The sequence below is a fragment of the Microtetraspora glauca genome (assembly GCF_040656155.1).
In the GTDB taxonomy this organism is placed as follows: Bacteria; Actinomycetota; Actinomycetes; order Streptosporangiales; family Streptosporangiaceae; genus Microtetraspora; species Microtetraspora glauca.
The window spans coordinates 1-111403 of the sequence record NZ_JBFALK010000010.1; the positions used below are offsets into that span (position 1 = coordinate 1).

Here is a 111403-nt window from a genome sequence, read left to right on the forward strand (position 1 = left end):
GCCGCCGGATCCCTCGCCCAGGCCGGCGTCGTGGTGCTGCTCGCCGCGCTCGGCTTCCTCGGAGTGGGGACAGGACCTGCCGCGGCGGCGGACGGTGAGGTCTCCTGGGCGGTCACGACGGCCTCGGGCGACTTCGGGACCGGCCGGCCGAACTACAACTACACCCTCGACCCGGGCGGGCGGCTCGATGACGGTCTCGTGATCGTCAACCACGGCACAACGCCGCTCCATATGGTCGTTTATGCCGCAGACGGATTCACCACCAAGCAGGGCCGGCTCGACCTGATCACCAGGGACGCGAAGTCGGCAGGGGTGGGTGCGTGGGTCCACACGAACCGGTCCGACGTGACGGTCCGGCCCGGCGAGTCGGTCGAGATACCGTTCACGGTCGCTCTTCCGGACAACGCCGCGCCCGGCGAATACATGGGCGGCATCGTCACCTCGCCGACCCAGGCCGGTGAAGCGGACGGGAGCGATGGGGACCGGCGTCTCGGCATCCGGATCCGTCTGCGCGTGGGTGGGGAGCTCAAGCCGAGCCTGTCTGTAGAGGACATGCACGTGCGCTACTCGGGCACGCCCAGTCCGTTCGGGAAGGGTGACGCCACCGTCACGTACACGATCCGCAACACGGGCAACGCCATCCTCACCGCTCGGCAAGCGGTGGCCGTATCCGGCCCCTTCGGGCGCTTGGGCGTCCACGCGGCCCAGATCGACGACTCGCCGCAACTGCTGCCGGGCGACACCTGGAAGGTCTCCGTGCCGGTACACGGAGTGGCTCCCGTGTTGAGACTGGCGGGGACGGTCACCCTCGTCCCGCTGCTCACCGACGCGTCGGGCTCGGTCGCCCCGCTCGCCGCCGTCGAGAGCACCGCACACGCCTGGACCGCCCCCTGGGCACTGCTGCTTTGCCTCATCGTCCTGTGCGGGATCGTCGTCGCGGCTCTGGTTGCCCGCCGCCGTCGTCAGACCAAGCTCCGCGTCCAAGAAGCTGTCGAGCAGCCGCTTCGCGAGCGGGAGACCTCGGACCGGTAGCCGTTCGGATCCGACGGCGTGCTTCTGGCAGTGGACCGGGCACTGGCGGCACCGGGCAGAATGAGCGGATGCCCCGACGCAGCGCACGCTCCCAGTCCCGTCCCGCTCCCGCCTCCTCCTGCCCCTGCGGGGCGGCGGCGCCGTACCGCGACTGCTGCGGACGGCTGCACCGGGGAGAGGCGGCCGCGACGACCGCGGAGGCGTTGATGCGGTCGAGGTTCAGCGCCTTCAGCGTCGGAGACGCCGACTATCTCCTGCGCACCTGGCACCCGTCGACCCGTCCGGAGCGCGTCGACCTCGGCCGCGGGACACGGTGGACGCGCCTGGAGATCCTGGAGACCACGGGCGGCAGCGCCATCCACACCGAGGGCACGGTGCGGTTCCGCGCCCATTACGTCGACCATGGAACGCCGGGAGAGATGGAGGAGCACAGTCGCTTCGTCCGGCACGCCGGTGCCTGGACGTACGCCGGAGCGATCTGACCGGCCACCGGGCGCGCGGAATCGCGGGACCTGCTGACCATTGTCAGCCGTCGCCTTCGCCGCGCGCGGCGAGTGCCTCGCCCAGCTCGTCGGCGTGCCGCAGGGTCCTGACCAGGAACGGCACCGCGAACGCGGTCACCGAACGCTCCGCGCCACGCGCCTTGGCGGCCTCCCGTACCTCGGCGGCGACCCCGGACAGCGTGGCCACGGCCTGCAGGGTGAGCCCGATGAGCAGTCCGATCCGGTCCGGCCGGACCCCGAACCGGGCGAGCGGCCGCAGCGCGCGCTCCACCGCGGACACCACGTCGTCCACCCTGGTGGTGATGGTGAAGAGGTTCGCGGCGGCCAACGCGGCCACGATCCGCAGGCACACCACCAGCGCCTGCTCCGCGCCGAGCAGCCACCACTGCAGCGCGAACACGAACACCACCAGTGGCACGAGCGTACGGGCGAGCTGCCCGCAGCGCCGGAGCGAGACCCGTGCCACCCCGTACCCGAGGAGTACGACGGCGCAGGTCCCGCCGAGCCAGACCGGCGACCGCAGGACGAACACCACCGCGGCCAGTCCGAGAAGGACCAGGAACTTGCCGCCGGCAGGGGTCCGGTGCAGCGGGCTCGACCCCGGCTCGTACCACCCGCCGATCATCATGTGACGAGCGTTCTGTAGTGGCGCAGCGCGGGCTCAGGCTCGTCGTCGGCCACGACGCGGCCGCCGTCGAGCACGATGACGCGGTCGAACGCGCCGAGCAGGTCGAGGTCGTGCGTGACCAGGACGACCTGCTGCGTCAACCCGGCGAGCAGGTCGACGAACCGCCGCTTGTTGCGCAGGTCGAGCAACGTCGTCGGCTCGTCGCAGACCAGCACGTCAGGGTCGAGCACGAGCATCGCGCACAGTGCGAGCAGCTGCTTCTGACCGCCGGACAGCTGGTGCGCGGGATGGTCGGCGTAACCGCCCAGCCCGTATTCGGCCAGCACCTCGGCCGCCCGCTCGGCGCGCTCCTTCCTCGACAGGCCGCCGCGCCGCAGCGAGAACGCCACGTCCTCGCCCGCGGTCGGCATCACGATCTGGCTGTCCGGGTTGGTGAAGACGAACCCGACCCGGCGCCGTACGGCACGGCCGTCACGGCTCGGGTCGAGCCCGTCCACGAGTACGCGCCCGGTGGCGGGCTGGACCAGTCCGTTGATCATGCGGGCCAGGGTGGACTTGCCGGAGCCGTTCGCACCGACGAAGGCCACCCGCCGCTCGGGCAGCCGAAGGTCCACATCCGACAGCACGACCCGCTCGCCGTAGTGGTGCCCGACACCCTCGAACTCGATCACGACACCGCCTCCCAGGCTGTCGCCACGCCGACACCTCCGCCCGCGGACAGCGCGGCGAGACCGGAGCCGGAGCCGCGGAGCCGTACCAGCGTGGCGAACAGCCGGACCACCAGCACGGCGCCCGACGCTCCCCAGGGATGCCCCAGCGCTATCGCGCCGCCGTCGGGGCTGACCGTGTGCTCGTCGATGCCGGCGCCGTCGAGGCAGGCGAGCGTCTGCCCGGCGAACGCCTCGTTGAACTCGACCACGTCCGGTGTGCGGTCGAGCACCGATCGCATCGCCGGCACCGCGCCGAGGCCGAGCCGGTTCGGGTCGACGGCCGAGGTGGCCGAGGAGAGCAGCCGCAGGCCGGGCAGTCCGTGCCGGCGGCGCAGCGTCTCGCTCACCAGCAGCACGGCCGCCGCGCCGTCGCTGATCCCGCACGAGTTGGCCGCGGTGGCGGTGCCGTCCGAGGTGAAGGCGGGCGGGAACCTGGCCAGCCGTTCCATGGTGAACCCGGCGCGGGGGCGTTCGTCCCGCTCGACGCCGCCGACCGGGACGAGTTCGGCGGCGAACCGGCCGGTCAGTTGCGCCCGCACCGCGCGGGCGTGGCTGCGTACGGCGAAGGCGTCCTGCCGTTCCCGGGAGATCCCGGCCTCGGCGGCCACGAGATCTGCGGCCGGGCCCATGTCCGGGTCGCCGATCTCGGCGGGCGCGAACGGAGCTCGCGTGTAGTAGCGCGGCGGTTCCCCCGCCCCCTCCGGGCGCCACGCGCGCAGCGGCGCGGTCGAGGCGCTCTCCACCCCTCCGGCGAGGTACGCCTCGCCCTCCCCGGCGCGGATCATCGCGGCGGCCAGCGTGATCGCGGCCAGGCCGCTGGCGCACTGCCGGTCGATCGTCACCCCCGGCACGCTGTCGGGGAGACCGGCGCGCAGCGCCGCGATCCTGGCCGGGTTGCCGCCCGGCCCGAAGACGTTGCCGAGCAGGACGTCGTCCACCGAGCCCAGCCCGGAGTCGTCGAGCACGCCCCGCAGCACCGGCGCGGCGAGTTCGTCGACGGTGAAGTGGCGCAGCGCGCCGCCCGCGTTGCCGATCGGGGTCCGCCTGGCCGCCACGACGACCGGTGTCAGGTCGGCGTTCACCGCATCGGCTCCGCGGCGAGCGTGCCGTCCCGCAACCGCTCGGCGACGGTGGCGCGGGCGGGCTTGCCCGAGGCGGTTCTGGGCAGCGCCTCGGTCGCCAGCCAGCGGCGTGGCCGCTTGCCGGGTTCGAGACCGGCCCGCGCCGCCGCGCGGAGTTCACGTAGCGTGGGCGGGCCGTCCGCGGTGGTCTCGATCACGGCGGTCACGATCGCGCCGAGCGTCGGATGCGGCGTTCCGGTGACCAGCACGTCAGTCACCGCGGGTACGGTGCGCAGCACCGCCTCGACCTCTTCCGCGGCCACCAGCTTGCCGCCGCTGGACACGACCGCCCCGGCCCGGCCCCGTACGGTCAGGGCGCCGGTGCCGTCCAGCTCGACCTGGTCGCCCACGGTGGACCACTCGTCTTCGGCCGGGTGGAACGTGCCGCCGCGAAGCCGGCCGCTGAACGCCAGTGGCGAGCTGACCCACAGCAGGCCGTCCCGGACGTCGAGCCGTACGCCGGGGACGGGGCGCAGGCCGTCCGTGCCGCGCCGCAGCGCGATCAGCGAGTGCTCGGCCGAGCCGTAGTACTCGATCAGTTCGGCTCCGGGCAGCAGCCGGGCGAAGCGCTCACGCGTGTCGTCGCCGAGGTGCGCGCCGCCGCAGACGACCGTCCGCAGGGCGCAACCCTCCCGCAAATCGGGCCTCCGCTCCAGTACGGCGAGCAGCCCCGCCAGCATGGCGGGGACCAGGTGGACGGTGGCGGCCCGCTGCGCGGCCAGGGCGGCGCGCTCCGGTTCCCAGCACGACAGCGACTGGACCCTGTGTCCGCACCACAGAGCGTGAAGGGCGCCGAACAGGAACAGCGACGAGCTGAGCGGGCCGGGGATCAGCACCGGGCCGGGAAGCGGGCCGAGCGCGGCGAAGCTGCGCAGCCACGACCGGCGGGTACGGATCAGGACCTTGGGCCGTGCGCTGCTGCCCGAGGTGGTCGGCAGGTAGAAGAAGGTGCCGTCGTCCCCGGCCGGTGCGACGCCGACGTCCCCGACATTCCTGGTATCCCCGACGTGCCCGGCATCCCGGGCGGACGCGTGTGCGACGGACTCCGGGAGGGGTTCCGGGAGGGGTTTCGCGACGCCGGTGACGACCAGATCCGGGCGCGCGTCGGCGAGAACCGCGTCACGCTCACGTGGCGTCCACGTCGGCTCGGCCACCAGGCAGGCCGCGCCGAGCAGATCCGCGCCGAGGAACCAGGGCAGCGGGTCGGGTGAGTCCACCGCCACACGTGACCCCTCGGCGATCCGGTGCGCGGCCAGCCACCGGGCGGCCCCGTGTGCCCGCGCGAGCAGATCGGCGGGTACGGCACCAGGGCCGACGATCGGCGGTGTGGCGAGCGTCATGCGGACCGTTCGGCCGATCCCGCCAGCCGGCCGGGCAGGGCGCGGTGCAGTACGGCGGCGATCAGCGCGGCGGCCACCACCTTGGCGATGTCCCCGGGCAGGAACACCAGCGACTGGACCGCGGCGGCCGGCAGGTCACCGGTGTACACGCCGAGGAACGGGACGCCGATCAGATAGTCGGCGACCAGCCCGGCCGCGTTGGCGAGCAGCAGCACCGGCAGCCGCGGACGCTTCGCCCGAGCCACGATCAGACCGGTGACCAGGGCGGAGAGAATCCATCCCAGCAGAAATCCGCCGCTCGGGCCCACGAAGGGGCCGACGCCGCCCCGCCCGCCGGACAGGAGCGGCAGGCCGATCGCGGTCAGTGCCAGGAACAGCACGACGGACATGGCGCCACGGCGGGGGCCCAGGATGCCGCCGGCCAGCAGTGGCCCGGCGTTCTGCAGCACGATGGGCACGCCGGAGCCGCCGACGTAGAGCCCGGGAAAGATTCCGAGCACCGCGATGAAGGCCGCGAAGACGACCGTCTGCGCTAGGGCGGTGGCAGGGAGGGGGGCACGGGAACCTGACACAACAGACACGATATCCCCCGGTCCCGATAGGAAAGGCGGCTGGTCCGGCCGTGCTCCGATCCCGTGTCGCCGCGGCGTCGCGGCTTCGTCACGGCGAGACCGCGACGTTACGCCCTGAGCCTGCTCGCGTAGACGCCCACGGCCACCGGCGTAGCAGGTGAGTGGAAGTACGCCGGCTCAACTCGGTCAGTGGCCCTGGATGTAGACATGAACCTTGGCGAAGTCGCGCGCGGCCAGGTGATCCTTGCGGATGCTCCAGATCAGGTACGCGCCGTCACCCCAGACCATCCCGGCCCTGGTGTCCTCGGCCACCTGCAGCAGCGTGACCCACTGTCGCGCCTCTTCCTGGAAGGCCGGATCGCCGTACGAGCCGGTGCCGGCGGCATGTGCCACCATGGCCTCGACCGGGCTCTGGAGCGCGTCGGAGTACCCGCCCACCTGATGCGGCGGCCCGGCCTCCCACGCGCCTTCGTACATCGTGAGCTCCTGGGCGAAGGTCTCGCCGGTGGCCTCGTCCAGCACGTGGTCCCACACCGCCTCCTCCGCCGCTTCGAGGCTCCCGAAGACGTCCACCAGAGCCGGATGGTTCCGCTCCGGCCAGCTCGGCTCGGTGGACGCGGCGAGCGGCAGCTCGGAGTACACGTGGGCGCGGTCGTCGGGCGCGGCCCGCTCGGCGACGGCGGTCCCCGACGGCACGTAGATCACGTGGGACTCCTCCACCTCGGCCGCGACGAAGAACAGCAGCGTGCCGGTGTCGGGAAGAGCGATGTCCACCTCGTAACCCGCCAGCTTTCCGCAGTCGAGCTCGGCGACGAACGACATCGGCCAAGCTCCGTTCGCGCGCGACGGCCAGGCCATACCGTCCGGCAGCTTGGCGACGCCCCCGAGCCGCCCGACCACGATCTCTCCGTCCTCAGCCGCCGACAGCCGGATGGCGGGCCGTAACAACCCGACCAGCCGCTCCGCTGTCGCCGAGGGCAGCTCCTCTCGCACGAACTCCGCGACGTCACCGCTCCAGTCCGTCATGCCGCCATCCTGCCCCACGGGTACGACACAACCTTCGTGCCGAGAGCGGCGTCCTTACGCGGGCCGTCGCGGGCGGTGGCGAGCCGCCGCCCGCGACGACATCGCGCTCGTCAGCCCCGCTTCGGAGGACGCGTGCGCATGGGGGCCGCGATGCGGTTCCACAGGTTGATCTGCGCCACCTGGGCGACCAGGTACGCGGCCTCCTCCGGCTTGAACGCGGCGGCCACCGCGTCCCAGACCTCATCCGACACGCCGTCCGGCTGCTTTGTGACGGCCTCGGTGTAGGCCAGCGCGGCCCGCTCGGCATCGGTGTACAGCTCCGACTCCCGCCAGGCGGACAACTGGTAGATCCGATCCTGCGTCTCGCCGAGTCGCAGCGCCTCGTGGACGTGCATGTCCACGCAGAAGAGGCAGCCGTTGAGCTGCGAGCCGCGGATCTTGACGAGCTCGCGGACCGTGGCGTGCAGCGGCCCCTCCTGGATCGCCTGCTCCGCTTGGAGGAACGCCTTGTACATCTCGGGCGCCGACTCTGCGATGTTCAAGCGTGACATCGTGCTTTCGCCTCTCTCAGTCTCTTTCCGGTTATCGCCAGGAAGACGAGACGGCGCCCGCCGATGTGACGGCTCTCGGCAGGAAAGATTCGCGAAGAGTCAGCGCGTCGGGCCGACTTGCGGAAGTTTGTCCGGATTAAGTACCCGCCGGATCGCCAGGATCCGGCCGTCGGCCGCGACGTCGAAGGTGTCGACCAGCGTAATCCGCTTGTCTCGGAACGCCACCAGCGCGGGCTCTCCGCCCACCTCGCGGAGAACGAGAGGAAAGAGCCCACGTCCCCACCGCCGGGACACGCGGGACAGTACCATGGCGATCCGCTCACCACCAGAAATGATCTTACGTGCGGCGGAGACCTTGCCGCCGCCGTCGGTGACGTACACCGCGTCGGGATGCAGCAGCTCGACCAGGGCCTTCAGATCGCTCTCCTCGTACGCGGCACGGAACGCCGCGAGCACCCGCTCCTGCTCCGAGCGACTCGCGCGCGGCCGCTGCTTCGCCGTGCCCACCCGGCGCCGCGCCCGCGAGGCGAGCTGGCGGCCGGCGGCGGGGGTGACGCCGAGCACGGCGGCGATGCGCTCGAAGGGCACCTCGAAGACGTCGTGCAGCACGAACGCGACCCGCTCGGGCGGCGTGAGCTGATCCATGACGACGAGCATCGCCATGCTCACCGACTCGTCGACGAGCACCGGCTCCGCGGCGTCCGGGCCGGTCAGCAACGGCTCCGGCAGCCACGGACCGACGTACGTCTCACGCCGCACCCGCGCCGACCGGAGGATGTCGTAGGACCTGCGGGCGGCGACGGTCACCAGCCAGGCGCGCAGATCCTCGACCCCAGACAGGTCGGCGGCGGCCGCGCGCAGCCAGACGTCCTGCGCGACGTCCTCGGCGTCACCGACCCCGCCGAGCAGCCGATAGGCCACCCCGAAAACCGCCGGCCGGTGCTGGATCCACTCTTCCTCGGTCACACACAGACCGTACAAGCGGCGCCGGACCGGCCCGACGCGGCAGCGGGCTCCGGACGGAACGGACCGCCCGATTTCGGGGCCATGTGTATTTCTCTTTTCGGCTTGATTATTAACGGCGGGCGAAAACGCGGCACCGAAGAGGCGTTTCTCCAGCGCATCCGCAGTGACTTCTGCCGCTCCTGATGAACCGTGGCGTCGGACGCGTCTACGGCCTGAGGGGCGTGGCGGCGGAGCGGTCGGCCAGGAGGTGGACCGCGAGCCCGGCGAGCACCGTGCCCATGATGTAGCGCTGGACGCTCAACCACCTCGGCCGCCGGGCCAGGAAGGCGGCGACGGTGCCCGCGGTCAGCACGATCAGCCCGTTGACCGTCAGCGCGACGCCGATCTGGGTGAGCCCGAGCAGCAGGCTCTGCAGGGCGACGTGGCCGCGCCCGGGATCGACGAACTGCGGAAGCACGGACACGTACACGATCGCGATCTTGGGGTTGAGCAGGTTGGTGACCAGCCCCATCGTGAACAGCCTGCGTGGTGGGTCCACGGGCAGCTCCTTGGGCGCGAAGGCGGACACGCCGCCGGGGCGTACCGCCTGCCAGGCCAGCCAGAGCAGATACCCGGCGCCGGCCAGCTTGATCGCGGTGTACAGCACCGGCACCAGCGTGAAGACGGCCGCGATGCCCGCCGCCACCGCGGCGACGTACACGAGGAAGCCGGCCGCCACGCCCGCCAGCGAGATCAACCCGGCGCGGCGTCCCTGGGTGATCGAGCGGGAGACCAGATAGATCATGTTGGGTCCCGGTGACAGGACTATCCCGAGTGCCACCGCGGCGATGCCCGCGAGAGCGGTGTTGCTGACCATGTCGCTCGCTTTCCCCGGATATCGGCCCGTCGATGATCCGAGGCTATGGTGCGAGCAATTCCGCGTGCAATAGTTATATTGCTCTCGGTGCAATCTCGTAAATGTAGTGAGGTGTGATGGAGGAGTACCGGCTCGTCGCCGACGAGGTGGCGGCGGAGATCGCGGCGGGCCACCTGCGCCCCGGAGACCGGCTGCCTCCCCAGCGCGCGTTCGCGCGGCGGCGCGGCATCGCGAACTCGACCGCGAGCCGCGTCTACAGCGAACTCGCCAGGCGCGGTCTCGTCGTGGGCGAGGTCGGCCGCGGCACCTTCGTACGGGCGGCGCGGCCGCTGCCCGGTCCCTCGCTCGCCGAGCCCGCCACGGCCAGGATCGACCTGGAGCTGAACTATCCCGTGGCGCCCGGCCAGTCCGCGCTACTCTCCCAGGGGCTCGGTCCGCTGCTCCGGCCCGACGTGCTCGGGGCCGCGTTACAGCCGCTCGGGGCGGCGGGAACGCCCGCGTTCCGTGAGGCGGCCGCCGGACTGCTCGGCCGGGCGGGCTGGGAGCCGGACCCCGCCCGCGTGCTGTTCGCGGGCAACGGACGACAGGGGATCGCCGCCGCCGTTGCCGCGCTCGTGCCGCCGGGGGAGCGTCTCGGAGTGGAGGCGCTCAGCTATCCCGTGGTGAAGGCCATCGCGCACCGTCTCGGCGTGACGCCCGTCCCCCTGGCGATCGACGGTGAGGGGCTGTGCCCCGACGCGCTCGCCGCCGCGCATCGCGGCGTTCCGCTGCGCGCGGTCTATCTCCAGCCGACCCTGCACAACCCGCTCGGCGTCACCATGCCGGGTACACGGCGCGAGCAGGTCGCCCGTACGCTGCGCAAGCTGGACGTGTGCGCGATCGAGGACGGCATCTGGGCGTTCCTTGACGACGGCGCGCCGCCGCCGCTCGCCGCTCTGGCCCCGGACCACGTGATCCTCATCGACAGCCTCTCCAAGCGGCTGGCGCCCGGTCTGACCGCGGGCTTCGCCGTGACACCCGCAGGGCACACCGACCGGGTCGCCACCGCGCTGCGTTCGGGGGCCTGGACCGCGTCCCGGTTCGCCCTTGACGCGGCCATCCGGTGGGCGGCCGACGGCACCGTGGCCGCCGTCGCCGAGGCCAAGCGGGCCGACGCGGCCGCGCGGCGGCGGGTCGCGGCGGAAAGACTCGCCGGTTTCACCGTACGAGCCGACCCGCATGCCTACTTCTGCTGGTGGGAGTTGCCGGAACAGTGGCGGGCCGAGACCTTCGTCGCCGCCGCGGCGCGAAGGGGGATCGCCGTCACACCCGCCGCCTCGTTCGTCGTCGGGTCGAGGAGCGCGCCCAACGCCGTACGGCTCGGCCTCGCCTCCCCGCCCGTGGAGACCCTGTCGTACGCGCTGGACGTGTTGGCCGGGCTCGCTCGCGGTACCCCCGAGGACGCGATGGATGACTGAGCCCATTCCAACTCATCGGTCCGGCGTCGTGCCGGGAGGGCTCCCCCACCAGGTGGGGAAACGGCTCGCTGACAAAGCCGGGCGACCCGCGGGGGAGGGCGGCGCGCCGCGGCGCGGCCTCGCGGCCTCCTGGCTCAGGCGACGATAGGGGTCAGGAAAATCCAGATGTGGCCGAACGGGTCACGAAGCATCGACTGCCTGGCACCGTAGGGCATGTCGGTCGGAGAGGAGAGAAGTTCAGCCCCGGCGGCCACGGCCTGGGCGGTCAGCGCGTCCACGTCCGGCACGTAGACGTGCAGGGCAACGGACGCGCCGCCCTCACCAGTGGGCGAGAACGGCGCGTCGGCGTCGCCGAGCATGAGAGTGGAGCCCTGGACGCTGATCTCGGCGTGGACGATCCGCCCACCATCCCCGTCGAGCCGGAAGAGTTCAGAGGCACCGAACGCCTTGACGTAGAACTTGATCGCCTCTGCGGCCCCGTCGACCATGATGTGGGGGATGACCGCGTATTTGTAATGCTCGGGAATCTCCATGCGGGCCATGGTAGGAACGCATCGATCGACCCGGCATCGGGCGAGGGACCCCCTTCGCACTCAGTCAATAGCCCTAGGCCGCACGAAAAGGCTCACTGATCTGGGCTCGGTGAGCGAGTTCACGTCGCTCAGGCCGCTCGTGGGCATGGTGACCACGGCCTCACCGCCTTCTGCGACCAGGCCTTCCTTCTCATCGTGGGTGGCTCCTCCGAGTGATGTGAGCGTTCACATTCCGAGCATGATGGAGTTAGCGTCAACAAGCGGGAATCGGCCCTCAGTTAAGGCGTTAGGCGTAGCCGACGTCAATAGGCGTTACGTCCGTGTTTCGGCGTAACCGGACCGTGACCCCGGGCCATCTTGACGGTGGATCGTGTTAACGCTCACAGTCTTTCCAGGCCGTTGAGAGGAGTAACCGGTGGGACCGAACGCCGAGCAGCGCCCGCCCGTGATGGCCGACGTGGCCAAACTGGCGGGGGTGTCGCACCAGACGGTCTCGCGCGTCCTCAACGACCATCCGAACGTCCGCGCGGAGACCCGCACCCGGGTCATGTGGGCCATCGACGAACTCGGTTACCGCCGCAATCTCGTCGCCCGGGCGCTGGTCACCAGGCACTCGCGCACGCTGGGCGTCGTCAGCTTCGACTCGACGCTGTACGGCCCGGCGAGCACGGTCTACGGCATCGAGCAGGCCGCCAGGGCCGCGGGCTACTTCGTGAGCATCGTGAGCCTGCGGACGATCGACCGCGCCGGGGTGACCGACGCCATCGGCTACCTGGCCGAGCAGGGCGTCGACGGCGTCGTCGTGGTCGCGCCGCAACGCTCGGCGGCTCGGGCGCTCGACGACCTGCCGGCGGGCATGCCCGCGGTGGCCGTCGAAGGCGGTCACGCGGGCGACGTCCCGGTGGTCAGCGTCGACCAGGTCGAGGGTGCCAGGCTGGCGACCCTCCACCTGCTCGACCTCGGGCACGAGACGGTCTGGCACGTCAGCGGGCCGGCCGACTGGCTGGAGGCCGAGGGGCGGACCGAGGGCTGGCGCGCGGTGCTGACCGCGGCCGGGCGGCCGGTCCCCGAGGTGCTCGCCGGCGACTGGAGCCCCCGATCGGGCTACCGGGCGGGCAAGCGCCTGGCCGCGATGGCCGACCGCGTCACCGCGGTGTTCGTCGCCAACGACCAGATGGCGCTCGGCGTGCTGCGCGCCCTGACGGAGGAAGGAGTGAAGGTCCCCGAGCAGATCAGCATCGTGGGCTTCGACGACATACCGGAGTCGGAGTTCTTCTCCCCGCCGCTCACCACGATCAGGCAGGACTTCGGGGCGGTCGGCAGGCGCAGCATCGACCTGCTGGTCCGGCAGATCCAGTCAGGTGGTCCGTTGCACGAGCGTCTCGTCGTGCCTCCCCAATTCATCGCCAGGGCCAGCACCTCGCCCTTGCGCTAGCCGTACGGAATCGAGAAGAAGCGCTCTACCGGCTGTGTGGTGTTAGCGCTAACAATAAGAAAGGACCCCCCAGTGTTGAAGAGGATCTCGGCACTGTTCCTGGTCGGTGCCACCGCGTTGACGATGGCCGGGTGCGGGAGCAGCGACGGTTCGGGCGGCTCCGGCGGCTCCGGAGACGGCAAGATCACCATGGGCTTCGCCCAGGTCGGCGCGGAGAGCGGCTGGCGCACCGCCAACACCAAGTCCGTCCAGGAGTCGGCGAAGGAGGCCGGCGTCACCCTGAAGTTCTCCGACGCGCAGCAGAAGCAGGAGAACCAGATCAAGGCGATCCGCTCCTACATCCAGCAGAAGGTCGACGTCATCGCCTTCTCGCCGGTCGTCGAGTCCGGCTGGGACACGGTGCTGAAGGAGGCCAAGAACGCGAACATCCCGGTGATCCTCACCGACCGTTCGGTGGATTCCAAGGACACCAGCCTCTACAAGACCTTCCTCGGCAGTGACTTCGTGGAGGAGGGCCGCAAGGCCGGTAAGTGGCTGGTCGACGAGTACAAGGACGGCACGGACACCGTGAACGTCGTCGAGCTGCAGGGCACGACCGGATCGGCGCCCGCCAACGACCGGAAGGCGGGCTTCCAGGAGGTCGTCTCGGCCGATCCGAAGTTCAAGATCATCGCCTCGCAGAGCGGCGACTTCACCCGCGCCAAGGGCAAGGAGGTCATGGAGGCCTTCCTGAAGTCCAACCCCAAGATCGACGTGCTCTTCGCGCACAACGACGACATGGGCCTCGGCGCCATCGAGGCGATCGAGGGCGCGGGCAAGGTGCCCGGCAAGGACATCAAGATCGTCACGATCGACGCGGTCCACGACGGCATGCAGGCACTCGCCGACGGCAAGATCAACTACATCGTCGAGTGCTCCCCGCTGCTCGGCACCCAGCTGATGGACCTCGCCAAGAAGGTCGTCAAGGGCGAGCAGGTGCCCGCCCGCGTGGTGACCGAGGAGACCGCCTTCACCCAGGAACAGGCCAAGCAGGCTCTGCCCACGCGCAAGTACTGACCGGCCCCGGGCCGTCCCTCACCGGACGGCCCGGCCGCCGCGACCGCCTCCGCGCGAGGCGGTCCGGCCACGAGGACGAGAGGGGCGCCGCATGGCCGTACCCGCGCCGATCCTGCGGATGAACGGGATCGGCAAGCAGTTCCCCGGCGTGAAGGCACTGGACGGTGTCGACTTCCGGCTCCTGCCGGGCGAGGTCCACGCGCTGATGGGGGAGAACGGCGCCGGCAAGTCGACACTGATCAAGGTGCTGACCGGCGTCTACGACATCGACGCCGGCGAGATCGAGCTGGAGGGACGGCGGGTCGCCTTCTCCAGCCCGCTCGCCGCCCAGCAGGCGGGGATCAGCACCGTCTACCAGGAGGTCAACCTCTGCACCAACCTCTCGGTGGCCGAGAACATCTTCATCGGCCGGGAGCCGCGCCGCCTGGGTCGCATCCAGTGGACGACGATGCGCCGCCGGGCCGCGGAGATCCTCGCCCGACTCGACCTCTACATCGACGTGTCGGCGCCGCTGGCGTCGTACTCGCTGGCGATCCAGCAGATGGTCGCGATCGCGCGGGCCGTGGACGTCGACGCGAAGGTGCTCATCCTCGACGAGCCCACCTCCAGCCTGGACGCCGGCGAGGTGGCCCAGCTCTTCCGGGTGATGCGGCGGCTGAAGGACCAGGGGATCGCGATCCTGTTCGTCTCCCACTTCCTCGACCAGATCTACGAGATCTCCGACCGGATGACCGTCCTGCGCAACGGGAAGCTCGTGGGGGAGTACCTCACCCGCGAGCTCGGCCAGGTCGACCTGATCGGCAAGATGATCGGCCGCGAGCTGGCCGACCTCGAAAGTCTGGAGGGCAGGCCGCTCGCCCGCCAGAGCGCGCCTCTGGTCGAGGCCGCGGACCTGGGGCGCGCCGGGTCCGTCCGCCCGTTCACGCTCACGATCCACGAGGGCGAGGTCGTCGGCCTGGCCGGGCTGCTCGGCTCCGGTCGCACCGAGGTCGCCAGGCTGCTGTTCGGCGCCGACCACGCGGGCAGCGGCTCGGTGAAGATCGGCGGTGAGCCCGTCAGCCTGCGTACGCCCCGCGCGGCGGTGCGGCGCAAGCTGGCCTTCTGCTCGGAGAACCGGCGGGCCGAGGGACTGATCCCCGACCTCACCGTCCGGGAGAACCTCGTCCTCGCCCTCCAGGCGGCGCGCGGCTGGACCAGGCCCATCCCGCGACGCAGGCAGGACGAGCTGGCCGACAAGTACATCGCCGCGCTGAACATCCGGCCGGCCGACCCCGACCAGCTCATCAGGAACCTCAGCGGCGGCAACCAGCAGAAGGTGCTGCTGGCGCGCTGGCTGATCATGGAACCTCGCCTGCTCATCCTCGACGAGCCCACCCGCGGCATCGACGTCGGCGCCAAGGCCGAGATCCAGCGTCTGGTCGCGGAGCTCTCCGACGGCGGGATGGCCGTGCTCTTCATCTCGGCCGAGCTGGAGGAGGTGCTGCGGCTCAGCCACAAGGTCGGCGTGCTGCGCGACCGCCGGCTCGTCGCCGAGCTGGACAACGACGAGGGGCTGACCACCGACACCCTGACGGAGACGATCGCGAGCGGAGCCCGATCATGAGCCGGTTCCTGAGACACCGCCTGTTCTGGCCGGCGGTCATCCTGGCCGCGCTGCTGCTGCTGAACCTGGTGTTCACCGACCACTTCTTCAGCGTCGAGATCAAGGACGGCCATCTCTACGGCAGCCTGGTCGACATCGTCCGCTTCGGCGCGCCGCTGATCCTCGTCGCGCTCGGCATGACGCTCGTCATCGCCACCGGCGGCATCGACCTGTCGGTCGGCTCGGTCGTCGCGATCTCCGGCGCGCTGGCCTGCCTGCGCATCAGCGACCTCGGCGACCAGAACTCGACCGGCGGTGTGCTGGGGGCGGTGGTTCTCGCGCTGGCGCTGTCGCTGGTCCTCGGCGCGTGGAACGGCTTCCTCGTCGCCGGGATCGGCATCCAGCCGATCATCGCGACGTTGATCCTGATGGTCGCCGGTCGCGGCCTGGCCCAGCTCGTCACCGACGGGCAGATCATCACCGTCAACAGCTCGCCGTACAAGCTCATCGGCGGCGGTTACTGGCTGACGCTGCCGTTCGGGATCATCATCGTGGCGGCGGTGCTGGCCCTCACCGCGTTCCTCACCCGGCGGCTGGCGCTGGGCCTGCTGATCGAGTCGGTCGGCGGCAACGCCGAGGCGAGCCGCCTCGCGGGCATCAGCGCGCGCGGCGTGCTCATGATGGTCTACGCGTTCTGCGGGCTGTGCGCGGGCGTCGCCGGCCTGATGATCAGCTCGAACGTCTCCAGCGCCGACGGCAACAACGCGGGCCTGTGGATCGAGCTCGACGCGATCCTCGCCGTCGTCATCGGCGGCACCCCGCTGGCCGGTGGCCGGTTCTCCCTCAGCGGCACGGTGCTGGGCGCGCTCATCATCCAGACGTTGACCACCACCATCTACTCGATCGGCGTCCCGCCGGAGACGACGCTGCTGTTCAAGGCGCTCGTGGTGACGATCGTCTGCCTGCTCCAGTCCCCGGCCTTCCGGGAGAAGGTGTTCCACGGCCGCGGGCGCCCCACATCGGCGCGCCCGGCGGCCGAAGAGAAGGCGACGGTCACGGCATGACGAGCACCACCGGCCCGCTTGCCGGACGCCGTACGCTCCCGCGGAAGTACATCCCGGTCCTGGTGACCGCGGCCCTGTTCATGGCGATGTTCGTGGCGGGCGGCATCCGCTACGACGGTTTCGCCACCGGGCAGATCATCCTCAACGTCTTCATCGACAATGCCTTCCTCCTGGTGGTCGCCGTCGGGATGACGTTCGTGATCCTCACCGGCGGCATCGATCTGTCGGTCGGTTCGGTGGTCGCGCTCGCCACGATGATCTCGGCCGTGCTGCTGCAGCACGGCTGGCCGGCGTACGCGGTGATCGCCCTGGTGCTCGCCATCGGCGCGGTGCTCGGCCTGGGGATGGGCGCGATCATCCACTACTTCGAGATCCAGCCGTTCATCGTGACGCTGGCGGGGATGTTCCTCGCCCGCGGCCTGTGCTACACGATCGGCACCGACTCGATCTCGATCGAGGACGCGACGTTCACGGCGTTCGCCCAGAGCCGGATCGAGCTCGGCGGCGGCATGTGGGTCTCGCCGAGCGTGCTGATCACCGCCGTGGTCGTGCTGGCGGCGGCGTACGTGCTGCACTACACGCGGCTCGGCCGCAACGTCTACGCGACCGGCGGCAGCGAGCAGTCCGCGCTGCTCATGGGTTTGCCGGTGGCCCGGACGAAGATCGCCGTCTACACGATCAGCGGCTTCTGCTCCGCTCTCGGCGGCCTGCTGCTGTCCTTCTACATGTTGTCGGGGTACGGCCTGCACGCGGTCGGCATGGAGCTGGACGCGATCGCCGCCGTCGTCATCGGCGGCACCCTCCTGACCGGCGGCACCGGATACCTGCTCGGCACGGTGCTCGGCGTGCTCGTACTCGGGCTGATCCAGACGATCATCAGCTTCGAGGGCACGCTGAGCTCCTGGTGGACCAAGATCTTCATCGGTCTGCTGCTGTTCGCCTTCATCCTGCTGCAGCGCTTGATCGGCGCCCGCCGCAGGTAGCGGGCACCGCGGCAGGTACCTCTCCCTTCTCCCGTTTGGAGTGATGTGTGAACGCTAACAGCGAGCGCTACGTCGTCGGCGTCGACTTCGGCACGCTGTCCGGCCGCGCCGTCGTCGTCCGCGTCGACGACGGCGCCGAGCTGGGCGGCGCGGTCCACGAGTACGCCCACCGGGTGATCGAGGACGAGCTGCCCGGCGGCGGCGCGCGGCTCGGCCCCGACTGGGCGCTCCAGTCGCCGGGCGACTGGATCGACGTGCTGCGCACGGCCGTGCCCGAGGCACTGGCCGCCTCGGGAGTCGACCCGTCGCGGGTCGTCGGCATCGGCACCGACTTCACCGCCTGCACGGTGCTGCCCGCGACCGCCGACGGCACCCCGCTGTGCGAGATCACCCCCGAGCGCCCGCACGCCTGGCCGAAGCTCTGGAAGCACCACGCGGCCCAGCCGCACGCGGACCGGATCAACGTGCTGGCCGCCGAGCGCGGTGAACCCTGGCTGCCCCGCTACGGCGGCAGGATCTCCTCGGAGTGGCAGTTCGCCAAGGCGTTGCAGGTCCTCGACGAGGATCCCGAGACGTACGGCAGGGCCGAGCGCTGGATCGAGGCGGCCGACTGGATCGTCTGGCGGCTGACCGGTGTGGAGAGCCGCAACGTCTGCACGGCCGGATACAAGGGCATCCACCAGGACGGCGCCTACCCCTCCGAGGACTTCCTGGCCGCGCTGAACCCCGACTTCGCCGGTTTCACCGGCAAGCTCGGCCAGAAGCTCGCGCCGCTCGGCGGTCTCGCCGGTCGGCTGACCGCGCGGGCCGCCGGGTGGACGGGACTGCCCGAGGGGACCGCGGTCGCGGTCGGCAACGTCGACGCGCACGTCACTGCCGCCGCGGCCGACGCCGTGCGGCCCGGCCAGATGGTCGCCATCATGGGCACCTCGACCTGCCACATCATGCCGTCGGACCGGCTCGCCGAGGTGCCGGGGATGTGCGGGGTGGTGCGGGACGGTATCGTGCCCGGCCTCTGGGGTTACGAGGCGGGCCAGTCCGCCGTCGGTGACATCTTCGCCTGGTTCGTGGAGAACTTCCTGCCCGCCGCGTACGCCGAGCGGGCCGCCGAGCGGGGGCTCGGCCCGCACGAGTACCTGACCTCGCTCGCGGCCGAGCAGGAGGTCGGGCAGCACGGGCTGGTCGCGCTCGACTGGCAGGGCGGCAACCGTTCGGTGCTGGTCGACCACGACCTGTCCGGCGTGGTCGTCGGCCAGACGCTCGCCACCCGGCCGGAGGACGTCTACCGGGCGCTCATCGAGGCCACCGCGTTCGGCGCCCGGATCATCGTGGAGACGTTCGAGGCCGCCGGAGTGCCGGTGGAGGAGTTCGTGGTCGCCGGTGGCCTGCTCAGGAACTCCTTCCTTATGCGGACGTACGCCGACGTGCTGCGCCGCCCGCTGTCGGCGATCGGCAGCGACCAGGGGCCGGCCCTCGGCTCGGCGATCCACGCCGCCGTCGCCGCGGGCGAGTACGCCGACATCACGACCGCCGCGGCGGCCATGGGCAAGCGGCGCGCCGGCGCGTACGTGCCCGATCCCGAGCGGGCCGACGCCTACGACCGGCTGTACGCCGAGTACCGCCGGCTGCACGACCACTTCGCGGACGGCGGGCTGCTGCACCGGCTCCGCGCGATCAGGAACGAGGCCGGCGCATGATGATCAGGGAATTGCGGGAGACCGTGTGCCGCCTGCACGCCGAGCTGGTGCGGTACGGCCTCGTCGCGTGGACGGCGGGCAACGTCTCCGGCCGGGTGCCCGGCGAGGACCTGTTCGTCATCAAGCCCAGCGGGGTGTCCTACGACGACCTGACGCCGGAGTCGATCGTGGTGTGCGACCTCGACGGCGTCGTGGTGGAGGGAACGCTCTCGCCCTCCAGCGACACGGCCGCGCACGCGTACGTCTACCGGTACATGCCGGAGGTGAACGGCGTGGTGCACACCCACTCCACGTACGCGTCCGCCTGGGCGGCCAGGGGGGAGGCGATCCCGTGCGTGCTCACCGCGATGGCCGACGAGTTCGGCGGTGAGATCCCCGTGGGCCCGTTCGCGCTGATCGGGGGCGACGACATCGGCAAGGGCGTCGTCGAGACGCTGTCCGGCCATCGGTCGCCCGCCGTGCTCATGCGCAACCACGGTGTCTTCACCGTCGGAGACTCGCCCACGTCGGCGGTGAAGGCCGCCGTGATGTGCGAGGACGTCGCCCGCACCGTGCACGTGGCCCGGCAGCTCGGCGATCCGCTGCCGATCGCGCCCGAGGACATCGACCGTTTGCATCACCGCTATCAGCACGTCTATGGACAGAGGAGTCACCTGTGAAGCTGTGGTTCTTGACCGGTAGCCAGGGCCTGTACGGCGAGGACACGCTGCGGCAGGTGGCCGAGCAGTCCACGCGGATCGCCGCCGCGCTCGGCGAGGCCCTGGGGGAGACGTCGTCGTACGAACTGGAGTGGCGGCCCGTGCTCACCGACGCCGGAGCCATCCGGAGGGTGTGCCTGGAGGCGAACGCCGACGACGAGTGCGGCGGCCTGATCGCGTGGATGCACACGTTCTCCCCGGCCAAGATGTGGATCGCCGGGCTGGACGCGTTGCGCAAGCCGCTGCTGCACCTGCACACGCAGGCGAACGTGGAGTTGCCGTGGAGCTCCATCGACATGGACTTCATGAACCTGAACCAGGCCGCGCACGGCGACCGGGAGTTCGGCCACGTCCAGTCCCGGCTCGGCGTGCCGCGCAAGACCGTGACCGGGCACGTGAGTGACCCCTCCGTGGCCGCGCGGGTCGGGGCGTGGGCGCGGGCGGCGGCCGGCCGGGCCGAGGTGGGCTCGCTGAAGCTGGCCAGGTTCGGCGACAACATGCGCGACGTGGCGGTGACCGAGGGCGACAAGGTGGAGGCGCAGCTCCGGTTCGGGGTCTCGGTGAACACCTACGGGGTCAACGACCTGGTCGCTGTGGTGGACGCGGCCTCCGACGCCGACGTGACCACGCTGACGCGCGAGTACGACGAGCTCTACCGGCTCGCGCCCGAGCTGCGGGAGGGCGGCGAGCGGCACGCGTCCCTCCGGTACGCGGCGCGGATCGAGCTCGGCCTGCGGCACTTCCTCGACGGTGGCGGGTTCCGGGCGTTCACCACCAACTTCGAGGACCTGGGCGGGTTGCGCCAGCTCCCCGGCCTCGCCGTACAGCGCCTGATGGCGGACGGGTACGGCTTCGGCGGCGAGGGCGACTGGAAGACGTCGGTGCTGCTGCGGACCCTGAAGGTGATGTCGGAGGGGCGGCCGGGCGGCACCTCGTTCATGGAGGACTACACGTACCACCTGACGCCGGGGGAGGAGCTCATCCTCGGCGCGCACATGCTGGAGGTCTGCCCGACGATCGCGGCGGGCACGCCGTCCTGCGAGATCCACCCGCTGGGCATCGGCGGCCGCGAGGACCCGGTGCGGCTGGTGTTCGACGCCGAGCCCGGTCCGGCGGTCGTGGTGGGGCTGGCCGACATGGGCGACCGGTTCCGGCTGGTGGCCAACGAGATCGACGTGGTCGCCCCGCCGGAGCCCCTGCCGAGGCTGCCGGTGGCCCGCGCGGTCTGGCGCCCCCGGCCCGACCTGCGCACCTCGACGGAGTCGTGGCTGACGGCCGGCGCCCCGCACCACACCGTCCTGTCGGCGGCGGTCGGCGCCGAGGAGCTCACCGATTTCGCCGACATGCTCGGCGTGGAGCTGCTCGTCATCGACGCCGACACCACGCCCCGGCAGTTCGCCAAGGAGCTGCGCTGGAACCAGGCCTACCACCGCCTCGCCCGCGGCCTCTGACACCGGACGGCGTCGCCGGCACCCGGCCGTCAGCGTGCTCGCCTTCCGATGAGGCAGGTGAGCACGGCCAGCGCGGAGATGGCCGTCATGCACGCCAGCGCCCAGCGGTAGCCCGTGATGAGCTGGTCGACCGCCGTGTCCGAGACGGTCGACAGCGTTCCGGCGAAGACGTGGTCGTGCAGCTCGGCGGGCAGCGGGACTGTGATGATCGACAGGACCAGGGCGGTGCCGACGACGATCCCGGTGTTCTGGAGCATCAGCCGCATGGCGTTGACGATCCCCAGCCGGTTCGCGGGCAGCCCGTGCAGGATCGCGGTGGTGTTGGACGGCAGGAACAGCCCGGAGCCGACGCCGATCAGCACGAGGGCGACGGAGATCGGGGCGTAGGAGACGGTCGGGGAGATCAGGCAGAGCAGTCCGGCCAGGCCCGCCGTGGACAGGGCGGTGCCGACGGCGGCCACGGTGCGCGGGTTGAGCTTCCTCTGCAGGAAACCCGAGGCCACCGACGCCGACATGGCCGCGACCGAGAGCGGGAGCACCTTCAACGCCGCCCGCACCGGGTCCTCGCCGTGGACGGCCTGGAACAGGAGCGAGATGAGGAAGACCACTCCGACGCCGGCGACCGAGTTGAGCAGGGACGCCAGCGTTCCGAACGCGAACGGGAGGTCGCGGAACATCCGGATGTCCACGACGGGGTGGCGGGCCCGCAGCTCGCGGACGACGAACAGCGGCAGGGTCACGGCGAAGACGACGAGGCCCGACACCACCACCGGATGCCCCCACCCGAGCCGGGTCACCTCCGAGAGCGCGAGCAGCAGGCCGCCGAGGCAGGCCGGTACGAGCGCGCTGCCGGGCAGGTCGAGTCCTCGCTCACCGCTGTGCGGGCGGCCGGGGCGCAGTGCGACGAACCCCCAGACCAGGCAGGCGACGCCGATCGGCACGTTGTACCAGAACACCCAGCGCCAGCCGAGGTGCTCGGTGAACAGGCCGCCGAGCGTCGGCCCGACGAGTTGGGCGATGGAGAACGACGCCGTGTAGACGCCCATGCCCTCGCCGAGCCGTGACCGGGGAAAGGCGTCGGTGACCAGGGCTGCGCTGTTGGTGAGCAGCATGGCCCCACCCGCCGCCTGCACGACCCGGAGGCCCACGATCAGCCATGCGTCCGGCGCGAGGCCGGCCAGCAGGCTGGCGACGGTGTACGTGGCCAGGCCGCCCAAATACATCGCGCGGCGGCCGTACATGTCGGCGAGCCGTCCGAACAGGACCATGAGGACGGTGGTCGTGAGCTGGAAGGCCAGCAGGATCCAGCTCGCCGCGTCGGCGCTCGCGTGCGTGTGCCGTACGACCTGGGGGAGCGCGATGTTGAGGGCGCTGCCGCCGAGCGCGGTGAGCACGCTGGCCATGCTCACCACCGACAGCGTCCGCCAGGCGTGGCGGAGCCGCTCTCGCTCGCCGACGCGCGCCGGGACCGTCCCGGATGTGGTGGTCATCGTCCGGCGAGCCGCATCATGACCGGCTCCTCTCTGTAAATTTCTAGACTCCAATACTAGAATCGTATTCACATCGAGGTCTGGTCAAGGGAGCTTGGCATGAGCGGGATCATGGAAGGCCGCGTAGTGATCGTCACCGGTGCGGCGCGCGGCATCGGGCGCGGGCACGCCCTGGAGTTCGCGCGCCAGGGCGCCAAGGTCGTCGTGAACGACCTGGGCGCCGAGACCGACGGCACCGGCTCCTCCACCGGAGCGGCGGGCGAGGTGGCCGAGGAGATCAGGGCGATGGGCGGCGAGGCCGTCGTCAGCGGCGAGGACGTCTCCGACTTCGACGGTGCGTCACGTCTGGTCAGGATGGCCGTCGAGCACTTCGGCGACCTGCACGTCCTCGTCAACAACGCGGGCATCCTGCGCGACCGGATGCTCGTCAACATGACGCCGGAGGAGTGGGACGCCGTGATCAGGGTCCACCTGCGCGGCACCTTCGCTCCGCTGCGGCACGCCGCCGCGTACTGGCGGGGCAGGGCGAAGGCGGGCGACCCGGTGGACGCCCGCGTCATCAACACCACGTCGTCCTCCGGCATCTACGGCAATCCGGGACAGGGCAACTACGGTGCGGCCAAAGCGGGCATCGCCGCTCTGACGATCATCGCCGCCCGGGAACTCGGGCGCTACGGGGTGACCGTCAACGCGGTCGCCCCCGCCGCGCTCACCCGGATGACCGAGGGGCTCATCCCCGGCGGGCGGCCCCCTGTCGAGGGCTTCGACCCCGCGGCGCCCGACAACATCGCGCCGCTGGTGGTCTGGCTGGCCAGCGAGCAGGCCAGGGAGATCACGGGGAGGGTCTTCAACGTACGCGGCGGCATGATCAGCGTGGCCGAGGGCTGGCACGCGGGACCCGGCGTGGACAAGGGCGCGCGGTGGGACCCGGCCGAACTCGGCGACGTCGTCCCCGGCCTCGTCGCCAAGGCCGCGTCCAACGCGCTCACCAACGGCGAGATTCCGGACAGGGAGGCGTGACATGCCGCTCGACCACGGCCTGGTCGGCGTGGAAAGCGCGCCGGTCGAGCGCTCATGGACGTCCAAGGACACGCTGCTGTACGCCCTGGGTGTCGGCGCGGGCGTCGATGAGCCGGCTTTCACGACGGAGAACTCGACGGGGGTGCCGCAGCGCGTGCTGCCGACCTTCGCGGTGCTGGCCGCGCAGGTGCCGACCGGTCGACGCCTCGGGGACTTCGATCCGGCCATGCTCGTCCATGCCGAGCAGGCCTTCGAACTGCACCGCACGCTGCCGCCCGAGGGCAGGGTCCGTACGACGTCGAAGGTGACCGGCATCTACGACAAGGGCTCGGGCGCGTTGGTGACGAGCGAGGCCCATGCCGTGGAGGCGGAGAGCGGCGAGCCGCTGATCACCAGCCGGAGCGCGGTGTTCATCCGGGGCGAGGGCGGCTTCGGCGGCGACCGCGGCCCACGCGACGGGTGGACAGAGCCGGCGGGCCCGCCGGACCATGAAGTCACCTACGCCACGTACCGGGACCAGGCGTTGCTCTACCGCCTTTCCGGGGACCGCAACCCGCTGCACTCCGATCCGGTGTTCGCCGCGCGGGCGGGCTTCGGCCGTCCGATCCTGCACGGCCTGTGCACATACGGGATCACCGGCCGGGCGCTGTTGCACGCGGTGGCCGGGTCCGACCCGGCCCGCTTCGTGTCGATGTCCGGGCGGTTCAGCAGCCCGGTCTTCCCCGGCGAGCCGCTGACCGTGTCGATCTGGGTGGACGGCGCCACCGCGTTCTTCCGTACGTCGAAGGGCGACGGGACCGTGGTGATCGACCGGGGCAGGGCGGCGTTCCGCCCTGCCTGAGACGGCCCGGGGCGCCGGTACCCGCGGTGCCGGTGCCCCGGTGTGTCAGGCGGCGCTCTGCTGTCAGGGCTCTGTTCCGGTGCTGTCCGTGTTGTCCGCACCGTCCGCGCCGCCGTCCCCGCCGTCCGTTCCGTCGGCCAGGGAGTCGCCGAAGCGGCGGATCAGCGTGATCGCGGCGTCGATGACCTCTCTGGCCTCGCTCTCGGTCTCGCTGGTGGCGACCTCGCGTCCTGCCTCGCCGATCACGCTGGTGAGGACGGCCACGGTGAGCCGGTCCGTCGAACTGCTCGTCGCGCCGAGCAGGACGGCGTTCTGCCGGACCCAGTCCCGGCCACGGGTGCGGCGCATCAGCTCGAACCCCGGGGGGCCGTCGCCGTCCATGAACAGCCGGGCCAGGTCGCGGCGGTCCCAGGACCCTTCGAGGAAGGCCGTGGCCCCGGTGATGAACAGCTCGACCGGGTCGGTGACCCCCGCCTGCTTGGCCGCGGCGACGCTGCTGCTGGCGGCCTCTTCATGGGCGCTCTGGTGCTCCTCCCACAGGGCGAGGAACAGCTCCGTCTTGCCGCCGAAGTGATGGTAGAGGCTGCCCACACTGGAGCCGGCCCGCTCGACGACGTCGGCCACGTTCGCGTCGGCGAAGCCGTGCTCGGAGAAGACCTCGCGGGCGGAGTCCAGCATGCTGCGGCGTGTCTGCGCGGTGCGGCTCCACTCCCACGAGCCGCCCCTGCCGCCGGATCTGCGTGTCATCTGGCTCCTTGGATTGACTGACACCACCAATGATAGCCCCAATTCTAGAAACTCGTTCGAAGGGAGGGTTGACACCCGCCCGGCGCGCGCTCAGTCTTGGAGGTAATTCCTGGAGGACAATTCTAGAAAAGAGTCGTGCCATGGACTTCTCCCTCAGCTCGGAAGAACGGCAGATCCGCGACACCATCCGCTCCTTCGTGGAGAGGGAGGTCATGCCGCTGGAGCCGGAGGTGCTGCGTAACGAGCGCGCCGGGGGGCCGGGCATCGACCCGGAAGTCCTTCGGGACCTGCGGTTGAAGGGCAAGAAGATGGGGTTCTGGGGGATCAACACCCCCGAGGAGTACGGCGGAGCGGCCCTCGGCCCCGTGATGTCCGCGATCATCGCGATGGAGCTGGGCCGGACCTTCGTGCCGTTCAGCTTCGGCGGCTCGGCGGACAACATCCTCTACGGCGGCACCGAGGAGCAGAAGAAGCGCTACCTGATCCCCACGATCGAGGGGGAGCGCCGCTCCTGCTTCGCGATCACCGAGCCCGGAGCGGGTTCCGACGCGCGCAACATCAGCACCCGGGCCGTGAAGGACGGCGGGGACTGGGTCATCAACGGCGAGAAGACCTTCATCACCGGCGGGAACGAGGCCGACTTCGTGATGGTGTTCGCCGTGACCGATCCGGAGAAGGGCGCGAACGGCGGCACTACCTGCTTCCTCGTCGACCGTGACATGGGCTGGCGGTCCACGCCGATCCCGACGATGGGCCAGTGGGGACCGGCCTCGCTGGTCTTCGAGGACGTCCGGGTGCCCGAGGAGAACGTCCTCGGCGAGCTCGGCTGGGGATTCGCGCTGGCGATGCAGTGGATCGGCCAGGGCCGGTACATGATCCCGGCCGGCGCGGTGGGCTCGGCCGAGCGGATGCTGCAGATGGCCGTCGACTACGCCAAGATCCGCACGTCGATGGGGCAGCCCATCGCCGAGTACCAGGCCATCCAGTGGATGATCGCCGACTCGCAGGTGGAGATCGAGGCCGCCAAGTGGCTCACGCTGTACGCGGCCTGGCAGGTGCAACAGGGCATGGACGCGCGGCACGCCTCCTCCATCGCGAAGCTGAACGGCGCGATCATGGCCAACCAGGTCGTGGACCGGGTGCTGCAGATCCACGGAGGGATGGGCTACACCAAGGAGCTCCCCGTCGAGCGGTGGTACCGGGAGTTGCGCCTGCTGCGCATCTTCGAGGGCACCGATGAGATCCAGCGCAGGACCATCGCGCGCAACCTGATCAAGGGCCACGCCCGCCTCGGCACGATAGGCGAATGACATGTCGGTCGCAGCGTTGTTCAACCCCCGGTCGATCGCGCTGGTGGGGGCCACGGACAAGTCAGGCTGGTCGATCAGCACGCTGATGAACCTGCGCACGTACGGCTTCGCGGGCCCGGTGTATCTGGTCAACCCGCGCGGCGGCGTCGTACACGGCGAGCAGGCTCACCAGAGCCTTGCCGACATTCCCGGCACGGTGGACCTCGCCTACGTGATGGTGCCGACTCCGGCGGTCCTCGGCGTGCTGCGCGAGGGCGCCAAGCTCGGCATACGGAGCTACGTGATCCTGACCGCGGGTTTCGGGGAGACCGGTCCGGAGGGCGCCCGGCTGGAGGCGGAGATCGTCGACTTCGCCCGGGAGAACGGCCTGACCGTGCTCGGCCCGAACGGCAACGGCTATATCAACGCGGCCGCGGGAACGACACCGTACGGCCTGCCGATCCCGTCCCCGCTGCTGTCGGGGTCGGTGGGCGTGGTCCTGCAGAGCGGGGCGCTGGCCAGCTCGGTGCTCGGCTTCGCCCAGGCCCGCAACGTCGGCGTCAGCCTGCTCGTCTCCATGGGCAACGAGTCGCTGATGACCGTCGCCGACGTCATCGACTATCTGGTCGACGACCCGGCGACGAAAGCCATCGTGCTCTTCCTTGAGTCGATCCGCGACCCCGCCGAGTTCTCCAGGGCCGCGCGGAGGGCGCTGCTCGCGGGCAAGCCGCTGGTCGCCCTGAAGATCGGGCGCAGCAGGCTCGCCTCGCACACCGCCCAGGCGCACACCGGGGCGCTCGTCGGCGACGACAACGTGATCGACGCGGTGTTCCGCAAGCTGGGCGTGATCAGGGTGCGCTCCCTGGAGGACCTCATCATCACCGCCGGCCTGCTGGCGGAGGTGGGGCCGCTGCCCGGCGGGCGGGTCGGGGTCGTCACACCCTCCGGCGGCGCTTCGGAGATCATCGCCGACCGGGCCGAGGACGAGGGGCTGGAGCTGCCCCCGTTCGCCCCGGAGACGGTCGAGCGGCTGCGGGAGATCGTGCCGGCATTCGCGACCGTGCAGAACCCGCTCGACGTCACCGGGTACGTGCTCATCGACAGGACGCTGCTCGGACGGGCGTTGGGCGTCGTCACCGCCGATCCCGGCATCGACGCCGTCATGCTCCTGTCCGAGCCGCCGCGCGTGGCCCCGCCGGACCCGGCGCCCACCCTCGCCGTGTACGCGTCCAGCGCCAGGCGCATCGCGGAGGCGCCGAAGCCCGTCGTCGTCGTCAGTAACGTGCTCACCGACGTGACGGAGTTCGGCCGGACCGTGATGAAGGAGACCGGGTTTCCCTACGTGGCGGGCGGCATCGAGCACGGCGTCAACGCCATCGGCGCGGCGGTGCGGTGGTCGCGGTCGTACCGTGCCGCGCTCGCCCGCGATGCGGCGGGGGAGCCGGGCGGGACGGACGGCGCCGCGGCTGTGGCGGCTGTGGCGGCGCTGGTCGAGGACGCGTCCGGCGTGTGGGCCGAGCACCGGGCGGCGGCACTGCTGTCGTCTGCCGGGCTGCCCGTGGTGCCCTCACGGCTCGTGTACGACGAGGAGTCGGCTGTGGCGGCGGCCGGTGAGTTCGGCTACCCGGTGGTACTCAAGGCCGCGGCCGACGGTCTGGGGCACAAGAGCGACATCGGCGGGGTGCGGCTCGGCCTCTCCGGCGAGCGGGACGTGCGCGAGGCATACCGGGAGGTCACCGCCGCCGTGTCCTCCGCCGTCATCGGGCAGGTGGGCGCGCTCGTGCAGCCTCAGCGGCGAGGGGGCGTGGAGCTGCTGGTCGGCGTCGTCCGGGACCCGGCCTGGGGCCTCACCCTGGCCGTGGGGCTGGGCGGGGTCTGGGTGGAGGCGTTGCGTGACACCGCGCTGCGCGTCCTGCCCGTGGAGCCGGGGGAAGTACGGCAGGCGCTGGAGGAGCTGCGCGGCGTCACGCTGCTCCGGGGCGCCCGCGGCACCGAACCCGCCGACCTGGACGCCGTCGCCGACGTGGTGGCCCGCATCGCGGCCTTCGCGGAGAGCCTCGGCGACAGGCTGGAGTCGCTGGAGATCAACCCGCTGCTGGTGAACGGGTCGCGGGTGGAGGCCCTGGACGCCCTGGTGACGTGGGCGGAGCCCCTTCGGTGACCTGGCCCCGGTGACCTGGCCTCCGCCGGCCGGTGACCCGGTGGCCGGAGGCGACCGGGTGAGGCGGTGCCGGTGATCTGGGTGAGCTGGCGCTGACGAGGGCGGAGCGGGCGGGGTCGGCGGGGCGGCGGTCGTCTCCTCGCCGCCCCGCCGGTTCCGCGCTTTCGCATGCCCGGGTACGGGCGCTTCTCGCATGCGCCCGGCGCGCCCGTGCGCGGCCGGAACCGCGCACGGGCGGGCGGTCAGGGCCGCCGGCCGGCCAGCACGAGCGTGGCGGCCGAGGCGAACATGCCGCCGTTCCCGAGCACCACGCTCACCTCCGCTCCTGGCACCTGAGCGGCGGCCTCACCGCGTAGCTGCCGCACCGACTCCTGGATGGCGAACATTCCGTACATCCCGGTGTGGGTGTAGGACAGCCCGCCGCCGTTGGTGTTCATCGGGAGACGGCCGCCGGGCGAGGTGTGCCCCTCGGCGATGAACGGACCGGCGTCGCCGCGCTTGACGAAGCCCAGGTCCTCCAGACCGTAGATCGGGACATGGGCGAAGGCGTCGTAGATCATGAGGTGGTCGACGTCCTCGTGCGAGATCTCCGCCTCGGCGAACGCCGCCTCACCCGACTGCCGGAAGGCGCGCGAGGTGGTGAAATCGGTCATCTGCGAGATGATCGGCGACTCGGCGGACTCGCCCGAGCCGAGCAGGTACACCGGCGACCTGCGGGCACGCTCCTCCGAGGTGATGATCAGCGCGCCGCCGCCGTCGGTGACCAGGCAGCACTCCAGCAGGTGGAAGGGGTAGGCGATCATCCGGGAGGCGAAGACGTCCTCGACGGTGATCAGATCCTGGTACATCGCCCGGGGGTTGAGGTGCGCCCAGCGGCGTTGGGCGACGGCGACCTCGGCGAGCTGCTCGTGGGTGAGGCCGGTTTCCTTCATGTAGCGCAGTGCCGTCAGCGTGAACATCGTGGGCGGGCCGAGTACGCCGTACGGCAGCTCGAACTGGCCGAGCAGCGAGTCCGGGCCCAGTGCCGGCCATCCCGCGCCCACCCGGGACCGGCCGGACTCGCCGTGCGTGATCAGCACGGTCGAGCACAGCCCGGCGCGAATCGCCGCGGCGGCGTGCCGTACGTGAAAGAGGAAGGACGACCCGCCCACGCCGGTGCCGTCGAGCCAGGAGGGCGTGATGCCGAGGGCGTGCGCGACCTGGATCGGACCGGGCATGCCGACCGTGGCGACGCCGTCGATGTCGTCCTTGGTCATCCCGGCGTCGGCGAGGGCGTTGCGCGCGGCCTCCAGGTGGAGCTGGGTGGTGGAGAGGCGGGGCAGCTTGCCGAGCTCGTCGGTCTCGGCGGCACCCGTGATCACGATGTTCATCGAACGGCTCCCGCGGGCTCGAAGAGGGGGACGCGCATGTCGCCGCGCCGCTCGAACACGACGCGCAGTTCCATGTCGAGGGGCAGGTTCTCCGGCGTGATCTCGACGCCGACGATGTTCGTCATCATCCGGACGCCCTCCTCCAGCTCGACGACCGCGATGGCGTACGGCCCGTCGTCCTGGAAGCCGGGTGCGGGCTGGTAGCTGATCACGTAGGAGTAGAGGGTGGCCCTGCCGCTGGTGGTCACCCATTCGACGTCGCCGGAGCCGCAGCGCGGGCAGCCGGGGCGTGGATAGAAGTAGTGCCGCGAGCAGGCGCGGCAGCGCTGGACCCGGAGCTCTCCCGTCGCCGTGCCGTCCCAGAACGGCTGGGTGTCCGGTGTCGCCTTGGGAACGGGTTTGCGTGAGGCGGTCATCGCTCTCCTCCGGCACGAGATAGTCTTAGAGCCAAATTCTAGAACTCAAATCTAGAGTTGGCGAGGCCGATTTGCCGGCCGCTCACCCCGGGCTTAGGCCGTGTGCCCCGGGCTCGGGCTGTGCGCTCTCGTCTCGGGCCCCGAATCGGCTCTGTGCGGAGGGAGGGCTCGTCAGGGGCTGGGTACGCCGTTCCCCCGGAAACCGTGGCCGGCCAGCAGGTCCTCCAGTGCCGGAGTCGGTCCGCGGTCGCGCGTCCCTGGCTGGGCGAGCTGGATCAGCACGCCGTGCGCCTCCTTCGGGTGGAGGAAGACCTCGCGCCAGCGCGGGTCGCCCAGGTTGAGGCCGAACAGCCGGTAGCCGCGCTCGCGCAGCAGCGCCACGGCCGCGTCGATGTCGCCGACGTGGAAGTTGAGGTGGTGAACCCCGCCCCTGCCTCGGGTGAGCTCGAAGAAGCTGTCGAAGAAGGACGACCCGGCGAGCGGTTCCATCAGCTCGATCTTGCTTCCGTTCGGGTACCGCAGTTGCAGCGTCCGGTAGCCATTGGCGACGTTGTCGCCCCCGCCCAGGTAGACGCCGCCGAGCAGGCCCCGGTAGATCGGCAGCACGTCCCTGATGCGGGGCGCGGCGACGGCCGTGTGGTCGAAGGTCGCATCCAGCTCTGACAGCTCTGCCCACTCCTGGGTGATGTCCACGTGCCGCTCCTTTGCAACGGAATCCTAGAATTTCATTCTAGTTGTTCGGTCGCGATGGCTCCAGACCGTGGGCGATCCGAGATTCGGCGGACGTCCTCACCACCCCTTGACGCGGGTCGTGAGAAAGCGGAGTATGCGTGAAAATGATTCTAGAGTCGACTTCTAGAACTCATTATGGAACGGGGTTGACGAGAAAGGCGTTGTGGATGGGCTGGTCCTACGTACGCGAGCTCGACGAGTACCCCACGGGTGGCCGTCGTCTGAAGATCCTCACGATGGCCGTGCTGGCCGTCCTCATCGGCTCCTACGAGGCGCAGATCGCTCCCGTGGTTCCGCTGCTCCTCAAAGACCTCGACATGTCCCTGGCGACGTACGGTGCGGTGTCGGGCGCGGCGGCGATCTCGGGCGCCATCGCCTCGGCCGTCGGCGGGAGGCTCACCGACCGGCTGGGCCGGGTCCGCCTCCTGATCCCGCTCATGATGCTGACCGCGGTCTGCTGCTTCGCGATGACCCTCGTGCACAGCCCCCGGGACCTGCTGATCGCCAGGATCGCCCTGGCCTTCGTGGACGGTGTCGCGATGGCGAGCACGGCGCCGCTGGTGCGCGACTTCTCGCCGCGCGTCGGCCGCGCCCAGGCCTTCGGGTTCTGGACCTGGGGCCCCGTCGGAGCCAACGTCCTCGGCGCCGCCGTGGCGGGCTGGACGTTGCCGCTGCTCAATGACTCCTGGCGGTCGCAGTTCGTCATCATGGGCTGCTTCTCGCTGGTGATCTCGGTGGTCATCGCCCTCAACATCGCCGACCTGTCGCCCGAGCTGCGTGCCGGCATCCAGCACACCGAGCGCCAGGCGGGTGCCACCGTCGACCTGACCCGGCCCGCCCGACTCTCCTCGCTGTTCGCCCGGCCCAACATCTGGGCGCACGCGATCGGCATCTCACTGTGGCTGGTGCTCTATCTCACGCTCACCCTTTTCGGCCAGACCATGCTGGTCGGCGCTCTGGGCATCTCGGCCTCACAGGCGTCCATGATCATGGCGGCCTTCTGGGTCCTCAACCTGGCCACGCTGATCGTGGCCGGCCGGTTCTCCGACCGTACCCAGCTCCGCAAACCGTTCACGCTGGGCGGCACCGTCGCGGCCGTGCTCGTCACCGCCTACCTGGCCTACACGCTCGGCCAGGACGTGGTGTCCACCGGTGGCCTCATGGTCACCGGCGCGCTGCTCGGCGGCTCGCTCGGTGTGGCGTACGCGCCGTGGATGGCCAACTACTCAGAGGACGCCGAGGACGTCGACCCCCGGCTCCAGGGCAGCGCGTGGGGCCTGTTCGGCTTCCTCAGCAAGGCCATCGCCGTGGTCGGCCTGCTGGTCATCCCGCACGTGGTCGAGGCCACGAGCTGGCAGACCTGGCTGGTGATCTCGCTGGGCTGCCTGGCCCTGTTCATCCCGGCCGTCTTCCTGTTCAACGGCCCGTGGCGGCGCGGGTCCAGGAGTGCGATCGCCCAGGACGCCTCGGTCGCGGTGGCCAAGGCCGAATGAACCCCCGGCCGACGCGACCGCCGGCCGCGGGCGTGCTCGGTAGACCGCCGGCACCGGGCCCCGTCATGTGGCGGGGGCCGGTGCCGTCCTCCCGGTGGTGTCGGTGCCGATGGCGTCGAGAAGGTCGAGGCCGATGGACCGAACCTGCGCCACCACGACATGGGTGGACAGTCCGGACGAGTCGGTGAGCGCGGCGCCCACCGACTCGGCCGCCGCGACGGCGGCCGCCCGTGCGTCTCCCGGCGGCCTGGTCCCGGCGAGCTCGTCCTGCAGGAGGCGGACCGCGCTCGTCATGAGACGCAGCCCCTCGACCACCTCTTTCGGGACCTGTTCACCGTCGATCAGCGCTCTGAGGGTCCGGCGGGAGAGCACTCTGGAGTTCCGCAGCGCGTAGTCGAGCGGCGCGCGCGCCGCGACGTAGCGGTCGAGCGCCCGGCGGCTTCTCCACCGGATGGGCGAGATGATCGAGATCTCCGTCCCGGTCTCCAGCGCCTTCTCGAACGCCTCGATGGACGTGTGCGTGCCCCGTACCGCCTCCAGGGCGTCCGCGGCCTGCGTGGGATCGCGCCTCTCGATCGCCTCGGCGGTCGCGAGCAGGGTGCCGGCGAGCGCGTCGAAGATCGCGGCGGCGTGGTATCGGGCGAGAGCGACCGGGTCCGCGGGCAGCAGGGCGACCATCGCGATTCCGATGAGGCCGCCGGTCAGCGCGTCGATCATCCGGTGGAAGCCGCCCGTCCCGCCGGGAGGCAGCAGGGTGGCGACGAGTACGGCGGACGAGCCCGCCTGCAGGACGATGACGGAACCGGTGTCCAGGAAGACCGCGGTGGCGAGGGCCAGGGCGACGACCAGAGCTATCTGCCATGGACCGGAGCCGATCTGCGAGATGAGCAGGTCTCCGACGCCCACCCCCACGGTGACCCCGATCACCATCTCCGCCAGGCGGCGGAGCCGCTGGCCGAGCGAGATGCCGACGCAGATCACCACGGCGATCGGCGCGAAGAACGGCCGCGGGTGTTCCAGCACGTCCTTCGCCACGCTCCACGCGAGAGCGGCGCCCGCGGCGCACTGCGCGATGGGCGGCGCCATGACCACCAGCCGTCGCCACCGCTTGCGGACCCCCGTGCCCGCCCTGGCTCCACTCCATTTCACGATGCAGACCCTTATATCCCTTTCATTGCGATATGCGTGTCAAAAGTAGTGTTCGCCGGAGGCGTGTCGAGACGGTAAGGCGGACTTTTCGCCCTGGTTACGGGTGATCCCCGGTCGGGCGGCGGCGCCGGATCTCGGCGCGCTGCTCGCCGCCGAGGCGCCGTCGTGACGGATGTTCTCGATTGTCGGTGGGACACGGCACGATGTGCGCATGACTGACGCTCTCCATGCCACGCCGCTCGCCGACCAGGCCGCATACGCCCAGGCCGTGCGTGACGCGGTCGACGCCGCCGCCGCTTACTACGGCGCGGGCGACTCCGCTCTGGACGACGACGCCTACGACCGCCTGGTGCGCGGCATCGAGGCGTACGAGGCGGCCCACCCCGAGCACGTGCTGCCCGGCTCCCCCACGGGGAAGGTCGCCGGCGGGGCCGTGGTCGGGGACGTCCCGCACACCGTCCCGATGCTGAGCCTGGACAATGTCTTCTCCGCCGAGGAGCTGGCCGGGTGGGCGGCGGGGCTGGAGCGGCGGCTCGGCCGCCCCGTCGAGATGTGGAGCGTCGAGCCCAAGCTCGACGGGCTGGCGGTGTCCGCCCGCTACCACGGCGGGCGGCTGGTCCAGCTCGTGACGCGCGGCGACGGCGTGGCGGGTGAGGACGTGTCGCACGCGATCGGCACCGTCGTCGGCCTGCCAGAGACGCTGTCGGAGCAGGTGACCGTGGAGATCCGCGGCGAGGTGCTGATGACCGCCGCCCAGTTCGAGGAGGCGTGCGCCAAACGCACCGCCCATGACGGCACCACGTTCGCGAACCCGCGCAGCGCCGCCGCCGGGACGCTGCGTGCCAAGGACCGGCCCTACCGATGCGAGATGACGTTCTTCGGGTACGGCGCGCTGCCGTTGCCGCCCGACGACGCGAGCGAGCTGGCCGGTCGGCTGCGGGAGCTGCCGCACAGCCAGATCATGGACCTGGTCGCCGGTCTCGGCGTGCGGACCACCGGCGCGACCCCCGTCGGCGTGATCGCCGTTCGCACGGTCGAGCAGGTCCAGACCCGCGTCGAGGAGATCGCCGCGGTGCGCGCGGAGCTGCCGTTCGGCATCGACGGCATCGTCGTCAAGGCCGACCTGGCCACCGACCAGGAGCAGGCCGGGTTCAGCTCACGGGCGCCCCGCTGGGCCATCGCCTACAAACTGCCCGCGGTCGAGAAGATCACCAAGCTGGTCGAGGTGGAGTGGAACGTCGGCCGCACCGGCGTCATCGCGCCGCGCGCGGTGCTGGAGCCGGTACTGCTGGACGGCAGCGTGGTCACCTACGCCACGCTGCACAACCCGGCGGACATCACCCGGCGCGGCCTCATGCTCGGCGATCACGTCACCGTCTACAAGGCGGGCGACGTGATCCCGAGGGTGGAGGCGCCCGTGGCGCACCTGCGGACCGGTGACGAGCGGGTGATCACGTTCCCGGACGTCTGCCCGAGATGCGGCGGCGAGATCGACGCCAGCCAGCAGCGCTGGCGGTGCGCCCGCGGCCGGGCCTGCCATGCCGTCGCCTCGGTCAGCTACGCCGTGGGCCGCGACCAGCTCGACATCGAGGGCCTGGGGGAGACCCGCATCGTCCAACTCGTCGACGCGGGTCTGATCGCCGACTTCGCCGACCTGTTCACCCTCACCCGCGAGCAGATCCTCAGCCTGGAGCGAATGGGCGAGACCAGCACCGACAACCTGCTGGCCGCCATCGAGCGGGCCAAGGAGAAGCCGCTGAACAAGGTGTTCTGCGCGCTCGGCGTCCGGGGGACCGGCCGCTCGATGTCGCGGCGGATCGCCCGCCACTTCGGCTCGATGGACGCGATCCGCGCCGCCGACGCCGAGGGGTTGCAGGCCGTGGACGGCATCGGACCGGAGAAGGCCGCCGCCCTGGTGGAGGAACTGGCCGAGCTCGCACCGCTGATCGACCGGCTCGTGGCGGCAGGGGTGACGATGACCGAGCCGGGCGTGACCGGGCCGGCCGCGACCGGGCAGGGCGGCGCCGGATCGGATGGCACGGCCGAGGCGGACGCCGGACCCGCCGTGGAGCTCCCGCTCACGGGGATGGCCGTCGTCGTGACCGGCGCGATGAGCGGCCCGCTGGAGGCGCTGTCCCGCAACGAGATGAACGAGCTGATCGAGCGCGCCGGGGGCAAGGCGTCCTCCAGCGTCTCGGCCCGCACCTCCCTGCTCGTGGCGGGAGAGAAGGCCGGGTCCAAGCGCGACAAGGCCACCACCCTGGGCGTGCGCATCGCCACCCCCGAGGAGTTCGCCGCCATGGTCCACGCGTTCATCTGAGGACGGGTCGCCGAGCCCGCCTTCACGATGGGCGGCGTCCCCGGCGTCACCGCCTGCCTGTGGCGGACGGCGACCGGAATTCACCGCCTGACTGGGGCCGGCCGCCCGCGAGTGGTGGCGCGTTGCCGACGCAGGAGTGGGGGCCGGCCGCGGCTTGACGTTCACGCGCTGCCTCGCTGACGCTTGCAGGAGCAGGTGTCGCGACCTCGGCGGCCACAGAGGCTGTACGGGCTGAAACGTCGACTCTTCACGAAGGGATGACGTGGATGCACCCCATGCTGCGACGGCTCGACGACCTCGCCGCCCACCTGGCCACACGCGGCGACGCTCTCGCGCTGCTCGGTCTCGGCTCGGCCGGCGCCGAGCACGACCGGCTCGACGAGCACTCCGACCTAGACTTCTTCGTCGTCGTCGAGGATGCCGCCAAGCCCCGTTACCTGGAGTCCATCGACTGGTTGCAGGCACCTTGCCCGGTCGCGTACAGCTTCGCCAACGACCGGAACGGACGCAAGGCGCTGTTCGCCGACGGGATCTTCGTGGAGTACGCGGTCTTCACGCTTGAGGAGCTGGCCCGGGTCCCCTTCCACGGCGCGCGGGTCGTCTGGCAGCGCGACGACGCGCCCGCCGGTCTGGCGGGAGACGGAACGCCACCCGCCGGCCCGTCGTACGACACGGTGGATTTCCACCTGAACGAGGCCCTGTCCAACCTCTACGTCGGCCTGCACCGCGAGTTGCGCGGCGAGCGGCTGACCGCGGCCCGCTTCATCCAGTCGTTCGCCGTCGACCGGGTGATCGCCCTGCTGCGCCTCACTTCCGCTCGGGCGCACCACCGCCGTGATCCGTTCGAGCCGAGCCGGCGCGTGGAGCAGGCGTATTCGCCGGAGGTGTTGCCGTTGGCCGAGATGGTCCCCGGTTACGCGCGCAACAGGCAGGCCGCCGCGGTCACTCTGGCCTGGCTGGAGGAGCGGTTCGCGGTCGACCGCGTGATAGCGGACGCCATCCGAGGGCTTCTGTCCGGTCCTCGGTAGGACCCCGCCCCCATGAGGGCCGCACCGGCCCCCGCTCCTCGACCCGGCCATGACGGGCGACGCCGCGGTGGCGCGGGCTCGCCGGAGCACTGGTACCTCGTCCTGTTCGGGGCCGCTGGTGCTGATCCCGCAGGTGGATCACAGTGACAGTGCCGCGGGGGCGGGCTGTCGGCCCGCCCCCGGGTCGTGGCCCTGGTCAGCCGTTCGCCGCGGCGAACGCGGCGGCTCCGCCGACGATCGGCAGCATGACGGTGCTCTTCGTCGTGTCGAGATACAGTGTCGCGCCGGGGGCGGGCCGGATGGTGTAGTCGTAGTCGCTGGACAGCAGGACGACGCCGAGACGGTGTCCGGCCGCGACGACGTAGTCGTGGGGCTGCAGGTCGAAGTCGAGGCGATAGGGCGTGCCCGGCTTGACCGGCTCGGTCCGCGAGATCGACTTACGGTTCTGCGGATCCACCCAACCCCGAGTGATGATCTTCGCCTTGCCGTTCTGGTCGTAGTCGACGAGCAGCGCCGTGACGTTCGCGGCCGGCTGGCCGAAGGACATCCGCAGCGAGACCCGCGGCGTGCCGCTGAGCCGGACCGCGCCGGTCAGCGTCCCCGACTTGTAGGCGAGGCGGTTGGGAGACGTCGCGGCATCGGCGAGGGTCTGCGCCCGCTTCGACGCGTCGTCGACGATCGTCTCGGTCACCGGCTTGCCCTGGCGGGTCTTGTCGTCGGTGAGGACGCCGGAGGCCCCGTTCGTGCCGGGCGCCAGATTGAGCTCGGTGTCCGCCGCGGCAGGTTCGGGCCACTCGGGGTACTCCACCAGCGTCCTGTCCTCGCGCTGGATCAGGGCCCGCGGGTCGTTCTCCACGCCGTTCTCGTAACCCCACAGGTAGCGGGTGAACCAGCGGTTGAGCACGTTGACGCTGGGGGAGCCGCCGTGCCCGCCCTGATGCAGATAGATCTTGTGCGGCACCCCGCGCGCCTTGAGCGCCTCGTACCACTGGGCGGCGTGCTTGGTCTTGACGTTCCAGTCGTTGAGCCCGTGCGCGACCAGCACGGCGGCGTGGACCCTGCCGACGTCGTTCATGTAGTTGCGCTCGTCCCAGAAGGCGCTGTAGTCGCCGGTGACCCGGTCCTGTGCCTTCGCGAGCTCCTCGATGACGCTTCGGCAGATCTGCTTGTCCGCGCGGGTGTAGACGTACTCCGCGAGTACATCGGTGTCCTCGCCCTGGTAGCCGCCCGGGGCGACCACGGCGCCGTTCGCGCGGTAGTAGTCGTACCAGCTCGAGATCGCCGAGATCGGCACGATGGCCTCGAGACCATCGACACCGGTGCTCGCGACGGCGTTGGGCAGGGTTCCGTTGTACGACGTGCCGATCATGCCGACCTTGCCGGTCGTCCACGTCGCGTCGACTTCCCTGCCGGTGGCGTCGTATGCCTTGGCGCGGCCGTTGAGCCAGTCGATGACGGACGTCGCGCCGATGGTCTCGTTGCGCCCACCGGTGGTGGGACAGCCGTCGGACTTGCCGCTGCCCAGCGACTCGGCGTGGACCACCGCGAAACCGCGCGGCAGCCAGTTGGACTCGTGGCTGGTGCTGATGGCGGGCTGCGGCCCGGTGCCCGCAGCGGAAGCGTCGGCCCCGTCTGCCGCGTCGGTGGTGGCGGCGTTCAGCCGCTCGTCGGACGCCGGATCCTTCAGCGAACCACCTCGGTTCATCCAGCCCTTGCCCGGGCGGAGTGCCTGGTTGAGCTCGTGATCGACGTTGTGGTTCGTGACCGGATTGCCCCCCGCGTAGTAGGGGCTGACCTCGTACACGACGGGCGACTTCAGGCCGGCCGTCTCGGTCTCTCTGAGCCGGGTGACCTCGGCGTGCACCCGGTCGTTCCGGCCGTCGCCGTCACTGTCGACGGGAGTCTCAATCCACACTTCCTCGCGGATCCAGTCGTTGCGGTTCGACGAGAACACCGGCTGGGCCATGCCGTCAGTGAAGACCGGTCCCACGGACGGGGCGGCGGCCGCGCCGACGGGTGTCGGAGTCGCCGCGATCCCGGCGAGGGTCATGCTGGCGGCGAGACCCAGCGCGGCCGCGCCGCGACGTACTGATTTCGGACTGCGGAACGCGGTTGGTGCGACAGGGCCCGTCACCTGGCGGGGCATCGACATCGGCAAACCTTCCCGAACGATCATCGCGGGGCCGGAAAACGGCCCCAAAAAGGGGGCACGGGACCGAAAAGGATGGCCCCGGGAAGGCTCGATGCTAGGGGCACAGGTGCGGAATGTCTTCGGACGGCTGCCTTATCTCGATCGCGGTATTTCCGACAAATGTCGAGCAAGGTCTCGGCGGCGGTCGACCATCGCGCGCACGGCACCGGACGCCGGTGAGCACCCCCGGGGCGGCCTGTCTCTCTGGGGGAGGATCGGCCGTCCCGAGAGCCCCGGTTCGTACGGACTCCCGCCAGGGGGACGCACCGGGCACCCCCCGCCGGCTTCCACGTCTCCTGCATGAACAGCGTGTTCCACGGTCGGCCGGGCGTGAGTAGGGGGTGCGCTGAACCGGGGCGCCCTGGCGGAAACTCCCCGCCAGGGCGTCCTCGTGGCTCACTTCGTGAAGGCGACGCTGATCGCGTGGCTGTCCTCGTGCATCCGGTAGCCGGTGATCCTGCCGTCGGCGACGGTGAAGTGCAGGGCGAACTCGTTGGTGAACGGCTTCCCCGTGGACACCACGCCGAAGCGGCTGCGACCGGTAACCACGGCGTGCCCGTCCTCGATCACGGTGACGTCGATCGTGAACTCCTCGGCCGGGGTGAGCTCCTTGCCGAGCAGGGTGAAGAACTCGGCGATCTCGTCCTTGCCGGTTCGGGCCCCGGTCCAGGGCACGTTCGGCGCGCCGGGGACGAGGAAGTCCACGCGGTCCGCGAACAGGTCGAGCAGGCCGGGCAGGTCCCCCTCCCCGAAGCGGGTGAAGAAGGCGTCGACGATCTCGGGGGTGGTCTGGGGTGCGACGGTCATGTCCGGTTCCGATCTCTCGTGGGGTGCGCGCGTCTCAGGGGGAGGCGCACGGCGAATTTCCAACTGAATGGTTGGAGTATGGCACGCCCAGGAGTGGATTTCCAACCAGTGAGTTGGAGTCCGGTAGTCTTGCCGCATGGCATGGGACACCGCGAAGACGAGACGGCTCCTCCTCGAGGCCGCCGTGGAGGAGTTCGCCGAGCACGGCCCCCAGGGCGCGCGGGTGGACCGCGTCGCCGCCCGTGCCGGAGTGAACAAGGAGCGGATCTACCAGTACTTCGGCGGCAAGCAGCAGCTCTTCACCGCGGTGCTGGAGGCCGAGCTGGCCAAGGTCGCCGCGGCCGTGCCGCTCACCGACGACGAGGTCGCGCACCTGGGTGAGTACGCGGGACGCGTTTTCGACTATCACTGCGCGCATCCGCACTTCCTCCGGCTTCTCGCCTGGGAGGGCCTGCAGGACGGCCAGGTCACGGTGGCGGCCGAGGACGAGCGGGCCGCGCACTACGCGGACAAGCTCGCCGCGTTCGCCAAAGCCCGGCACGAGGGGACGATCACCGGCGAGGTGGATGCCGCACACCTGCTCTACGCGGTGTACGCGCTCGCGACCTGGTGGTTCACCGCCCCGCAGGTCGTACGCATGATGATGGCCGGAGCCGACGACGACACCCAGGAAACGAGGCGGGCCGGGCTGGTCCGGATGGTGAACCGCCTGACCTCCTGAGACGGCCCTCCTCCGGCGAGGGGCGGAACGGCCGACGAGCGGGCGCGGTTCGTCCGACCGGACCCGGGCGGGGCCACACCGTGGCCTGCATCCGGCTCCGGCTGGTCCCGGGAACATCCCGGAGACCAGCCCGACCCGACGACCGTCACCGGCGCCGAACGACCCGACGACCGTCACCGGCGCCGAACGGGCCGGCCGTCAGGGAAGGTTCAGCTGCCAGGAGACGCCGAAGCGGTCGTTGGTCCAGCCGAAGCGCTTGCTGAAGCCGTAGCAGTCGAGCGGCATCAGCGGCACGCCGTCCTGCGACAGTGCCGCGTACAGGCGCTCGAGCTCCGCTTCCGACTCACACTGCACGTACAGCGAGATGGACGGGGTGAAGGTGAAGGCGTGCGATACGTGGCTGTCGATGGCCATGTACTCCTGGCCCGCCAGCGTGAACACGGCGTGCTGCACGGTGCCCTCCGCGCCGGGCCCCTCGGAGCCGTAGCGGACCAGGCTGCGGACCTCGGCGTCGTCGAACAGCGACGTATAGAAGGTGATCGCCTCCTCGGCGACGCCTTCGAACATCAGGAACGTGGTGATCTTCTGCGCCATCGGATGGACTCCAGTCAGCGGTGTGGAAGGTGACGGCATTCGTGTCTCGCGGAGTATCCGGCCCGAACGGCACCCCCTGATCGGCCGAGGAGGCGGAGGCGAAGGCGACGGACGGTCCTCGCGCGAAAGTCAGGAAGGCCGCGCGCACGCCGAGGAGGCGCGTACGGATCACCTGCCGGTGGTCTCCAGGTGCCGGACGACCTTCCTGAGGGACTCGGCGAGCCCGCGACGCTGTTCGCTGTCCAGCTCCTTGACCACGAAGGCCTCCTGCCGGTTGAAGTCGGGGAACAACGAGCGCATCAGCCGCTCTCCAGACGAGGTCAGCTCCAGCATGACACGGCGCCCGTCCGTCGGATGGGGGAACCGGCGCAGGTGCCGATAGGACTCCAGGGTTTTGAGCACGCCGGTGAGCGTGCTCTTGGAGATGCCCGCCTCGGCGGCGACGTGCCGGGTCTCACTCTCGCCCCAGATCCACACGACCCACATGACGACGAAGCCGGTCCAGGTGAGCCCGGTGTCGCGGAGCACGGTCTGCTCCAGGTGGTTGCGGATCGCCGAGGACGCCCGATAGATGTTCGAGACCGCCCACATCGCCTCGAAGTCGACATTGAGTTCGCCGAGACGGTCGCCGATGGCGTCCTCGGTCTGGCGCAGGGTGTGGTGTCCGGTCATGGGCAGCACGTTACGGCCGGTTGGCGTATTCAGCGAAATATCCCCAACCACGTGGTCGGGACGGTGCCGGCTGTCGCCCCCCTCCCGATGCCGAACGATCTCCGGCCGTGACCTGTCGGCGCCGGTGCGCTGCGCGCGTGAGGCGGAGGACGCCGGATTCGGACTCGGTCATGATCAGCGAGCACGTCGCCGCGCGGGTGGCCGCCGCGGCGATCCCGGCTCCGCCGCCGCCCTGGGCGTGCCGGGGGGAGGCACTCACCTCCTGACCCGAGCTCGTTCTGCTCGCGGCCGTCCGGATCACCCCTCGGCGAGGGCCAGCAGCCTGGTCACCGTGTTCCAGTTGCGTGCCGTGGCGGTGACGTTCAGCCTCTTCGCCAGCAGCGGTTGCAGCCGGGTGCGGCGCAGCCCTTCGGGGAAGTACGTGTACAGCTCGCGCCTGCCGACGCGCATCTCCTCCGGTGCGTAGGCGGCCGGATCGATGCCCTCCAGCAGCGCCCGGTCGGGCGTGTCGGCCAGGAACATCACCGCGAACCTGGCCGGATCCCGCACCTCCAGCGGGTTGTCCTCGACCACCTGGCGCAGCTCGGCGGCCGTCCGCACGATGACGGGGACCGTGAGGCCCAGTTCCCCGGTGATCTCGCGCTCGATGAGGGACGCGATCCACTCGGGCCGCTCATCGGCCGAGGCGAACACGGCGTTGCCGCTGCGCAGGTGCGTTCGCACCTCGGTGTGCCCGAGCTTCTCCAGCAGCGCCCGCAGATCGGCCATGGCGACTGTGGTGCCCGGATTGACGTTGATCCCCCGCAGCAGCGCCACGTACCGCATCATGCTCCCCCTTCGTCTCCTTCGGTGACGAGGGAAACGCTACGGCGGTTACCTGTCGGCCGGTGTCATGTATCTGCCGCCATGTCCCGCCGTCATGTTCTGGGCGGTAAGCGGCGGGGGACCGACCTCACGACCCCGCGGCGAGGGTCCGCCGGTAGGGGGCGAGACTGTCCAGCCACTCGGCCAGTGCCCCGGACTCCTCCCACAGCTCGTACAGCTCGTTGTCGTCGGGACGCGCCGCGCGGTCGAGCGTGGCGTGGGCGAGGTCGCGCAGGGGGCCGGTCACGGTGAAGGGATGCCGCTCCAGCCACCGCGCGGCGTTGACGTCCGGCTCGGCACCGGCCAGCCGCGCGCCGATCAGGCAGGCCACGGCGACGGCCGCGGACAGCTCCGGAGCATCGACATAGTCCTCCTCGGCGAGGATCTCCCTCATGGTCGAAGCCAGCCCTCCGGGCAGGTCCTCCAAGTCGCCGAGATGGCCGAGAGCGTCGAGCGCCCCATCGTTGTCGAACGGCCCCATGCCCCACGCACCCACGCTGAACCTCCGGAATCTGATCGGTCGCACGCGAGCCTAGTGATCGCCTCCGACAATCCCTCCGCCTCGCGACGCGTCCGCCCGGATCCGCGCCCGTGACGGGCGGTATCCTCCCGGACGCTCCCTAGGTGGATCAGCGCCCGCCGCTGGGCAAGCAGGAGGAGCCGGCGGGCGAAGGCGTTGAAGGCGGAGATCTCCCACCGGTGGGGCGTGATCGACCTGCTGGACGTGCTCAAGGACGTCGCCCATGTCACCGACTACACCACCGCCTTCACCTCGGCCCGGGGATCATGGTGTATTGGCGCGTGGAGCGCCGCATTGTGTGCATCTACAGCCAGGTGACCAGCACGACCGCCTCGGAGGTGGCCTCGATGATCGAGGTCAGGTGGCCTGGTAGAGCGTTTCGGCGAGTCCGCTGAGCCCGCCGAGGTTCACGCCGGCGGCGAAGCAGGCGAAGACGGGGACGGCTAGTGCTCCGTTCCTCAACGGAGGTTGCGAACGCGCTGCAGGGAAACCGAGATTGTCGGACCTGCCTTCCTGATGCCAGGACCGGGATGGAGCTGTACTTCCGGTAAGGAACGTCGTACTAGCACGGCGACCGGCAACGACACCATCTGAAATCTCACGTTCTGCGGGCGGCGCACGTCTACCAGCCAGGAGAAGGGAAACGCAGATGAGCACTCGACACATCGTGATCGAGACCCGCCTTGGACCGATCACGCTCGTTGCAAAGGGCGAGGCGATTGCCGGCCTGTACTTCAGGCACCACGTCCGCCGGCCCTCGCAGGAGACGTTCGGCCCCGAGGTGGCCGGCTCCACGGACCCGCTGCTGAACGAAGCTGCCCGACAGTTGCGCCACTACCTGGCGGGTCGGCGCAGGCAGTTCGATCTTCCGCTCGCCGCCGAGGGTGACGCGTTCCAGCACGCCGTCTGGGACATCGTGAAGAGCATTCAGTGTGGTGACACGACCACCTACGGTCGGATCGCCGAGCAGGTCGGGGACCGCAGTCTCGCGCAACGGGTCGGACAGGCCGTGGGTGCGAACCCGCTGTGCGTCTTCGTGCCGTGCCACCGCGTCGTCGGCTCTAATGGCTCCCTCACCGGATACGCCGGCGGACTGGAACGCAAGCGGGCGCTGCTGGAGCTTGAGGAGCCGCCTGCGGTCAGCGCTGGACGGTTGTTCTGACCGTAAACCTCACGTTTGTCACCGAAAGTATGTCGTCAATGGGATGGACATGAAACAACCGTTCGAGAACGTGGTCGCGCAGCACGGCGCAACCGTGCTGCGCGTCTGCCGGGTCGTCCTCGGCCCGCACGACGCGGACGACGCATGGTCGGAGACCTTCCTCTCCGCCCTGCGCGCCTATCCCGACCTGCCTGAGACGGCGAACGTGGAGGCATGGCTCGTGACGATCGCGCATCGCAAGGCGATCGACGTGCTGCGTGTCGCGAAAAGGAATCCCCTGCCCGTCGACGAGGTACCGGAAGCACCGACGGGGCGGGACATCCCGGACTCTGGGGACTCTGACCTGTGGGCCGCGGTGAAAGGGCTCCCGAGCAAACAACGCCAGGCTGTCGCCTACCGCTATGTGGCGGGGCTGGCATACGCCGAGATCGCGGAGATCCTCGGCGGCACCATTGAGGCGGCCCGAAGAGCCGCCGCAGACGGGCTCAAGAATCTCAGGAAGAAATATCCGGGCGCGATCACGAGAGGAGCATCATCATGAACGACATCCGCCACGATGACGACATGGCCGCCCTGCTGTCGACGCCTGTGGACGCCGGCACTCTCAGTCGGCTCCACCGCCGTCTGGAGCAGGCGGCAGAGCGAGCCAATCTCGTCGATGTCGCTTACACCACCATCGACTCACCTGTCGGCAAGTTGCTGCTCGCCGCCACCCCGGAGGGGCTGGTCCGCGTGGCGTACGCCCGCGAAGACCACGATCGAGTCCTGGAAGCCCTCAGCCAGAAGCTCAGCCCGCGCATCCTGCGCGCCCCGAAGCGGCTGGACGAAGTGGCTCGCGAGATCGACGAGTACTTCGCCAAGCACCGCCAGGTCTTCGACCTGAAACTGGACCTGTCCCTGTCTCGCGGTTTCCGGCGCCTCGTGCAGACGCATCTGCCCGAGATCGGGTACGGCCAGACCCGCAGCTACCGAGACATGGCCGAGCTCGTCGGCAACCCCAAGGCCGTCCGAGCGGTGGGCACCGCCTGTGCGACCAACCCGCTGCCGATCGTCGTCCCGTGCCACCGCGTGCTGCGTACCGACGGCACGCTCGGCGGTTACATCGGCGGACTCGAGGCCAAGACCATGCTGCTGAACCTGGAGGCCGCGGCATGAGCATCGCGAAGGCGACCGGGAGGAAGACGGATCGGTGGTACAGCCGCGTCGAGTCCGGCGACTGGGAGGCGATCACCACAGAGGTCAACGAGTATGGCGGCGCACTGCTGCCGCAACTGCTGACCCCGGAGGAGACCGTGGAGATCAGGGAGCTGTACGAGCAGGACGGCCTGTTCCGCAGCACCGTCAACATGGGCCGGCACCGCTTCGGTGAGGGCCAGTACCGATACTTCAACGCGCCGTACCCAGAACCGATCGAGCGGCTCAAGCAGGCGCTGTACCCGCGGCTGCTTCCCATCGCCCGCGACTGGTGGACCAAGCTCGGCCGGCCCGCACCGTGGCCGGACTCGCTTGATGAGTGGCTTCAGATGTGCCACGACGCCGGCCAAACGAAGTCTTCGGCGATCCTGCTCCACTACGGCGAGAAGGATTGGAACGCTCTGCATCGCGACCTGTACGGCGACCTCGTGTTCCCGTTGCAGGTCGTGATCAACCTCAACGAGCCCGGCGTGGATCACACGGGTGGCGAGTTCCTGCTGCTGGAACAGCGCCCGCGCGCCCAGTCGCGGGGCACGGCCACGCTGCTGCCGCACGGTCACGGATACCTCTTCACCACCCGTGACCGACCCGTCAAGTCCGCCCGCGGATGGTCCGCCGCGCCGGTTCGACACGGCGTATCCGCCATCCGGTCCGGCGAACGTCACACCCTCGCTCTCGTCTTCCATGACGCCGCATGAGCGACGCGACGAAGACGTACGCCCTTCTGGGGGCGGATGGCCGTCCCTATCGGTCTGCGGTCAAGGGGCTGTGGGGCGGCCATCGCGACTCGAAGATCTACGGGCGACTCGATTGTCCCGCCGCGCTGCGCGCCGTCGCTCGCGGCGGCTACGTGAAGCACCGGGTCTTCTTCGCTGACGAGGCCACGGCGGTCGCCGCCGGGTTCCGCCCCTGCGGAGCCTGCTGCAGGGACCGCCATCAGACGTGGAAGACCACCCGGGAGAACGGCGAACGATGGAAGCCCTGACCAGCCCCTTACTGAAGGCGTCAGCGAGTTATGACGCGGACCTGACGGCTACGGATGCCGAGGTCGCGACCGTCATCAGAATTGCTCGCGACCGCCGTGCCCGCGATATCGCGATCGGCTCCGGCCGCACCCCTCACGCCCTTGCGACCTCACGCCTGATCGAATCGGCCTGGGATCGCACAGGAGGCGGAACTCTCGATACGATCACCTGGCCCGAGACCGGGGCCTCCTGGCTGCGTCACGCGTCACGGTTCGCCGCCGCCGACCCCGACCTGTGGGTGATGGTCGGGCCGGCAACCGGCTGGGCACAGATGACCCGGCGGCTGCTGTGGTCGACTCCCTGGAGCCCCGCACGCACCCTCGCGACCGCCGCAATCGGCGACCCGCGCACTCTCGCACTGGTCGGACTGACCAATCTGGACGGCCTGACCGGCGCAAACGCAGACGGTACCTCCTGGCTCGTTGCGCACGATTCGCTCGTGCACCTCACACACACGGAGGGCAAGCGATGACAGCGCTGTTCACTCCGGAGATCCCCGAGCGTGACGGAGGAGAGGTCGCCCCGGGCGCCACCCTGGTCCCCGATTGGCTGACTCGGGAACAGCAGAAGTGGATCGTGGATCAGTTCCGTGAGTGGGTGCAAGGCCCTGTCCCCATCCGCGCCGCGAAGGTCCGCGGACACGAGATGTCGGTGCGCACCGTATGTCTGGGCTGGCACTGGCAACCGTACAAGTACACGCGAGAGGCCACCGACGTGAACGGCGCCCGTGTCCTTCCGTTCCCCGACTGGATGATCCGCCTGGGACGGGATGCCCTCAAGGCCACTCGCCACGACGCAGCCGCGATCCGCTCCTATACGCCCGACACCGCGCTGGTGAACTACTACGACGCGGAGGCCCGGTTGGGAATGCACCAGGACAAGGACGAGATCTCCCGCGCCCCGGTCGTATCGCTGTCCATCGGCGATAGCTGCACGTTCCGATTCGGCAACGCGGAAAGCCGCGGCAAACCCTATGCCGACGTGCTGCTGGCCTCCGGCGACCTCTTCGTCTTCGGCGGACCCGCCCGACTGGCCTACCACGGTGTCACCAAGGTGCACGAGAGCACCGCCCCCGAGGGATGCGGACTCAGTCGCGGCCGGATCAACATCACGATGCGCATGACCGGGCTTGACGGGTGATCGGATGACACAGGACGCAAGCAGCACCACCGCCGACCCCGGCGTCGTCGTCGGGGACGACGGGCTCGCCCGGCCCGCATGGGCAGCCGCTGCCCCTCTGCTGCGCGACTACTACGACACAGAGTGGGGCATGCCGGTCACGGACGAACGCGGCGTCTACGAGCGTGTCAGTCTCGAAGGATTTCAGGCGGGTCTGTCCTGGGCAACGATCCTCCGCAAGCGACCCGCATTCCGTGCGGCATTCGACAACTTCCTTCCGGACGCGATCGCTGCGTACACCGAGACCGATGTCGAGCGGTTGATGGCCGACGTCGGCATCGTGCGCAACCGGCAGAAGATCCAGGCGACCATCACCAATGCCCGCGCCACCATCACGCTGCGTGAGGAGATGGGCCTGGCCGAGCTGGTGTGGTCCTTCCGACCCGAGAGCACGCCCTGCCCCCAGACCTTTGCAGAGATCCCCACGAAGTCCGCCGAGTCGGTCGCGTTGTCAAAGGAGCTGCGCCGACGCGGATTCGCCTTCGTCGGCCCGACCACCATGTACGCGCTCATGGAGGCGATCGGCATCGTCGACACCCATCTGCTCGGCTCGCATCGACGGGGCAGCTCTGGAATCTGGACATCGTGACCCTCCTACACCTGATCCCGAACGGTCCCACTGACTTTGAGATCGCTCTACGGATGCTGGCTGCCCACGCGATCCCAGGAGCCGAAGAAGTCGACATCCCGGGCCGCACCTACACCCGGCTTCTGACCCACGCAGGAGCCCTGCACGGGTGAAGATGACCTTCGCCGAGGATGGGGTCGTCGCGAACCTCCCTGACGAGGTGCCTGACGCGCAACTCACTGTCGACGAGGCGCGTCGTGCCCTGCTTGCGCTCCCCGGCATCGGCCCTTGGACCGCGGACTACCTCACAGTGCGCGCGATGCAGCATCCCGACACCTTCGCTCCCGGCGACTTGGTCGCCCGCAGGGCGCTTGGAGCGCCGACAACTACTGGATCGAGACGCACCGCGCGACCGCTGCCACGTACTACTTCCCGAGTCTCGCGGACAAGAGCGCCCGATCGGCTCAGCTCGGCATGGCGGTCGGAGACCTCCTCCAATCCGCCATGATCTGCGGTGGCATCGACGTGATGCCCTTCACGATCCGCGACGAGAGCCTCGTCGTCGTAGCGTGCAGAGGCTACGAGATCGTCGGCATCTCGATCATCGACCCAAGTGGCGATGTCCCACGCGACGTCGTGACATGGATGGAGCCGACCCACGCGGCGTGGGTGGAGCAGGTGCTCAAGATCGAACTTCTGCGTGACGCCCGCGAGGCGGCCATCGACCGAGTGATCGTCCGGGACGGCACGGCGACAGAGGCCATCTACAAGGCCCTTGGCCTGCACCCCATCGAGGTGACCGCATGACCGAGGCATCACGGACGCCCACGCCCCCACCGGATTAGACCGGACGCGTCTGCACATCGACGAGGAGATTCCTGTCGCAGCAGGCTTCGCCTCTTCAATCCGTGGTCGTTCAGCGGCCCGACTCGCGAATGCTCAGCACCGCGTTCGACACCCCGACGTGGACCGATCTGTAATGGCGCCACCGCGGGCATGCGACTGCCATGAAGATCCATTCGCATGACGTGTGCAAAGCCGGAGCAGTGCGCTCGGGACTCCCTCCGACAGGGTCGCTCGGTCGTCCCATTAGACACCCGGCCTTCGCCCGTGAATCTTCACCGCCAATCTCACGTATCGGCTTCGACCAGCGTCTTCGAAATGTCACCACGCCTGCTGGCGGACCGGTGGCGGCTACCGACAGAAAGGACAAACCCATGTGATCGGGTTGCTGACCAGGTGGTCCCCTTCGGTCCACGACGCGAAGGCTGCCCCGCGGTCAGGGCTTCGCCGGCTCGGTGAGCCGGGCTTCGAGGTCGGCGATCATCTGGGTGAGCAGGCTGGTGTTCTCGCGCCGGACCGTCTGCGGGCCGAGTTTGTCGATGCAGGCGACCTTCGTGATGCACTCGTCGGCTGCTTGGACCCCGCCGCTTGTGCTCGTGCACCACGAGTGTGATGGCGACCCCTGCCGATCGGAGCTCGCGGGCCAGGGCGACGGCCTTGTCGAGTTCGGGGCGGGCGGTGGCGCGGGTGGAGATCTTCTCGGAGAAGATCCGGGTGACGCCGGCGGCCTTGAGCGCGTCTAGCTGGCGCGATTACAGAGAGTTACTTTGGGGTGTGCGGACCCGGGTGGAGGGTCTTCGACGTTGTCGTGCATGGTGACGTGGGGGAACCTGGCCCGGTCGTGGGGCGGCGGGGTGTTGCTCGGTGACGAGGAGTGTCCGTTGCCGAGCATATTCGGGGTGATGATGAAGTACGTCGCCGGGTCGAGCGCCATGCCCGGGCCGACGAGCCATTCGTTGTCGTAGTACTGGCCGGAGTACCACGTCGGATAGACGATCGCGTTGTTCCTGGCCTCGTTGAGCTCGCCGTACGTCTTGTACGCCAGGTTCGCGTCGGGCAGCGTGATGCCGCACTGGAGCCGGATGTCACCCAGGGCGAAGATCTCGTAATCCATGGGGCCTCCTCGCCGACCAGGCGGCCGTCCATCCGATTTCTCCCGTGATGTCCACGTTAACCGTTCGGCCCACTTCCTCCGCCGAAGCGGCGGAAGGGGACTCCCCTCTCGTCTGGACGTTCGCCGATCCGGTCGAGCGGGACGGTTTCAGGGTGCGATGGCGTACTCGGTGAACCAGCCGCAGGTATCGAATCCGAGGCGGCGGTAGACGGGCTCACCGTCCGAAGACGCCTGCAGGACCGCGGTGCGATAGCCCTCGTCGTACGCGGTGTGCAAGGTGGCCAGGGTGATGGCGCCGCCGTAGCCGCGCCGGCGGTCGGTCGCGAGGGTCGCGATGTTGTAGATCCCGGCGACTCCTCCGTAGAGGAAGACCTCGGCCGAGCAGACGGGGCGGCCGCTCGCGTAGCCGACCAGGTACCGGGCAGGGCTGTCGGGAGCGAGGGCCCACTCGGCGGCATCGGTGAAGAACCGGCGCACCGTGGCGGCCGGCGGGTCCCAATTCGCGGCCAGGACCATCGCGTAGTCGGCGAGCTGCTCCGGAGTTGTCACCAGGCGGACGTCCAGGCCATCGGCGTGCGGCTTCGGCAGGGCGGCACGCAGGTCCTTCCACATGCCCGCCTCGGTCTCGGATGCCTCCAGACCGGCACCCGTCAGGAGCGAGGCGAGGTCTGGTGGTGTGGAGGCGGGGCCGACCCACCAGGAGAAGGGGCGACCCGTCGCAGCCAGCGCACGGAGAGTCTCCTCCACCCGCGCGGGGGCGGTGTCTGCGGTGAAACGCGCCGCCGCAACGATATTGAAAGTGTCGTCGTCGAGCCCGCTGTCGGCGATCAGGAGGTCGTCCGTCTCCGTGACGGTTGAGCGCTCCATGCGACGGTGCAGGTGGCAGGCATGCTCGGCAAGGTTCTGCTCCATCTTGACCAGCAGATCAGGATCGCCGGGGACTGGGTGTTTCATCTCATTCATGCAGATCATCACATCATGCCGGTTTGTGGCACGGGCGCAATTTTCGGCCTGCGGCGCCTGGTGATCAGGGTGTCCACCGCCGCTCGGTCCGCGCCGCAGACCGTGCGGCCGGGGCACGGCAGGGCCCGGCCGCCTTGACCGACTCCTCCGCCGACGCATTCGCATAGTTGTGGTCGCAGAAGGAGCGGACCGGCGGCTCGTCCATGACGTCGTGGCGGTCCGCCGCGGCCTTGATGGCCAGCCAGAGAGAGGTTCGGCAACTCGTTGTCCCACGCTCCCCGACCATGGCCGTCCAACCGGCTGACCTCGCCCGCTTCGCTGGTGCACGTGCAAGTGTGGGCGCGCCTGGGCAGTAGCCTGCCAGCCCTCGCCCGTGGGGATGTAGGTGATGTCGCCGTACCCGGCGGGATGAGCGCGGCCTGGCGCATCAGCCGGGCCCCCGCAGACGGCCGCACTGGTGGCCTTTGCGAGGCACGCCGTGGGGCGCGGGCGCAGCGGTGCACCAAGGTGGTGCGCTTGAAGAACGCCGCATCCGCGACGGGGCGGGGCGAGCGCGGTCAGTGGTGGTATGCGTGGACGACGGCGTGCCCGAGGCCCCTGCCGATCAGCCACCGGTTGATCGGCACCGTCAGCACGAACGCGAGGGCGAGGGAGAACGCCAGGGCCGCCCAGAACAGCGCGGTCGCGAGACCTGCGTCCATCGCGCCGGGCACGGCGACCATCACCGTGTTGTCGATGATCTCCATGACCGCGATGGAGACGGTGTCCGCGGCCAGGGCGATCTTCAGGGCCCGGCGCATTCCCACGCCGGCCTTCAGCACGCCGCGCATCGTCAGCGCGTACCCGAAGACGAACGCGAGCACGATCGACAGGGCGACGGTGACGCCGCCGTGCAGTCCGGCCGCGGTGCCGATGACCATGCCGAGGACCTCGCCGATGGCGCAGCCGGTGAGGCAGTGCAGCGTCGCCTGGGCGGCGGTACGCCAGGAGGTACTCCCGTGGCCCGCGCTGTCGTGCCCGCGTGCCTCGTGTCCGTGTCCGTGTCCGTGTCCGCTGTGTCCGCTGTGGCCGTCGTGCTCGTGCGCGTGCGCGTCGCGTCCACCGGTCGAGGGGGAGTGGGTGGAATGAGCGGAGTGGTCCATGGCGTGTCGTATCCCTTCCCGCGGAGCCGTTCGGCCCGTCGCACACGCCAACGATATACCCCCTAGGGGTATTCCGCGAGTAGTGGTGTCGATATCCAGGATCGCCGCGAGGGCCACGTCAGGACGGCGCGGCGCCCGCGGTCCTGCGGTACTCCCGAGGGCTGACGCCGCGAACCCGCTTGAAGGCCGTGCTCAGCGCGAAGGCGCTGCCGTACCCGACCTGTCCGGCCACCGCGCCGATGGTGGCGTCGGACTCCCGCAGCAGGTCGGCGGCCAGGGCCAGGCGCCAGCCCGTCAGGTACGCCATGGGCGGCTCGCCGACCAGCTCGGTGAAGCGCCGGTAGAGCGCGGCCCGCGAGGCGCCCACTTTCGTGGCCAGCGCGGACACCGTCCACGGGTGCGCGGGATCGCCGTGCAGCAGCCGCAGCGCCGGGCCCACCAGCGGATCGCCGGACGCGTGGTACCACCCCGGGGTATCCGCCTCCGGGCGGGAGAACCAGGACCGCAGCACGGTCACCAGGAGCAGGTCGAGCAGCCGGTCCAGCACGACCTCCTGGCCGGGGTCGTCCCTGGAGATCTCCTGTCCCAGCAGCGCGATGAGAGGGCTCTCCCACGCCTCGCCAGGCAGGGCCAGCAGCGGAGGCAACGCGTCCAGCAGTCGCCTGCTGATCTCCGAACTCGGCCGGTAGGTTCCGACGAGCAGCACGACCGGGCCGTCCAGGCCGTCTCCCCAGGTGCGTACGCCGAGGTGCATCGCCTCGGACAGGTCCTCGCCGTCGGGCGTGGTGCAGCGCTGCCCCGGATGGATCACCACCCGGGGCGGCGTGGCCGGGTCGTCGGCGAAGGTGTACGCGTCGGGGCCGCGCGTGATCGTGACATCTCCGGGGCGGAGCCGTACGGCGTCGCCGTGGTCGGGGACCACCCACGCCTCGCCGCGCACGACGGCGACCAGGGACAGCGGCGCCCGGTCCTCGATCCGCACGGACCACGGCGGGGTCATGATCGTCTGGAGCAGAAACGCGCCCTGGGCTCTCGGGCCGTCCACCAGTCTCGCGAGCGCATCCATGCCCCCTCACTGTAGACGCCTGAACATGAAATTGAGCTTCTGAGCCATGTTCCGTCTCGGCGCGTCCAGGGTTGAATTGGATCATCGCAAGGTGAACGGCCACGGGGGCCGAGATCCGGGCACGACCGAAGGAGCAAGGATGTTGTTCGCGCTGACAGCAGTCTCGGCGGCCGTGGCACTCCTCCTGACCGGCGCGATCGCCGGTCTCTTCTACGGGTACTCGGTGTCGGTGATGCCCGCCTTCGACGGGATCGCCGTCGAGCAGGCCGTCTCCGCCATGCGCAGCGTCAACGAGAAGATCCTCAACGGGCGGTTCTTCGCCTCGTTCCTCGGCACGCCCCTCGCGTCCGCGGTGACGGGCGGGCTGCTCCTCGCGCTCGGCGAGACCCCGGCGGCCGTCCTGTTCTTCGCCGCCGCGGCGACGTACGTGCTGGGCGCGTTCCTTCCCACCGCCGTCGTCAACGTGCCGATGAACCGGGCGCTCGCGGAGGCGACCGTACCGGCCGACCCGGACGAGGCCGCGCGCCTCTGGGTGGAGTTCTCCGGGCGGTGGACCCGGTGGAACACCATCCGTGCCGTGTTCTGCCTGGTCAGCCTGCTCCTCGTCGGCCTCGCCGTATTCGTCTGGGCGCGCTCCTGATCGTGCGGGCGGCTGCCCGGAGAACCCACACCCACCACATCCAAGGGAGAAACAGTGAACACGACCCTCGTACTGGGTGGCACCGGCAAGACCGGCCGCCGCGTCGTGACCCGGCTCCAGGAGCGTGACGTGCCCGTACGGATCGGGTCGCGCTCCGGTGAACCCGCCTTCGACTGGGAGGACCCGGCGACGTGGGCGCCCGCGCTCCAGGACGTCGGGGCGGTGTACGTGTCGTACTACCCGGACCTGGCCGCGCCGGGGGCGCCCGAGGCGGTCGGCGCGTTCGCCCGGCTGGCGGTCGCCTCCGGCGCGCGGCGACTGGTCCTGCTCTCGGGCCGCGGCGAGGAGGAGGCCCAGGCCGCGGAGAAGGCGCTGATCGACTCCGGCGCCGACTGGACCATCCTGCGCGCGAGCTGGTTCGACCAGAACTTCAGCGAGGACTACCTGCTGGAGCCGGTCCTGGCCGGAGAGGTCGTCCTCCCCGCGGGTGACGTGGGCGAGCCGTTCGTCGACGCCGACGACATCGCCGACGTGGCGGTGACGGCGCTGACCGGGAACGGGCACTCCGGCCAGATCTACGAGCTGACCGGTCCCCGGCTGCTCACCTTCGCCGACGCGGTCGCCGCCATCGCCGACACCACCGGCCGGGAGATCGGCTTCACCCGGGTCTCCCCGGAGGACTACGCGAGCGCGCTGGCCGCCGAGGGCGTGCCGGCCGACGTCATCGACCTGCTCGTCTACCTGTTCACCACGGTGCTGGACGGGCGCAACGCCTCCCTTGGCGACGGCGTGCGGCGCGTTCTGGGACGGTCGCCCCGCGACTTCGCCGACTACGCCCGCGAGGCCGCCGCCACCGGCGTCTGGAAGGCGGTGGACGCGTAGGCGCGAGCGCGTCCGACGACGCCCCGCGCGGGAGCCACGGAGTCGGCCACGGCGCGGGCCGCCGTCCTCAGCCGTGGGGAGGCCGCCGCGCGCGGTCGGACGTGCCGGGTGTGACCAGCCCCGACTCGTACGCGAAGACGACCAGCTGGGCGCGGTCACGCGCGCCCAGCTTCGTCATCGACCGGCTGACATGGGTCTTGGCGGTGGCGTGGCTGATGACCAGATGCCCGGCGATCTCCTCGTTGGACATGCCCGCCGCGACCAGGCCCACGACCTCGCGTTCCCGATCGGTCAGCCGTTCGAGCCCGGGTACGGCAACGGGCCGTGGCGGGGTGGAGACGTACTCCTCGATCAACCGCCGGGTCACCGACGGCGACAGCAGCGCCTCCCCCTGGGCCGCCACCCGTACCGACCGGAGCAGCTCGGCGGGCTCGATGTCCTTGACCAGGAAGCCGCTGGCGCCCGCGCGCAGCGCGGCGAAGACGTACTCGTCCAGCGCGTAGTTGGTCAGGATCACCACGCGCACCCCGTCGAGCTCGGGATCGGAACCGATGCTCCTGGTCGCCTGGATCCCGTCGAGGAAGGGCATCCGGACGTCCAGCAGCGCCACATCCGGCCGTAGCGCGCGGGCCAGCTCGACCGCCGCGCCGCCGTCGCCGGCCTCACCCACGACCGTGATGTCCTCGGCCAGTTCGAGCAGCGCGCGGAATCCCGCGCGGATCAGCGGCTGGTCGTCGGCCAGCAGGACCCGGATCACGGCCGTCCCACCGAAGGGAGCTCAGCATGCACATGGAACCCGCCCTCCGGACGCGGTCCGGCGGTGAGAGATCCGCCGAGCGCGACGACGCGCTCGCGCATTCCGATCAACCCCATTCCGTGGCCGGCGGCGCTCCCGCCGGACCGCCCGTCGTCCACCACACGGACGACGATCTTCTCCGGATGGTATTCGGTCGTCAGGGTGATCGACGCGGGGCCCGCATGGCGCAGCACGTTCGTGAACGCCTCCTGCACGATGCGGTAGGCCGTACTGTCGATCTCGCCGGGCAGATCGCGGCGATCTCCGACGACGACGCTCCGTACCGGAAGACCCGCCGCCTCGGCTCTGGACACCAGCCGGGGCAGCCGGGCGAGCCCGGCCTGCGGGGTGTCCTGGTCGGCCTGCCTGAGCACGCCGAGCGTGGCGCGCAGCTCGTGCATCGCCTCGCGGCCGGACTCCTTGATCGCGGCCAGCGCCTCCCTGGCCCGCTCGGGCCGCTGGTCCAGGAGCTGCATGGCGACGGACACCTGGACGTTGATCACCGAGATGCTGTGCGTGAGCGAGTCGTGCAGCTCCTGGGCGATCCACAGCCGCTCCTCGCCCGCCCGGCGCAGCGCCGCCTCCTCGCGGGTGCGTTCCGCCTCGATCGCCCGTTGCTCCACCTCGTGCAGGTAGGCGCGCCGGTTCCGCGCCACCTCGCCGAGGACCACCATCGCCACCAGCCACCCGCCGAGCAGGTTGAAGCCGTCACCCGGAGAGGGATCGGAGTCCGACAGCGCGATCAGGCCGTAGACGCCCGCGTCCATCACCACGGCGAGGACGATCGCCAGACGGCGCCGGCCGAGGGACGCGGCCGTGTAGATCGCCGCCAGGGCGGGCGCGGAGGCGAAGATCCCGGGATAGCGACAGGCGTAGTAGGCGACGGCACACGCCACCGTGATCACGCCGACTGGCAGCGGGGCGCTCCGCCGGAAGGCGAGCGCGGGCGCGGACACGGAGATCAGAGCGATGCCGAGCGTGTCCAGGGGCCGTTCGAACGGGCCCGAGCTCGACAGGCCGCCGTACGTGCCGCCGACGATCCCCGCCAGCGCGGCGACCGCGATCAACGCGTCGATCTTCCGGGCTTCCATCCTCGACACACTAGGCCAGCCGTTCCGGCCGGCCGACACCCGCGCGACGCAGATCGCGGGTACATCCCCCGTGGTACGCCCGGCCCGGGAGGGCGCGGCCTACAACGAACGATGTACGGCGAAGTGCCTTCCCACGGGGGACGATCTTGCGAGATTCCGGGGAGAGCATGAACCGCATGAACAACCCACCCCTCGTGGCCGAACGATCGGCCGAAGCCTCTCGTACCCGCGCGCCAGCCTGGATCGTCTGGTGGCTGCGGATCGCCGCCACCGGCCATCTGGTCGGGGTGCTCGGGCAGGCCGTGCTGGCCGGGCTGTTCGTCACCGGCAATGTGGACATGCTGACGCAGCACCGCGACAACGCCGGGGTCACCCACGTCATGCTGTACCTCCAGCTCGTCGCCGCGATCGTGCTGTGGCGCCCCGGCCGGGGCCCGAGCTGGCCCGCCTGGGCCGGCGCGGCGCTCGTCGCCCTGGAGACGGCGCAGGTCGTGCTCGGCCAGAACCGCATCCTCGCGGGACACTTCCCGCTCGGTGTGACGATCTTCGGCGCCTCGGCCGTGATGGCCGTCTGGACCTGGCGGAGCCTGCGGGTCCGCCAGGAGAACGGCCAGGGGAGCGGCGGCGCATGACCTCGCGGAAGACCCTTCCGTCCCTTTCCCGGCGGGGCTTCCTGGGCGCGCTGGGCGGTGGCGTGCTCGCCGTCGCCGGGTGCGGCTCGCTCGGCGCCGAGACCGCGGGCCGGAAACTCGCCAGCACCCTGCCGCTGCCCGCGCCGTTCGCCGTGCCGCTGCCGATCCCCGCGGTCGCCCGGCCGGTACGGCCCGGCTTCTACGAGGTGGTCCAGCGCCCCGCCAAGGTGGAGATCGTCCCGGGGACGACGACCGAGGTGTGGGGATTCGACGGCACCTTCCCCGGGCCCACCTTCGACCTGCGGCGCGGAAGCCGCACCGTCGTCCGGGTACGTAACGAGCTGCCCGTCCCGACGTCCACCCACCTGCACGGCGGGGTCACCCCGGCGGACTCCGACGGCTATCCGACCGATCTGGTGGTGGCCGCCGGGCGGGGGTTCCGGCCGACCGGCGGGCACTCCCACGCCGGCATGCGCGTCGATCCGGACCAGTGGACGTTCCATTCCGGGGCGAGGGAGTACGTCTACCCGCTGGAGCAGCGGGCGGCCACGCTCTGGTACCACGACCACCGGATGGACTTCACCGGACCGCAGGTGTGGCGCGGGCTCGCCGGATTCCTGCTGGTACGCGACGACGAGGACGACGCCCTGCCGCTGCCGAAGGGCGACCGCGACATCCCGCTGATGATCTGCGACCGGGCCTTCGACGAGGACGGCGCCTTCCGCTATCCGTCGCTGGATCCCAGCCTGCTGGTCCGGGCCGGCGTCGACGACGCGTACATGGAGGGCGTCGAAGGCGACGTGATCCTGGTCAACGGCGCTCCCTGGCCGGAGCTGGAGGTGGACGCGGCCCGCTACCGGCTGCGGCTGCTCAACGCGTCCAACGCCCGCCGGTACCGGCTGGAGCTGCACCCGGGCGGCCGCTTCGTCCAGGTCGGCAGCGACGCGGGGCTGCTGGCCGCGCCGGTGGAACACGACGCGATCACGATGGCCCCCGCGGAACGGTTCGACGTGGTGGTGGACTTCTCCGCCTATCCCGTCGGCAGCCGGGTGACGCTGGTCAACACCCTGGGCGCCGGACCGGCACGCGACGTGATGCGTTTCCGCGTGGCCCGCAGGGCCGCCGACGACAGCGCGGTCCCGGCCCGCCTCTCGAGGCTGGAGCCGGTCGACCGTACCGCCGCCGTCGCCACGCGGGTCTTCGACTTCCGCAAGTCCGGGCAGTGGGCGGGCGCGTGGACGATCAACGGGAAGCCCTTCACGCCCGGCACTCCGCTGGTGCGGCCCCGGCTGGGGACCACCGAGGTCTGGCGCCTCACCAGTGACTTCCACCATCCGGTGCACGTCCACCTCGCGCACTTCCGGGTGCTGACCAGGAACGGCAAGGCGCCCGCGGCCACCGACGGGGGCTGGAAGGACACCGTGGACCTGCGCCCGTACGAGGTGATCGAGGTCCTGGTGCGCTTCGAGGGCTACCGCGGGCGCTACATGATGCACTGCCACAACCTCGAACACGAGGACATGGCGATGATGGCCGACATCGAGGTGGTCTGACCGCCGCCGCGCCGCGCACCCGTTCAGATGCCCGAACCGAGGTGGTCTGACCGTGTGTACGGATGCTTCGCGTACGGGGTGCTCCGGCGCGTGGGAGGACGCCCCGAGCCGCCGCGCGGGGGTCTCCGGTGGCGGCTTCCGTCACCATGCGGGAGAGTGATCGCGTGATTCGCCGATTTGTGACCGCTTTGTCGCTCGGGCTCCTGGTCGTGGCGGGTGCCTCCGGTTGCGGGACCGGTGCGCCGCTCAGCCAGGCCCTGGTGGACCGGGCCCGAGGCCAGGGCGCGGCCCCGGACCTCATCTACGTGGTCGAGATCCCCGGCTTCGAGCTCGCCGAGCAGTCCGTCGGCGTCGTCGGAGATGAGGGCTTCGGCAGCTTCTACGTCTCGCCGGAAGGCGGGCAGGTGGAGCTCCGCGTCGATCGCGGCACGTTCGGCGACGCCCTGTGCGCGGAAACGCCGCTCGCGCAGGCGGAACCGGGTTCCGTGGTCACGTGTGACCACGACGAGGCGGGCTGGTACCGGTCCGGGGGTGACCGGCACGAGTACGTCGCGGTCAGAGGCGATCATCTCATCCGGCTCGGCGGCCGTACGGGCGAGGTGGACCGCGCCGCGCTGAAGTCGGCGGTGGCCGGGGCGCGCAACGCGGTCGGTGACGGGGACGGAGCCGGACCCTCCCCGGCGGACGGCGGCCGCCCCTCCGGGCCGATCGAACGGGGCGACCTGCCGACCAGCGGTGACGGCGCCCCGAACAACGACGTCGGCGCGGGCGGCTGACCCCCTCCCGACTCGTGCGGACCCTGGTCGGAGCTCTGGCCTGCCGGGACTACATTCTGTTGGGCCGCGCGTGGAAGGTGGCCGACGGCCCCGAGGCTGTGCGATCACTCGTGCGATCAGTTGTGCGACCAGTGCGATCAGCTTGGAGACGGCTACAGGAGGCCGGGCCGCGGCTCGTGCCGTTCGCCAATGGTCCGGTCAGACGTGGGCTGATTTCCTGGAACCGCACTGATTGTCGCTTTTAAGGTAAAGAGGGGGGCCGGTGGCCGTCGAGCAACGCGGCATCGAGCTGGTTTCGCCGCAGGAGAGGTACGGCAGGCCCCGTGACCTGCTCTTCCTGTGGTCGGGAACCACGCTCGGCATCTTCACCCTGGTCTATGGCACAGTCGTCGTGTCGCTCGGCCTGAGCTTCCCGCAGGCCGTGGCCGCCATCGTCATCGGCAACCTGCTGGCCTTCCCGCTCGTCGGCCTGACCAGCCTGCAGGGACCGGCGGTCGGCACGTCGACGATGGCCGTCTCCCGTGCGGCCTACGGTCCCAAGGGCGCCCGCGCGCTCGGCTTCTTCGGCTGGCTGAACATGGTCGGTTTCGAGGCGGGCGGCATGGTGCTGATCACTTTCGCCGCGCTCGCGCTGCTCGACAAGGCGGGCGTCCACGACCAGGGCATCGGGCTGAAGGTCGCCGTGATCCTGGTCGCCGCGCTGATCCAGCTCGTGCTCCCGCTCGTGGGACACGCGGCCGTGATGAAGGCCCAGAAGTACTTCACCTGGGTGTTCGTCGCCATGTTCGCGATCATGGCGGTGCTGGTCGGCCCGAAGGTCGAGGTCGCCGCGACCGGAGGCGCCGACTTCGCCACCTTCACGGTCGCGGTCGCGCTGGTCATGTCCTGCGGCGGGCTCTCGTGGGCCCCGCTGGGCAGCGACTACTCCCGCTATCTCCCCGCCGACGCGAGCAGGAAGGCGGTCTTCGGCTACGCCGCGCTCGGCGGCTTCGTGCCGTACGTGCTGCTGATGACGCTCGGGGCGGCGGTCGCCACCGTGGTCACCGACGCGGGGGACCCGATCTCGGGCCTGCCCGGCGCGCTGCCCGGCTGGTTCACGGTGCCCTACCTGGTGCTCGCCATGGTGACGCTGTTCGCGGTGAACACCACCGACCTGTACTCCTCCGGCCTGAATCTGCAGGCGGCCGGGATCAACGTCAAACGCTGGGTCGCGGTCGTGGCCGACCTGGTGATCTGCGTCGCGATCACCTACGTGGCCGTGGTCTCCGACTCGTTCAACACGATGCTGAACACCTTCCTCGGCCTGCTGATCATCTGGCTGGCTCCCTGGGCCGGCGTCTACCTGTCCGACTGGCTGCGCCGCAGGGGCGGCTACGACGGCTCCGCGCTGTTCGACGAGAGCCCGGCGAGCCCGTACTGGGGCAGCGGCGGCGTGCGCTGGTCCGGCGTCGCGGCCCAGGTCGCGGGCATGATCGCAGCCGCGCTGTGGATCAACTCCACGGCGTTCGTCGGCCCGATCTCCCAGGCGACCGGCGGCACCGACTTCAGCATCTTCGCCGGCGTCATCGTGGCGGGCATCACCTATCTGGCGCTGGAGCGGCGTACCGCCGTGCAGCCCGCCCCCGCCGCCGCCTGACAACGAAAGGCACGACATCCCATGCCAGACCGCCACCTGCTCGACGTCGCCTACGGGCGGCGCCCCGCCGACCGCGTCATCACCGGCGGCACGCTGGTCAACGTACTGACCGGAGAGATCTACCCGGCCGACGTCGCGATCAGCGGCACCCGGATCGCGGCCGTCGGGGACCTGCCGGACACGCTGCGCGGCCCGGGAACCGAGATCATCGATGCCCGCGGCGGTTACCTCGTGCCCGGCCTGATCGACGGCCACCTGCACATCGAGTGCAGCAAGCTCTCGGTCACCAGCTTCGCCGACCTGGTCGTCCCGTACGGCACGACGAGCGTGGTGTCGGGCCTGGACCAGATCCTGGTCGTGGACGGCCTCCCCGGCGTACGGCGCTTCCTGGACGAGTCCAAGAACACCGGCATGCGGATCTGGTGGGGCGCCCCGGCCAAGGCTCCGTACACGGTGCCGGAGTCCACGGTCGGCCACACCTTCGGGCCGGAGCAGCACGCGGAGGCGCACGACTGGCCCGAGTGCGTCGGCGTGTGGGAGACCGTCCAGGAGATGGTGGAGCACGGCGACCCCGCCGTCATGGACGCCCTCGACCTGGCCGAACGCCACCGGCTGCCCGTCTTCGGCTGCGCGCCGCTGTCCGACGCCCGCCGGATCGGCGGACTGGCGGCGGCCGGCGTACGGCTCGACCACGAGTCCTACTCGCACGAGGAGATGCTGGAGAAGCTGCGCCTCGGCATCTACGCGATCGTCCGCGAGTCGTCGGTGGCGCACTTCCTGGAGGAGAACATCCAGGTCGTCTCCAAGGTCGGCGCGCGGCGGGTGGCGTTCTGCACCGACGACGTGCACGCGGCCGACGTGCTGGCCGGTGGCCACATGGACAAGCTGGTCCGGATGGCCGTGAAGGCGGGCGTCGACCCGGTGACCGCCATCCAGATGGCCACGATCAACTGCGCGGAGATGTACCGGATCGACCACCTGGTCGGCAGCATCGCCCCCGGCCGCTTCGCGGACGTGCTGATCGTGGACTCGCTGGACGACTTCCGGGTCCGCGAGGTCGTGGCCGGCGGCACGCCGGTCGCACGCGGAGGCGCCATGATCACCCCGACCGCGCCGCCGGAGCGCGGAGACGTGCGGCCGTTCCCCGTCCGCGAGATCACCGCCGCCGACCTGGCGCTCCGCGCGCCCGAGGGCGCCTCGCGCGTGACCGTGCTCACCATGAACATGACGCCCGAGCAGGTGTTCGTGCGCAAGCGCCGCGACGTGACGCTGCCCGTCGCGGGCGGCCTGGTCGAACCCTCCGTGGCCGACGACGCGCTGCTGGTCACCGTGGTCGAGCGTTACGGCAAGACCGGCAACATGCCGGTCGCCATGGTCAGCGGCATGGGCCTGCGCGAGGGTGCGATCGCGACCAGCGCCGCCCCCGACGACAACAACATCATCTGCGTCGGCGCCTCGCGCTCGGACATGGCCGTCGCGATCAACGAGGTCGTCAGGGCCGGCGGCGGCCAGGTGGTCGTCGTGGACGGCGAGGTCAAGGCGCTGCTCCCGCTGCCGGTCGGGGGGATCGTCTCCGACCTGCCCGCCGCCGAGATGGCCGCCGCCGAGACCCGGCTCGACGACCTGGCGCGGGAGATGGGCTGTACGCTGCCCGCCCCGCTGATGTACCTCTTCTTCCTGTCGATCACCGCGATCCCCGACTACGCGATCACCGACCTCGGCCTGGTCGACTGCGTGGAGCTGGCCGTCATCGACCCGATCATCTCGGAGGCCTGACCATGAAGGACTTCATCGCCGGACTGCCCAAGTGCGAGCTGCACCTGCACATCGAGGGCACGCTGGAGCCCGAGTTGAAGTTCGAGCTGGCCAAGCGGAACAACCTGGACCTGCCCTACACCACGGTCGAGGACATGCGCGCCGCCTACGACTTCGACGACCTGCCGTCGTTCCTGTCGGTCTACTACGAGGGCATGAACGTCCTGCTCGCCGAGCCGGACTTCTACGACCTCGCGATGGCCTACCTGCGTAAGGCCGCCTCCCAGAACGTGCGGTACGCGGAGATCTTCTTCGACCCGCAGGCGCACACCTCGCGCGGCGTGCCGTTCGACATCGTGATCCGCGGCCTGCGCCGGGCGCTGCTCGACGCGGAACGGCAATTCGGCGTCCGCGCCCAGCTCATCATGTGCTTCCTGCGCGACTTCCAGGCGGAGTACGCGATGGCGACGCTGCTGGAGTCGCTGCCGTACCGCGAGTGGATCGCCGGTGTCGGCCTGGACTCCGACGAGAAGGGCAACCCGCCGGCCAAGTTCGCCGCGGTGTTCGCCCGGGCCCGCGAGGAGGGCTACCTGCTGACCATGCACTGCGACGTGGACCAGGAGAACTCGACCAAGCACATCCGCCAGTGCGTCGAGGAGATCGGCGTCAACCGGATCGACCACGGCGTCAACGCGCTGGAGGACCCGGCGCTGGTCGAGGCCATCAAGGAGCGCGGGCTCGGCCTGACCGTGTGCCCGATCTCCAACGGGTACGTCACGGACTCGATGAAGGCCGACGCCATCCGGCGGATGCTCGACCTGGACCTGCGCGTCACGATCAACTCCGACGACCCGGCGTACTTCCCCGGTTACGTCCAGGAGAACCTGGTCGCGATCCAGGAGGCGCTGGACCTGTCCCGCGAGGAGTTGGTCCGGCTCCAGCGCAACGCCTTCGAGATCACCTGGCTGCCCCGCCAGGTGAAGGACGCCTACCTGGCCGAGCTGGACGCCTACGCGGCGTCCTGAGACGCGGCCGCTAGCGCATTCTGAGGGCGAGCAGGAAGTCCACCCGCTCGTCCAGCGAGGTGAGCGACCGGCCGGTCAGCTCCTCGATCCGCTTCAACCGGTATCGCAGCGTGTTGACGTGGACATGGAGCCGATCGGCCGTCGTCGCCCACCCGCCCGACTCCTCCAGGAAGATCTCCAGCGTCTCGACCAGGTCCGTCTGGTTCGCGGCGTCGTACTCCTCGAGGCGGCCGAGCAGCCGCGCGCGGAACGAGCGGCGCAGGTCACCGGGGATGGCCGCGAGCAGCGACCGGTGCGAGCTGACGTCGTCGGCGGTCATCGCGCTCACCCGGCCCTGTCCGAGGGCCGCCAGCCTGCGCGCGTGCCGCGCCTCCTCGATCAGGCTGCTCAGCCCGGCGGGGCCGGTGGTCACGCTGCTCAGGCCGAGCGTGATCCGGGCGTCGCGGAGACCAGCCTCCAGCGTCCGCGCGCCGCGCAGCACGTGCTCGGCGACCTCGGAGGCGGTGTTCCCCGCCAGGGGTACCAGCGCGACCGCCTCGCCGCCCTCGGGCGCGGTGGCCACCCCCGGCGCGAGCGGCCGGAGCAGCTCGTCGAGTACGGCGGAGCCCACCTCGTCCGCGCGTTCCACGCCTTCCACCTGGAGCGCCGCCGCCAGCAGCCCGTGCTCGGTCTCGACGTGCAGCGTGTGCAGCCGTGAGACGACTCCCGGCAGGTCGGCCTCCCCGGAGCCGAGCAGGTTCAGCAACTGGTCGAGCACCCGCCGCTCGATCCGCTGCGCCGCCTCCAGGCGGGACCGCTCCAGGGCCACCAGCGCGGCGAGCTCCACGATCAGGTCCTCGTGCTCGCCGCCCGCCCCCACCTGTTCTCCGGCGTACGCGAGGAACCAGTTGGCGATGCGGTGCGGCGCGCCCTTGCTCACCGGGAAGACCGACAGCACCGTGCCGTCCTCGCGGGTGGACATCCCGGGCAGGAACCGCGCCGACAGGAACGCGTGGGCCAGCCGGGTCCGGTCCTCGGGCGCGAGCGGCTGCGATCCCACGATCACCCGGCCGGTGGCCGACATCACCCAGCACGGCACGTCCAGCTCTCCGGCCACGGCGGTGACCAGCTTGTTCAGGCTGCCGCCGTCCACGAGGACGCTCGCGAGCCTGCGCCGCGAGCCGGGCCGGTGGCGCGGGGCGCTGCCCAACTCGTCGATCAGGCGGCGCAGGACGTACTCGGTGACGGCGCTGAACGGCACCTCCACCGACAGGCAGAGCAGCGGCAGGCCGGCCTCGGCGCAGGCGTCGATGAGATCGGCGGGCGGCAGTTTCAGCGCGGTGCCCGAGCAGAGCGCGGTCACCCCCACCTGGACGAGGGCGGAGACGAACCGCCGCGAGGAGCCGGGCCCCCGATGCCAGGTCAGCTCGGTGAGGACCAGCTCTCCCGGCTGGACGAATCTGGCCGGTTCCGGCAGGTCGGTCGTGGCCACGCCACGGACCCGTCGATCCAGCAGGTCATGCCCGGTCAGGACCTTCAACCCCAGATGGTCGACCTGGCACAGGTCCCGCAGCCGCATCTCTCCCGATCCCGTAGCCGTTCGAATCCCCCATCGAGGGTATCGGCAGCTCAGACGGGCCAGTCCTCCCGCCGCCAGGCGGCGTCCCAGAACATCCATTCGTACCGCGCCGTGGTCGTCGCGTTCGCGAGCAGCCGCCCGCACTCGTCGCCGGTCAGGCCCTCCGCGACCTCGTCGAGGAGGTCGAGCACGCCCGCGACGGTCTCCTGGTACTCCTCGCCGCCGTACGTCTCGATCCACCACGCGTACAGCGGGTCGGGGGAGGACCGGTCGAGCAGGGCCTGCCCGACGCGGGCGTAGATCCAGTAGCACGGCACGATCGCGCCGAGCGCCTCGGCGAAGGTGCCGAGATGGCAGGCCCGCAGCAGGTACGACCCGTACCCGAGCGCGGTCGGCGGCGCGGGGTGGCGGCGCGCCTCCGCCTCCCCGATACCGAACGCGTTGAGCAACTCCACGTGCAGGCTGTGCTCCACCTCGACCGTACGGGCGGCGTCCGCGGCGAACCGCTGGACCGAGGCCGGGTCGGGCGCCTTGACCGCGCACGCGGCCAGCGCGCGAGCGTAGTCGGGCAGGAAGTGCGCCTCCTGGAGCACGAAGTGCCGGAAGACCTCCTTGGGCAGGGACCCGTCGGTCAGCCCGGTGAGGAACGGGTGGGCCAGGATCTGCTGGTAGATCCCGTCCATCGCCCGCCACAGCTCGTCACGGAAGGCACGCATCCGCCGATGCTATCCAGCGGGGAGCCGGGCGGGCGCGCCGAGGATGGGGGCGCCGGAGCCCGTGGCCCCCGTGATGGACGCACGGTCAGGTGGGGGACCCGCGGTCGGATGAGGCTCCTCGCCCGCTCCGGCGTCACGCCGGGCGACCAGCGACGCGTGGGTGAGACCATCCGCGACGCCGCTCGGCCGTCCGGCGGCGAATTCCTTGCGGAGTACGGGAGCGACCTCCTCGCCGAGGATGCCGAACTGTTCCAACACGGTCGCTCGTCCGGTATGACGATCTTGTGGTGAAGTCTCCCGGGGTGATGCACCTCGGCACCGAGCCGTTTCTCGAGGTAGAGCGAATCCTGCGAGAAGCTGAGGTGGCGGCGGCCGGGACGGCCGCTCCCGTGGCCGGGGCGGAGGAGGTCATGCGCGCCTGGAGGGACAGTGGCCGTACCGTCGCCGTGTTAAGCACCAGCTCCGGCACGGCGGTCGAAACCTACCTCGGAAGGAACGGTCTCCGATCACTGGTGGGAGCGGTCGTGGCCGTTCCGCCCGCTTCAGCCCGTTGACTGGCGGACACCCGACCTGGAGGCGTCCGCACCTGCCCGGTCGGGCGTGCGCACGTGCTCGGGCAGGATGCCGTACACCATGATCCGCATCAGGAGCTGGGACATGAGCCGGCGGCCGCGCTCGCCGCTGAGGATCGCGGGCATCCGCGGTTCCTCACCGTCCAGGATCCGGTCGACGAGCCGGCGCTGGGCCAGCAACTGGACGAACTGGGTGCCGACGGTCGGGATCATGCGGCGCCGCTGCACCCGCTGTACGAGCCGGGGGTTGAGCGTCTTGTCGAACCTCGCCGGATCGGCCTGGGCGCGATGAAGCGGATCGGCCAGCAGGTTGGCGGTCGCCACCGCGTCCTGCACGGCGAGGTTGATGCCCACACCGCCGATCGGCGACATGGTGTGCGCGGCGTCGCCGATCGCCAGGAGGCCGGGCCGGTCCCAGCGCCTGAGCCGGTTCACGCCGACCTCCAGGAACGCCACCTTCCCCCAGTCGTCGATCTCGTCCACCCGGTCGGCGAGGAACGGCAGCAGGCGGGCCAGACGTGGCCGGAGCCCCTCCAGGCCCTGGGCGCGGATCTCCTGGTAGGAGCCCTTGGGGATGAGGAAGGCGATCTGCCAGTAGTCGCCGCGGTCGATCGCCGCCGCCATCTCTCCCTTGCCGATGTGACCCGCGAGGCCGCCGCCCTCGTCGTCGTCGGGACGGCGCGAGACGCGCAGCCACAACACGTCCATCGGAGCCCCGAAGTCGAGAGGGATCATCCCCGCGGCCCGCCGCAGGTCGGAGCGGCGGCCGTCGGCGGCCACGGTCAGCACCGCGCGCAGGTCGTGCTCGCCGCGCGCGTCGCGGTAGCGCAGGCCGCGGATCGCCCCGCCGTGCTCGATCGGCCCGAGGGTCTCGGCGTTCATCAGCAGCCGGAACGCCGGATAGCGGCGGGCGTGCTCGACCAGCAGGTTGAGGAAGTCCCACTGCGGGATCATCGCGATGTGGCGGTATTTCCGGGTGGACGGGAACCGCCGGAGATCGGCGTCCACCAGCGTCCGGGTGAGCGTGCTCATGCGAAGCGTCGTCAGGTTCCGGTGGGGGATGCGCTCCAGGTCCTCCACCAGCCCCAGCTCGTCCAGGAGTTGCAACGTCGAGGGATGCACGGTGTCCCCGCGGAAGTCGCGCAGGAAGTCGCCGTGCTTCTCCAGGACGGTCACCTGGACTCCGGCGCGGGCCAGCAGCAGGCCCAGCATCACCCCCGCCGGGCCGGCACCGGATATGGCGCAGGTCGTGCTCTCGGATTCCGGCATTCGTCAGCTCCCTCTCGGTCGGACGAGCACGGTTCGTACTGGCAGTACATGACCGTTCCCGGCCGAAATCCAGGTCATGCCGACGGACGTGTACACATTCAGGGGTTTCCATACCCGGAGAATCCGCCACGTCGTCGGTGGCCGCTACGGCGGTCCGGTCCGCGGTCTCCGGTGGATTCGGTCAGGCGCGCAGGTCGGTGGTGAGCTCGTCGGTACGGGCCCGGCTGCCCCAGAACCACTCCACGTGCGCGTGTCGCCGTTGCTCGGCCAGCCAGTCATCGAAGATCCGGCCCTCGACCAGCCTGCGGGTCACCTCGTCGAGCACCGCCGGTTCCACGGCCAGTACGCGCACGACGCAGAAACCACCGTCCGGGAGCCCCGCGGGTCCGAGCACCTGACCGGCCCGAGCGTCCACCGCCGGGGCACCGAAGAGCGCGACCAGGTCGCCCCTGCCGTTCGCCTCCATCCGGCAGGTGGCCACGCCCGCCAGCATCTCCTCGGCCGCCAGCGCGACGGGGTCGGTGTCCTTCTCCATTTCGTCAGGCGGCACCGCCCCGACCCGCAGGCGAGCGGCGACGGCGGCGGCGCGATCGGGGTCCGCGTACCGCAGCCTGACCACGCGCAGCCGGTCGAACTCCTCGCCATGGGCGGCGAAGAAGTCCTCCACCCGCCCGTCGACCACCTCTCGGCGCAGCTCCGCCACCGCCGCCTCGCTCGCCACGACCTCCTCAAGGCGGGCGTGGTTCAGGCCGCGTTCGGCCATCCACCGCAGCGTCGCCTGCGGGGTCATCAGTCCCCGCGCGCGGCGGAAGGCGTCCATGGCCTTCTGGAGCCGGTCGGCGGACAGGTCCGTGTGCCGCGTGGCCAGGGCCTCCTCGACCAGGGCGGCGTTCATCAGGCGCCTGGCGAGGCCGGTGTCCTCCCACAGCACGTCGAGGACCGAGACGGCCCGCTCCATCGTCATGTCGACGCCGTTGACGCGCAGGACGAGCTGCTCGCCGGAGCGCTGGCCTCCCCGCAGCGGCCAGGGAATCACCCGGTCCGGCGCGAAGGCCAGCGAGACGCTGCCTTCGGGCGAGGGGAACAGCAGGTCGTAGTGGTACTCACCGGTGGCGGCCTCGCGCTGCCACAGCAACCGCATCCTCACCTCCGGATAGCGGCCACGCAGGTCCGACAGCAGCTCGCCGGCGCGTTCCGGCCGCACACCGTCCAGCCCGCGCAGCCATTCCAGGGCGGCGCCGAGGAGATCGGGGGGCACCACAAGGGACACGTCAGGCTCCTTCCAGCAGCAGGTCGCAGAGCGCCTCGCTGATCGGCAGACCGGTCAGCTCCTCGACCCACAGCCACTGGCCGTTGGGGTTGATCTCCAGGAACACGTACCGGCCGTCCGGGGTCAGGACCAGGTCGAAGGCTCCGAAGACGAGCCCGAGACGGTCTGTCATCGCCAGGCACCGGTCGGCGACCTCGTCCGGAAGCCGGTGCACGCCGTACGGTGTCACCTCGAGGTTGTACCGGCGCCAGTCCACCCTCGACCGGTTGCTCTCCTGGGAGTGGATCTCGGCCGCGAACACCCGCCGGCCGACGACGGTGACCCGGAGTTCCAGCCGCTTGGGCACGTACTGCTGCGCGATGACCGGGCAGAACCGCAGCGCCTCCGCGTACGCCAGATCCCGGGCCGAGACGAACTCGCACTTGCGGATGACCGTGTGGCCCCCCGCGAGGTTCTCCACCCACGGCATGCCCATGGGCTTGGTGATGATGTGACCGTCATGGCGGTTGTGGAAGTCCCACAGGGCGTCCGCCTGGGTCGCGATCAGCGTCTCCGGGATCTCGAACCCCAGCTCTGCGGCCAGCATGAGCTGGGACGGCTTGTGCGCCGCCCGCCGGTACACCGACTCGCGCGCGGGCACCATACGGCAGGGCAGATGCTCCCAGAGGTCGGTGAGCAGGTCCACGCTCTCTTTGGCGGTGTAAGCGGCCACCGATGGGTCGGTGATCGCCGGGTGGGCCTCTGGCGGTCTCGGGCGTCGCCACCACACCGCGGTCAGGGAGTCCAGGTCGAGCGTGCCGTCCTCGGTGTGCAGCAGCCGCCGGGCGAGCCCGCGAGCGGTGTACGCCAGCTCGACGTGGGCCCGGGTGAGGTAGTCCCGGTTGTCGAAGACGGTGGTACGGGCGCCGCGTCCGGCCAGCAGGTCCCGGACGTGGTCGGCGTGCGGGTCCTGATCACGGGTCAGGACGAGTACATGCGGGGGTGACACGGATCTCCTTGGAGAGCGGGCCCGCGCGCAGGTGATGGGCCACCGGGGAGAACAGGCCGCTCCGGACTCGGGACGGCGGTTCACCGGATGTGGGGACGGCGCGCGTCCCCACATCCGGCGAACATCGGCCCCAGCCGCCGTTCCCTCGGGCGGGAGGGCGGCTACGGCCGACTACGCGAGCGACTGCTCACGAGTCGGGGCAGCAGATGCCGGGCGGGTCGTAGTACTCCCCTGTCACGACCGTCGGCTGACCGCCGTTGATGCCGCTCAGCGCGCTCTCGTCGAGCTCGGCACCGGCCGGGGTGATGTCCCCGAACTCGGTGCGTGGTGTCGCGTTCATGGAACGTGCCTCCTTCTCGCTGTGGAAAAGCGATCTCCTGACCAATGTTGCGGATCGTGGCTTGGAGCCGACTTGGAATCCCCGGAGCCGAGCCCATCGGCGGGGTGCTCGCCGGGTCTCCCACGCCCTCCGGTCGTCTGGGGCGCGGTGCGTACGGCGGCACGGGCTCACAGGGAACCCGTCGGGAGTTGCGCCTGCGCGAGGCGCGTGTACAGGCCGCCCGAGCGGATCAGCGAGTCGTGGGCGCCGCTCTCGACGACCCGGCCGCCGTGCAGTACCAGGATCAGATCGGCGTCCCTGATCGTGCTCAACCGGTGGGCGATCACGATGCGCGTCTGGGGAAGGGCGCCGAGGTTCGCGCTCAACGCCGCCTCGGTGTCGGTGTCGAGGTGGCTGGTGGCCTCGTCAAGCAGCAGGATCTCCGGCCGGGCCAGAATCGCTCTGGCCAGGGCGATGCGCTGGCGCTGACCGCCGGACACACCCCCGCCCTCGGTCAGCACGGTGTGGTACCCCAGAGGCATCGCGGCGATGTCGTCGTGGACGCAGGCCAGCCGGGCCGCCTCCTCCACCTCGCCGGGGGAGGCGGCGGGACTTCCCAGCGCGATGTTGTCCGCGATCGAGCCGGTGAACAGGGCGGGCTCCTGGGTGACCACCCCGAAGCGGCGCCGTAGCCGTCCCGGATCCAGGCGGGACACCGGCACCCCGTCGTAGAGGATCTCGCCCTCGACCGGCGGGAACAGCCCCAGCAGGAGCCGGGCGAGGGTGGTCTTGCCGGACCCGGACCTCCCGACCAGCGCGACCTTCTGCCCGGGGACGATGCGCAGATCGATCCCGCGGACGATCCACGGGCTTTCGGGCGCGTACCGGAAGCCGACCGCCCTCATCTCGATGCCGCTCCGCCGCGCTCCGCCACCGGTACGGCCGGCGGACACGGTGGGGGCGGAGGATTCCGGAGCCTCGCCCTCGTCACCCACCGCACCGGCGGGGCCGGGCTCGGGGGCGGTCTCCCAGATGTCGGCGAGCCGCTCGGCCTGGGTGCGGGCGGTCTGGAGGCCCCGCAGGCTGGCCGTCAACGAGGCCAGCGGTGCCAGGGCGGCGGCGGCCAGGCCGAGCACGCCGAGCATGGCGCCCGTGGTGAGCCGGTGATCCACCACCTGCCACGCACCGGCCCACAACAGAGCCAGCGGGGTGGCGAACCTCAGCGCTCCCAGCACGGTGTCCTGCATGCCCTGGGCGGACGAGCTCCGCCGTACCTGCTGCGTCTGGACGTGCAGCAGACCCGTCCAGCGTTCGAGAACCTGGTTCTCCGCTCCGGACGACTTGATCGTCTCAATGCCCTTGACGGTTTCGATGAGCTGCCCCTGTGCGTCGTTACGCGCCTCCTGCTCGCGGTGGACCAGGTCGCGGATCCGCTGCCGGGTGAGGAGGAGCACGAGGAACTGGGCCGCCGCCAGGACGACGAGCACCACGCCGAGCAGCGGCGACCGTACGGTGACCGCGACGAGATACCCGATGGCCAGAGGGCCGTCGAGCAGCGCGGACAGCACCTGACCGGTGAGGATGTCCCGCAGCAGGCCGGCCCCGCTGATCCGCGAGACCAGATCGGCCGAGCCCCGGTGAGCGAAGAAGCGGAACGGCAGGGCGAGCAGCCGCCTGGCCAGATCGTCGAGCAGCGCGGTGTCGGCCCGGGCCCGCAGCACGACCAGCGCCCAGGCCCGCAACCCTCCGGCGGCGAGGTGGGCGACAACCGCCACGATCGCGGCCAGTCCCAGCAGCGGGAGCAGATCGACCTCACCCCGCCCCAGCACCCCGTCCACGATGCTCTCGGTGGCCGCGGGCAGGACGAGCCCGAGCCCTTGCAGGATGAGGCTGAGCAGTACCAGGACGGCCAGGACGCCCCGGTGGCTCAGCACGCTGAAGCGGATGTAGCGCGACCACCAGGATCGCCGCTCACCGAGGTGTCCCCGCTGGAAGTCCGGGCCGGGGGCGAAGGTGAGGACCACACCGCTGTAGTCCCGCGCGAACTCCTCCCAGGTGAGTCTCAGCCGTCCGCTCGCCGGGTCGACGATCGTGATTCGCTTCCCGGCCGCCCGCTCCACCACCACGAAGTGCCTGGCCCGCCAGTGGGCGACAGCCGGAAGGTGGATCTCGGGTACGTGCGCCGCCGGCAGGGAGAAGGCGCGCGTGGTCAGCCCGCGCGCCCGCGCGGTGCGTACCAGGGTGAGCGCGCTGACGCCGTCCCGGCCTACGCCCATCTCCACGGCCAGAGTGCGCACGGAGGTGTGGTGCCCGTGCGCGCCGAGGATCATCGCGAGGCAGGCGGCCCCGCATTCGACCAAGTTGTGCTGGAGTGTGACTGGAACCCGCATGGAGCGGTAGTCTCCGCCCCTCCGCTTTGAATCTGATTGTGAATGACAAGGGGAGCCGCGCAGAGGGGGCTCGTCATCCGCGACTCCACCGCGCCTCGCGGTCCCGTCTGATCTGTCCGGCTGACCGTGGACCTGATCGGACCCGGCCGGGAGGGGGTAGCGTGAACCCGCCCCCGGCGGCCGGAAGGCCCGCCGTGTCCGACCACCGACCGGCCTGGTGAGGTTGCCCGTGTCTCCCGCGAAGGACCTGCCCGTCATCGAGTTCCCGTCCGGCGACGCGTTCGAGGAGTGGCTCGAACAGGAGCACGACCGGTCGGACGGACTCTGGGTGAAGATCGCCAAGAAGGGCTCCGGCATCGCCACCGTGTCGTACGGCGAGGCGCTGGACGTGGCCCTGTGCTTCGGCTGGATCGACGGGCAGAAGGCCGCCTTCGACGAGACCCACTGGCTGCAGCGGTTCACCCCGCGCAGGGCCAGGAGCAGATGGTCGAAGATCAACTGCGACCGGGTCGCCGAGCTGGCCGAGCGCGGTCTGGTCCGGCCCGCCGGACTCCGCGAGATCGAGCGGGCCAGGGCCGACGGACGGTGGGACGCGGCCTACGAGTCGCAGCGGACCGCCACGGTCCCCGACGACCTGCGGGTCGCCCTCGATGCCAGCCCGGCGGCCGCCGAGTTCTTCGCCACGCTCGACAGCAGAAACCGGTACGCCGTACTCCACCGCGTCGGCGACGCCAAGAAGCCCGAGACCCGGGCGCGGCGCATCGAGAAGTTCGTCGCCATGCTGGCCGAGCAGCAGAAGATCTACCCCTGACCCGGGAAGTTCCCGCAGCGTGACGGCGGGGACAATGGCCGGGAGGGGGGATGCCCTATGCGCGTCGCGGTGCTCGGAATGGGCAGGATGGGGCGGGCGCTGGCCGAGCGGCTGCTCGAACGGGACTTCACGGTCACGGTGTGGAACCGCACCCCGGGGCGGGCCGGCGAGGTGGTCGCCCGTGGCGCCGCCGAGGCAGAAGATCCGGCGGAGGCCGCGCGCGACTCCGACGCCGTGCTGTTCTCGCTCGCGGGGGACGAGGCGGTGCGCGAGGTCATGCTCCGGCTCGCCGGGGTGGAGGGGCCGATCGTGGCCGACATGAGCACCGTCTCCCCGGACACGTCACGGGCGCTGCGCGAGACCGCCCCGGGAGGCCGGTTCGTGGCCGCGCCCATCATCGGGGGGCCGCAGGCGGTCGCCTCCGGGCAGGCGTTCACGCTGGTCGGGGGCGACCGGCAGCTCGTCGACGATCTGCGGCCCGTCTGGTCGGAGACGTTCGCGGCCTACCGCTACTGCGGAGACGACCCCGGCAACGCGGTCGTCTTCAAGCTGCTGAACAACTATCTGCTCATGTCGAGCGTCGCCGTGGTCGCCGAGGTGGTCGCCATCGGCCTGGCGGCGGGCGTGGACGACATGCTGCTGCGGGACTTCCTCTTCGGATGGCCGACCGTCCCGCCCGCGGTGCACAACCGGATCGACGATATCCTCAGCGGTGATCATCGCGGCTGGTTCACGACCCGGCTCGGTGCCAAGGACGTGCGGCTCGCCGTCGACGTGGCCCGCTCCGCCGGGATCGACCCGCCGATCGCCCGGCTGGTCGAGCGGCGTTACGAGGAGGCGGCCGAGCTCGGCTGGGCGGACGCCGACATCGGCGCCGTCGTGGAGTTGCTCCGCGAGGCGCGCCGTGCCGTACAGGGTGAGGAGTAGGGCACCTGGGTCGTCCCGGGAGAGAACCCGGACACGGACGCGAACCGGCCGCACGCGATGACGACGGATGAGGAACAGAGGAGCGTTTCCGTGTCTGACATGTCATACCGCAGTCTCGGCGATTCCGGTCTGGTCGTCTCGGCGGTCGGTCTGGGGGCGAACAACTTCGGCCGGCGGATCGACATCGAGGCCACCCGCGCGGTGGTGGACGCCGCCTTCGACGTGGGGATCACCTTCATCGACACCGCCGACATCTACGGCGAATCCGAGGCGTTCCTGGGCGAGGTGCTGCAGGGGCGGCGCGACGAGGTGGTCCTCGCCACCAAGTTCGGCGGGGACACCGGCGGGGCCAACGGCCCCGACTGGGGCGCCCGCGCCTCGCGGCGCTACATCCGCAAGGCGGTCGAGCGGTCGCTGCGCCGGCTGCGCACCGACTGGATCGACCTCTACCAGCTGCACTTCCCCGACCGGGTGACGCCGATCGAGGAGACCCTCGCCGCGCTGACCGAGCTGGTGCGTGAGGGCAAGGTGCGCTACATCGGATCATCCAACCTCGCCGGATGGCAGGTCGCGGACGCCGACCACATCGCCCGTGCCGCGGGACACGAACGCTTCATCTCCGCGCAGAACGAGTACAGCCTGCTCAATCGGCGGGTCGAGCAGGAACTCCTGCCCGCGGCCACGCACTACGGCGTCGGCGTGCTGCCGTACTTCCCGCTCGCGAACGGGCTGCTCACCGGCAAGTACCGGCGAGGCGCGACGCCTCCGGAGGGCACCCGTCTCGCCGCACGGCCCGATTACCTCACTGACGCCCGGTTCGACACGGTTGAGCGGCTCGCGCAGTACGCGGAGCGGCAGGGCGTCGGCCTGCTCGACGTCGCGATCGGCGGCCTCCTCGCACGGCCCGCCGTGGCCTCGGTGATCGCGGGCGCGACCCGGCCGGAGCAGATCAGGGCCAACGCCGCCGCCGGGGCGTGGCGGCCCGGCGCGGAGGCGCTGGCCGAGCTGGAGGAGATCGCCTCCTGATCACGGGGGGCGGCCGGAGGCCGGCCCGGTGGCGGTCCTCCGCCAGATCCGGGTCGGCTTTCGTTCCCCGCCCTTCGACCCCCGCACGTGCTCCACCACCAGCCGCGAGGTGAGCTCCGGCGCCTCTTCCGAGATCCAGTGGCCGATTCCCTCCAACGCCACGAAGCGGTACGGGCCGGTCACCCATTTGCCGTCAGGTTTGCCGTCAGGTCGGCGGTGCGGCGCCGTACCACCGGGTCACCATCGCTCCACACATACAGACTCGGCACCCCTATCGGGCCGATCGCCACGTCCGCCGGATCTTTGGCGGCGAACGATACGCCTCCACCTCCGCCGGGCGTGCGCCGGGCGATTGCCTTCGCCTTTCGGTGCGAGGACATATGGTTTCAAGATGCTACCGAATGGTGGACCGGCTGAGATCGAACCCCGGGCGTCGAACCCCGACGTGGGCTCAGCGCCGGTTGAGGATTCGGCGTGCCCCGTACAGGAGGACGCCGATCATCAGGACCGCGCTGCCGGAGAGCACCGCGACCGGCGGGAGGCTGAAGGCGAGAGCGGCACAGCCGGCCAGGCCGAGGACGGGGACGACCCGGGGCGGGCGTCCTTCACCGGGAGGCAACGTCCAGGCGGCGGCGTTGGCGATGGCGTAGTACACCAGCACGCCGAAGGATGAGAAGCTGATCGCGCCGCGCAGGTCACTGGTCAGCACCAGCACGATGACGACGGCGCCGACGGCGAGTTCGGCCCGGTGCGGCACCTTGAAGCGCGGGTGCACCGCGGCCAGAGCGGGCGGCAGGTGCCGGTCCCTGGCCATGGCCAGGGTGGTACGGGACACCCCGAGGATCAACGCGAGCAACGATCCGAGGGCGGCGATCGCGGCGCCCGCCTGGACGGCCGGGGCCAGGGCGGGCAGGCCTGCGGCGGTGACCGCCTCGGCCAGCGAGGCGGTCGATCTGGCCAGTCGCCGAGGACCCAGGACGGCCAGGACGGTGACCGCCACGGCCGCGTAGACCACCAGGGTGATGCCGAGTGCGATGGGGATCGCGCGCCGGATGGTGTGGGCGGGGTCGCGCACCTCCTCGCCCAGGGTGGCGATGCGGGCGTAGCCGGCGAACGCGAAGAAGAGCAGGCCCGCCGCCTGCAGCACGCCGCGCACGCCGCCCTCGGAGACGGCGGTGAGCCGGGCCGGCTGGGCGTGGCCGCTGACGGAGATCGTCGCCACCAGGGCGGCCAGCACGATCAGCACCACCGCGACGATGAGGCGGGTCAGCCACGCCGCCTTTCGTACTCCGGTGTAGTTCAGTGCGGTCAGGGCCACCACCGCGGCCACGGCCACCTCCCGGTGGTGCCCCGGCCACAGGTAGGCGCCCACGGTCAGCGCCATCGCCGCGCAGGAGGCGATCTTGCCGACCACGAAGCTCCACCCGGCCAGATATCCCCACAACGGGCCCAGACGTTCGCGGCCGTAGAGGTAGGCGCCGCCAGAGGCGGGGTAGCGCGCCGCCAGCCGCGCCGAGGAGGTGGCGTTGCAATAGGCGACCACCGCCGCGAGCGCCAGTCCCACCAGCAGTCCGGAGCCGGCCGCGGCCGCGGCCGGGGCCAGCGCGGAGAAGACCCCGGCGCCGATCATCGATCCGAGGCCGATGACCACGGCGTCGGTCAGACCCAGGCGACGCTCCAGCAGCGGCTGGCGGGCTCTGGCCGACGCGCTGGCCATAGCGACTCTCCATCGACGTAGAACGGATCCCGATGTCGGGTTCACGATACTGATTCGGCGGTGTACGGAAACCGGCCGGTCCGGTCGCGGCGGCCGGGTCACTCGGCTGGCCGGAGCATTACCCGGAAGGTCGCGTGGGGTCGTGAGACCAGGGAATGTCCCGAACGCACCCAATGCCCGAGCGCGCAGACGATGAAATGGAGAGGTGTCGTGGGGGACCTGAACTCTCCGGCGGTGCGCCGGCGCGATCTGCTGGGCTTGTCCACCGCCGCGATGGCGGGGGGAGCCGCCCTCGCCGCCTGCGGCGCCCCGGCGCGTACGGCCGCGGCCGGGGCGACCTCCCCGGCGCCGTCCTCGCCGGGTAAGGAGTCCGAGGTACCGGTGACTCCGCCGGAAGACCTCATGCGCGAGCACGGCGTACTCAAACGGATCCTGTTGATCTACCGGGACGGGATCCGCCGGATCGACGGTGGCGAGCAGGTCCCGGCGCAGCCGCTCAACGCGGGGGCGCGCATCATCCGTGACTTCATCGAGGAGTACCACGAGCACCTCGAAGAGCAGTACGTCTTCCCGCGGCTGCGCAAGGCCGGAAAGCTCACCGACACCGTCTCCGTCCTCCAGCTCCAACACCGGCGCGGACGCGTTCTGACCAGCCGCATCCTGGACGCCACCGCTCCCTCCAAGGTCCCCGACGCGCGGGGCCGCCGCGCCCTGGTCACCGACATGGCCGCGTTCATCCGCATGTACGAGCCACACGAGGCCCGGGAGGACACCGTGGTCTTCCCCGCCTTCCGCGACGTCGTCCCGCCCAAGGAGTTCCTCGAACTGGGCGAGGTCTTCGAGGACGAGGAGCACCGCCGCTTCGGCGCGAACGGCTTCACCGGCGTGGTCGACCATGTCGCCGACATCGAGAAGACCCTCGGGATCTACGACCTGGCTCAGTTCACTCCACGGGTGTGACGCCGTGCCGGGGGTCGCCGCTCGTCCCGCGGTCATACAAGGGAGATCCATGGCTTGTGCATGATCCGCAGGTCGCGGGCGGACCGACGGAGCGCCGCGGATAGCCTCCCGAGGACTGTTCGACGTGGGGGATGATGAGTCGTCGGGCCCAATGACCGGCTGTCCAGTGACCGGCCACGGTCCATCGGCGGGGTTCCCGAGCGCCTGCTCGGGATCGGCGTGGTGATCAGCGCGGTGGTCGCCGTTCTCCTGGGCCTCTTCGCCGCTCCGACCGATGCGGTGCAGGGCGATGCCCAGCGTCTGATGTATGTGCACGTCCCGGCGGTGCTGACCGCCTATGCCGCGTTCTCCGTCATGCTGGTGGGGAACGTCATGTATCTGCTCCGCCGTACCGGCGGGTGGGACCGGTTGGGGCGGGCGACCGCCGAGCTCGGCACCGGACTGACGGCGCTCACGATCGCGCTCGGCGTCCTGTGAGCCCGACCCGTTTGGGGCGTCTGGTGGACCTGGGATCCGCGCCTGGTCAGCACCACCGCCATGCTGCTCCTGGCATTGGTCTGCCTCGCCGTACGGGCGTGGCCGGGGGAGGGCGGTGCCCGCAGGGCCGCGCTCGCCGGACCGCTCGTCGTCACCGTCATGCCGGTCGTGCACTTCTCGGTCCTGTGGTGGCGAACGCTGCACCAGGCACCCTCGCTGCTCAAGCCGTCAGGGGACATTCCCGTCGACCCGCCGATGCTCGCGGCGCTCGCCGCCGGAGTGGTGGCCTTCATGCTGGCCGGGGTCTGGGTGGTCGGGCGGCGTTTCCGAGCGCTGAGCACGCTGCCCGAGACCTCGGCCGAACGGGAGTACGTGGCGCGCGCGACCATGAGGGCGGCGGCGTGACCGGGGCGGGATGGGCGTGGGCGGGTTACCTGCTCACTCTCACGACGTGGGGCGCGTACGTCGTCTGGTCCGGCAGGCGGTCATCGTGATCTCCAGGTCGCGGTGGTCCGGCCGCCTGCCGCTGCTGCTCGTCGTCGCCGCCGCCGGGATCGCCCTGGCGTGCTTCGCGGTGACGGGGCCGGGGGAGGGGCTGGTCTACTGCCGGACCCCGACAGAGGTCGCGAGGGAACCCGCCGACCCAGCGCTGCGGATGCGGGTCGGCGGGCTCGTGGTGCCGCACTCCGTCCACCAGGAAGGAGGAGCCATCACGTTCCGGCTCAGCGACGGTGTGACCGGCATCGAGGTGGTGTACCGGGGCGAGCGTCCGGCGGTGTTCCGCGAGGGTCAGGACGCGGTCGCCGAGGGGATCGCCGGGCCCGACGGCGTTCTGCGCTCCGACCGGCTGATGGTCAAGCACTCCAACGAATACCGCGGCAAGGCCGCCGCCCCGTGATCTGCCCGCTCGGGATGATCGCGCTCGCCACGGGCGCGGTCGCTTCGGTGGTCGCGGTGCTCTCGTGGCCGCGACCGGCGCGACGCCGTACGGCCCGGGCCGCCACGGGGGCGGCGTTGGCGGCGGGGGTGGCGGCGTTCGCCCTCCCGGAGACGGCGCTGCTCACCCGGGACTTCCAGGTCGAATTCGTGGCGCTCCACGGCGGCCGGGACGTGTCGCCGTACTACACGGTCGCGAGCCTGTGGTCGGCGCTCGAAGGCTCCATGGTGCTGTGGATCCTGGTGCTCACCGGGTTCGCCTTCGCGGCCGGTCACGGACAGGGGGACGACCCTCGCCGGCCGATCGCGATGGCGGTGATCATGCTGGTGTGCGCGTGCTTCTTCGCGCTCACCCTGCTGGCCGCGAACCCGTTCCAACCGGTCGCCGTCGCGCCGGCCGACGGGCCGGGGCCCAATCCGCTGCTGCGCGGCCACCCTCTCATGGGCGTCCATCCGCTGCTGCTGTACATCGGTTACGCCGGTCTGGTGGTTCCGTTCGCGTACGGAGTCGCGAGCCTGCTGACGGGCGAGTGCGGACGGGACCGCGTCCGTGTGATGCGGCGATGGACGATGATCGCCTGGATTCCGCTGACCGCCGGAATCGTGCTCGGCGCCTGGTGGTCGTACGGCGTGCTCGGCTGGGGCGGGTACTGGGGATGGGACCCGGTCGAGAACGCCTCCATCATCCCGTGGTTCGTCGCCACGGCGTTGCTGCACTCGCTGATGGTGCAGGAACGCCGGGGAGGGCTGCGCAGGTGGAACGTCTCTCTCGCGGTGGCCGCGTTCCTCCTCGTGCTGATGGGCACGTTCCTCACCCGGAGCGGCGCGGTGGCCAGCGTGCACTCCTTCACCAGATCGGCTGTCGGCCCGGCGCTGCTCGGACTTCTCACGGCGGCGCTCGTCGAGACCGGAGGGCTGCTCGCCTGGCGGGCCGACCGGTCCCGCGCCGGCGCGGGGCTCCGGCCCGGCTTCTCCCGCGACCTGCTCTTCCTCGTCAACAACGTGCTCTTCGTGGCATTGGCCTTCACCGTTCTGGTTGGCACGCTGGCTCCGCTGGCCATGGAGGCGGCGCGGGGGACTCCCGTGACGGTCGGCAGGCCGTACTTCGACCGGATGACGGCGCCGCCCGCCCTGGCGCTGCTCGCTCTCATGGCGGTGGCCCCGTTGCTGCCGTGGGCGCGGCCGGACCCGCGGCGGCTCATCCGGCGGCTGCGCCTTCCCGTGGCGGTCGGCGCCGGGACGGTCACCGCGCTCGGGTGGGGCGGGGGGTATCCACCGCTCCCGCTGGCGGCCTTCGGGCTCGGGGCGTCGGCGCTCGCGGGCATCGCCGCCCATGTGTCCGAAATGACGTGGTGCCACGCACGCTGTGGCAGGACGCGCACGAGGACGACTGCAACACCCGCAGGCCGCGCGCCGCCGCGCCGCCGGGCGGGGTGGCCGCGGGCCGGGACTGTCCGGTCAGCCACGAGGCGAAGGCGGCGGGCGGCTGGGCGATCACGTGGAAGGCCATGTGCCCGTGCTGGATCCCGCAGTACTCCGCGCACTGGCCCCGGTAGACGCCGTCGCGTTCGGCGCGCAGCCACATGTCGTTCACCCGGCCGGCGACGAGGTCGGTCTTCACGGCGAGTTGTGGCACCCAGAAGCTGTGGTTGACGTCGTCGGTGCGCAGCCGCAGCTTCACGGTCTTTCCCGTAGGCACGTGGATCTCGTTGGCGGTGACGAACCCGGACGCGGGGTAACGCGCCTCCCACCACCAGCGATGGCCCGTCACTTCGATGACGAGCGCGCGCGGATCGTGCGGAACGCCGAGATCGCGCAGGTCACGCAGGTCACGCAGCCCGATGGCGTAGACGAACGCGAGCACGATCGCGGGGAGCACCACCCCCATGGTCACGACGAACCCGCGGCCGGAACCGGATCGTGACCGTACGCCGGGGCCGGTGCGACGGGCCAGCACCCAGCCGATCAGCACCGCCACGAGCGCGGCCACGACCATCGAGATGCCGAACAGGAGCCACCACAGGCCCGCCACGCGCCTGGCTCCGGCGCCCGCGGGCGACAGCGCGGACGGGCTGGAACCTCCGCACGCGGCGAGCAGCGAGACGCATGCCGGCAGGCACACCAGGCCCAGCCGGCGGATCAGGGTCGTGGCCGCCGATGACCGGCTCAGCCTCGCCTGTCCATGGCTTGCCGGATGACGTCGGTCTCGCCCATCTTCTCCGGAGCGGTTCGCTGCTCGGCCATCGTGCGTCTCCCTTCGAGCACGCCGGGATCTTCCCTCCGGGCCTGCCGGCCACGCTCGTCCTTGCCAAGTGCGGAGCTTCGGAGGGGCCGATGAGGAGAATCGCGCCAAGTCCGGCGAGGAGTACCGGCGGGAGGCTCGGCATCGGGTAGTTCATCCCTGAGATTCAGGCCTCCGCCTTCAGGCATCGCGTACGGAGTGCCGAGGATGACGCGCGGCGGGATCGTTGAGCGCACGGGCGAGATGGGGGTGCGGTTCGCGGCGGTCCAGCCAGTGCGCGGTCGCCTGGGTGGCGCGTTCGATCAGGTCGGCGGTCTGCCCGAAGTCGACGGGCAGCACCTCGACCGGGCACAACGGCGGGATCACGTGCACGTGTGTGCGACGGCGGTTGTGACCGATGGAGGCGCTGATGCGCTGCTCGCTCAGCAGGTTGTATCCGTGCAGCGCCATCGCGATCGCGCTCGACGGCGGGGTGGGGAGATGGCAGGAGAAGCCCGGCGCGAGCAGGTACACCTCGTCGGCCCCGGCGTCGACGGCGTAGTCCAGCGTGGTCTTGTCGGCGACGCCGCCGTCCATCAAGAGCTGATCGTCGACGGTGACCGGGGGATAGAGACCGGGGATGGCGGTGCTGGCCAGCAGTGCCGGCAAAGCGGGGCCGTGGGAGAGGACCACGGCCCGCCCGCTGCGGACGTCCGCGGTCAAGACCGACAGCGGGATCCGAGCGTCCTGCAGGTTCTCGATCGGCAGTATGCGGGCAAGGAAGCGCTGCAGATGGCGGTTGTCGAACAGGTAGTTGCGCCGGCCGAGCACCGCCTCGGCGAACGTGACCGGGTTGAACGCGAACGTGATGTTGAACGCTCCGAAGGCTTGCAGGGCGCCTCGAAGCGGGTGGAAGGGCAGGTTGGACGCCATGGTGCGCAGGGCTTCCGGCGTGCTGAGCGGATACACGTCGTGGCTGCTCACCGACAGCCACAGCCGGGCCAGTTCCTCGACGCCTCTCGCGTGGGGGTGCGCGGCATAGTAGGCCGCGTTGAGGGCGCCCACGGATGCGCCGACCACCATGTGGGCCTCCACCCCGAGCGCGGTGAGGGCACGGAGCATGCCGACTTGGACGGCTCCCAGGCTGCCGCCTCCCCACAGGATGAAGGCCGTCGTCATCCCGCCTCCTCTCCCGAGGTCCGGGCCCGCGCACTCGCGTCGGCGGTGCGTGCCGATGATGTGGTTGCCGGTGCATCGCGGGTCCGCGCCCGTCGCGTTCCTTGCCCGGAGCCGCACGGACGGTAATCGTACGGATCCTGTTGACGGTGTCTGCCCCTCCGGAGCCGTTCCAACCTGAGGCCCTGTGGTGCGACGCCGCCTGAGAGGTCACACCTCACGGATACGCGTCGGCCCCGGACACTCCGGGTGAGACGGCGTATGTCCAGGGAAGTAAGAGCATGCACCTTCGGAACGGGAGGAGGAGGTCGTCGTGAACCTCCAGACGATTCCCTGGGCCGTCCGGCCGACGCGGAGGCCGTCCGGGGGCGTAGCCCCCTCTCCACTGGACGGGCGATGACGGCGCGCGTGACGGTCGTGGTGGCCACGCGGAACCGCCGGGACGTGGTGGCGCGCTCGCTGGTCCACCATGAGTGCCCGGTCATCCTCGTCGACAACGGCTCCACCGACGGAACCCCCGCGTTCGTACGGCAGGCGTTCCCGTCGGTCGAGGTGGTCGAACTCGGTGAGAACAGGGGCGCGCCGGCGCGTAACGTCGGCGTGCGCCGTGCCTCCACACCGTACGTCGCGTTCGCCGATGACGACTCCTGGTGGGACCCGGGGGCCCTCGCCGCGGCCGCCGACATCCTGGACGCCCATCCTCGTCTCGGACTGCTCGCGGCGCGCGTGCTTGTAGGTCCCAATAATCTGCTCGACCCCATCTGCGAGGAGATGGCTCGTTCGCCTCTTCCGGTGCGGGCCGACCTTCCCGGTCCGCCCGTCCTCGGGTTCCTGGCCTGCGGAGCCGTCGTACGCCGCGATGCCTATCTGGCCGCCGGGGGCTTCGACGACGTGGTCTTCTTCTTCGGTGAAGAAGAACGCCTTGCACTGGACCTGGCCGCGAACGGCTGGGGACTGGCTTACGTGGACGAGGTCGTCGCCCAACATCACCCCGAGCCTCCCCGGGACCCCAGGGAGCGGCAGATCCTGGCCGCGCGCAACGCGGTGCTGACGGCACTCATGCGCCGCCCGTGGATTGTGGTGGCGCGCACCGCGACAGGAGTCGCCCTGAGCGGGCCGACCGGATGCCGGGCGCTCTTCGACTCCGTCCGCAGACTCCCTCAGGCGTTGGCCCGTCGCCGTCGGCCGCTCGGCGCCATCGAATCGGACCTGCGACGCCTGCGCCAGGGCTGAAGCGCACCGGCGCCGCCGGAAGGCCGGCGATACGCAGCGGTACGTCGGCTCATGCGGCTCATGTCCGGCGAACGCTGGGGGTCAGAAGGCGTACGGGCCGAAACGGCCCCAGGCCACCACGGCGGCCAGCAGCAGGAGCACCAGGTTGACCACGATCGTCGGTGACTCCTTGCGGCGGGTGTGCGTTACGGCGGCACCGGCCATGACCACGGCCAGGCCGAGCGCGGCCAGCGGCGTGAGCAGCGGCGCGATGTCCAGGGCGGCGGGGAGGATCAGGCCGATCGCGCCAAGGACCTCCAGAGCGCCGATGCCCTTGACCACTCCGGCGGAGAAGTCCTCGGTCCAGGCCATGCCGGACCCGGCGAGCCTCTCCTTCGGCTGCGTCAGCTTCATCAGGCCGGCGCCGAGGAAGACGAGGGCGAGCAGGCCGGCGATGATCCACAGAACCACGTTCATCGGAAGTCCATTCCGTACGGTTGACTTGAAGATTCAAACGAACAGTAGATATATGGACTTGAAGCGTCAACTCGTGATGCGACCTAGATCAGTTGACGCATCAAGTAAAATCAGAGCTATGGACACACCGCGCGAACCTCGCTGGCTGACCGAGGAGGAGATGCAGACGTGGCTGGCGCTGGTCAGCGTTCTGATCAGACTGCCCGCCGCTCTGGACGGGCAGTTGCAGCGCGACGCGGGCATCAGCCACTTCGAGTACCAGGTCCTGGCGGGGCTGTCGATGACTCCCGAGCGCACGATGCGGATGAGTGAGCTGGCGTCCTTCTCCGACGGGTCACTGTCGCGCCTGTCGCATGTGGTCGGCCGGCTGGAAAAGCGCGGCTGGGTACGGCGCACGCCCGACCCGGCCGACGGACGCTACACCCTGGCCGTCCTCACCGAGGACGGCTGGGACAAGGTCGTCGCGACCGCTCCGGGGCACGTGGAGGCGGTCCGCGGCTTCGTCCTCGACCCCCTCACCAAGGCGCAGACCCGGCAGCTCCGCGACATAGGGCGCCGCATCATGCGCGCCATCGACCCCGACGACACCTGCCTCGGCTGACCTTCCAGAGTGACAACCCGATCGCCCCGCCGACGGCCGACCCGCCCGATGCGCCACCAGGAGAATTCCATGGCCTCCATCCTCAACCCGGAGATCCCCGCCGGGGCCTACGATGAGTTCCTGCCCGGGGCGCTGCCCGCCGCCCGCGCCCAGCACGCCTGGACGCCCGCCGACGGGCCGCTACCCGCCTTGTACATCAGCCACGGCGCGCCCCCGTTGTTCGACGACGGCCCCTGGCTCCGTGAGCTGTTCGGCTGGGCGCAGTCGCTGCCCAAGCCCAAGAGCGTCCTGATCGTCTCCGCGCACTGGGAGGCCGCGCCGCCGGCGCTGTCCGCGTCCGCCGCGCACACTCCGCTGGTGTACGACTTCGGGGGCTTTCACCGCCGCTACTACACGATGCGGTACGACACCCCCGACGCGAGCGCCCTCGCCCGGCGGGTGGCCGCGATGATGCCCGACAGAGAACCGGTTCACCAGCACCGCAGCCGTGGGCTCGACCACGGGGCCTGGGTGCCACTGATGGCCATGTACCCGCTGGCCGACATCCCGGTGCTCCAGCTCAGCCTGCCCTCGCACGACCCCGACCTGCTCCTGCGCCTGGGGGCCAGGCTGGCGCCGTTGCGTGAGGAGGGCGTGCTGGTGATCGGCTCGGGGTTCATGACGCACGGGCTGCCGTTCGTCACTCCCGAGATGATCCACAAAGGCGTCGTCCCCGCCTGGTCGTCCGAGTTCGACGCATGGGCTGCCGACGCGCTGGCCCGAGGGGACGTGGGGGAACTGGCGGCCTACCGGACGCGGGCGCCGGGCATGCCGTACGCGCACCCGACGGTGGACCACTACATCCCGCTGTTCATCACGCTCGGCGCGGGAGGCCGCGCGGACCAGCCGGTCACGACCGTCATAGAGGGGTACATGATCGGCTTCTCCAAGCGCTCCTTCCAGACCCCGGCATGAGGGTCTCGAGCCGGAGAGCGTGCGGAGGCGTAGGTGTCGCCACCGTTTCCCGGCTCTTCGCCGGGATGGCATCTTCAGAGAAGAAACCGTGCTGCTCGTGAATGGTCAACGGGTACGAGTATCTCGCGCGCCAAAGGCGGAGCACCGCTCACCATGAATTGATCAGCGGGGTGGAGACCAGTGACCACATCTGCCGAACACCGTCAGCATCCCGATCACGACCACGTCCACGGAGCCGGTTGCGGGCATGTCGCCGTACCGCATGCTGATCACGTCGACTACGTACACGACGGGTGCTTGCACCGGGTGCACGGTGATCACGTCGATGAGTGTGAGCCCGCGGGCCACAGGCCTCACGAAGATCACGGTCACCAGCATGGGCCCGGTTGCGGACACGTGGCCGTACCGCACGGGGATCACGTCGACTACATCCACGACGGTCACCGCCATGCCGGCCACAACGGGCACTGGGACGAGCACTGAGCGGCGGCGCGATGCCCGGCTGGGATGCCGTTTCCTGTGGGCGCGGGGTTCACCGGTGTGTTCGACAGGCGGACTCGCTGGTGGACCTCGCTGACGGACGTGGTCTAGAACTGAAGAATGCGTCTGGGCATTTTCCTGATTGCCCCGTGCCGTCCGGGGTGCTCGCCCGGAGAGGTCCTTTCCCAGACCGTCGACGCCATCTCGGCGGCCGAGGCCGCCGGATTCGACGATGCCTGGATCGCTGAGCACCATTTCATGACATACGGGGTGTGCCCTTCGGCCACCACGCTGGCGGGCGTCGCGCTGGGCCGGACCGCGAAGATCGCGGTTGGTACGGCGGTGGCCACTCTGTCCACCCGGCATCCGGTCGCCCTCGCCGAGGAGGCGGCGGTCTTGCACCATGCTTCCGGCGGCCGGTTCCTGCTCGGCGTGGGTCGTGGCGGCCCCTGGCGTGACCTGGAGGTGTTCGGCACGGGCTTGCCCCGGTTCGAACGCGGATTCGCCGAAGGTCTCGACCTGCTGTGCGCGGCCCTCTCCCGGAACGAGGTGGCCGCGGACGGTGAGTTCTTCAGGTTTCGCCGGGTGCCGATGATGCCACCCGCCCGGCTGCGGCCGCTGGTGGCCTGTACCTCCGCGAATACGGTGCGGCTCGCCGCCGAGCGCGGACTGCCCATGCTGCTGGGCATGCACATCGACGACGCGGAGAAGGCCGCCATGATCGCGCAATATGAGCGGTACGCGGCCGCGGCCCCGACGGTGCCGGGGGCGGCCACAGCTGGAGCTGTCCCGAACGGCGCTGTTCATGGCGGGCATGGAGTGAACGGCCACGTGGCCGCCGTGGTGGGGCACGTGGCCGACTCCACGGCGGCAGCCGTGCGGGAGCTGCGTACCGAAATGCCCCGGTGGCTGGAGCCGGGACTGGCCGGATACGTACGGGTGGACGGCCAGGGCTCCTCACGCACGGACGCGGCCCGCTATGTCGAGCGGCTCTGTGCGATCCACCCGGTCGGTTCGCCGGAGCACTGTGTCGATGTGATCCAGGCCACGGTCGCCGCGACCGGTCTGCGGCATCTGATCCTCATGGTGGAGGGCACGGCCAGCCCCGACCGGACCCGGGAGAACATCGCCCGGTTGGGCGCCGAGGTGCTCCCCCGCCTTCGTGAACATGGCCTGCGCGGGCGCGAAGCCACGCTCACCGGTACGGCGGAGCAGCAGTCGACGGGACCTGGCCGCGGATCATAGAAGCGGGACACGCGGCCGTCGGCCGAGCCGGTCAGGGTCCGACCCGCCCGACCCGGTACGTCACATGGGTGGCGTCCGGGGTGTCCACAGCGTCCAGGTGTTCCAGCTCCGGGCCGGCGCCGTCGAACAGGACGGTGCCGGAGCCAGCGGTAACGGGGCGATGCGCAGCCTCAGACGATCGACCAGGCCGGTCCGCAGCGCCTGCCGGACGATCGACGCACCACCCATCACGTGAACCCGCTTGTCGCCGGCGGCGGTCGCGGCCGCTTCGATCGCGGCGGCGACCCCGCCGGTCGCGATCGTGAACATGGTGTCGCCCTTGCGCACCACCTTGTGCGTCCGGCGGGTGAGGTGCTCCTGCGGGCGTGGCGGTCCAGGGACGCGTTCGAGGAGCGTGCCGCTGCCGCCCCGCCAGCGGGCCGTGCTCATCCTGCGCGACGTGCTGTCCTGGTCGGCGAGCGAGGCGGCCACCCTGCTCGGCACGACCGTGCCGGCGGTCGCCGCCTACGTCCGAGGCGCCGGTGACACCGCTTTCCGTTCCTTCGCGCTGATCGTGCTGCGCCCGAGGGCGGGCCTCCTCGCCGCGATGGACGTGTTCGAGGCGCCCGGCCTGTTCGCCGCGTTCGGCCTCCCGGCGAGCCTGGACCAAAGATCGTTTGAGGACGTGTGCCCACGGTATGCCCATGAAGATCGAAGTGGCAGCCGGTGATCAAGGGAGGGGCAGAGGGCGTGGAAGAGTGGAGCGGGTGACGGTAAGCGCACCGGACCAGCAACAGTGTTCTCACCTGCGGTTTCGCTGTTCCAGCTGGTCGCGCCCACCGGGTTGGGCCGGGTTCCGCGGCAATCTGTCACCTTCCTGCCGGGGCTTCGTTGTGCCTACGCGGGCATAACGATGATCTTGTTGGATGGGGGTTCACGTCAGTGGGCGTCGCCCATGCGCTTGTGCGCCCGCGTGTGTCCCCGGCCGTCGTCGTACGCTACTGATTGGGCCTGTGACACAGCGGCAGTCGCCGACCGAGCCATGGCCGAAGGCGGTTGCCGCGTGACGGGTTGGCCTCATCTCCCCGAGGAGGTGGTGGACGGTGAACATCCGTCCTGCAGAAGAGATCAGCCACGCCGTTCACGTCGCCGTGGAGGCCGCGATCTGGGCGCCCTCCATACACAACACCCAGCCGTGGTCGTTCGCCGTCTCCGGTGACGAGATCAGCCTGCGGGCTGATCCCGATCGGTTGCTGCGGCTGGGCGATCCAGAGGGCCGTCAGATGCTCATCAGCTGCGGCGCGGCGCTGTTCAACGCGCGGCTCGCCCTGCACGCGCTGGGTTACGAGCCGGTGGTGCGCGTCCTTCCCGAGCCCGACCGCCGGGCGCTGCTCGCGACGATCAGGCTGGGCGCGAGCGTCCAGGTCGACGAGGACACGCGGCTGCTGCACGCGCAGATCGAGCGCCGCCGAACCCACCGCGCGGGCTTCACCGATACCCCCGTCCCGGAGCGACTGGTCGAGACGCTTGTCCGGAAGGCCGCCGCCGAAGGGGCGCGGCTGACGCCTATCCGGTCCGAGGCGGCGGTGAGGGTCGTCGCCGCGCTCACCAGCGCGGCCCAGGACGTCCAGTCGCAGGCCCGAGCGTTCACTCTGGAGTTGCTCCGCTGGTCCCGTCCACCCGGCAGCGCCCGGCAGGACGGTGTTCCGGCGGAGGGGTACCCGCGCACTCCACGGCGTACCTTCCCGCATTTCGCTCAACGGGACTATGCCCACGGCCAGCCGTGGGGCAACGACGCGGACCAGTTCACCTCGGCGTGCGCCGGGGTCGTGGCGGTGCTCACGACGCCCGGCGACTCCCGCGAGGAGTGGATCGCCGCCGGTCAGGGGTTGCAGAGCGCCCTCCTGCACGCGTGCGCCGAGGACGTGAGTGCCGCGGTCCACACCCAGGCGCTGGAGATGCGTCACCTTCGCGACTTCCTGCGGGAGGAGCTGTGCTCCGGGGAGTACCCTCAGATGATCCTGAGGTTCGGGATCACGCACGACGTTGATCGAGGAGTACGCCGTCCGGTTCCCGAGGTGCTGGAGGGCGACTGATGACAGCCCCGATCGTCATCGGCTTATCTCAGTTCCGGTACTGCGTGGCCAGGTGCGCCCGCAGGATCCGGCCGTCTCCGAGCTCCGGGACCTCGGGCCGCGGGTGCGCGTAGAAGCAGCGGATTGAGCACTTCAGGTGGCGTGGTCCGCCAGACCGGGCGCCAAGGTGCTGCGCCCCCTCTGGCGTCAGGGACAAGCGCCACGAAATGATCACCGCGTGGCGAACGTGATTTTCTTCGATCTGGACGGCACCCTGGTCGATCATCGAAGCGCGGTCTGGGAAGCGATCGGCCAGATCGTCAAGGCCGCGCCGAACGCGACGGCTCCACCGGAGGAGCTGGTGACGTTGTGGTGGACGCTGGAGGGGCGCCACATGCGGGAATACCTGGCCGGGCAGTGCTCCTTCGCTGAGCACCACCGGCGCAGGCTCCGTTCCTTCCTGCCGATGCTCGGCGAGCCGGTTCCGGAAAGTCCCGGCCTTCTGGACGCCTGGATCGCCGACCGCTACCTCACCGTGTTCGAGGAGTCCTGGCGGTGCTATCCCGATGTCCAGCCCTGCCTGGAGACCCTGAAACGGCTCCCCCGAGGACCGCGTCTGGCCGTTCTGACCAACGGGGACCCCGAGCAGCAGCGCGCCAAGCTCGCCCGCTTCGGCCTCCTGGAATACTTCGAAGCCGTCCTGACCCCGACCGAGCTCGGCGTGGCCAAGCCCGTCGCCTACGCCACCGCCTGCCGGTGGATGCGGACGGACCCCCCGCAGGCGGTCAACGTGGGCGACATGCTGGAGAGCGACGTGAACGCGGCCGCCCTCGCCGGGCTCACCGGCATCTGGCTGGACCGTGGCGTCGACTTCGTCACCGGTGGACCATCGCCGACGGCAGATGAGACGGTACTCCGCATCGAACGCCTCACCGACCTCCCCGACCACCTATCACGCACGAACGCCTGACCGGCTCTCACCGAACCTCAGCGCGGTTTGAAGGCGGGAGTTCGGTCTTCTCCTCGATGGCCTTGGCTATGGCCTTGGAGCCCGCAAACTCCGCGAATCCGGATCGATACCGGCCGTACACGATCAGCGGCGTCCGGCTCATCGCAGACTTCTCAACGGCACCCGAATAAAGCGGATGTGGGCCGCTGCCTTCTCGGACGGAGGATTCTCGGACGGTGTTCGCCCAGATGAGCCTTCGGCAACTGGACACTCAACCTCACTCCGCCCGACCACATCCCCACCACCCGGCTCGATCTGGAGCCCCGCGTCCTGTCCGCCCCCGACCACCTGATCGAGGGGCGCAAGCGGCAAGACATGCCCGCGGCCAAGGGAGTCCGGCTTTGCTGTTGCAGGACGTGAGCGCCACTCAATCACAGCTCCTCGCATGCCGATCAATATGGTGAAATAGCGATCAAGCGACATCTCGCGCAGCGGCACGCCACCCAGGCCACAGGTACGGTGAGGGGACGATGGGTGACAGCCGGAAAGGCAGTGTTGTCAATGTCCAGTGCGCAGCTGTACGACACCATCGGAGCCACCTACACCGTGACACGGCGCACTGAACCGCGCATCGCCGCGCGGATCTGGGCTGCGCTCGGCGACGCCCAGACCATACTGAACGTCGGGGCGGGCACCGGGTCCTATGAGCCCCCCGACCGCCACGTCCTCGCGGTGGAGCCGTCGGCGCTCATGCGTTCGCAACGCTCTCCGGACGCTGCGCCGTGCCTGGTTGGATCTGCCGAGAACCTGCCGTTCGATGACCACTCCTTCGACGCCGCGATGACCGTTTCCTCCATTCACCACTGGCAGGACCCGATTGCCGGCCTGCGTGAGATGCGGCGGGTTGCTCGCCGCATGGTGGTGTTCACGCACGACACCAGTCACACCGGATGGCTTCATCGGTTCTGGCTTACTCGCGACTATCTGCCTGAGGTCGCGGACCTCCTTGTCGGCCGGCCTTCGGTGACCGAGCAGGCTCGCGCGATCGGAGCCCGGATGGAACCGGTGCTCATCCCGTGGGACTGCGCTGACGGCTTCTTCGAGGCCTACTGGCGTCGGCCGGAGGCGTACCTGGAGGAGAATGTCCGTCACGGGATGTCGGTCTGGGCCAGAGTCGGGCCGGAGGCCGAGCAGCGCGCAGTGCACAGCCTCCGGGATGACCTCGCATCCGGCCGGTGGGCCGAACGCAACCGGGACCTCGTCGATCTCGACGCGGCAGAGCTTGGCCTTCGCCTGCTGATCGCCTGAACCCGCGCCGTCCTCGGCGTCTGGAACATTCACCAAATCAAAACGATCGTTAGACGAACGCCCGGACGCCCGAGCAGGTCACGCCGCGGTGTCTCTCTGCCGTATCCCGGCCGCGCCCCTGGGTGACCCTCGCGAAACGCGGTACTAGGGTGGAATTGATGGGCACGCCGTTTCGGCGTCATCTACGCACCGAATCGACGCTCCGTAGCCAGGCAGCGCTGGCGCACAACCGTCACAACACGGAGTGATCGCTCATGCTGAGACATTCTCTCGCGGCAGGGGTGATGGCGGCCTCCGCCCTCGTCGTCCCTGTGACACTGCCCGCGCAACCCGCCACCGCGGCGACAGCGGCCGCGGTCGCCACCACCTCGATCCCGCCCACGTCGATCACGACGACCTCGGCCACGAACTGGGGGCCCTGCTGGCATGGTCGTTGCCACTGGCAGCGCCACTGGCGCTGGGACGGGGGCTGGCGTCACTTCCACCACTGGGATGGGGGCTGGCGCCACGTCCGCCACTGGGACGGAGGTTGGCACCACTTCCGCCATTGGGACGGAGGGCACCACTTCCGCCATTGGGACGGAGGGCACCACTTCCGCCACTGGAGGTGGTAATCGCGTATGACACCGGACGGTGACGCGTGACATTCGTCGCCGTCCCGTCTGGATGCCGGGCCGTCGTCCCCGTGGAAATGCCCGCGGAGCGGCGGCCCCACCTCGTCGGCGGAGAGTCGTTGTACCGCGCGCGGATGAAGAGGTTTCGTGTCAGCGCGGGGTGAGGACGCAGAATTCGTTGCCCTCCGGGTCGGCGAGGACCGTCCACGGAACGTCGCCCTGGCCGAGGTCGACGTCGGTGGCGCCGATAGCCCGCAGCCGGACCACCTCCGCCGCTTGATCGTCGCCGGGGTAAGGCCGGAGGTCGAGATGGATGCGGTTCTTCACGGTCTTCACGCCGGGTGTGCGGAGGAACTCCAGATACGGCCCTACCCCCTTGGAGGAGCGCAGCACCGCATGATCGTCGCTTACCTCGTGCAGGGTCCAGTCCATCGCCTCGCCCCAGAACCCGGCCATGGCCCGCGGATCCGCGCAGTCGACCACCACCGCGGCGATCGGCCCGGTGTCCTTGTAGTTCGATCGAGGCTCCAGCACGCAGAACTCGTTGCCCTCAGGGTCGGCGAGGACCGTCCACGGGACGTCGCCCTGGCCCACGTCGGCGGGCGTCGCGCCGAGATCCTTAAGGCGCGCGACGAGGTCCGCCTGATGGGCCGCGGAAGTGGTCGCGAGATCGATGTGCACGCGGTTCTTCACCGTTTTAGGTTCCGGAACGGCAATTACGTCGATGCAGACAGCGACGGGATCCGGATAGGCGAAGCCCTCCGGTTCGACGTTGGTCACGCCGGGCCCCTCGCTGGAAATACCCCAGCCGAGCGCCTCCGCCCAGAACCGACCCACTGCGGAGTCGTCCCGAGCATTCATCGCAATCTGAACAAGTCGTGTCGCCATGGCGCCAACCCTATGCCCGCGTGGCCGGCCTTTGCCGGTGCTGATCCCCTCGGCCTGAAGATCGGCGGGATGGCGTTCGACCAACCACCGATCGGCTTGAGCCCGCCCTCAGTCGGCTGGATCGGGCCGTCGTCGCCGTCGTCGCCGTCGTCGTCGCCCAGCACGGTCCATGACTCCAGCCCTGTGACGGGCGACAAGGCTCGCCGCACCTGCGTGCTTCCTCCGGCGATCTGTGTGATGGACGGTGGCGGACAACCAGATCCAGCAGGCGGATCACCGGGCGAAGTCGTTTGTCATGGACGTCGTGGACAGCACCTCACGCGCTACAGGTAACGAGGACCTGTGAAATGCGGGTGCGGGAGGTTCTGGCGGCCGGACCGCTGGTCATCCCGCCGGACCATCACCCCGCGGCTCTGCGCGCGCCGTCGGCCGGAGTGTTCGCCCGTGGCTTCGGCGGCCGTTTCGGACAGGCTGACCTGAGCCAGCAGTCCGTCAAGTGACAGTTTCAGAGCCCCGGCGACGGCGACGACCGTGAAGAAGGCCGGTGTGGGGATACGGCCCCTCTCGATCTTCCGCAGCGTCTCGGGGGAGATCCCGGCCCGGAGTGCCACGTCGGTGATGCTGCGTGAACCCCTGGCCTCACGTAGCAGGTCGCCCAGCCGTTCCCCGCGCAGGCGGTCGGCGATCGACAACGGTTCGCGTACCATGAGCCCAATACTAATACCGGTATAGTTATCGGAATCTAGAAGGAGGCAGGAGTTGATCGAGCTCAAGACCGCCGGCGAGATCGAGGTGATGCGTGAGGCCGGCCGGGTCGTCGCGGCGGTACACACGCAGGTCCGCTCGCACGCGACCGTCGGGGCGTCTCTGCGCGAGCTCGACGAGCTGGCCCGCCAGATCATGCACGAGGCCGGGGCCGGCTCGTCCTTTCTCGGCTACCACCCGGCGTTCGGTGCCACTCCCTACCCTGGCGTGATCTGCACCTCGGTGAACGAGGTCATGCTGCACGGCCTGCCCACCGGCTACCGGCTCCGTGACGGCGACCTGCTGAGCATCGACTGCGGCGCCCACATCGACGGCTGGCATGCCGACGCCGCTGTCAGCTTCTGCGTCGGCCGGGCCCGCCAGGGCGACGGCGACCTGATCGCGACGGCCGAGCGCATGCTGGCCGCCGGAATCAAGCAGGCCGTGCCGGGCGCGCGGCTGGGCGATATCGGCCAGGCCATGTCCCGCATCGGCCGCGCGGCCGGTTACGGCATGCAGAACGACTTCGCCGGCCACGGCATCGGGCGGGCCATGCACGAGGACCCGTGGGTGCCCAACGAGGGCCGTCAGGGGCGCGGCCTGAGGCTCCGCTCCGGCATGGTCATCGCCATCGAGCCCAGCCTGATGGCCGGAGGCGGGGACGACTACGCGATGGCCGAGGACGGCTGGTCTCTATGCAGTGGAGACGGCAGCCGCACGGTCCACGTCGAGCACTCAGTGGCCGTCACCGACGACGGACCGGTCATCCTGACCCTTCCCTGACGCCCGATGAGAGAGGGCCGGAGTTTCGGTTGAGAGCGGGTTCGAGGTCAGGGCCGGGCTGGGCCGTGTGCTGAAGGGACCTTCGCCTCTGGGGAGCGGCGTTGCCGGGGCATGGGATGGAGACGTGGGGGGTGATCTCGATGTTGGTCCGGGAGATGATGACGGCGCCGGTGGTGACCGTGCCGCGGACGTGGAGCGTCAAACAGGCCATCCACCTGCTCTACGAGCAGGACATCACGGCCGCCCCGGTGGTCGACGAGAAGGGCCGGATGGTCGGGATCGTCAGCGAGATGGACCTTCTGCGCGGCGAGTTCGAAACGGACCCCGGCTCCTACCTGCGTCCCGTAGCACTGCCCGGCTCGCGGCCGTCCGTAGGGGTCGAGGAGGTCATGACGTCCAACGTGAGGACCGTTCAGGAACAGGCCGACGTGCTGGAGGTCGTGGATCTGATGATCACGATGGGAGTGAAGAGCGTTCCGGTCCTACGTGGCGGAGACGTCGTCGGAATGGCCAGCCGACGTGACCTGATGGGGATCCTGGCTCACGGAGACGAGAGGATCCGCGATGACGTCCTGGCGGCGCTGCGTGACTCCCTCGAGACGACGTTGTGGCAGGTGACCGTACGCGACGGGCTGGTCGAACTGCACGGCGCTGACGTGGACGACAGGTCGGCCCGGATCGCCGAGATCATCGCGCGTACGGTGCCGGGCGTGGCCGGTGTCGTGCTCGCTTCGTCAGGCGCATCCGGGACATCAGAGCTTCCGTGAAAGGTGGGGAGCCGAGGCTGTGAAGCCTCGGCTCCTTCCGGCACCGGACGCCCGTCCCCGTCGGGCGGTCACGGCATCGGAGACAAGGAAAGGGACACCACACGCATGTGAACGGGAGGCTCAGCCATGGAGGCCAAGCAATGGAGCATCCAGATCTATATCACCGAGGAAGATGACGAAACGTCTGCTCGCGCGGTCCTCACTACCAGGGACGACACGCACGTGGCCGGGGTCGGCCGCGCACGTCGTAACCCCGCCGATCCTTCTGTGCCCGAGATCGGTGACGAGCTGGCGGTCGCGCGAGCGCTCGCCGACCTGACGGGCAAGTTGTTCGCCATCGGTTCGGACGACATCGCCGGGTGCGCCCGGCAGGGCTGAGCACGGCAGACCCGAAACGGCTCTCGTTCCCGCGCGGGGGCTCCGCGTTGTCCGGCCGGCCCGATGCGGCGAAACGGTCACGGCGATGCGGATGTCCGCTTCTCGCGAGGCTCGTCGTTCATGTCATGGCCGGCCCGCCCGCAGGAAGGACAGCAGGCGGTCGAGCGGCCACGTGTTGATCACCTGGTCGGCGGTGAGCCAGCCGCGCTGCGCGGTGCCCACGCCGTACCGCATGTTGGCCAGGTGCGGCACGGCGTGCGCGTCGCTGTCGACGGAGAAGAGGACGCCCTTTCCCGAAGCCCGCCTGACCAGGTCGGCGGGGAGATCGAGGCGCTCGGGGAAGGCATTGATCTCCAGCGCGGTGCCGGTGCGGGCGCAGGCGGTGAACACCGCGTCCCAGTCGGCGTCCACCGGCTCCCTCCTGCCGATCACGCGGGCCGTCGGATGGCCGATGATCTTGACGTGGGAGTTCTCGCAGGCCCGCAGCAACCGCCGGGTCGTCTCCTCGCGCGACTGCGTGAAATAGGAGTGCAAGGAGGCCACGCACAGGTCGAATCCGGCCAGGAACTCCGGCGGCCAGTCGACCTTCCCTTCCGGGTCGATGTTCAGCTCGGTGCCATGCAGCAGCCGCATCCCGCCGAAGGCGCCGTCCAGCCCTCGCACCTGTTCGCGCTGGGCCAGGGCCTTCTCGTCGGTCATCCGTTGCATGTACAGCGCGGGGGCGTGATCGGTGATCGCGAGATAGGAGTAGCCCCGCTCCGCCGCCGCGGCGGCCATCTCCTCCAGCGACGCCAGCCCGTCGGTCAGGTTCGTGTGCGTGTGCAGGTCGCCGCGGAGATCCGTCTCCGTCACGATCGGCGGGAGCTCACCGCGCAGTGCCGCCTCGATCTCGCCGCTGTCCTCGCGCAGCGTCGGCGGGATCCACGGCAGCCCGAGCATGCCGTACACCTCCGCCTCGCCGGTGGACGCGATCTTCTCCCCGGTCGTCACGTCGAACAGGCCGTACTCGGACAGCTTGAGCTTCTTGTGGACGGCGATCTCCCGCGTCCGGATGTTGTGTGCCCGCGAGCCGGTGAAGTACTGCAGGGCCGCGCCCCAGGAGTCGGCCGGCACGACCCGCAGGTCCACCTGGAGGCCGGTGACGGTGCGGACCGAGGTCTTGGTGTCTCCGTGCGCGATCACCTCGCCGGTCGTGGGGAGCCGGGTGAACGCCTCCATGAGCGCCGCCGGCTCGCATGATGTGGCGAGAACGTCGATGTCACCGATGGTGTCCTTCATCCGGCGCAGCGACCCCGCGTACACGCATCGCTCGCATCCCGGAACCTGGCGCAGCGACGCGATGATCTCCTCCGCGGCGCTCATCCCGATGCCGAGATCCACCCGCTCGCCTGCTTTGTGCATCAGTTCGATGCCGTGCAGGAGGTTCTCCTCGGTCTTGGGGCCGAATCCGTGCAGTCCGTGCAGCAGGCCCGCTCTGATCGCCGCCTCCAGGGACTCGATCGAGTCGATGCCCAGCTCGTGGTAGAGCGTCACGGCCTTCTTCGGACCGAGCGACGGGATCAGCGTGAGCATGCGGACGCCCGCCGGGATCTTGGTACGCAGCTCCTCGAGCTGGTGGATCGCGCCGGTGTGCAGGAACTCATCGATCTTCGCCGCGATCGAGGTGCCCACGTTGGGGATCCGGCGCAGCTCACCGGCGTCCATGTTCGAGATGTCGCGGGCGTAGCCGCCGACCGATCGCGCCGCCTTCTCGTACACCCTCACCCTGAAGGCGTCGCCGCCCGTGATCGCGATCAGATCCGCGTACTCCTGCAGCAGATCCGCTACCTGGTCATTCGAGCGCTCCACGGCTGCCACTCCCGCCGGGGTTCGGCATGACTTTCCTCCAGCATCGACTGCCAGGATCATCGGCAGATAGGGCTGAAGGTCCTGTATGGGATGCCACCTCGGAGCTGCCGGGAGGTCGAGATATCGGGAAATATCCGGAACACACAAGAGCTTTACCGCCGCGATACGCCAGAAAGCCACGCGGTGTGTTGGCCTTTCGGTGAGAAGCTGCCTCACTCACGAACCGGGCAGTCAGCGTGGAAACGCATTCGAACGGCCCCGGCGGGGAACGCGGTGCTGCGGCGATCCACGCCAGAGTGCCGAGTGCGCCCGGGGCAGGCGTGCGACCGGCCCATCCGGCGGCGAGCCTGATTCCGCCGCGCTGGGACGGGAGGGACGGAGCCATGAAAGCGATGGTCGGGGATCGACTGGTGCTCGAGAGCACCAGATCGGATAGACCGAATCACGTCGGCATCATCGTTGCTCTGCGTCACCCCGACGGCTCGCCCCCGTATGTCGTTCGCTGGCTCGACGAGGAGCGTGAGGTCCTGGTGTTTCCGGGGCGGGACGCCCGTATCGAGCATCGGCGAACCGGCTCGACCGACTCGGTGCCGGGCTGAGGGGCGCGGCCGGACCCTGCGTCTTCCGTGAATCGTCCGACACGATCTGTGGCGGCCCATGAGGTGTCCTCCTGGTGGAGCCGCTCCTTGAACTCCTCCTTGCACGGCAGGTCGGCCGCCGAGATCACGCGATGACGTGACCTTCGCCGTCCACGACCGGGACCGCGCTCACACCGTGTGCCGTCAGCACCTCGGCGACATCCCTGAACTGAGGCGACCTCGCTGGTCATGACGTCCCGCACCTTGTTGCGCACGATCGACTCCTTCCAGATTCAGCCCAGCCGCCGCCGTATGGCCTCGGCCGTCTCGCGGATCGCCGCCCGGACGGACGGGGTGACAGGGGCGTCGAGGCCGAAGTCGCCGCCCTCGATCCCGAAGACGAGCAACTCGTCCGGGAGCCGGTCGAGAGCCTCTCCGAGCGCGATCGCGTCCGCCAGGCCGAGGGCATGGGAGCTGCGCCGCCAGGCGGGGGCCCGGGGCCGGACGCTTCGGTGAACGGTTCCCGGTGCCGCGCCCGAGGAGGCCGCGTCTATCACGATCGCCAGGTAGGCACCGCTCCATGCCGTGACCAGGTGCATGGGGTCTCCGGAGCTCTCGGTGAGGACGACGCAGGAGGGGAGCGTTCCCCGGAGCGATCGGACCACCTCCGGGCCCGCCGCGTCGTCGCCCCGGGCGTAGCCGCCCAGGCCGATCACCACCGTCCTACCGCGCATCGAGGTGCAGCTCCAGGAAGTGGGCGGAGCAGGAGATACACGGGTCGTGGTTGCGCACCGCGCGTTCGCAGAGCGCGGCCAGTTCCGCCTGCGGCAGGTCGAGGCGGGGCGTGATGAGCTCGCGCAGGTCCATCTCGATGCGGACCTGGTTCTGCGCGGTCGGCGGGACGATGTCGGCCTCGGTGATCAGCCCGGCCTCGTCGAGGCGGTACCGGTGGTACAGCGTGCCGCGCGGCGCCTCCGAGGCGCCGTGGCCGACGCCCGCGACCGGCTCGACCGGTACGGCGGGGGCGTCGGGTTCGGTGTAGCCGTCGATGATCCGCAGGGCCTCGTCGCAGGCATGTACGACTTCCACGGCCCGGACGACGATGCTGCGGAAGGGGTTGCGGCAGACAGGGCCGAGTCCGGCCTCGCGCGCGGCCGAGCGGGCCAGCGGCGAAAGCAGGTCCGAGTTGAGCGCGTAGCGGGCGAGGGCGCCCACCAGATAGCCGCCGGTCCCGTCCAGCCGGGCGTGGAGCGCGGTGGAGTGCGGCACCTGCTCCTCCACCACGTGGACGGGCCAGTCCGCGATCGGGAACGAGGATCCGTCGCTGACGGCCGGCGAACCGGAGAGGATCGCGTATTCGTCCGGATGGCGCAGCGCCAGGAACCGGTAGGCGTGCTCGATGTCGGGGAAGTCGAATCCGGCGACCCACCTGACGGTGGCCAGCGCGTGCTCTCGCGCCTCGCGCAGCCGCTCGGCGACCGGGGCGAGCTCCTGGCGCCGGGGTACGCGGTAGAAGCCGCCCACCCGTACGTTGACCGGATGGATCGCGCGGCCCCCGAGAGTCGAGACCAGCTCGTTCCCCGCCTTCTTCAGCGCCAGCCCCCGCTCCAGGTGATCACGGTGGTCGGCGGCCATCGCCACGCCGCTCTCGTAGCCCAGGAAGTCGGGCGCGTGCAGCAGGAAGATGTGCAGCGCATGGGACTCGATCCATTCGCCGTAGTAGAGCAGCAGCCGCAGATCGCGCAGCGGCCCGGTCACCTCCACGCCGAAGGCCGACTCGATGGCCTGGCAGGCGCTCATCTGGTACGCCACCGGGCAGATGCCGCAGATGCGCGCGGTGATGTCAGGAGGCTCCTCGTACGAGCGGCCGCGTAGCAGCGCCTCGAAGAAGCGGGGCGGCTCGTAGATCGTGAGCTGGAGATCGGTGATGAGGCCGTCGCGGGCGCGTACCAGCAGCGCCCCCTCGCCCTCGACGCGCGAGAGGCCGCCGAGCCTGATCGTCTTATGCGTCATCCTCGGCCTCCTCGGACGCCCGCCGGAAGGGTTCCTCGGTCGCGTTGAACGTGCTGTAGACACGCACCAGGTCGGGGTCGCTCATGCCGAGCGTCCGCAGTTGTCTGTTCAACGCCCGCGAGTTGGTGGTCTCGGCGGGGCCGAAGCAGCCGTAGCAGCCCCGGTTGAACGCCGGGCACAGCGCCCCGCAGCCGGCCTGGGTGACCGGGCCGAGGCAGGGCGTGCCGTGGGCCACCAGGACGCAGACGTTGCCCCGTGCCTTGCATTCCACGCACACGCTGTGCCGGGGCACGACGGGACGCCGGTCGGCGAGGTACGCCGTGATGACCTCCAGAAGTTGGCGCTTGTCGATCGGGCAGCCGCGCAGCTCGAAGTCGACCGGCACGTGCGCGGAGATCGGGGTCGAGCGCTCCAGTGTGGCGATGTACTCGGGCCGGGCGTACACGACGGAGGTGAACTCGCGCACGTCGGCGAAGTCGCGCAGGGCCTGGATGCCGCCCGCGGTGGCGCAGGCCCCGATCGTCACCAGGCGCTTCGACACCCGGCGCACGTGCCGGACGCGCTCCGCGTCCTCCGCCGTCGTGATCGACCCCTCGACCAGGGACAGGTCGTACGGCCCCGGCCCCGCGGCGCTGGACGCCTCCAGGAAGTAGGCGATCTCCAGTTCGGCCGCGATCGACAGCAGTTCGTCCTCGCAGTCGAGCAGCGTGAGCTGGCAGCCGTCGCAGGAGGCGAACTTCCACACCGCCAGCCGAGGGCGGTGTCCTGGCTCCGAAACGCCCATCACAGCTCCTTCACCGCGAGGAGCCCGGCCGCCCGCTCATAGCTCACCACCGGGCCGTCCAGGCAGAGGAGCAGCGGGCCGAGCTGGCAGTGGCCGCAGCGGCCGACGCCGCACTTCATGTTGCGTTCAAGGGACAACACCACCCGCCCGGCCGGGACGCCGCGCCGCACCAGATCGGCGGCGACGGCGCGCATCATGACGTCGGGGCCGCACACGAACGCCGCGCTGCGGCGCGGCTCGAAGACGATCCGGTCGAGCAGCCTGGTGACCAGGCCCACCGGGCCCTTCCACGCCTGGTCGGGGTGATCCACGATGACCTGGACGTCGATGTCGTGTGCGTCCCTCCAGCGGGCCAGTTCTCGTGGATAGAGCAGGGTCAGGGGAGTACGGGTGCCCACGATCAGGCTGATCCGGCCATAGCGGGAGCGGTGGGTGATCAGCTCCCCGATGACCGTCCGCAGCGGCGCGAGCCCCAGGCCACCCGCTGCGACGACGACGTCAAGCCCGGCCGCGGCCGACACGTCCCACGCGGTGCCGTACGGGCCGCGGACCCCCACGACGTCACCCCGGCGGGTACGGCACAGGGCGCGGCTGACCGCGCCGACCGCGCGGATCGTGTGAACGTAGGCTCCGGGGCGAGCCCGGCCGCTGATCGAGACGGGGATCTCACCGACCCCCCGGGCGTAGATCATGGTGAACTGGCCGGGCAGGAACGGCGGGCACGGTCCACCCAGCGGCTCCAGTGTCAGCGTGACCGTGTCGGCCCGGTCCGGGCGCCGCGAGCGCACCCGGTAGGGCGCGGGCGTCATCGGATGCACGACAGCTCCTCGGTCACGTCGATGCCGGTCGGGCACCAGGTGATGCACCGCCCGCAGCCCACGCAGCCGGACGTACCGAACTGGTCGAACCAGGTGGCGAACTTGTGGGTCAGCCACTGCCGGTATCGGCCCCGCTGCGACCCGCGCACCGGGGCCCCGCCGACCTCGGAGAAGTCCAGCGTGAAGCAGGAGTCCCAGCGCTCGGACCGCTCCGCGACCTCACCGCTGAGGTCGGTGACGTCCTCGACCGTGCTGCAGAAGCAGGTGGGGCAGACCATCGTGCAGTTGGTGCAGGCCAGGCAGCGGGAGGCCACATCGTCCCAGCGCGGGTGGTCGTGGGCGGCGGGTAGCCACTCCTGGATGCCCGCGGTGTCGACCGTGCGTCCCATCCGACCGGCGGCGGTGCGGGAGACCTCCTCGGCCGCGGCGACGTCGTCGCCGGTGGCCGCCTGGTGCGGGATCGCCGTCACGATCTCCGCTCCCCGCTCGCTACCCGTCTCGATCAGGAACCGGTGCGGCGCCGCCAGCTCGGTGAGCGCGAGATCGAACCCCGCGGTGGCCTTCGGCCCCGTCCCCATGGAGACGCAGAAGCAGGTGCCGCCGGGCACCGCGCAGTTCACGGCGACCAGGAAGAGCGCCTCCCGCCGCCGGCGGTAGGCGGGATCGGGGTGCCTGCCGCCGAGGAACACCCGGTCCTGCACGGCCATCGCGGCGAGATCGCAGGCGCGTACACCCAGCAGCGCGACACGCGGCGCCTCGGGCTCGACCTCCTCGATCTCGCGGTCGCGCATCCGGAAGAGCGTCTGGCGGGGCGGCTGTGTGAAGCGCTTGGCCGAGTCCGGGCTCGCGGCGAAGCCGAACACCAAGTCGTCGTCCCGCTCGGTCAACCGGTAATGACCGGGCTCCTGAGCGTCACCTGTGCCCGCGGGCAGCTCCGCGGCGGATGAGATCTCGGCCAGTCGTACGGCGCCGTCCTTGACGGTGGGACCGACGACGGAATAACCGGCGGACCGCAAGGCCGCGACAAGCGGCTCCAGTGACCACACCACGACGTCCATCTCGACGGTCCCCCTCACGCTCCAGACGATGGGACTTATATCCCCTTCCATCACCTTCCAGACCTGATAGTCCAGGTATGGACGAAGGTCCTTCGTCGCGCAGGCTTTGGACCGTCGTTCGTGATCTCGGCGGCGGGAGCGTGCTCACCCCTCCGCTGGGCAGGGGGTCGGCATGCCCGGTGGACTGCTGACCGACATGTACGAGGTGAATATGGCGGCGAGCTACCTGCGCCGCGGCATGACCGATCAGGCCACCTTCAGCTTGTTCGTCCGCCGCCTGCCCGCGGACCGCGGCTTCCTGATCGCCGCCGGGCTGGAGGACGCGCTGCGGTTCCTGGAGGACTTCTCGTTCGAGCAGGAGGACCTCGACTACCTGCGTGACGTCCAGGGGCATGGCGCCGGGACGCTGCGGGCGCTCGCCGACCTGCGCTTCACCGGCGAGGTGTGGGCCGTGCCGGAGGGCCGAGCGGTCTTCGCGGGGGAGCCGTTGCTGGAGGTGACCGCGCCGATCGCCGAGGCGCAGATGGTCGAGACCATGATGCTCAATCACCTGACCTTCCAGACCAGCGTGGCCTCCAAGGCGGCCCGTTGCGTGCTCGCGGCCGACGGAGCCCGGCTGATCGATTTCGCGTTCCGCCGTACGCAAGGGGTCGAGGCCGCCATGGCCGTGGCCCGGGCGACCGCGGTCGCGGGCTTCGCCGCCACCAGCAACGCGGAGGGCGCGCGACGGTACGGTCTGCCCGCGTCGGGAACCATGGCGCACTCCTACGTCCAGGCGTTCCCGAGCGAAGAGGACGCGTTCGCCGCGTTCGCCGCGGACTTCCCCGACAGGACGACGTTCCTGGTCGACACCTACGACACGCTGTCCGGTGTGCGGAGGGCGGTGGACGTGGTGCGCCGGCTCGGGCTCACCGGCCCGGTGGGCGTACGGCTGGATTCCGGAGACCTCGGCGCGCTGGCCGGGGAGGCTCGCCGCCTGCTGGACGCCGCCGGGCTGCGGCACGCCCAGATCGTCGCCAGCGGCGGCCTGGACGAGTACGAGATCGCCGATCTCGTGAAGGCGGGCGCCCCGATCGACGCGTACGGCGTCGGCACCAAGGTCGGTGTGTCGGCCGACGCGCCCTACCTGGACACGGCCTACAAGCTGGTGGCCTACGGCGACCGTCCGGTGATGAAGCTGTCCCCGGGAAAGGTGAACCTGCCCGGGGCGAAGCAGGTGTTCCGCGGGCCGGACCGCGATGTGATCGCGCTGCGTGAGGAGGCCCCGCCGGCCGGCTGCCACCCTTTGCTCGTTCCTGTCCTGGTGGACGGCCGCCGGATCGCGCCGGTCGAGCCGATCACGGTCGTGCGGGACCGGTGCATGAGCGAACTGGCCCGCTTGCCGGCACCCACGCGGGCGCTGCGCGCGCCCCGGCCGGTCCCCGTGGAGATCAGCCTGCGACTACGCCGGCTCCAGGACCGCCTCCGCGGCACGCTGAGCGAGCGCCTGGCCGATCCGGCCGATCATCCGGCCACAGGGTCATGGTGATCTCGTCCGCGTTCTGAGCGATCTCGCGCCTGGCGCGAGACCGGTCCGGCGGGCACGGACGGGGCAAGCCCGGGCCAGAGGGGAAAGGGCTCCTGACAACAGGTGCCGACCTCCCTCGGCCTACGCGCCGCCGATCTTGGCGAAGAGTTGGGATCGGCATGAGCGTGACGGCCGATCCGAGGCGGTACGAGAGGGGTGCCGAGTGTGCCGGTCTATGTCACGCGGCGAATCGAGCGGACAGACGAGCGGGCGAAAGGCCCTGGCGACGGCACGTCGCACACGGGGCCGGGCCCGGAGCCTTGGGAGGCCTCAGCGATGGAGATGCCCGTAGTCAACGAGTGTCAGGTCGAGTCCTGCGCGTACAACAGGAATGGCGCGTGCCACGCGCTCGCCATCACCGTCGGTGACGTTCACCACGCACACTGCGACACATTCCTCAGCGGTCCCTCCAAGGGAGGCGATCCATCCGTCACCGGCCGCGTCGGCGCGTGCAAGATGTCCGACTGCCAGCACAACGTCCAGTTCGAATGCCAGGCCCCCGGCATCGTCGTCGGATATTCGCACGACGACGCCGAATGCCTCACGTACGCGCCCGCGTAGCCGGAACCGGGCGGCGGGAACTCGACCGGCCCGCGAATCGGCAGTCCGGTGGGAGCGATCGCCGTCACCGCTGAGTGGAACCCGGGTGATCACGAGGCTTGGCTGCCAGGGCGCGGCGGACCCGTGCGCCGTCGGATCGCTCCATCTCGTCGAGGGCCAGTTCCACAACGGCCAGCGCCTCCTCGAGGCGGGGCAGGAGGAGGTCGCGCAGTGCCCGGATCCGTCGGCCGGTCATCGCCTCCTCCTCCGTGACGATCCGCGCGGCCTCCGCGGCCACCGCGTGCTCGACCCCGGCGCGCAGGGCGGCGAGGCAGGCCGCCCTGGCCGGGACGAGCGCCGCCGTGACCATGGGCGGCGGTGACGCGACCGGCGCGGGCGGGCGGAAGGCGGACCTCCCCGGATAGCTGGTCCCCATGGCGTCGATCCACTCCACCCGTACCTCGGCGAGGGGGCCGCCACCGGCGAGCCGGATCGCTCGACGGCCGCCCAGCAACGAGGCGCGCAGCAGCCAGGTGTCGGCCTCCCGGCACGCCGATTCCCATTCCTCGCCGGTACGCGCCGCGAGTCGCGTGAGGCGGTCCCGCTCGCGCCGCAGGATGCGCCGCTTGCGGTCGAGGACGGCCAGCCCGCGCCGTAGGGCGGCGAGGCGGTGCCGGAGCCACAGACGGCCGGCCCGTCCGGGCGGAACCTTGAGCGTCACGTCTCCTCCCGGTATCCCGCGTCGAGCGCCGCCGGTGACAACATGGAGAGCTCCCGCCGGGGCAGCACGGAGACGACCTGCCAGGCCCGCGCGAAGGTCTCGTCGAGGGAACGCGCCTCGTCCCGCCGCTGGGCCAGGAGCCGCCGCGTGAACGCGTCCGCCATGGCGAGGTAGCGGCGGTCGGTGTCGCCGAGCGCGCCCTCCCCGACGATCTCGGCGAGCTCCGCCGCCTGGCGGGCACGGGCCAGCGCGGCGAGGATCTGGGCGGCGAGATCCATGTGCTCGGGCCGGGTCCTACCGGGCCCGACCCCCGCCCGCATCATCCGCGACAGCGAGGAGAGCGGGTCGATGTGCGGATAAACAGGGACATCCCGGGTCAGCAGGATCTGGCCCTCCGTGATGTATCCGGTGAGGTCGGGCACCGGATGCGTGATGTCCCCCGCGGGCATGGTGAGCACCGGCAGTACGGTCACCGAGCCGGGCAGTCCCGGCACCCGCCCGCACCGCTCGTACAGGGAGGCGAGGTCGCTGTACAGATAGCCCGGGTACGCGCGCCGCGCCGGGATCTCACCGCGCGCGGAGGACACCTCCCGCAGGGCCTCGCAGTAGCTCGTCATGTCGGCCAGCACCACGAGGACGTGCCGTCCCAGGACGAAGGCGAGGTGCTCGGCGACGGTCAGGGCGAGCCGCGGGGTGAGCACCCGCTCGATCACCGGGTCGTCGGCGAGGTTGAGGAACAGCGTCAGCTCCCCGGCCGCCGAACGCTCCTCCAGGGTGTCCCGTACGGTCGCCGCGTCGGCGTGGGTCAGCCCGATGGCGGCGAAGACCACGCTGAACGGCGTTCCGCCGGTGTTGGCCTGGGCGGCGATCTGCGCGGCGAGCTCCAGATGGGGGAGGCCACCGGAGGAGAACACGGCGATCTTCTGCCCGCGGACCAGCGTGGTGAGGGCGTCTATGGCGGACACGCCGGTGAGCACGGGCTCGGACGGGGGCTCGCGCCGGGTCGGATTGAGCGGGAAGCCGGTCACCGCGGCGTCGGCCGTGCCGAAGACGGGAGGCCCGCCGTCCAGCGGCCGGCCGCGCCCGTCGCACACCCTGCCCTGCCAGCCCGCGCCGACCGGGATCCGGAGCGGGCACCCGGCGAAGGTCACGCGGGTGCCCTCGGCCCGCAGCCCCGCGGTCCCTTCGAAGACCTGGACGACGGCCAGGTCGCGGTCGGCCTCCAGGACCAGGCCGTGCCTGCGCTGCCCCGTCTCCAGCTCGATCGACGCGTACTCGTCCCAGCCGACGCCGCGCACGCCCCGGACCACGATCAGCGGGCCGCGCAGCTCCGCCACGTCGGTGTACTCCACCGGAGCCCAGGACGTCACCCCGCCTCCTCCAGCTCGCCCAGTACGGCGTCACGCCGCGTGGGGATCTCCTCCTCGGGCGCGTCCTTCGCGCGCAGCACGGGGGAGAAGTCGCGCTCCTCGATCGAGGCCACCGGCACCCCGCGCTCGGCCAGGGCCTGGCAACGGTCGACGACCGCGAGAAGTGCGTCGGCGAGCGCGGCGGTGCGCTCGGGCCCGCAGTAGGCGTCGGCGGGACTGAGCGCGCTCTGCTGCAGGAAGCCCTCGCGGACCAGCCGCCCGCCGAGCAGGACGACGCGTTCGTGCGGTGGGAGCGTCCCGGTCCCGACCAGCTCGGCCAGCGTGGTCAGCCGGTCCGCCTCGGCCAGCAGCGCCGCCATCCGCGCCCGTCGCGCCGCGCCCTCCGGGGTCCCGGCCATCAGGGCGTCGGCGTCACGGGCGAAGGAGCCGCTCCAGGACACCGCGGGATAGTGGCGCGCGTAGGCGAGGTCGCGGTCGAGCGTCCACTGGGACCGTACGAACCGCTGGGTGAGTGTGGTGACCGGTTCCGTCATGTCGCCTCCGGGCGGCGAGACGGCACCGATGATCGTCACCGAGCCGGTGCCGCCGCCGAGCGTGGTGACGCGGCCAGCCCTCTCGTAGAAGGCCGCCAGCGCGGAGGCGAGATCGGCGGGGTACCCCTCCTCGGCGGGGAGCGCTCCGCCGCGGGAGCCGAGCTCGCGCCGGGCCTCCGCCCACCGGGACGTCGAGTCCGCGATGACCACCGCGTCGTAGCCCATGTCCCGGAAGTGCTCGGCGACCGTGACGCCGGTGTAGACGCTGGACTCCCGGGCCATCATCGGCATGTTGGAGGTGTTGGCGATCACCACGGTCCGGTCCGCGAGCCGCCCTCCGGTCCGCGGGTCGGACAGCCGGGCCAGCTCGGCGACGACGTCGGCCATCTCGTTGCCGCGTTCCCCGCAGCCGATGTACACCACGACGTCCGCGTCGCACCATTTCGCGATCTGCTGGAGGAGCACGGTCTTGCCGGTGCCGAACCCGCCGGGAACGGCCACCGTTCCCCCGAGGGAGACGGGCAGGAGGAGGTCGATCACCCGCTGGCCGGTCGTGAGTGGGACCACCTCGTCGAGACGCGCGGAGTACGGCAGCGGCTGGCGTACCGGCCGCTCACTTTCCAGGGTGACCTCGACGCCGCCGACGACCGCGACCGATGTCCGGGCCGGGCAGGGGCCCGCCCGCCGGATCGCGGAGACTTCGCCGCCCGGTGACAGCACCAGGTAGGGGGGCGACTCGCCGCTCTCGACGCTGCCGATGGCCGTGCCTCTCCCCGTCATGGCGCGCTGATCGACCAGCGGGGTGAACCGCCAGGAACGGTCGGCGCCCGCCGGCCGCGGCGCGGCCGGGTCCAGCCACAGGCCCGCGCCGCTGAGAGGGCGGAGCAGGCCGTCGAACACCCCGCCGAGCAGGTGCGGTCCGAGCAGGGCCGACAGGGGCGCCCCCCGGCGCTCGGCGGGATGGCCGGGAGCCAGCCCGCCGGTGTACTCGTAGGCCTGGACGGTGGCCCGGCCGCCGCGCAGGGAGACGACTTCGCCGGGCAGCCGGTGGGGCCCCAGATCGACCAGCTCGAACATCGCCGCTCCGGCGAGACCGTCGACCTCGACCAGCGGCCCGTTGACCCTCGTCACCGTGCCCACAGCCGTTCCGCCTCCGCTCCGAGCGCGTCGACGGCTCGGCCCGCGAGCGCGCCGAGCGAGCAGTCCACGCGGCGGCCCCGCCCCACACCCACGACGCCCCCGTCGGGATGCTCGCGCACGATCAGGTCGTCACCGCCCGACTCGCGAGCAAGCTCGCGAAGGCGCTCGACCAGGCGGGGATAGCAGGGGTCGTCCCGGAGCGCCAGAACCGCCGCCACCGCGCGCCTGCGCAGCTCCAGCACGACCTCCCGCCGGGCGGCCAACTCGATGTCGCGGGCGCGCCGCCCGGCCCGGACCCGTACGGCGTCCGCCCGAGCCCGGGCCTCCGACGTCCCGGCCTCCCGGGCCTCGTCGATCATGTCCTGCGCCGCCCTCCGGGCGACGGCCAACGTCTGCGCGGCGTCGTGCTCGGCCGCGGCGATCATCGCGTCCGCGTCGAGCCGTGCCCGCCGTAGCAGGGCCCCGGACACGGGCGCCAGCGCGTCCCGGACCCCGGTCACGCCGGCATCACCACCCGCAGCGGCCCCCCGCTCGTGTCGCCGAGTGAGGTGGCCGCCGCGGGCGTGAGGATCACCACGGCCACCTCGGGCCCCAGGTCCCGCCACGCCGTACGGACCTCGTCGGCGTTCTCGGCGGGCAGTACGAGCGCCCCGGCCAGGCCGTATCCGGCCACGCGGACGGCCTCTCCGATGATCGCGATGGTCGCCATGGCCGGTCACGCCCGCCCGATGAGAATGATGCCGATGACCAGCCCGTAGATCGCGATGCCCTCGGCCAGGCCGACGATGACGATGGCCCGGCCGAACAGCTCCGGCCGTTCGCTCATCGCGGCCAGGGCCGCGGCTCCCGTGTAGGCCACGGCGATGCCGGCTCCGATCGCCGAGCCGGCGACCGCGATCGCCGCGCCGAGCAGCGCTG

At 70.6% G+C, this 111403-nt stretch carries 113 protein-coding genes and 3 pseudogenes (1 of these 116 cut by a window edge); 60 read left to right on the plus strand and 56 right to left on the minus strand.

Annotation, left to right across the window (positions count from 1 at the left end):
• Positions 1–1032 (plus strand): COG1470 family protein (locus tag AB0I59_RS18885; RefSeq protein ID WP_358134320.1); only part of this gene is annotated, 1032 nt, incomplete at its 5' end.
• 68 nt (positions 1033–1100) lie between these two features.
• Positions 1101–1514, plus strand: coding sequence for a YchJ family protein (locus AB0I59_RS18890; protein WP_358134323.1), 414 nt, complete (start codon positions 1101–1103; stop codon positions 1512–1514).
• Between the two features lie 43 nt (positions 1515–1557).
• Here the strand turns inward: AB0I59_RS18890 and AB0I59_RS18895 are convergent, their stop codons facing one another.
• The 9 genes from AB0I59_RS18895 to AB0I59_RS18935 all read right to left on the minus strand — a co-directional run bounded on the left by AB0I59_RS18895 (position 1558) and on the right by AB0I59_RS18935 (position 9305).
• Positions 1558–2163, minus strand: coding sequence for an energy-coupling factor transporter transmembrane component T family protein (locus tag AB0I59_RS18895; protein ID WP_358134326.1), 606 nt, complete (start codon positions 2161–2163; stop codon positions 1558–1560).
• The gene (locus AB0I59_RS18900; RefSeq protein WP_061257967.1) at positions 2160–2834 is read right to left on the minus strand and encodes an energy-coupling factor ABC transporter ATP-binding protein; all 675 of its coding nucleotides are present in this window, start codon (positions 2832–2834) and stop codon (positions 2160–2162) included. The genes AB0I59_RS18895 and AB0I59_RS18900 overlap by 4 nt, the downstream gene beginning before the upstream one ends.
• Entirely contained in the window at positions 2831–3955 is a 1125-nt protein-coding gene (locus tag AB0I59_RS18905) for a thiolase family protein (RefSeq protein ID WP_358134329.1), read from the minus strand. Before AB0I59_RS18905 ends, AB0I59_RS18900 begins: the two co-directional genes overlap by 4 nt.
• Positions 3952–5334: an AMP-binding protein gene (locus tag AB0I59_RS18910; RefSeq protein WP_358134332.1), complete on the minus strand. Its 1383-nt coding sequence runs from the start codon at positions 5332–5334 to the stop codon at positions 3952–3954. The genes AB0I59_RS18905 and AB0I59_RS18910 overlap by 4 nt, the downstream gene beginning before the upstream one ends.
• Entirely contained in the window at positions 5331–5906 is a 576-nt protein-coding gene (locus AB0I59_RS18915) for a biotin transporter BioY (protein WP_061257969.1), read from the minus strand. Before AB0I59_RS18915 ends, AB0I59_RS18910 begins: the two co-directional genes overlap by 4 nt.
• A 186-nt stretch (positions 5907–6092) precedes the next feature.
• On the minus strand, positions 6093–6932 hold the full coding sequence (locus AB0I59_RS18920) for a DUF1963 domain-containing protein (protein ID WP_358134335.1): 840 nt from the start codon (positions 6930–6932) through the stop codon (positions 6093–6095).
• A 110-nt stretch (positions 6933–7042) separates the two neighbouring features.
• A complete protein-coding gene (locus AB0I59_RS18925; RefSeq protein WP_358134337.1) occupies positions 7043–7483 on the minus strand; it encodes a carboxymuconolactone decarboxylase family protein in 441 nt (146 codons plus the stop codon).
• Positions 7484–7582: 99 nt separating this feature from the next.
• Positions 7583–8449, minus strand: coding sequence for an RNA polymerase sigma factor SigJ (gene sigJ, locus AB0I59_RS18930; protein WP_082777189.1), 867 nt, complete (start codon positions 8447–8449; stop codon positions 7583–7585).
• Positions 8450–8654: 205 nt separating this feature from the next.
• The gene (locus tag AB0I59_RS18935; RefSeq protein ID WP_358134341.1) at positions 8655–9305 is read right to left on the minus strand and encodes a LysE family translocator; all 651 of its coding nucleotides are present in this window, start codon (positions 9303–9305) and stop codon (positions 8655–8657) included.
• A gap of 116 nt (positions 9306–9421) precedes the next feature.
• On the opposite strand from AB0I59_RS18935, the gene AB0I59_RS18940 reads away from it, so the two are divergent.
• The gene (locus tag AB0I59_RS18940; RefSeq protein WP_358134344.1) at positions 9422–10762 is read left to right on the plus strand and encodes an aminotransferase-like domain-containing protein; all 1341 of its coding nucleotides are present in this window, start codon (positions 9422–9424) and stop codon (positions 10760–10762) included.
• A gap of 134 nt (positions 10763–10896) precedes the next feature.
• Here the strand turns inward: AB0I59_RS18940 and AB0I59_RS18945 are convergent, their stop codons facing one another.
• Positions 10897–11295, minus strand: coding sequence for a VOC family protein (locus tag AB0I59_RS18945; protein ID WP_358134346.1), 399 nt, complete (start codon positions 11293–11295; stop codon positions 10897–10899).
• Between the two features lie 448 nt (positions 11296–11743).
• Here AB0I59_RS18945 and AB0I59_RS18950 point away from each other — a divergent pair, with 448 nt between their 5' ends.
• The 8 genes from AB0I59_RS18950 (at position 11744) to araA (ending at position 21261) form a co-directional block, all read left to right on the plus strand.
• Complete coding sequence (locus AB0I59_RS18950) at positions 11744–12730, plus strand: LacI family DNA-binding transcriptional regulator (protein ID WP_061258153.1); 987 nt, start codon at positions 11744–11746, stop codon at positions 12728–12730.
• A 72-nt stretch (positions 12731–12802) separates the two neighbouring features.
• Positions 12803–13786 carry an ABC transporter substrate-binding protein gene (locus AB0I59_RS18955; RefSeq protein ID WP_061257976.1) on the plus strand — a complete coding sequence of 328 codons (984 nt, stop codon included), beginning with the start codon at positions 12803–12805 and terminating at the stop codon, positions 13784–13786.
• 91 nt (positions 13787–13877) lie between these two features.
• Positions 13878–15389 (plus strand): sugar ABC transporter ATP-binding protein, encoded by a 1512-nt coding sequence (locus tag AB0I59_RS18960; protein ID WP_061257977.1) that lies wholly within the window; start codon positions 13878–13880, stop codon positions 15387–15389.
• Positions 15386–16432 carry an ABC transporter permease gene (locus tag AB0I59_RS18965; RefSeq protein ID WP_358134350.1) on the plus strand — a complete coding sequence of 349 codons (1047 nt, stop codon included), beginning with the start codon at positions 15386–15388 and terminating at the stop codon, positions 16430–16432. Before AB0I59_RS18960 ends, AB0I59_RS18965 begins: the two co-directional genes overlap by 4 nt.
• Positions 16429–17415, plus strand: coding sequence for a galactofuranose ABC transporter, permease protein YjfF (gene yjfF / locus AB0I59_RS18970; protein WP_358134353.1), 987 nt, complete (start codon positions 16429–16431; stop codon positions 17413–17415). The genes AB0I59_RS18965 and yjfF overlap by 4 nt, the downstream gene beginning before the upstream one ends.
• 47 nt (positions 17416–17462) lie before the next feature.
• Positions 17463–19112, plus strand: coding sequence for a ribulokinase (gene araB / locus AB0I59_RS18975; RefSeq protein ID WP_358134355.1), 1650 nt, complete (start codon positions 17463–17465; stop codon positions 19110–19112).
• Entirely contained in the window at positions 19109–19771 is a 663-nt protein-coding gene (locus AB0I59_RS18980) for an L-ribulose-5-phosphate 4-epimerase (protein WP_061257981.1), read from the plus strand. Before araB ends, AB0I59_RS18980 begins: the two co-directional genes overlap by 4 nt.
• On the plus strand, positions 19768–21261 hold the full coding sequence (araA, locus tag AB0I59_RS18985) for an L-arabinose isomerase (RefSeq protein WP_358134359.1): 1494 nt from the start codon (positions 19768–19770) through the stop codon (positions 21259–21261). Before AB0I59_RS18980 ends, araA begins: the two co-directional genes overlap by 4 nt.
• Positions 21262–21290: 29 nt before the next feature.
• Here araA and AB0I59_RS18990 read toward each other — a convergent pair whose 3' ends face one another.
• The gene (locus tag AB0I59_RS18990) at positions 21291–22751 is read right to left on the minus strand and encodes an MFS transporter (RefSeq protein ID WP_358134362.1); all 1461 of its coding nucleotides are present in this window, start codon (positions 22749–22751) and stop codon (positions 21291–21293) included.
• A gap of 99 nt (positions 22752–22850) precedes the next feature.
• Between AB0I59_RS18990 and AB0I59_RS18995 the strand changes: the two genes are divergently transcribed.
• Together AB0I59_RS18995 and AB0I59_RS19000 are read left to right on the plus strand one after the other, a co-directional pair.
• Positions 22851–23771, plus strand: a complete 921-nt coding sequence (locus tag AB0I59_RS18995; protein WP_358134365.1) for an SDR family oxidoreductase — start codon at positions 22851–22853, stop codon at positions 23769–23771.
• A 1-nt stretch (position 23772) separates the two neighbouring features.
• Positions 23773–24612, plus strand: coding sequence for a MaoC/PaaZ C-terminal domain-containing protein (locus AB0I59_RS19000; RefSeq protein WP_061257985.1), 840 nt, complete (start codon positions 23773–23775; stop codon positions 24610–24612).
• Positions 24613–24675: 63 nt separating this feature from the next.
• Here the strand turns inward: AB0I59_RS19000 and AB0I59_RS19005 are convergent, their stop codons facing one another.
• A complete protein-coding gene (locus AB0I59_RS19005; RefSeq protein WP_358134368.1) occupies positions 24676–25359 on the minus strand; it encodes a TetR/AcrR family transcriptional regulator in 684 nt (227 codons plus the stop codon).
• A gap of 140 nt (positions 25360–25499) precedes the next feature.
• On the opposite strand from AB0I59_RS19005, the gene AB0I59_RS19010 reads away from it, so the two are divergent.
• Positions 25500–26669, plus strand: coding sequence for an acyl-CoA dehydrogenase family protein (locus tag AB0I59_RS19010; RefSeq protein ID WP_061257986.1), 1170 nt, complete (start codon positions 25500–25502; stop codon positions 26667–26669).
• 1 nt (position 26670) lies between these two features.
• The gene (locus AB0I59_RS19015; protein WP_358134371.1) at positions 26671–28809 is read left to right on the plus strand and encodes an acetate--CoA ligase family protein; all 2139 of its coding nucleotides are present in this window, start codon (positions 26671–26673) and stop codon (positions 28807–28809) included.
• Positions 28810–29051: 242 nt separating this feature from the next.
• Here the strand turns inward: AB0I59_RS19015 and AB0I59_RS19020 are convergent, their stop codons facing one another.
• The 3 genes from AB0I59_RS19020 to AB0I59_RS19030 all read right to left on the minus strand — a co-directional run bounded on the left by AB0I59_RS19020 (position 29052) and on the right by AB0I59_RS19030 (position 31288).
• On the minus strand, positions 29052–30179 hold the full coding sequence (locus AB0I59_RS19020; protein ID WP_358134374.1) for a thiolase C-terminal domain-containing protein: 1128 nt from the start codon (positions 30177–30179) through the stop codon (positions 29052–29054).
• Positions 30176–30595 (minus strand): Zn-ribbon domain-containing OB-fold protein, encoded by a 420-nt coding sequence (locus AB0I59_RS19025; protein WP_061257989.1) that lies wholly within the window; start codon positions 30593–30595, stop codon positions 30176–30178. Before AB0I59_RS19025 ends, AB0I59_RS19020 begins: the two co-directional genes overlap by 4 nt.
• A gap of 171 nt (positions 30596–30766) precedes the next feature.
• Complete coding sequence (locus tag AB0I59_RS19030; protein WP_358134377.1) at positions 30767–31288, minus strand: VOC family protein; 522 nt, start codon at positions 31286–31288, stop codon at positions 30767–30769.
• Between the two features lie 185 nt (positions 31289–31473).
• On the opposite strand from AB0I59_RS19030, the gene AB0I59_RS19035 reads away from it, so the two are divergent.
• Positions 31474–32820 (plus strand): MFS transporter, encoded by a 1347-nt coding sequence (locus AB0I59_RS19035; protein ID WP_358134380.1) that lies wholly within the window; start codon positions 31474–31476, stop codon positions 32818–32820.
• Positions 32821–32883: 63 nt separating this feature from the next.
• Here the strand turns inward: AB0I59_RS19035 and AB0I59_RS19040 are convergent, their stop codons facing one another.
• Positions 32884–33969 carry an FUSC family protein gene (locus tag AB0I59_RS19040; protein ID WP_358134383.1) on the minus strand — a complete coding sequence of 362 codons (1086 nt, stop codon included), beginning with the start codon at positions 33967–33969 and terminating at the stop codon, positions 32884–32886.
• 211 nt (positions 33970–34180) lie between these two features.
• Between AB0I59_RS19040 and ligA the strand changes: the two genes are divergently transcribed.
• Positions 34181–36289 (plus strand): NAD-dependent DNA ligase LigA, encoded by a 2109-nt coding sequence (gene ligA, locus AB0I59_RS19045; protein ID WP_358134386.1) that lies wholly within the window; start codon positions 34181–34183, stop codon positions 36287–36289.
• Between the two features lie 266 nt (positions 36290–36555).
• Positions 36556–37317: a hypothetical protein gene (locus tag AB0I59_RS19050; protein ID WP_358134389.1), complete on the plus strand. Its 762-nt coding sequence runs from the start codon at positions 36556–36558 to the stop codon at positions 37315–37317.
• A 196-nt stretch (positions 37318–37513) separates the two neighbouring features.
• Here AB0I59_RS19050 and AB0I59_RS19055 read toward each other — a convergent pair whose 3' ends face one another.
• Both AB0I59_RS19055 and AB0I59_RS19060 read right to left on the minus strand, forming a co-directional pair.
• A complete protein-coding gene (locus AB0I59_RS19055; protein ID WP_358134392.1) occupies positions 37514–39469 on the minus strand; it encodes a Xaa-Pro dipeptidyl-peptidase in 1956 nt (651 codons plus the stop codon).
• Between the two features lie 435 nt (positions 39470–39904).
• Positions 39905–40315 carry a nuclear transport factor 2 family protein gene (locus AB0I59_RS19060; RefSeq protein WP_358134395.1) on the minus strand — a complete coding sequence of 137 codons (411 nt, stop codon included), beginning with the start codon at positions 40313–40315 and terminating at the stop codon, positions 39905–39907.
• Between the two features lie 136 nt (positions 40316–40451).
• Between AB0I59_RS19060 and AB0I59_RS19065 the strand changes: the two genes are divergently transcribed.
• Positions 40452–41036, plus strand: coding sequence for a TetR/AcrR family transcriptional regulator (locus tag AB0I59_RS19065; RefSeq protein ID WP_061257996.1), 585 nt, complete (start codon positions 40452–40454; stop codon positions 41034–41036).
• A gap of 198 nt (positions 41037–41234) precedes the next feature.
• Here AB0I59_RS19065 and AB0I59_RS19070 read toward each other — a convergent pair whose 3' ends face one another.
• The 4 genes from AB0I59_RS19070 to AB0I59_RS19085 all read right to left on the minus strand — a co-directional run bounded on the left by AB0I59_RS19070 (position 41235) and on the right by AB0I59_RS19085 (position 43662).
• The gene (locus AB0I59_RS19070) at positions 41235–41630 is read right to left on the minus strand and encodes a VOC family protein (RefSeq protein WP_061257997.1); all 396 of its coding nucleotides are present in this window, start codon (positions 41628–41630) and stop codon (positions 41235–41237) included.
• A 168-nt stretch (positions 41631–41798) separates the two neighbouring features.
• Entirely contained in the window at positions 41799–42302 is a 504-nt protein-coding gene (locus AB0I59_RS19075) for a MarR family winged helix-turn-helix transcriptional regulator (protein ID WP_061258155.1), read from the minus strand.
• A gap of 297 nt (positions 42303–42599) precedes the next feature.
• Positions 42600–43130, minus strand: a complete 531-nt coding sequence (locus AB0I59_RS19080; RefSeq protein WP_358134399.1) for a DUF1697 domain-containing protein — start codon at positions 43128–43130, stop codon at positions 42600–42602.
• Between the two features lie 124 nt (positions 43131–43254).
• Positions 43255–43662 (minus strand): DUF4259 domain-containing protein, encoded by a 408-nt coding sequence (locus AB0I59_RS19085; protein ID WP_358134401.1) that lies wholly within the window; start codon positions 43660–43662, stop codon positions 43255–43257.
• A 180-nt stretch (positions 43663–43842) separates the two neighbouring features.
• On the opposite strand from AB0I59_RS19085, the gene AB0I59_RS19090 reads away from it, so the two are divergent.
• From AB0I59_RS19090 to AB0I59_RS19135, 10 genes are all read left to right on the plus strand, one after another.
• The gene (locus AB0I59_RS19090) at positions 43843–44004 is read left to right on the plus strand and encodes a hypothetical protein (protein WP_358134404.1); all 162 of its coding nucleotides are present in this window, start codon (positions 43843–43845) and stop codon (positions 44002–44004) included.
• Between the two features lie 349 nt (positions 44005–44353).
• Complete coding sequence (locus AB0I59_RS19095; protein ID WP_358134407.1) at positions 44354–44848, plus strand: methylated-DNA--[protein]-cysteine S-methyltransferase; 495 nt, start codon at positions 44354–44356, stop codon at positions 44846–44848.
• A 49-nt stretch (positions 44849–44897) separates the two neighbouring features.
• Positions 44898–45389, plus strand: a complete 492-nt coding sequence (locus tag AB0I59_RS19100) for an RNA polymerase sigma factor (protein ID WP_061258157.1) — start codon at positions 44898–44900, stop codon at positions 45387–45389.
• Complete coding sequence (locus tag AB0I59_RS19105) at positions 45386–46003, plus strand: methylated-DNA--[protein]-cysteine S-methyltransferase (RefSeq protein WP_082777152.1); 618 nt, start codon at positions 45386–45388, stop codon at positions 46001–46003. Before AB0I59_RS19100 ends, AB0I59_RS19105 begins: the two co-directional genes overlap by 4 nt.
• Positions 46000–46740 carry a 2OG-Fe(II) oxygenase gene (locus AB0I59_RS19110; RefSeq protein WP_061258002.1) on the plus strand — a complete coding sequence of 247 codons (741 nt, stop codon included), beginning with the start codon at positions 46000–46002 and terminating at the stop codon, positions 46738–46740. The genes AB0I59_RS19105 and AB0I59_RS19110 overlap by 4 nt, the downstream gene beginning before the upstream one ends.
• Positions 46737–47027, plus strand: a complete 291-nt coding sequence (locus AB0I59_RS19115; protein ID WP_061258003.1) for an Ada metal-binding domain-containing protein — start codon at positions 46737–46739, stop codon at positions 47025–47027. The genes AB0I59_RS19110 and AB0I59_RS19115 overlap by 4 nt, the downstream gene beginning before the upstream one ends.
• Positions 47015–47539 carry a hypothetical protein gene (locus AB0I59_RS19120; RefSeq protein ID WP_061258004.1) on the plus strand — a complete coding sequence of 175 codons (525 nt, stop codon included), beginning with the start codon at positions 47015–47017 and terminating at the stop codon, positions 47537–47539. Before AB0I59_RS19115 ends, AB0I59_RS19120 begins: the two co-directional genes overlap by 13 nt.
• Positions 47536–48207 (plus strand): alpha-ketoglutarate-dependent dioxygenase AlkB family protein, encoded by a 672-nt coding sequence (locus tag AB0I59_RS19125; protein ID WP_061258005.1) that lies wholly within the window; start codon positions 47536–47538, stop codon positions 48205–48207. Before AB0I59_RS19120 ends, AB0I59_RS19125 begins: the two co-directional genes overlap by 4 nt.
• Complete coding sequence (locus AB0I59_RS19130) at positions 48197–48835, plus strand: DNA-3-methyladenine glycosylase I (protein ID WP_435831013.1); 639 nt, start codon at positions 48197–48199, stop codon at positions 48833–48835. Before AB0I59_RS19125 ends, AB0I59_RS19130 begins: the two co-directional genes overlap by 11 nt.
• Before the next feature lie 453 nt (positions 48836–49288).
• Entirely contained in the window at positions 49289–49621 is a 333-nt protein-coding gene (locus AB0I59_RS19135) for a hypothetical protein (protein WP_358134412.1), read from the plus strand.
• 775 nt (positions 49622–50396) lie between these two features.
• Here the strand turns inward: AB0I59_RS19135 and AB0I59_RS19140 are convergent.
• The 4 genes from AB0I59_RS19140 to AB0I59_RS19155 all read right to left on the minus strand — a co-directional run bounded on the left by AB0I59_RS19140 (position 50397) and on the right by AB0I59_RS19155 (position 53942).
• Positions 50397–50771, minus strand: a complete 375-nt coding sequence (locus AB0I59_RS19140) for an alpha/beta hydrolase family protein (RefSeq protein WP_358134415.1) — start codon at positions 50769–50771, stop codon at positions 50397–50399.
• Positions 50772–50918: 147 nt separating this feature from the next.
• Positions 50919–51734: a GNAT family N-acetyltransferase gene (locus AB0I59_RS19145; protein ID WP_358134418.1), complete on the minus strand. Its 816-nt coding sequence runs from the start codon at positions 51732–51734 to the stop codon at positions 50919–50921.
• 557 nt (positions 51735–52291) lie between these two features.
• Positions 52292–52876, minus strand: coding sequence for a DUF4396 domain-containing protein (locus AB0I59_RS19150; RefSeq protein WP_358134421.1), 585 nt, complete (start codon positions 52874–52876; stop codon positions 52292–52294).
• Positions 52877–52994: 118 nt separating this feature from the next.
• On the minus strand, positions 52995–53942 hold the full coding sequence (locus AB0I59_RS19155; RefSeq protein ID WP_061258012.1) for an AraC family transcriptional regulator: 948 nt from the start codon (positions 53940–53942) through the stop codon (positions 52995–52997).
• A 139-nt stretch (positions 53943–54081) separates the two neighbouring features.
• Between AB0I59_RS19155 and AB0I59_RS19160 the strand changes: the two genes are divergently transcribed.
• Together AB0I59_RS19160 and AB0I59_RS19165 are read left to right on the plus strand one after the other, a co-directional pair.
• Positions 54082–54582, plus strand: coding sequence for an anthrone oxygenase family protein (locus tag AB0I59_RS19160; protein ID WP_061258013.1), 501 nt, complete (start codon positions 54082–54084; stop codon positions 54580–54582).
• A 54-nt stretch (positions 54583–54636) separates the two neighbouring features.
• Positions 54637–55464, plus strand: a complete 828-nt coding sequence (locus tag AB0I59_RS19165) for an NAD(P)H-binding protein (RefSeq protein WP_358134424.1) — start codon at positions 54637–54639, stop codon at positions 55462–55464.
• A gap of 67 nt (positions 55465–55531) precedes the next feature.
• Here the strand turns inward: AB0I59_RS19165 and AB0I59_RS19170 are convergent, their stop codons facing one another.
• Complete coding sequence (locus tag AB0I59_RS19170; protein ID WP_061258015.1) at positions 55532–56221, minus strand: response regulator; 690 nt, start codon at positions 56219–56221, stop codon at positions 55532–55534.
• Complete coding sequence (locus AB0I59_RS19175) at positions 56218–57351, minus strand: sensor histidine kinase (protein WP_358134427.1); 1134 nt, start codon at positions 57349–57351, stop codon at positions 56218–56220. Before AB0I59_RS19175 ends, AB0I59_RS19170 begins: the two co-directional genes overlap by 4 nt.
• A 176-nt stretch (positions 57352–57527) precedes the next feature.
• Here AB0I59_RS19175 and AB0I59_RS19180 point away from each other — a divergent pair, with 176 nt between their 5' ends.
• The 6 genes from AB0I59_RS19180 to AB0I59_RS19205 all read left to right on the plus strand — a co-directional run bounded on the left by AB0I59_RS19180 (position 57528) and on the right by AB0I59_RS19205 (position 64728).
• Complete coding sequence (locus tag AB0I59_RS19180) at positions 57528–57983, plus strand: hypothetical protein (RefSeq protein WP_358134430.1); 456 nt, start codon at positions 57528–57530, stop codon at positions 57981–57983.
• On the plus strand, positions 57980–59536 hold the full coding sequence (locus tag AB0I59_RS19185; protein WP_061258017.1) for a multicopper oxidase family protein: 1557 nt from the start codon (positions 57980–57982) through the stop codon (positions 59534–59536). The genes AB0I59_RS19180 and AB0I59_RS19185 overlap by 4 nt, the downstream gene beginning before the upstream one ends.
• Positions 59537–59700: 164 nt before the next feature.
• On the plus strand, positions 59701–60312 hold the full coding sequence (locus AB0I59_RS19190; protein WP_358134433.1) for a hypothetical protein: 612 nt from the start codon (positions 59701–59703) through the stop codon (positions 60310–60312).
• 262 nt (positions 60313–60574) lie between these two features.
• Positions 60575–61948 (plus strand): purine-cytosine permease family protein, encoded by a 1374-nt coding sequence (locus AB0I59_RS19195; protein ID WP_061258019.1) that lies wholly within the window; start codon positions 60575–60577, stop codon positions 61946–61948.
• A 21-nt stretch (positions 61949–61969) separates the two neighbouring features.
• On the plus strand, positions 61970–63724 hold the full coding sequence (locus AB0I59_RS19200; protein WP_061258020.1) for an adenine deaminase C-terminal domain-containing protein: 1755 nt from the start codon (positions 61970–61972) through the stop codon (positions 63722–63724).
• A 2-nt stretch (positions 63725–63726) separates the two neighbouring features.
• A complete protein-coding gene (locus AB0I59_RS19205; RefSeq protein ID WP_358134436.1) occupies positions 63727–64728 on the plus strand; it encodes an adenosine deaminase in 1002 nt (333 codons plus the stop codon).
• Positions 64729–64738: 10 nt separating this feature from the next.
• Here AB0I59_RS19205 and AB0I59_RS19210 read toward each other — a convergent pair whose 3' ends face one another.
• The 8 genes from AB0I59_RS19210 to AB0I59_RS19245 form a co-directional block, all read right to left on the minus strand.
• Positions 64739–66286 carry a PucR family transcriptional regulator gene (locus AB0I59_RS19210; RefSeq protein ID WP_061258022.1) on the minus strand — a complete coding sequence of 516 codons (1548 nt, stop codon included), beginning with the start codon at positions 66284–66286 and terminating at the stop codon, positions 64739–64741.
• A 50-nt stretch (positions 66287–66336) separates the two neighbouring features.
• Positions 66337–67002, minus strand: coding sequence for a thiaminase II (tenA, locus tag AB0I59_RS19215; protein ID WP_061258023.1), 666 nt, complete (start codon positions 67000–67002; stop codon positions 66337–66339).
• A 9-nt stretch (positions 67003–67011) separates the two neighbouring features.
• A complete protein-coding gene (locus AB0I59_RS42095; RefSeq protein ID WP_082777158.1) occupies positions 67012–67260 on the minus strand; it encodes an LLM class oxidoreductase in 249 nt (82 codons plus the stop codon).
• Positions 67261–67544: 284 nt separating this feature from the next.
• A complete protein-coding gene (locus AB0I59_RS19225; protein ID WP_358134440.1) occupies positions 67545–68843 on the minus strand; it encodes an FAD-dependent oxidoreductase in 1299 nt (432 codons plus the stop codon).
• A 181-nt stretch (positions 68844–69024) separates the two neighbouring features.
• Entirely contained in the window at positions 69025–70113 is a 1089-nt protein-coding gene (locus AB0I59_RS19230) for a TIGR04500 family putative peptide maturation system protein (RefSeq protein WP_061258027.1), read from the minus strand.
• Position 70114: 1 nt separating this feature from the next.
• Entirely contained in the window at positions 70115–71101 is a 987-nt protein-coding gene (locus tag AB0I59_RS19235) for an MvdC/MvdD family ATP grasp protein (RefSeq protein ID WP_061258028.1), read from the minus strand.
• A gap of 187 nt (positions 71102–71288) precedes the next feature.
• Positions 71289–71441 (minus strand): hypothetical protein, encoded by a 153-nt coding sequence (locus AB0I59_RS19240; RefSeq protein WP_358134444.1) that lies wholly within the window; start codon positions 71439–71441, stop codon positions 71289–71291.
• 167 nt (positions 71442–71608) lie between these two features.
• Entirely contained in the window at positions 71609–73810 is a 2202-nt protein-coding gene (locus tag AB0I59_RS19245; RefSeq protein WP_061258029.1) for a peptidase domain-containing ABC transporter, read from the minus strand.
• 229 nt (positions 73811–74039) lie between these two features.
• On the opposite strand from AB0I59_RS19245, the gene AB0I59_RS19250 reads away from it, so the two are divergent.
• The 3 genes from AB0I59_RS19250 to AB0I59_RS19260 all read left to right on the plus strand — a co-directional run bounded on the left by AB0I59_RS19250 (position 74040) and on the right by AB0I59_RS19260 (position 76574).
• Positions 74040–74621, plus strand: a complete 582-nt coding sequence (locus AB0I59_RS19250; protein WP_358134447.1) for a YdeI/OmpD-associated family protein — start codon at positions 74040–74042, stop codon at positions 74619–74621.
• Positions 74622–74678: 57 nt separating this feature from the next.
• Positions 74679–75548 (plus strand): NAD(P)-dependent oxidoreductase, encoded by an 870-nt coding sequence (locus AB0I59_RS19255; protein WP_358134450.1) that lies wholly within the window; start codon positions 74679–74681, stop codon positions 75546–75548.
• Between the two features lie 99 nt (positions 75549–75647).
• Positions 75648–76574: an aldo/keto reductase gene (locus tag AB0I59_RS19260; RefSeq protein ID WP_061258031.1), complete on the plus strand. Its 927-nt coding sequence runs from the start codon at positions 75648–75650 to the stop codon at positions 76572–76574.
• Between the two features lie 451 nt (positions 76575–77025).
• Here AB0I59_RS19260 and AB0I59_RS19265 read toward each other — a convergent pair whose 3' ends face one another.
• Entirely contained in the window at positions 77026–78291 is a 1266-nt protein-coding gene (locus AB0I59_RS19265; protein WP_358134453.1) for an APC family permease, read from the minus strand.
• 210 nt (positions 78292–78501) lie between these two features.
• Between AB0I59_RS19265 and AB0I59_RS19270 the strand changes: the two genes are divergently transcribed.
• From AB0I59_RS19270 to ccsA (AB0I59_RS42235), 4 genes and pseudogenes are all read left to right on the plus strand, one after another.
• Positions 78502–79251 (plus strand): hemerythrin domain-containing protein, encoded by a 750-nt coding sequence (locus AB0I59_RS19270; RefSeq protein ID WP_358134456.1) that lies wholly within the window; start codon positions 78502–78504, stop codon positions 79249–79251.
• Between the two features lie 222 nt (positions 79252–79473).
• Positions 79474–80133 (plus strand): annotated as a pseudogene (ccsA, locus tag AB0I59_RS19275) (cytochrome c biogenesis protein CcsA).
• Between the two features lie 46 nt (positions 80134–80179).
• Entirely contained in the window at positions 80180–80626 is a 447-nt protein-coding gene (locus AB0I59_RS19280) for a cytochrome c maturation protein CcmE (protein WP_358134459.1), read from the plus strand.
• A 14-nt stretch (positions 80627–80640) separates the two neighbouring features.
• Positions 80641–81474 (plus strand): annotated as a pseudogene (gene ccsA, locus AB0I59_RS42235) (cytochrome c biogenesis protein CcsA); the annotation flags it as partial.
• A gap of 433 nt (positions 81475–81907) precedes the next feature.
• On the opposite strand, the gene AB0I59_RS19290 reads toward ccsA (AB0I59_RS42235), so the two are convergent.
• Positions 81908–82660, minus strand: coding sequence for a cytochrome c oxidase subunit II (locus tag AB0I59_RS19290; RefSeq protein ID WP_358134824.1), 753 nt, complete (start codon positions 82658–82660; stop codon positions 81908–81910).
• On the opposite strand from AB0I59_RS19290, the gene AB0I59_RS19295 reads away from it, so the two are divergent.
• Entirely contained in the window at positions 82605–82862 is a 258-nt protein-coding gene (locus AB0I59_RS19295) for a hypothetical protein (RefSeq protein WP_061258039.1), read from the plus strand. The genes AB0I59_RS19290 and AB0I59_RS19295 overlap by 56 nt on opposite strands.
• Positions 82863–83086: 224 nt before the next feature.
• Here the strand turns inward: AB0I59_RS19295 and AB0I59_RS19300 are convergent, their stop codons facing one another.
• Positions 83087–84064 carry a patatin-like phospholipase family protein gene (locus AB0I59_RS19300; protein WP_061258040.1) on the minus strand — a complete coding sequence of 326 codons (978 nt, stop codon included), beginning with the start codon at positions 84062–84064 and terminating at the stop codon, positions 83087–83089.
• A gap of 393 nt (positions 84065–84457) precedes the next feature.
• Here AB0I59_RS19300 and AB0I59_RS19305 point away from each other — a divergent pair, with 393 nt between their 5' ends.
• Positions 84458–85294 (plus strand): glycosyltransferase family 2 protein, encoded by an 837-nt coding sequence (locus AB0I59_RS19305; RefSeq protein ID WP_358134462.1) that lies wholly within the window; start codon positions 84458–84460, stop codon positions 85292–85294.
• Between the two features lie 81 nt (positions 85295–85375).
• Here the strand turns inward: AB0I59_RS19305 and AB0I59_RS19310 are convergent, their stop codons facing one another.
• On the minus strand, positions 85376–85750 hold the full coding sequence (locus tag AB0I59_RS19310; protein ID WP_358134465.1) for a DoxX family protein: 375 nt from the start codon (positions 85748–85750) through the stop codon (positions 85376–85378).
• A gap of 118 nt (positions 85751–85868) precedes the next feature.
• Between AB0I59_RS19310 and AB0I59_RS19315 the strand changes: the two genes are divergently transcribed.
• Together AB0I59_RS19315 and AB0I59_RS19320 are read left to right on the plus strand one after the other, a co-directional pair.
• Positions 85869–86351, plus strand: a complete 483-nt coding sequence (locus AB0I59_RS19315; RefSeq protein ID WP_061258043.1) for a MarR family winged helix-turn-helix transcriptional regulator — start codon at positions 85869–85871, stop codon at positions 86349–86351.
• Positions 86352–86420: 69 nt separating this feature from the next.
• Positions 86421–87305, plus strand: a complete 885-nt coding sequence (locus AB0I59_RS19320) for a dioxygenase family protein (protein ID WP_358134469.1) — start codon at positions 86421–86423, stop codon at positions 87303–87305.
• A gap of 162 nt (positions 87306–87467) precedes the next feature.
• Here the strand turns inward: AB0I59_RS19320 and AB0I59_RS19325 are convergent, their stop codons facing one another.
• Entirely contained in the window at positions 87468–87740 is a 273-nt protein-coding gene (locus AB0I59_RS19325; RefSeq protein ID WP_358134472.1) for a hypothetical protein, read from the minus strand.
• Between the two features lie 165 nt (positions 87741–87905).
• Between AB0I59_RS19325 and AB0I59_RS19330 the strand changes: the two genes are divergently transcribed.
• Positions 87906–89030 (plus strand): LLM class flavin-dependent oxidoreductase, encoded by a 1125-nt coding sequence (locus tag AB0I59_RS19330; protein ID WP_061258046.1) that lies wholly within the window; start codon positions 87906–87908, stop codon positions 89028–89030.
• Positions 89031–89090: 60 nt separating this feature from the next.
• Here the strand turns inward: AB0I59_RS19330 and AB0I59_RS19335 are convergent, their stop codons facing one another.
• A complete protein-coding gene (locus AB0I59_RS19335) occupies positions 89091–89459 on the minus strand; it encodes a dihydrofolate reductase family protein (protein ID WP_082777166.1) in 369 nt (122 codons plus the stop codon).
• On the opposite strand from AB0I59_RS19335, the gene AB0I59_RS42100 reads away from it, so the two are divergent.
• The 5 genes from AB0I59_RS42100 to AB0I59_RS19360 all read left to right on the plus strand — a co-directional run bounded on the left by AB0I59_RS42100 (position 89425) and on the right by AB0I59_RS19360 (position 93955).
• The gene (locus AB0I59_RS42100) at positions 89425–89739 is read left to right on the plus strand and encodes a sigma factor-like helix-turn-helix DNA-binding protein (protein WP_435831017.1); all 315 of its coding nucleotides are present in this window, start codon (positions 89425–89427) and stop codon (positions 89737–89739) included. The two genes, AB0I59_RS19335 and AB0I59_RS42100, sit on opposite strands and share 35 nt — an antisense overlap.
• Positions 89740–90112: 373 nt before the next feature.
• Entirely contained in the window at positions 90113–91105 is a 993-nt protein-coding gene (locus tag AB0I59_RS19345) for an Acg family FMN-binding oxidoreductase (protein WP_061258049.1), read from the plus strand.
• A gap of 217 nt (positions 91106–91322) precedes the next feature.
• The gene (locus AB0I59_RS19350; RefSeq protein ID WP_061258050.1) at positions 91323–92054 is read left to right on the plus strand and encodes an HAD family hydrolase; all 732 of its coding nucleotides are present in this window, start codon (positions 91323–91325) and stop codon (positions 92052–92054) included.
• 540 nt (positions 92055–92594) lie between these two features.
• Positions 92595–93341, plus strand: a complete 747-nt coding sequence (locus tag AB0I59_RS19355) for a class I SAM-dependent methyltransferase (protein WP_358134478.1) — start codon at positions 92595–92597, stop codon at positions 93339–93341.
• 254 nt (positions 93342–93595) lie between these two features.
• Complete coding sequence (locus AB0I59_RS19360) at positions 93596–93955, plus strand: hypothetical protein (protein WP_358134481.1); 360 nt, start codon at positions 93596–93598, stop codon at positions 93953–93955.
• 150 nt (positions 93956–94105) lie between these two features.
• Here AB0I59_RS19360 and AB0I59_RS19365 read toward each other — a convergent pair whose 3' ends face one another.
• Positions 94106–94843 carry a VOC family protein gene (locus tag AB0I59_RS19365; protein ID WP_358134484.1) on the minus strand — a complete coding sequence of 246 codons (738 nt, stop codon included), beginning with the start codon at positions 94841–94843 and terminating at the stop codon, positions 94106–94108.
• Between the two features lie 473 nt (positions 94844–95316).
• Positions 95317–95550: pseudogene (locus AB0I59_RS19370) on the minus strand (helix-turn-helix domain-containing protein); the annotation flags it as partial.
• Positions 95551–95602: 52 nt separating this feature from the next.
• Between AB0I59_RS19370 and map the strand changes: the two are divergent.
• The 3 genes from map (at position 95603) to AB0I59_RS19385 (ending at position 97515) form a co-directional block, all read left to right on the plus strand.
• Entirely contained in the window at positions 95603–96370 is a 768-nt protein-coding gene (map, locus tag AB0I59_RS19375) for a type I methionyl aminopeptidase (RefSeq protein WP_061258052.1), read from the plus strand.
• A gap of 140 nt (positions 96371–96510) precedes the next feature.
• Entirely contained in the window at positions 96511–97137 is a 627-nt protein-coding gene (locus AB0I59_RS19380) for a CBS domain-containing protein (protein ID WP_063818856.1), read from the plus strand.
• Positions 97138–97263: 126 nt separating this feature from the next.
• On the plus strand, positions 97264–97515 hold the full coding sequence (locus AB0I59_RS19385; RefSeq protein WP_061258054.1) for a DUF1876 domain-containing protein: 252 nt from the start codon (positions 97264–97266) through the stop codon (positions 97513–97515).
• A gap of 123 nt (positions 97516–97638) precedes the next feature.
• Here the strand turns inward: AB0I59_RS19385 and polX are convergent, their stop codons facing one another.
• A complete protein-coding gene (gene polX / locus AB0I59_RS19390) occupies positions 97639–99363 on the minus strand; it encodes a DNA polymerase/3'-5' exonuclease PolX (protein WP_061258055.1) in 1725 nt (574 codons plus the stop codon).
• 383 nt (positions 99364–99746) lie between these two features.
• Here polX and AB0I59_RS19395 point away from each other — a divergent pair, with 383 nt between their 5' ends.
• Positions 99747–99962, plus strand: a complete 216-nt coding sequence (locus AB0I59_RS19395) for a DUF1918 domain-containing protein (protein WP_061258056.1) — start codon at positions 99747–99749, stop codon at positions 99960–99962.
• A 272-nt stretch (positions 99963–100234) separates the two neighbouring features.
• On the opposite strand, the gene AB0I59_RS19400 is transcribed toward AB0I59_RS19395, so the two are convergent.
• The 5 genes from AB0I59_RS19400 to AB0I59_RS19420 are packed head-to-tail and all read right to left on the minus strand — an operon-like array spanning position 100235 to position 104632.
• Entirely contained in the window at positions 100235–100675 is a 441-nt protein-coding gene (locus tag AB0I59_RS19400; RefSeq protein ID WP_358134489.1) for a hydrogenase maturation protease, read from the minus strand.
• Entirely contained in the window at positions 100665–101954 is a 1290-nt protein-coding gene (locus AB0I59_RS19405) for a Ni/Fe hydrogenase subunit alpha (RefSeq protein WP_061258057.1), read from the minus strand. The genes AB0I59_RS19400 and AB0I59_RS19405 overlap by 11 nt, the downstream gene beginning before the upstream one ends.
• Entirely contained in the window at positions 101944–102738 is a 795-nt protein-coding gene (locus AB0I59_RS19410; protein WP_358134492.1) for an NADH-quinone oxidoreductase subunit B family protein, read from the minus strand. The genes AB0I59_RS19405 and AB0I59_RS19410 overlap by 11 nt, the downstream gene beginning before the upstream one ends.
• The gene (locus tag AB0I59_RS19415) at positions 102738–103547 is read right to left on the minus strand and encodes an FAD/NAD(P)-binding protein (RefSeq protein ID WP_358134828.1); all 810 of its coding nucleotides are present in this window, start codon (positions 103545–103547) and stop codon (positions 102738–102740) included. The genes AB0I59_RS19410 and AB0I59_RS19415 overlap by 1 nt, the downstream gene beginning before the upstream one ends.
• Positions 103544–104632 (minus strand): 4Fe-4S dicluster domain-containing protein, encoded by a 1089-nt coding sequence (locus AB0I59_RS19420; protein ID WP_358134495.1) that lies wholly within the window; start codon positions 104630–104632, stop codon positions 103544–103546. Before AB0I59_RS19420 ends, AB0I59_RS19415 begins: the two co-directional genes overlap by 4 nt.
• 154 nt (positions 104633–104786) lie before the next feature.
• Between AB0I59_RS19420 and AB0I59_RS19425 the strand changes: the two genes are divergently transcribed.
• Both AB0I59_RS19425 and AB0I59_RS19430 read left to right on the plus strand, forming a co-directional pair.
• The gene (locus AB0I59_RS19425; RefSeq protein ID WP_082777169.1) at positions 104787–106142 is read left to right on the plus strand and encodes a nicotinate phosphoribosyltransferase; all 1356 of its coding nucleotides are present in this window, start codon (positions 104787–104789) and stop codon (positions 106140–106142) included.
• A 315-nt stretch (positions 106143–106457) separates the two neighbouring features.
• Positions 106458–106742: a DUF1540 domain-containing protein gene (locus AB0I59_RS19430; RefSeq protein WP_061258059.1), complete on the plus strand. Its 285-nt coding sequence runs from the start codon at positions 106458–106460 to the stop codon at positions 106740–106742.
• 64 nt (positions 106743–106806) lie between these two features.
• Here AB0I59_RS19430 and AB0I59_RS19435 read toward each other — a convergent pair whose 3' ends face one another.
• The 6 genes in view from AB0I59_RS19435 to AB0I59_RS19460 are tightly spaced (at most 6 nt apart) and all read right to left on the minus strand, a layout consistent with a single transcriptional unit that may run on beyond the window.
• A complete protein-coding gene (locus AB0I59_RS19435) occupies positions 106807–107442 on the minus strand; it encodes a V-type ATP synthase subunit D (RefSeq protein WP_061258060.1) in 636 nt (211 codons plus the stop codon).
• Complete coding sequence (locus AB0I59_RS19440; protein WP_061258061.1) at positions 107439–108812, minus strand: V-type ATP synthase subunit B; 1374 nt, start codon at positions 108810–108812, stop codon at positions 107439–107441. The genes AB0I59_RS19435 and AB0I59_RS19440 overlap by 4 nt, the downstream gene beginning before the upstream one ends.
• A complete protein-coding gene (locus AB0I59_RS19445; RefSeq protein WP_358134501.1) occupies positions 108809–110485 on the minus strand; it encodes a V-type ATP synthase subunit A in 1677 nt (558 codons plus the stop codon). Before AB0I59_RS19445 ends, AB0I59_RS19440 begins: the two co-directional genes overlap by 4 nt.
• Positions 110473–110985, minus strand: a complete 513-nt coding sequence (locus AB0I59_RS19450) for a hypothetical protein (protein WP_358134503.1) — start codon at positions 110983–110985, stop codon at positions 110473–110475. The genes AB0I59_RS19445 and AB0I59_RS19450 overlap by 13 nt, the downstream gene beginning before the upstream one ends.
• Entirely contained in the window at positions 110982–111194 is a 213-nt protein-coding gene (locus AB0I59_RS19455; RefSeq protein WP_358134506.1) for a hypothetical protein, read from the minus strand. The genes AB0I59_RS19450 and AB0I59_RS19455 overlap by 4 nt, the downstream gene beginning before the upstream one ends.
• Positions 111195–111200: 6 nt before the next feature.
• Positions 111201–111403, minus strand: the 3' portion of a protein-coding gene (locus AB0I59_RS19460) for an ATP synthase subunit C (protein ID WP_082777172.1). It continues 142 nt past the right edge of the window; only the last 203 of its 345 coding nucleotides appear in the window; the start codon falls outside the window, past its right edge; the stop codon is at positions 111201–111203.

What these genes read in the sequence shown, in the direction of transcription:
- AB0I59_RS18890 (WP_358134323.1), top strand. Translation starts at nt 1,101, where the DNA reads ATGCCCCGACGCAGCGCACGCTCCCAGTCCCGTCCCGCTCCCGCCTCC.
- AB0I59_RS18895 (WP_358134326.1), bottom strand. Translation starts at nt 2,163, where the DNA reads ATGATGATCGGCGGGTGGTACGAGCCGGGGTCGAGCCCGCTGCACCGG.
- AB0I59_RS18910 (WP_358134332.1), bottom strand. Translation starts at nt 5,334, where the DNA reads ATGACGCTCGCCACACCGCCGATCGTCGGCCCTGGTGCCGTACCCGCC.
- AB0I59_RS18920 (WP_358134335.1), bottom strand. Translation starts at nt 6,932, where the DNA reads ATGACGGACTGGAGCGGTGACGTCGCGGAGTTCGTGCGAGAGGAGCTG.
- AB0I59_RS18925 (WP_358134337.1), bottom strand. Translation starts at nt 7,483, where the DNA reads ATGTCACGCTTGAACATCGCAGAGTCGGCGCCCGAGATGTACAAGGCG.
- AB0I59_RS18935 (WP_358134341.1), bottom strand. Translation starts at nt 9,305, where the DNA reads ATGGTCAGCAACACCGCTCTCGCGGGCATCGCCGCGGTGGCACTCGGG.
- AB0I59_RS18940 (WP_358134344.1), top strand. Translation starts at nt 9,422, where the DNA reads ATGGAGGAGTACCGGCTCGTCGCCGACGAGGTGGCGGCGGAGATCGCG.
- AB0I59_RS18945 (WP_358134346.1), bottom strand. Translation starts at nt 11,295, where the DNA reads ATGGAGATTCCCGAGCATTACAAATACGCGGTCATCCCCCACATCATG.
- AB0I59_RS18950 (WP_061258153.1), top strand. Translation starts at nt 11,744, where the DNA reads ATGGCCGACGTGGCCAAACTGGCGGGGGTGTCGCACCAGACGGTCTCG.
- AB0I59_RS18960 (WP_061257977.1), top strand. Translation starts at nt 13,878, where the DNA reads ATGGCCGTACCCGCGCCGATCCTGCGGATGAACGGGATCGGCAAGCAG.
- AB0I59_RS18965 (WP_358134350.1), top strand. Translation starts at nt 15,386, where the DNA reads ATGAGCCGGTTCCTGAGACACCGCCTGTTCTGGCCGGCGGTCATCCTG.
- yjfF (WP_358134353.1), top strand. Translation starts at nt 16,429, where the DNA reads ATGACGAGCACCACCGGCCCGCTTGCCGGACGCCGTACGCTCCCGCGG.
- AB0I59_RS18980 (WP_061257981.1), top strand. Translation starts at nt 19,109, where the DNA reads ATGATGATCAGGGAATTGCGGGAGACCGTGTGCCGCCTGCACGCCGAG.
- AB0I59_RS18990 (WP_358134362.1), bottom strand. Translation starts at nt 22,751, where the DNA reads ATGACCACCACATCCGGGACGGTCCCGGCGCGCGTCGGCGAGCGAGAG.
- AB0I59_RS18995 (WP_358134365.1), top strand. Translation starts at nt 22,851, where the DNA reads ATGAGCGGGATCATGGAAGGCCGCGTAGTGATCGTCACCGGTGCGGCG.
- AB0I59_RS19000 (WP_061257985.1), top strand. Translation starts at nt 23,773, where the DNA reads ATGCCGCTCGACCACGGCCTGGTCGGCGTGGAAAGCGCGCCGGTCGAG.
- AB0I59_RS19005 (WP_358134368.1), bottom strand. Translation starts at nt 25,359, where the DNA reads ATGACACGCAGATCCGGCGGCAGGGGCGGCTCGTGGGAGTGGAGCCGC.
- AB0I59_RS19010 (WP_061257986.1), top strand. Translation starts at nt 25,500, where the DNA reads ATGGACTTCTCCCTCAGCTCGGAAGAACGGCAGATCCGCGACACCATC.
- AB0I59_RS19015 (WP_358134371.1), top strand. Translation starts at nt 26,671, where the DNA reads ATGTCGGTCGCAGCGTTGTTCAACCCCCGGTCGATCGCGCTGGTGGGG.
- AB0I59_RS19020 (WP_358134374.1), bottom strand. Translation starts at nt 30,179, where the DNA reads ATGAACATCGTGATCACGGGTGCCGCCGAGACCGACGAGCTCGGCAAG.
- AB0I59_RS19025 (WP_061257989.1), bottom strand. Translation starts at nt 30,595, where the DNA reads ATGACCGCCTCACGCAAACCCGTTCCCAAGGCGACACCGGACACCCAG.
- ligA (WP_358134386.1), top strand. Translation starts at nt 34,181, where the DNA reads ATGACTGACGCTCTCCATGCCACGCCGCTCGCCGACCAGGCCGCATAC.
- AB0I59_RS19050 (WP_358134389.1), top strand. Translation starts at nt 36,556, where the DNA reads ATGCACCCCATGCTGCGACGGCTCGACGACCTCGCCGCCCACCTGGCC.
- AB0I59_RS19055 (WP_358134392.1), bottom strand. Translation starts at nt 39,469, where the DNA reads ATGTCGATGCCCCGCCAGGTGACGGGCCCTGTCGCACCAACCGCGTTC.
- AB0I59_RS19060 (WP_358134395.1), bottom strand. Translation starts at nt 40,315, where the DNA reads ATGACCGTCGCACCCCAGACCACCCCCGAGATCGTCGACGCCTTCTTC.
- AB0I59_RS19065 (WP_061257996.1), top strand. Translation starts at nt 40,452, where the DNA reads ATGGCATGGGACACCGCGAAGACGAGACGGCTCCTCCTCGAGGCCGCC.
- AB0I59_RS19070 (WP_061257997.1), bottom strand. Translation starts at nt 41,630, where the DNA reads ATGGCGCAGAAGATCACCACGTTCCTGATGTTCGAAGGCGTCGCCGAG.
- AB0I59_RS19075 (WP_061258155.1), bottom strand. Translation starts at nt 42,302, where the DNA reads ATGACCGGACACCACACCCTGCGCCAGACCGAGGACGCCATCGGCGAC.
- AB0I59_RS19080 (WP_358134399.1), bottom strand. Translation starts at nt 43,130, where the DNA reads ATGATGCGGTACGTGGCGCTGCTGCGGGGGATCAACGTCAATCCGGGC.
- AB0I59_RS19100 (WP_061258157.1), top strand. Translation starts at nt 44,898, where the DNA reads ATGAAACAACCGTTCGAGAACGTGGTCGCGCAGCACGGCGCAACCGTG.
- AB0I59_RS19105 (WP_082777152.1), top strand. Translation starts at nt 45,386, where the DNA reads ATGAACGACATCCGCCACGATGACGACATGGCCGCCCTGCTGTCGACG.
- AB0I59_RS19110 (WP_061258002.1), top strand. Translation starts at nt 46,000, where the DNA reads ATGAGCATCGCGAAGGCGACCGGGAGGAAGACGGATCGGTGGTACAGC.
- AB0I59_RS19115 (WP_061258003.1), top strand. Translation starts at nt 46,737, where the DNA reads ATGAGCGACGCGACGAAGACGTACGCCCTTCTGGGGGCGGATGGCCGT.
- AB0I59_RS19120 (WP_061258004.1), top strand. Translation starts at nt 47,015, where the DNA reads ATGGAAGCCCTGACCAGCCCCTTACTGAAGGCGTCAGCGAGTTATGAC.
- AB0I59_RS19125 (WP_061258005.1), top strand. Translation starts at nt 47,536, where the DNA reads ATGACAGCGCTGTTCACTCCGGAGATCCCCGAGCGTGACGGAGGAGAG.
- AB0I59_RS19135 (WP_358134412.1), top strand. Translation starts at nt 49,289, where the DNA reads ATGGCGGTCGGAGACCTCCTCCAATCCGCCATGATCTGCGGTGGCATC.
- AB0I59_RS19140 (WP_358134415.1), bottom strand. Translation starts at nt 50,771, where the DNA reads ATGGATTACGAGATCTTCGCCCTGGGTGACATCCGGCTCCAGTGCGGC.
- AB0I59_RS19145 (WP_358134418.1), bottom strand. Translation starts at nt 51,734, where the DNA reads ATGAATGAGATGAAACACCCAGTCCCCGGCGATCCTGATCTGCTGGTC.
- AB0I59_RS19150 (WP_358134421.1), bottom strand. Translation starts at nt 52,876, where the DNA reads ATGGACCACTCCGCTCATTCCACCCACTCCCCCTCGACCGGTGGACGC.
- AB0I59_RS19155 (WP_061258012.1), bottom strand. Translation starts at nt 53,942, where the DNA reads ATGGATGCGCTCGCGAGACTGGTGGACGGCCCGAGAGCCCAGGGCGCG.
- AB0I59_RS19160 (WP_061258013.1), top strand. Translation starts at nt 54,082, where the DNA reads ATGTTGTTCGCGCTGACAGCAGTCTCGGCGGCCGTGGCACTCCTCCTG.
- AB0I59_RS19175 (WP_358134427.1), bottom strand. Translation starts at nt 57,351, where the DNA reads ATGGAAGCCCGGAAGATCGACGCGTTGATCGCGGTCGCCGCGCTGGCG.
- AB0I59_RS19180 (WP_358134430.1), top strand. Translation starts at nt 57,528, where the DNA reads ATGAACAACCCACCCCTCGTGGCCGAACGATCGGCCGAAGCCTCTCGT.
- AB0I59_RS19185 (WP_061258017.1), top strand. Translation starts at nt 57,980, where the DNA reads ATGACCTCGCGGAAGACCCTTCCGTCCCTTTCCCGGCGGGGCTTCCTG.
- AB0I59_RS19200 (WP_061258020.1), top strand. Translation starts at nt 61,970, where the DNA reads ATGCCAGACCGCCACCTGCTCGACGTCGCCTACGGGCGGCGCCCCGCC.
- AB0I59_RS19205 (WP_358134436.1), top strand. Translation starts at nt 63,727, where the DNA reads ATGAAGGACTTCATCGCCGGACTGCCCAAGTGCGAGCTGCACCTGCAC.
- AB0I59_RS19210 (WP_061258022.1), bottom strand. Translation starts at nt 66,286, where the DNA reads ATGCGGCTGCGGGACCTGTGCCAGGTCGACCATCTGGGGTTGAAGGTC.
- tenA (WP_061258023.1), bottom strand. Translation starts at nt 67,002, where the DNA reads ATGCGTGCCTTCCGTGACGAGCTGTGGCGGGCGATGGACGGGATCTAC.
- AB0I59_RS19225 (WP_358134440.1), bottom strand. Translation starts at nt 68,843, where the DNA reads ATGCCGGAATCCGAGAGCACGACCTGCGCCATATCCGGTGCCGGCCCG.
- AB0I59_RS19240 (WP_358134444.1), bottom strand. Translation starts at nt 71,441, where the DNA reads ATGAACGCGACACCACGCACCGAGTTCGGGGACATCACCCCGGCCGGT.
- AB0I59_RS19245 (WP_061258029.1), bottom strand. Translation starts at nt 73,810, where the DNA reads ATGCGGGTTCCAGTCACACTCCAGCACAACTTGGTCGAATGCGGGGCC.
- AB0I59_RS19255 (WP_358134450.1), top strand. Translation starts at nt 74,679, where the DNA reads ATGCGCGTCGCGGTGCTCGGAATGGGCAGGATGGGGCGGGCGCTGGCC.
- AB0I59_RS19260 (WP_061258031.1), top strand. Translation starts at nt 75,648, where the DNA reads ATGTCATACCGCAGTCTCGGCGATTCCGGTCTGGTCGTCTCGGCGGTC.
- AB0I59_RS19265 (WP_358134453.1), bottom strand. Translation starts at nt 78,291, where the DNA reads ATGGCCAGCGCGTCGGCCAGAGCCCGCCAGCCGCTGCTGGAGCGTCGC.
- AB0I59_RS19290 (WP_358134824.1), bottom strand. Translation starts at nt 82,660, where the DNA reads ATGGTCGTGGCCGCGCTCGTGGCGGTGCTGATCGGCTGGGTGCTGGCC.
- AB0I59_RS19300 (WP_061258040.1), bottom strand. Translation starts at nt 84,064, where the DNA reads ATGACGACGGCCTTCATCCTGTGGGGAGGCGGCAGCCTGGGAGCCGTC.
- AB0I59_RS19305 (WP_358134462.1), top strand. Translation starts at nt 84,458, where the DNA reads ATGACGGCGCGCGTGACGGTCGTGGTGGCCACGCGGAACCGCCGGGAC.
- AB0I59_RS19310 (WP_358134465.1), bottom strand. Translation starts at nt 85,750, where the DNA reads ATGAACGTGGTTCTGTGGATCATCGCCGGCCTGCTCGCCCTCGTCTTC.
- AB0I59_RS19315 (WP_061258043.1), top strand. Translation starts at nt 85,869, where the DNA reads ATGGACACACCGCGCGAACCTCGCTGGCTGACCGAGGAGGAGATGCAG.
- AB0I59_RS19320 (WP_358134469.1), top strand. Translation starts at nt 86,421, where the DNA reads ATGGCCTCCATCCTCAACCCGGAGATCCCCGCCGGGGCCTACGATGAG.
- AB0I59_RS19330 (WP_061258046.1), top strand. Translation starts at nt 87,906, where the DNA reads ATGCGTCTGGGCATTTTCCTGATTGCCCCGTGCCGTCCGGGGTGCTCG.
- AB0I59_RS19335 (WP_082777166.1), bottom strand. Translation starts at nt 89,459, where the DNA reads ATGAGCACGGCCCGCTGGCGGGGCGGCAGCGGCACGCTCCTCGAACGC.
- AB0I59_RS19355 (WP_358134478.1), top strand. Translation starts at nt 92,595, where the DNA reads ATGTCCAGTGCGCAGCTGTACGACACCATCGGAGCCACCTACACCGTG.
- AB0I59_RS19360 (WP_358134481.1), top strand. Translation starts at nt 93,596, where the DNA reads ATGCTGAGACATTCTCTCGCGGCAGGGGTGATGGCGGCCTCCGCCCTC.
- AB0I59_RS19365 (WP_358134484.1), bottom strand. Translation starts at nt 94,843, where the DNA reads ATGGCGACACGACTTGTTCAGATTGCGATGAATGCTCGGGACGACTCC.
- AB0I59_RS19380 (WP_063818856.1), top strand. Translation starts at nt 96,511, where the DNA reads ATGTTGGTCCGGGAGATGATGACGGCGCCGGTGGTGACCGTGCCGCGG.
- AB0I59_RS19385 (WP_061258054.1), top strand. Translation starts at nt 97,264, where the DNA reads ATGGAGGCCAAGCAATGGAGCATCCAGATCTATATCACCGAGGAAGAT.
- AB0I59_RS19395 (WP_061258056.1), top strand. Translation starts at nt 99,747, where the DNA reads ATGAAAGCGATGGTCGGGGATCGACTGGTGCTCGAGAGCACCAGATCG.
- AB0I59_RS19400 (WP_358134489.1), bottom strand. Translation starts at nt 100,675, where the DNA reads ATGCGCGGTAGGACGGTGGTGATCGGCCTGGGCGGCTACGCCCGGGGC.
- AB0I59_RS19405 (WP_061258057.1), bottom strand. Translation starts at nt 101,954, where the DNA reads ATGACGCATAAGACGATCAGGCTCGGCGGCCTCTCGCGCGTCGAGGGC.
- AB0I59_RS19410 (WP_358134492.1), bottom strand. Translation starts at nt 102,738, where the DNA reads ATGGGCGTTTCGGAGCCAGGACACCGCCCTCGGCTGGCGGTGTGGAAG.
- AB0I59_RS19415 (WP_358134828.1), bottom strand. Translation starts at nt 103,547, where the DNA reads ATGACGCCCGCGCCCTACCGGGTGCGCTCGCGGCGCCCGGACCGGGCC.
- AB0I59_RS19425 (WP_082777169.1), top strand. Translation starts at nt 104,787, where the DNA reads ATGCCCGGTGGACTGCTGACCGACATGTACGAGGTGAATATGGCGGCG.
- AB0I59_RS19430 (WP_061258059.1), top strand. Translation starts at nt 106,458, where the DNA reads ATGGAGATGCCCGTAGTCAACGAGTGTCAGGTCGAGTCCTGCGCGTAC.
- AB0I59_RS19455 (WP_358134506.1), bottom strand. Translation starts at nt 111,194, where the DNA reads ATGGCGACCATCGCGATCATCGGAGAGGCCGTCCGCGTGGCCGGATAC.